The sequence below is a fragment of the Curtobacterium sp. 1310 genome (assembly GCF_017834105.1).
In the GTDB taxonomy this organism is placed as follows: domain Bacteria; phylum Actinomycetota; class Actinomycetes; order Actinomycetales; family Microbacteriaceae; genus Curtobacterium.
This window is the reverse complement of sequence record NZ_JAFICY010000003.1, coordinates 1-112,973: the sequence shown is the minus strand read 5'-3', so window position 1 is coordinate 112,973 and position 112,973 is coordinate 1. Positions and strand designations below refer to the sequence as shown.

Sequence of the window (112,973 nt, the reverse complement as noted above, 5' to 3'; positions counted from 1 at the left end):
CCCTGCGGGAGGCGATGGACGAGACCGTCGTCGCCGTCCTGCTCGAGCCGATCCAGGGCGAGGGCGGCGTGGTCATCCCGCCCGAGTCCTACCTCCCCGAGGTCCGCGCGGTCTGCGACGAGTTCGGTGCGCTGTTCGTCGCCGACGAGATCCAGTCCGGGCTCGGGCGCACCGGGCACACCCTGGCCGTCTCGCGTGTCGGTGTCCGACCCGACCTGATCACGCTCGGCAAGGCCCTGGGCGGCGGCATCGTCCCGGTGTCGGCCGTCGTCGGCTCCCGCGAGGTGCTCGGCGTCCTGCGTCCCGGCGAACACGGATCGACGTTCGGCGGCAACCCGCTCGCGGCCGCCGTCGGGTCCGAGGTCGTCGCGATGCTCGGCGAGGGCACGTTCCAGCAGCGCGCGCTCGACGGCGAACCGCTGCTCCGTGGGCTGCTCGACGAGCTCGTCGGGCACGGGGTCGTCTCGCACCGGGTCGCCGGACTCTGGGCGGGGATCGACATCGACCCCGCGCTCGGCACCGGCAAGGAGATCGCGCACGACCTGGCCGACCGCGGCGTGCTCGTGAAGGACACGCACGGGTCGACGACCCGCTTCGCGCCGCCGCTCGTCGTCACCGACGACGAGGTGCGTCTGGCGATCGGGACCCTCGGCGAGGTGCTGGCCGCGCGATAGACGCGACCACCCGACGGACGGGAGGCGCGGTGCCAGCGGGTGCCGCGCCTCCCGTCCGTTGCGCTCGGCCGCGCCCGCGTCGCCCACCGCGCCCGCGCCCCCGTCGCTCACCGCGCGCATCAGCACCCGTCCGCACAACCGGAGGCACGTCGCGCCACGCGATTCCGTGGCGCGACGTGCCGCCGGTTGTGCACCGGCGCCTCGCGCCGTGCGCCGCGCGGTCCGCGCGCGCCGCACCCGCCCCGCGTCAGCGCACCTGCCACCGCTCGACGAGCTGGTCCATCAGCCCGTCGAGCCGCTCGTCCGTCACCCGGCGTGACGGGTCGGCGTCGAACCACGCGACGATCTCCCGCGCCCCCTGCCGGATCGACGTCGTCTGCGCGAACTCGGGCACGAGCGTCTGCACCTTCGTGTTGTCGAAGACCGAGGTGTTCGCCTTGTCCCCGAGCAGGCTCGCGCCCCAGTCGGCGTCGAGCGCGTCGATCGCGTCGGCCGGGACGTGCACGAGCTGGAGGTCCTCGACCCCCGCGGCCGCCGCCAGCTCGTGGGCGATGCGGTCCCAGGTCGGGGCCTCGTCGCCGGTGATGTGGAACGCCTCGCCGATCGCCTCGGCACGGTCGAGCAGCCCGACGAACCCGACCGCGAAGTCCCGCGCGTGCGTGATCGTCCACAGCGAGCTGCCGTCGCCGGTCACGACGATCGGCTTCCCGGCGCGCATCCGTCCGAGCACCGTCCACCCGCCCGAGAACGGCACGAGGGTCTCGTCGTACGTGTGCGACGGCCGGATGATCGTCATCGGGAAGTCGTCCTCGCGGTACGCCTTCGTGAGCAGGTCCTCGCACGCGATCTTGTCGCGGGAGTACTGCCAGAACGGGTTCTTCAGCGGCGTCGACTCGGTGATCGGCAGGTGCGTCGCGGGCGTCTGGTACGCCGAGGCCGACGAGATGAAGACGTACTGGTTCGTGCGACCCGTGAACACCTCGATGTCCCGCTGCACCTGGTCGGGCGTGAACGCCACGAAGTCGATGACGACGTCCCAGTGCTGGTCGCCGATCGCGGCTTCCAGCGCGGTGCGGTCGGACACGTCGGCCTGGAGGCGCGTCACGGCATCCGGGATCGGCCGCTTGTCGGTCGTGCCCCGGTTGAGCACGGTGACGTCGTACCCCTGCTCGACGGCTTCGCGGACGCACGCGGCGCTGATGATGCCGCTGCCGCCGATGAACAGCACGCTCGGTCCCGACATGGATGCTCCCTTGCTCCCGGCGGTGCCGCTGTGCACCGCGCCCCTGCGATCCTGCCCCTCATCCGCTGGGTCGGGCGTCGAGGACCGCGCTGAGCGACGTCACGTCCGCCGCCCACTCGGCGGCGGCGGGGTGGATCCAGCCGAGCAGCTCGAGCGCATCGTCGAGGTCGCGGTGGAGGTCCCGCTGGTGGATCGGTTCGTGGTGCGCGGCGCGGTTCCGAGCCAGGTGCAATCGATGCATCCGTCCTTCGACCTCGCGCCGCCGGGATCGGAGCTCGGCCGGGCCGCGCGGGAACGCTCGATGGAGGTCGGGGACCCAGAGCGATGCGTGGTACCTGGAGCTGAGCAGGTACCGCCAGAACCCGAAGCTCAACTCGGCCACGAGGCGGTCGTGCCGATCACGGGACCCGCCGCGTGCCGCCCGCTCGGCAGCCTTGACGACGTCCTGTCTGCCTCGTGGGTCGAGCGGAGCCTCGTCGAGCCAGTCGCCGACGTTCCTCCGATCGGCCCACGAGGTGAGCTCGCGGTCCAACGCGTTCCGGGCGATGACCTCGACGGCACCCGTCAACTCCATCACCGCGGACGCGGCGCGGAGGTTCCACTCGTACAACCGCATCGCTCCCGGACCGCGTGCGGGTCGAGCGCACGTACGAGGTCAGCCTCGCGTCGGTCAGCAGTGCGATCACGGCTTCGTCGCGCTCGGTCGCTGCTCCCACCAGACCTCCACCTCCCTGTACACTCGTTCGTGAAGACCCCGGAACGATCCCTGGCCCGTGCCACATCGCCGGGGTTTCGTCTTGTGCGGCCCGCTCCTGATACATCACCGTACCGGTCGGCGTACGGCGAGTGGGACGCAGCACGACATCCGCCGACTACCGTCACGGGTCGGGGCGCACCGACGCGCTCCACGACAGGAGTGACACGCACATGGAGTACCGCTACCTCGGCAACTCGGGCCTCAAGGTCTCCGAGATCACCTACGGCAACTGGCTCACCCACGCATCCCAGGTCGAGAACGACGCGGCGATCGCCTGCGTCCGGGCCGCGCTCGACGTCGGCATCTCGACGTTCGACACCGCCGACGTCTACGCCAACACCGGGGCCGAGACCGTCCTCGGCGAGGCGCTCAAGGGGGAGCGGCGCCAGTCCCTCGAGATCGCCACGAAGGTCTTCGGTCCGACCGGCCCGAAGGGGCACAACGACACCGGGCTGAGCCGGAAGCACATCCTCGAGTCGATCGACGGCTCGCTCGAGCGGCTGCAGACCGACTACGTCGACCTGTACCAGGCGCACCGCTTCGACCACGAGACGCCGCTCGAGGAGACGATGCAGGCCTTCGCCGACGTCGTGCGGCAGGGAAAGGTCCTGTACGTCGGCGTCTCGGAGTGGACCGCGGACCAGCTCCGGGCCGGGGCCGAGCTCGCGAAGGACCTCGGGTTCCAGCTCATCTCGAACCAGCCGCAGTACTCGGCGCTCTGGCGGGTCATCGAGGGCGAGGTCGTCCCCGCGTCGAAGGAGCTCGGGATCTCGCAGATCGTCTGGTCCCCGATCGCGCAGGGCGTCCTGACGGGCAAGTACCAGCCCGGTCAGCCGCTGCCCGAGGGCTCGCGCGCCACTGACGACAAGGGCGGCGCGAAGATGATCGAGCGCTTCATGAACGACGAGACGCTCACGGCGGTGCAGGAGCTGAAGCCGATCGCGGACGAGCTGAGCCTGTCGATGGCGCAGCTCGCGGTGGCCTGGGTGCTGCAGAACGAGAACGTGGCGTCGGCGATCATCGGTGCCTCGCGTCCGGAGCAGGTGCACGACAACGCCGGCGCTGCCGGGGTGCAGATCCCCGCGGAGCTGATGTCCCGGATCGACGACGCCCTCGGGTCGGTCGTCGAGCGCGACCCGGCGAAGACGAACGACAGCAGCCCGAAGACCCGCGAGGCCTGAGGCTGCGAAGCCGCAGCGGTCCGGCTGCACAACCGGAAGCACGTTGCGCCAGGGAAGTCCGTGGCGCAACGTGCTTCTCGTTGTGCGCGAGCAGGTCGAGCCCCCGAAGTGCGACGAGCGACGGCCGGGAACGCAAAAGAGCCCCTCACTCTCGTGAGGGGCTCTTCACCGTGGCTGGACACGGCATCGATCCGTGGACCTTTCGATTTTCAGTCGAACGCTCTACCAACTGAGCTATCCAGCCGTGGCGACCCTGACGGGACTTGAACCCGCGACCTCCGCCGTGACAGGGCGGCACGCTAACCAACTGCGCTACAGGGCCATATTGTGTTGTGTTCGGTGTCGTACTGCTGCTTGCTCACTCACGTGGAGTGACCCCAACGGGATTCGAACCCGTGCTGCCGCCGTGAAAGGGCGGTGTCCTAGGCCACTAAACGATAGGGCCGCAAGCTGCGCCGTGCGCTACCGGGAGTCAAGCATACGGACGCTCTGCGTGATGCACAAATCGAGTGCCCCCGAGCGTGCATCCCCGGCGTGTCGCGCTGTCACGATGGGCATCAGCCGGGCGCTCGGTGCGACCATCATGGGCGGCCGAGGCCCTCGCTCGGGGGTGTCCCTGCCGTGACCCGTGTTGTTACTGTTGCGTCTGTTGACAGTGTGGCGTGCCCGAGCCTCGCCGCACCGTTACGAAACCGAGACCATGTCGCCTGCACCCCACCGCATCCCCCGCCCCCGCTCCCGCCGCCGCGTCATCGCCGCCGCGGTCGCCGTCGTGCTCTCCGCCGGGGCACTCGCCGCGGTCGGCCCGGTCTCCGCGGCATCGGCTGCCGGGTACCCCAGCTGGTCGGACGTCGAGCAGGCCAAGGCATCGAAGGACGCCCAGCAGGCCAAGGTCACCGAGATCAAGGCGCTCCTGCAGGACCTGACCGCGAAGGCATCGGCCACGCAGCAGGAGTCCGAGGCAGCCGGCACGGCCTACCAGACGGCGCAGACGAAGTACGACGCGGCGACGCTCGAGCAGCAGACGCTGCAGCACCAGGCGGACGACGCCGACCGCACCGCGAAGCGTTCCGAGGAGCAGGCCGGCCAGCTCGCCGCGCAGCTCGGTCGCGCGAGTGCGAACGACGTGACGACCGACATCCTCACGCACCCGTCCGACTCGGGTGACCTGCTCTACGAGCTCGGCGCGATGTCGAAGCTCACGGAGCAGGCCGACGGCATCTACTCGCAGGCCTCGCAGGACCGCGGTGTCGCCCAGGGCCTCGCCGACCGCGCCGAGCAGGCGAAGGAGGCCCTCGGCACCCTCGCCGACGCGGCCCAGGCGAAGATGCAGGCGGCCCAGGACGCCGCTGACCGGGCACAGACCGCGGTCGACGCGCAGGCGGACAACAAGGCCCGCCTCGAGGCGCAGCTCACCCTGCTGACCACGAACGCGAAGGACGTCGAGGCCGAGTACGACAAGGGCGTCGCTGCCGAGAAGGCCCGTGAGGCGGCCCGGGCTGCGGCGGCCGCGAAGGCTGCCGAGCAGGCGGCCGCGACGGGCCAGGGCGGCTCCGGCGGCGGGGCCCCGAACTCCTCCGGGTGGGTCCGTCCCGCCGGCGGGTACCAGACGAGCCCCTACGGCTACCGTGTCGACCCGTACACGCACTACCGGGCACTGCACGCCGGCGTCGACCTCGCGCCCGCCTGCTACGCCCCGATCTACGCCGCCCACGCCGGCACGGTGACGTTCGCGGCCAACGGCGGCGGCTACGGCAACGAGGTCGTCCTCGACAACGGCGGCGGCATCTCCACCGCCTACGGGCACATCGTCGACGGCGGCATACTCGTCTCCGTCGGGCAGCACGTCGAGGCCGGACAGCAGATCGCGAAGATCGGCTCCACCGGCTGGTCGACCGGGTGCCACCTCCACTTCGAGACCCGGGTGAACGGCTCCGCCGTCGACCCGGTCCCCTTCATGGCAGCGCGGGGGATCTCGGTATGAGCAACAGCGCCGTCGAGAGGCCCTGAGCGAGACATGAAGCCCTCCACCCTGTCCGGCTGCACCGCGGTCGTCGCCGTCCTCGGCATCGGTCTGTCGGTCGTCCTCGCCGGTCCCGCCCAGGCAGCTCCCTCGGCCCCGAGCTGGGACGACGTGCGCCAGGCGAAGGCCGACACGGCGCAGGCCCAGACGACGGCGGACGAGCTGAGTGCCCGGCTGCAGACGCTGCAGGACGCCGCGGACAGCGCCGAGGTCTCCGAGCTCCAGGCGGCGCAGGACTACGCGATGGCGGTGTCGCAGCAGCAGGAGGCGCAGGCGTCCCTCGACGACCTGACGGCGCAGGCGAAGCGTGCCGAGCGGCGGGCGGACGAGTCGGCGGCCCAGGTCGCCGGGCTCGTGGTCGAGCTCTCCCGCACGGGCGGCGGTGACCTGTCGACCTCGATGCTCGTCGACGCCTCGGACGCGAAGGACCTGCTCTACCGCGTGGGAACGGTCTCGCACCTGTCCGAGCGTTCGGCCCGTGTGCTCGCGCAGGCACAGACCGACCAGAACACCGTCGAGTCGATCGCCGCGCAGCAGTCGGCGGCGACGAAGGCCCTCGCCGCAGCGACCACGAAGTCCGAGCGTGCCCTCGACGACGCCAACGACGCGTCCGCCTCGGCTCGTGCCCGGGTGCAGCAGCAGCAGGACGAGCAGTCCGAGGTGCTCGACCAGCTGGCGTTCCTCAAGGGGACGAGCAAGGCGACCGAGACGGCGTACTGGAACGAGCAGCAGGCGAAGCGGGCCGAGCAGCAGCTCGCTGCCAGGACCGCCGCCGCCTCCCGTGACACGGCACCCAGCGCCGGCGACTCCGGTGGCAGCAGCGACCCCGCGTCGCCGTCCGTGCCGTCGCGCCCGAGCTCGAACCAGCCGAGCACGACGCAGCCGAACACGAGCCCCTCGCGCCCGAGCACGAGCCCGTCGCGCCCGAGCACGACGCAGCCGAACACGACCCCGTCACGTCCGGCTCCTGCTCCGGCTCCCGCGCCTGCTCCGGCCCCTGCGGCGGCGCCGGCCCCAGCTCCGGCCCCCGCACCGGCACCGGTCTCGAGCCCGTCGAAGGCCGCCGGTGCCATCGCGTACGCCCGCGCCCAGCTCGGCAAGCCGTACCTGATGGGCGGGGCGGGCCCGAGCACCTGGGACTGCTCCGGCCTGGTGATGATGGCGTACAACTCGCAGGGCATCGCGACCGGCGGGCACAACGTCGTCTGGCAGTACAACCACTTCGCGTCGATCGGCCGGCTCGTCCCGCTGTCGCAGCGCCAGCCGGGCGACATCCTCTTCTACTCGTCGAACGGCAGCGTCTCCGGCGCCTACCACGACAGCATCGTCACGAGCTACGGCACGATGGTCGAGGCCGCCCGCCCCGGTGTCGGCGTGGTCGAGCGCGGCATCTGGTTGCCGAACCAGCTCCTGCCGTACGTCGCCCGTCCGAGCGGCTCGCTCTAGCCCGAGCGACCGGCCGGCGACCGGCACCGGCGGCCGGCGACCGGCACCGGCGACCGGAGTCCGAGCGACCGGCGACCAGCACGAACGACAGCGCCCGCGCTCCCCGAGGGGAGCGCGGGCGCCGTCGTTCGTGCGAGCGTCAGTGACCGGCGGGCACGTACGCGGCCTGGCCGGCCTGCACGATCGCCTCGGCCTCCGCGGCGTCGCCCCAGCCGTCGGCCTTGACCCACTTGTTCGGCTCGAGGTCCTTGTAGCGCTCGAAGAAGTGCGCGATCTCGGCCTTGGTCTGCTCGTCGACGTCCGAGATGTCCTGGATGTGCTGCCAGCGCGGGTCCTTCGCGGGGACCACGAGGACCTTCGCGTCGTTGCCGGCCTCGTCGCTCATCTTGAAGACACCGACGGGGCGGACCTTCACGCCGACGCCCGGGAACACCGGGTACTCGAGCAGCAGGAGCGCGTCCACGGGGTCGCCGTCGTCGGCCAGCGTGTTCTCGAAGAACCCGTAGTCGGTCGGGTAGACGAAGGACGTGAACAGCACGCGGTCGAGGTACACACGACCGGTCTCGTGGTCGACCTCGTACTTGTTGCGGCTGCCCTTGGGGATCTCGACGACGACGTCGTACGCGGTCATGGTGCGCTCCTGGTCTCATGTGCGGGAAGAAAGCGCGGCTAACGTTACCGGGTGAACACTCCGCGTCCCCGGTTGGACCCGGCCGTCGCCGCGACCCGGCTGGCGGTCCGGACGCTCCTCGCCCAGGCTCGTGACGAGGGGCTGCTGCACCGCGGCGACCTGGTCACGGTCGCGCTGAGCGGGGGAGCGGACTCGCTCGCGCTCGCCGCGGCCACCGCGTTCGAGGCACCGAAGCAGGACCTGCGGGCCGGCGCGGTCGTGGTCGACCACGCGCTCCAGGCGGGCAGCGAGGCGGTGGCGAGCCGTGCCTCCCGGACGGCCGCGTCGGTGGGTCTCGACCCGGTGACGGTCCGCAGGGTCGCGGTCGGCACGGACGGTGGTCCGGAGGGCGCCGCCCGGGAGGCACGGCACGCCGCCGTCGCGGAGGTCGCCGCCGACACCGGGTCACCCCTGGTGCTGTTCGGCCACACGCTCGACGACCAGGCCGAGACCGTGCTGCTCGGCCTGCTGCGGGGCAGCGGGCCGGACGCGCTGTCCGGCATGCCGCCGCTCGCGCGACGCGCGACCGGGCCGGCGTACGGCCGGCCGCTCCTCGGTGTCCGCCGGCACACGACCCGGCAGGCGGCGGTCGCCGCGGGCCTCGTGCCGTGGGACGACCCGCAGAACGACGACCCCGCGTACGCACGGGTGCGCGTCCGGAGCACGCTGATGCCGGCGCTCGAGCGGGAGCTCGGCGCGGGGGTGCCCGAGGCGCTCGCCCGCACCGCCGAGCAGCTCCGCGAGGACGCCGCGGCACTCGACCACTTCGCCGAGGAGATGGCGGAGGACCTCGCCGAGCACTCCGAGGCAGGCATCTCGCTCTCCGTGCCGGAGCTGCTGGCGAACCCGCCGGCGCTCCGGCAGCGACTCGTCCGCCTGGCGGTCGAGGGGGAGTTCGGCGTGACGCTGTCCCGCACGCAGACGCTCGAGGTCTGCCGGCTCGTGACCGACTGGCGCGGGCAGGGCCCGGTCGACCTGCCGGGGGTTCGGGCGTCGCGCGAGGGCGAGCGCATCGCGTTCGCCGCCCGTTAGAGTGCTCTGGTGGAACTCTCCGACGTCCAGGCAGACCTGTCCGAAGTGCTCTTCACCCCCGAGCAGATCGACGAGAAGCTCGCCGAACTCGCCGCGGTGGTCGACCGTGACTACGCGGGGAAGGACCCGCTGCTCGTCGGCGTGCTGAAGGGCGCCGTCATGGTCATGGCGGACTTCTCGCGGCACCTCAAGATGCAGGCGCGCATGGACTGGATGGCGGTCTCGTCGTACGGCTCCGGCACGAAGTCGTCCGGCGTCGTGCGGATCCTCAAGGACCTCGACACCGACCTGCACGGCCGCGACGTCATCATCGTCGAGGACATCATCGACTCCGGCCTGACGCTGTCCTGGCTGAAGCAGAACCTCGAGTCCCGCGGTGCCGCGAGCGTCGAGATCGTCGCGCTGCTCCGCAAGCCCGAGGCCGCCAAGGTCGAGGTCGACGTGAAGTACGCCGGCTTCGAGATCCCCGACGCGTTCGTGGTCGGCTACGGCCTGGACTTCGACGAGCGCTACCGCAACCTGCGCGGCATCGGCGTCCTCGCGCCGCACGTCTACTCCTGAGGCCCGCCGGGCCGTCCGGACCACGGGCGGCCCGTACGGCTCCCTCCGGGCACGGGTGGAGTTCGCCCGCAGAGGACACCCATTCTCGCCACAGAGTCACCGCCGTATGCTGACCTCCACGCAACTCCGGCAGAGAAAGGTGTCGGGCCATCGCGCCCGGATCACATGAACTTCAAGCGCATCTTCCGCGGCCCGTACCTCTACGTGCTCATCGCGCTGGTCGGCATCTTCATCGGCTGGAGCGTGATCGCACAGTCCGGCACGCAGCAGATCGACACCCGGAAGGGTCTCGAGCAGCTCGCCGACGGCAAGGTCTCGTCCGTGGTCGTCAACTCGACCGAGCAGCGCGTCGACCTGACCCTCAAGGACGGCAACGCGAAGGAGCAGTTCTACTACTCCACGCCGCGTGGCGAAGAGGTCGTCTCGGCCGTCAACGACGCGAACCTGCCCGACGGGTACAACGACGTGGTGAACCAGGGCAACTGGTTCCTGTCGCTCCTCGGGATCATCCTGCCGTTCCTCATCATCGGCGCCCTGTTCTGGTTCCTGCTCTCGAGTGCCCAGGGCGGCGGCTCGAAGGTCATGCAGTTCGGCAAGTCGCGCGCGAAGATGAACAACAAGGAGAACCCGCAGGTCACCTTCGCCGACGTCGCCGGTTCGGACGAGGCGATCGAGGAGCTCCACGAGATCAAGGAGTTCCTGCAGGAGCCCGCGAAGTTCCAGGCGGTCGGCGCGAAGATCCCGAAGGGCGTGCTGCTGTACGGCCCTCCCGGCACCGGCAAGACCCTGCTCGCACGCGCCGTCGCGGGCGAGGCCGGCGTGCCGTTCTACTCGATCTCCGGTTCGGACTTCGTCGAGATGTTCGTCGGTGTCGGTGCGAGCCGCGTCCGTGACCTGTTCGAGCAGGCCAAGCAGAACGCCCCCGCGATCGTCTTCATCGACGAGATCGACGCCGTGGGCCGCCACCGTGGCGCCGGCATCGGCGGTGGCAACGACGAACGCGAGCAGACGCTGAACCAGCTCCTCGTCGAGATGGACGGCTTCGACGGCAAGACGAACGTCATCCTCATCGCGGCGACGAACCGCCCCGACGTCCTCGACCCCGCGCTCCTGCGTCCGGGCCGCTTCGACCGCCAGATCGGCGTCGACGCCCCGAGCCTGCAGGGCCGCAAGCAGATCCTCGAGGTGCACGCGAAGGGCAAGCCGCTCGCCGCGAGCGTCGACCTCGAGCTCCTCGCCCGCAAGACGCCGGGCTTCACCGGTGCCGACCTGGCGAACGTCCTCAACGAGGCCGCCCTGCTCACCGCCCGGTCGAACGCGCAGCTCATCGACAACCGCGCCCTGGACGAGGCCGTCGACCGCGTCATGGCGGGTCCGCAGCGCCGCACGCGCATCATGTCCGACCAGGAGAAGCTGATCACGGCGTACCACGAGGGTGGTCACGCCCTGGCCGCCGCCGCGATGCGCCACACCGACCCGGTGACGAAGATCACGATCCTGCCGCGTGGTCGCGCCCTCGGCTACACGATGGTGCTCCCGCTCGAGGACAAGTACTCCGTGACCCGCAACGAGCTCCTCGACCAGCTCACCTACGCCATGGGTGGCCGCGTCGCCGAGGAGATCGTGTTCCACGACCCGACCACGGGTGCGTCGAACGACATCGAGAAGGCCACGTCGACCGCACGCAAGATGGTCACCGAGTACGGCATGAGCCGTGCCGTCGGTTCCGTCAAGCTCGGGTCGGGCTCGAGCGAGCCGTTCGTCGGCCGCGAGATGGGCGGCAGCAGCGGACGCGACTACTCGGAGAACATCGCCGAGACGGTCGACGCCGAGACCCGTGCCCTGCTCGAGGCGGCCCACGACGAGGCCTACCAGGTGCTCAACGACAACCGCGACATCCTCGACCGCCTGGCCGGCGAGCTCCTCGACAAGGAGACGCTGGACGCGCCGGAGCTCGTCGAGATCTTCAAGGACGTCCGCAAGCTCCCGGAGCGCCCGCAGTGGCTCTCGAGCGACCGTCGTCCGGTCTCGAACCTGCCTGCGATCGAGTTCCCGGGCAAGGCCGCGTCGACCGCGGCGGAGCAGGGCGACACCGAGTCGTCGTCGAAGCCTCGTCGTCGCCCGTTCGGCAACCCCGGTATCGCCCCCGCGTAGGCCGGCATGACCGACCTGCCGACGAGACGCTCCCGTCGCCTCGCCGAGGCGGACCGCGCCCGTGCCGCCGAGCACGAGGCGCGGACCGCCGCGGCGGAACCGCCGACGGTCGCGATCGACCTCCGTGCGCCGGCACCGGTGCCCGAGATCGTGACCGGCCGGCGGCGTGACCGCGCGTCGAGCGGCAGCGCCGGCGGACCGGACGACCGCACGCGGGTGATGGGCATCCTCAACGTCACGCCGGACTCGTTCAGCGACGGCGGCCTGCACCTGGCGGTCGACGCCGCGATCGCGCACGCCCGCGACCTCGTGGGCGCCGGAGCGGACCTGGTCGACGTCGGCGGCGAGTCGACCCGACCCGGTGCCGACCGGGTGCCCGTGGCGGTCGAGCAGCAGCGCGTCCTGCCGGTCGTCCGGCAGCTCGTGTCCGAGGGCATCGCGGTGAGCGTCGACACCATGAACGCGTCGACCGCCGAGCGCGCGGTCGAGGCCGGCGCCGCGATCGTCAACGACGTCTCGGGCGGCCTCGCCGATGACGACATGGCGAGGGTCGTGCGCGACACCGGTGCCGGCTTCGTCGTGATGCACTGGCGTGGGCACAGCGACCGGATGCACCGGAACGCCGAGTACGCGCACGCGGTCGAGGAGGTCCGGCGCGAGGTCGAGCTCCGCGTCGCCGAACTGATCGTCCTCGGGGTCCGCGAGGAGCAGGTGGTCATCGACCCCGGCCTCGGCTTCGCCAAGCACGGCGCCCAGAACTGGGAGATCCTGGCCGGGTACGAGCGCTTCGCCTCGATCGGCCTGCCGGTGCTCGTCGCCGCCTCCCGCAAGCGGTTCCTCGACGGTGTCGGCAGCGCTGCCGGCGCACCGCCGCGCGACCGCGACCTCGCCACCGCCGCCATCAGCCTGCTCGCCGCCGAACGCGGCGCGTGGGGTGTGCGCGTGCACGACCCCGCACCGACCCGTGCGGTGCTCGACGTCTGGGATGCCTGGAGGGCAGCACGATCGTGAGGGACACCATCCGACTGACCGGGGTCCGTGCCCGGGGGAACCACGGCGTGTTCGACCACGAGCGCGCCGACGGCCAGGACTTCGTCGTCGACGTCGCGGTCGAGGTCGACGCCCGCGTGTCGTCGGGGTCAGACGACCTGGCCGACACCGTGCACTACGGGGTCGTCGCCGAGCAGGTCGTGGCCGAGATCGAGGGCGGGCCCGTCGACCTCATCGAGACCCTCGCCGAGCGCATCGCGTCCGCGGTCCTCACCCACCGGGCGGCGCTCGCGGTCGAGGTCACCGTGCACAAGCCCCAGGCGCCGATCACGGTGCCGTTCTCCGACGTCTCGATCACGATCCGCCGCACCCGCGGTGGATCGGTGTCCCACGAGGAAGAAGAGTGAGCCGGGCGGTCATCGCCCTCGGTGCGAACCTCGGGGACCGCGGGAGCACCCTGCGGGCCGCGGCGCAGGCGATCGCGGCCGTGCCGGGCATCCGGCCGGTGGCGTCGAGCCACGAGGTCGAGTCCGTCGCCCTGACGCTCGACGGGCTCGACGACAGCAAGCCCCGGTACCGCAACGGCGTCGTCGTGGTCGACACCGACCTGGCGCCGCACGACCTGCTCGACGCCCTGCACCGCATCGAGGACGACCACGGACGCACCCGCGAGGTCCGCTGGGGCGACCGCACCCTCGACCTCGACGTGATCGCCGTCGACGACCTGCTGATCGACACCGGGACGCTCACCGTCCCGCACCCGCGGGCGGGGGAACGGGCGTTCGTGCTCGCACCGTGGCTCGACGCCGACCCGGACGCGGTCCTGCCCGGCGCCGGACGCGTCGCGGACCTGCTCGACGGACTCGGCGACGACACCGAGCGCGTCGACGAGCCCCGGCTCTTCGACGCCGTGCCCGGGTCGGGGTCCGCCGCGTGAACCCCACCCGCGCCTCCACCCTGATCAGCGTCGCGGTCGTCGCCGTCGTCGCCGGGTTCGCGCTCGACGCCGTCCTGGCCTCGCGCCAGGCGCCCACCCTGCTGCTCTCGACGCCCCTCGGCGTGACGCTCGCGCTGATCGGCGTCGCGGTCGTCGCGATGGCTCGACCCGTGCGCCGCCACGCCCGCGACGGCGCGACCCGGCAGCACCCCGTCGACCCGCTCTACGCCACGCGCGTGGTCGTCCTGGCGAAGGCCTCGAGCCTGGCCGGTGCGCTCTTCGGGGCGTTCGCGGCCGGGCTGTTGCTGTACCTCCTGACCAGGTCGGCCCTGCCGCCGCTAGGCTCGGTCCTGCCGAACGCCGTCGCGGTCGGGGGCGGTCTCGTGCTCGTGGTGTGTGCGCTCGTCGCCGAGCGGATGTGCATGGCGCCGCCACCGGGCGACGACGACGACGACCTGCCGCGGGGTGGGACGACGGCGAACTGACCGACGACCGCAGGAGGCCGTGATGCCGCTGGAACGACTCGACGAGCCGGGCCTCGGCCTGACCGGGACCACGTGGACGCGGGTGTCGCCGAAGCTCGTCTGGACGGAGCTCGTCAGCACGATCGTGGTCGGGGTCGTCGTGACCGCCGGGTGCGTGCTCTTCGCGGCGCTCTTCGGCGGGTTCGGGGGCGCCGCCGGCACGGTGTGGAGCTGCGTCGCGATCGTGGTCGCCCTCGTCGCGCTGGTCACCGCCGTCCTGACGCCCCGTCGGGTCCGAGCGATCGGCTACGCCCTGCGCGACGACGACCTCGTGCTGCGCCGCGGGCTCATGTGGCAGCGCTTCACCGCGGTGCCGTACGGCCGCATGCAGCTCGTCGACGTGAACCGCGGACCGCTCGACCGGATCCTCGGGCTCAGCGAGCTGAAGTTCGTCACCGCGGCCGCCGCGACCAACGTGCGGATCCCGGGCATCCCCGCCGCCGACGCCGACGAGCTGCGCGACCGGCTCGTCGAGCTCGCCGAGTCCCGCCGCGCCGGGCTCTAGGGAGTCGTCGTGACGTTCCGACCCGGACCGCCGCCGCCCGCGCCCCCGCGGCGTGGCGATGCTGCCGCTGCCGCTCCGCTGACCGACGGCGAGTGGCACCGCCTGCACCCGCTGACGCCGCTGCTCAAGGGCGGCATCTTCCTCATCGTGATCCTCGGGTACGTGCTCAACAACCTGCGGGACCAGCTCCTCGAGTTCTTCGTCCCGGGCGGCGCACCGCAGGACGACGGCGACCCGGTCCGCTACGTCTGGGAGCACGGCGCCGTCGGCTGGGTGCTGCTCGGGGTGGTCGTGCTCCTGCTGGTGCTCTTGGGGCTCTTCACCGTGTCCTGGCGGATGCACGAGTTCCGCGTGACCGGCGACGTGGTCGAGGTCCGCTCGGGCGTGCTGTTCCGCAGCCACCGCAAGGCGCGGCTCGACCGGATCCAGGGCATCAACATCTCGCGGCCGGTGGTCCCGCGGATCTTCGGGACGGCGAAGCTCGAGATCGCCCAGGCCGGCAACGACGCCAACGTGCAGCTCGCGTACCTGGGTGCGCGGGCAGCCGACGACCTCCGGCAGCGCATCCTCGTGCTCGCCTCCGGCGCGCAGGACGACGAGGAGACGGCCCGTCGCGACTCGAACGGCGTGCTGCAGGACCGTGTCGGCGAGCTCTTCTCGCCGGAGCTCGACCCCGCCGCCGTGCACGCGACGCGCATCGTCAAGGTGCACCCCGGACGCCTGATCGCGTCGATGCTGCTCTCCGGCACGACGGTGTTCTTCGTCGTGGTGATCGTCGCGATGATCGTCAGCATCGCGATCACGGGTGAGTACGGCATCCTGATCGGTCTGTTCCCGGTGGTGATCGGTGCCGGCGGCTACACCGTCCGGAAGTTCTCGCGCTCGCTGCAGTACACGATCGCCGAGACCCGCGACGGCATCCGGATCGGCTTCGGTCTCGTCTCGACGTCGAACGAGACGCTGCCGCCTGGGCGCATCCACGCGGTGAGCGTCGCGCAGCCGCTGCTCTGGCGTCCGTTCGGCTGGTGGGACGTCCGCATCAACCGTGCGACGAACGCCGGCAACGGGGCGTCGAACAACCAGCAGGTGTCCTCGATCGTGCTGCCGGTCGGTCGCGCCGAGGACGTCCGCGAGGTCCTCGACATCATCCTGCCGGGGCTCGTCGGCACCGCGGTCGCCGGACCGACGGCGTCGCGCGAGGAGCTCCGCGAGGGCTCGTCCGAGGCGGTCAACGTCGTCGACGACAGCCTCACGACGACGGGGGACCGCGGCGGGTTCGTGCACTCCCCGCGTCGCGGCGCCTGGCTCCGCCCGTTCTCGTTCCGCCGCAACGGCTACCGCTTCGTGCAGGGCGCGGTGCTGCTCCGTCTCGGAGCCGTCTGGCGCTCGCTCGTGATCGTGCCGCTTCCGCGCGTGCAGAGCGTCAAGGTCGAGCAGGGGCCGCTCGAGCGGGTGCTCCGGCTCGCGACCGCACACGTCCACACCGTGTCCGGTCCCGTCTCGGCGCGGATCGGCGCGCTGGACGCGCTCGACGCCCAGCGCCTCTGGTCGGAGAGCGCGCACCGCGCCGTCGAGGCCGCGGCGGTCGACACCACGCACCGCTGGCGCGCCCGGGAGGCCCGCCGCACCCCTGCCACGCACGCCCCGGACGGACAGGTGGTGGCGACCGCCGCCGACGCAGCTCCCACGGGAACGTGGCGGGCCGACGGGGGGACGCAGGCCGTGCCTCCCGGCCGCTGGTCCGACGTGCCGCCGCCCGGAGCGCTCCGGTGAGGGCCGGACGACTCGGCGTCGGCATCGTCGGCGCGGGCCGGGTCGGACCGGTGCTCGGGGCGGCCCTGGCGAACGCCGAGCACGCCGTCGTCGGTGTGACGGCCGTCTCCGACGCGGGCCGCGACCGCGCCGAGGCGATGCTCCCCGGTGCCCCCGTCCTCGCGACCCCCGACCTGGTCGAGCGCAGCGAGCTCGTGCTGCTCGCCGTCCCGGACGACCAGCTCGCCGGACTCGTGCAGGGCCTGGCGGACGCCGGGATCTGGCAGCCGGGCCAGCTCGTCGTGCACACCAGTCCGGACCACGGTGTCGACGTCCTGCGGCCCGCCCTGTCGGCCGGCGCGATCCCGCTCGCGATCCACCCAGCGATGGCGTTCACCGGCACGAGTGTCGACCTCGCCCGGCTCCGGGACGCCCACTGCGCGGTGACCGCCCCGGCGCCCGTGCTGCCGATCGCCCAGGCGCTCGTGGTCGAGATGGGTGCGGAGCCGTTCGTCGTGTCCGAGCAGGACCGGCCGGCGTACGCGGATGCCGTGCGCGCCGCGGTGTCGTTCTCGACCGCGATCGTGGACCAGTCCGCCGGGACGCTGTCCGGCATCGGCGTCGAGCGCCCCGGACTCGTGCTCGGCGCCCTCGTGCGCTCGGCCGTCGACAACGCGCTCGCCGCGGCCGACGGTCGGGCGGACCACTAGCGCCCGCTCCCGGCCGACACCGGGCGGGCCCTGCACGCCGCTGGTCGGAACGGGGACGGGCGGGAGCGGAGCGGCCGGTACCATCGGTGCATCCCCACGACCCCATCGGAGCCGCACAGCATGACCGACGAGACCGCATCCGCCACCGAGCCCTCGGGCGACGGCCCCTCCGCCGAGGAGCTCGCCGCCGCCGAGACCAGCGAACAGCGACAGGTGCGGCTCGACAAGCGGGCGAAGCTGCTGGACGCCGGCATCGAGGCGTACCCGGCCGAGCTGCCGATCACCACGACGATCCCCGCCGTCCGCGAGCAGTACGCGCACCTCGAGACGGGCGAGGAGACGCAGGACGTCGTCGGGCTCGCCGGGCGCATCGTGTTCTCCCGCAACACCGGCAAGCTCTGCTTCGCGACGCTGCAGTCCGGTGACGGCGCCCGCGTGCAGGCGATGGTCTCGCTGGCCGAGGTCGGCGACGAGTCCCTGGCCCGCTGGAAGGAGTTCGTCGACCTCGGCGACCACGTCTTCGTGCACGGCCGTGTGATCTCCTCGCGTCGTGGCGAGCTGAGCATCATGGTCGACGAGTGGGCGATCGCGGCGAAGGCGATCCTGCCGCTGCCGAACCTGCACAACGAACTGAACGAGGAGACCCGGGTCCGCCAGCGGTACCTCGACCTGATCGTCCGCGACCAGGCCCGCGAGACCGTCCGCGCCCGTGCTGCCGTGATGTCCTCGCTGCGACGGACCTTCACCGGGCACGACTACCTCGAGGTCGAGACCCCGATGCTGCAGACGCAGCACGGTGGCGCCTCGGCCCGACCCTTCGTCACGCACTCGAACGCCTTCGACACCGAGCTGTTCCTGCGCATCGCACCGGAGCTCTTCCTGAAGCGCGCCGTCGTCGGCGGGATCGACCGGGTCTTCGAGATCAACCGGAACTTCCGGAACGAGGGCGCCGACTCGTCGCACTCGCCCGAGTTCGCGATGGTCGAGGCGTACCAGGCGTACGGCAACTACGAGCAGATGGCCGACCTGACCCAGGAGCTCGTGCAGAACGCGGCGAAGGCCGTCACCGGCGGCTCCCTCGTCGTCACGCTCGCCGACGGCTCCGAGTACGACCTCGGCGGCGAGTGGGCCCGCATGGACATGTACGGCTCGCTGTCCGAGGCCGCCGGGCGGGAGATCACCCCGGAGACCCCGCTGTCCGAGCTGGTCGCGCTCGCCGAGGCCGAGGGTGTCGAGGTCGCGCACGCCACCCACGGCAAGTACGTCGAGGAGCTGTGGGAGCACTTCCACGGGGACGACCTGCACGCGCCGACCTTCGTGATGAACTTCCCGGTCGACACCTCGCCGCTCACCCGCGAGCACCGCACCCGCCCCGGCGTGGTCGAGAAGTGGGACCTGTACGTCCGCGGCTTCGAGCTCGCGACGGCGTACTCCGAGCTCGTCGACCCCGTCGTGCAGCGCGAGCGCTTCGTCGAGCAGGCGAAGCTCGCCGCCGGTGGTGACCCCGAGGCGATGCGCGTCGACGAGGACTTCCTGCGCGCACTCGAGCACGCCATGCCGCCGTCGGGTGGCATGGGCATGGGGATCGACCGCCTGCTCATGGCGATCACCGGCCTCGGCATCCGCGAGACGATCCTGTTCCCGCTGGTGAAGTAGGGACGCGACCGGAGACGGACGGGAGGCGCGGTGCCGGCTGGCACCGCGCCTCCCGTCCGTGCGGGCCCCGTCGCGGGCAGGTGGCGGTCACCGGGGCGAGGTACGATGCTCCGGTGCCAGATGGAGTCGTGACCGGGATCATCTTCGCCGTGACGCCGACCGTCGTCGTCGGCCTGATCTTCTGGTTCGTGATGCGCGCGATCATGCGGGCCGACCGCACCGAGCGGTCCGCGTACGCCAAGGTCGAGGCCGAGGAGCGAGCGCGCTTCGAGCGCGAGCACGGCCGTCCGGCCCCCGCGCCGAGCTCGGCGGAGTAGCCCTCCCCGGCAGTCCGTCACCACCCGTTCACCGACGGGTGCTGCAGTGACGTGGTGACCGCACGTCCCTCGCCGTCGTCGACCCCCTCGGACCCGGCTGATCTCGACCCCGAGGACGCCTTCGGGCACTCCGTCCTGCCCGACGCCGCACGTGACGCGGTCTGGCAGGACGATGACGACGACGACATCGACGTCTGAGCGCCCGGCGTCGGTCACCGACCGTTCACCCGGTCGTCGCCGGGCGGTCGTCCGCGCGGGTGAGCATCGTCCGCATGTCCATCACGCACGTCTTCACCGGCCGCAGCCTCGTCGGCGACATCGAGAGCGAGTACGACGAGTTCGACCTCGACGCCGACCTCGAGGTCGCCGAGCGACGGGACGGGTGGCTCGAACCCTCCTGGTGACACCGGGCCCCTGCGCTCTTCGGGGTACGGCACCCGGATCACGACGATCCGGAACGCCGTACCCCTTTTCCGTGTCCGCTCGGCGCAGCGGCGCGGGGTACACGCTTGCGATCGTCGATGAAACATCCCTGCAACACCGGAAACACGGCGGCATCCCCTTGTGCACGGGCATCCGGCGGGGCCATGCTGACATCAGGCCTGTACCCCGCGGGGGACAGTTCTGCGGGTGAAGCACGACGTTCCCTGGGAATCGATCCGATCGGTTTGTGGGGTACACCTCGGGACCGCTTTACTCGTCAACACCCCCCACCGAGGCCATCACCGTCGAACCGCAGGGAGAGTCACCATGACGATCGCGACCGCAGCACCGAAGACGACGACCACTGGCACCACCGCGCGCCGCAGCAAGAAGGCAGCAGCCGCGAAGACCGCCGTCACCGCGGTGGAGACCACCACGCTCGACGCCGTCGAGGTCGAGGCCGACGAGCAGCTCGCGGGTGTCCGCGGCGCCTCGGTCGACCAGGTCGGCGACTACCTGCGCCACATCGGGCGCCTCTCGCTCCTGACCGCCGAGGAAGAGGCGGACATCGCCCGCCGCATCGAGGTCGGTCTGTTCGCCGAGGAGAAGCTCGCCACCGAGGCCGGCATCGACAAGACGCTGCAGCGCGAGCTGCGCTGGCTCGTCCGCGACGGTGAGCGCGCCAAGGAGCGCATGATCACCTCGAACCTCCGACTCGTCGTGAGCATCGCGAAGCGGTACTCGCAGCGCGGTCTGCCGTTCATGGACGTCATCCAGGAGGGCAACCTCGGTCTGGTCCGCGCGGTCGAGAAGTTCGACTTCACGCAGGGCTACAAGTTCTCGACCTACGCCACCTGGTGGATCCGCCAGGCGATCTCGCGTGGTCTCGCCGACAAGGCGCGCACCATCCGCATCCCGGTGCACACCGTCGAGCTCATCAACAAGATCTCGCGCACCGAGCGTGACCTGACCGTCGACCTCGGCCGTGCGCCGATGCCCGACGAGGTCGCCGCCGAGCTCAGCATGACCACCGAGGAGCTCCTCGACCTCAAGGGCCGCTCGCACGAGCCGGTGTCGATCCACACCGTCGTCGGTGACTCCGACGACAGCGAGCTCGGCGACTTCATCGAGGACGAGGACGCCGCGAGCCCGAACGAGCTGACCGAGACGACGCTCCTGCACCGCGACATCCGGTCGATCGTCTCCGAGCTGCCGACCGACGAGGCCAACGTCATCCGCATGCGCTACGGCCTGGACGACGACAAGCCGATGACGCTCGACGAGATCTCGAAGATCGTGCACACCACGCGCCAGGCGGTCAGCCGCGTCGAGTCGCGTGCCAAGCTGCGCCTGTTCGCGAAGGCCGTGAGCCAGGACATGCAGCTGTACCTGACCGACTGAGGTCAGCAGGCTTCGGCCGGCGCGTGAGCGTCGGCACGGGGAACCGGGTCGTCCTGTGGGAAGGCGGGCCGGTGGGGTGATGGGACGGCCCGTCCAGGCACTGCCTGGGCGGGCCACTTCGCTGTCCGGGGCGCTGCGGTCCCGCCCTGTCATTGCCTGGGCCGCTAGTCCTCGATCTCGCGGCCGATCTTCTGGCGCAGGTCCTGCGGGATGAGCTCGATGAGCTGGTCCGGGCGGACCGGCAGGTCGAGCAGGCTGAGCTTCACCCGGCCGGTGCGTCCGTGCCGCTCGGCGTCCAGGCGCACCACGCTGCCGGCGTCCTTCCGCAGTCGGATGTCGATCTGCGCGCCGGTGGCGACCTCGCCCACGACGAGGCCGTCGACCTCGAGGGCCGCGCTCCGGGTCCCCTCGGCGATGTCGAAGCGGTAGCGCTCCCGTGCCGCCAGGACGACGGCGCGGTCGATGCCCGCCATCGGGGCGACCGGCGTCACCACGGAGCCGGAGAGCGCCGGGGAGAGCACGGGGCCGCCGGCCGCGTAGTTGTACGCGGTGGACCCAGCGGGGGTCGCGGCGACGATGGCGTCCGCACGGTAGTACCCGTAGCCGAGCCCGTTCACGCTGAGGTCGGCGGACACCTGCCCGGCTCCCGGCCGTCGCACGATCGTCAGGTCGTTGAACGCCAGGTAGTCCGTCCGCGCGCCACCCCACGACAGCCGGGCCTCGAGTGCGTGGTGCGGTTCGAGCTGGTACTCGCCGGCGGACAACCGGTCGAGGGCGGCCTCGAGCTCGGGCGGCTCGATCTCGACCAGGAAGCCGACGTTGCCGTAGTTCACGCCGAGCACGGGCACCGGACGCTTCGCCACGAGCCGCATCGCACCGAGCATCGTGCCGTCCCCACCGAGCGCGACGACGAGGTCGACCTGGTCGGTGAAGTCGTCGTCGCCGATCACCTCGACGTCGCCGCCGATGCGCTGGGCGTCCGCCCGCCGGGCGACGAGCCGACCCAGTCCGGAGGCGTTCCACCCCTGCAGGGTCGCGATCGACTCCTGCACGTTCTTGGTGGGGTGGACGACGAGTCCGACGACGGGCTGCTCCATGCCCAGATCGTAACCGTCCGGGCCTGGTCGACGGCAGGTGCGGAGGTCGCGGGCCACCGGGCGAAGAGAGGTCACGCCCACGGCGAACAGGGGCAGCCCTGCGGGGGTCCGCTGGTTAGTCTCGATGTACGTCACCGAGCTCCCACGAGCCCGGCAAGGGAGAGCACATGTTCGAGAGATTCACCGACCGAGCCCGTCGTGTTGTCGTCCTCGCTCAAGAAGAAGCGAAGATGCTCAACCACAACTACATCGGCACCGAGCACATCCTCCTCGGCCTCATCCACGAGGGCGAGGGCGTCGCCGCCAAGGCGCTGGAGTCGCTCGGCATCTCGCTCGATGCCGTCCGCGAGCAGGTCCAGGACATCATCGGGCAGGGCCAGCAGCAGCCGACCGGGCACATCCCGTTCACGCCGCGCGCCAAGAAGGTGCTCGAGCTGTCCCTGCGCGAGGCGCTGCAGCTCGGCCACAACTACATCGGGACCGAGCACATCCTGCTCGGCCTCATCCGCGAGGGCGAGGGCGTCGCCGCCCAGGTCCTCGTCAAGCTCGGTGCGGACCTGAACCGCGTCCGTCAGCAGGTCATCCAGCTCCTGTCCGGGTACCAGGGCAAGGAAGCGGTCGCCGTCGGCGGCGAGCAGCAGCAGAACGCCCAGCAGGGTTCGCAGGTCCTCGACCAGTTCGGTCGGAACCTCACCCAGGCGGCGCGCGACGGCAAGCTCGACCCCGTCATCGGGCGCGAGAAGGAGATGGAGCGGGTCATGCAGATCCTCTCCCGCCGCTCCAAGAACAACCCCGTCCTGATCGGTGAGCCGGGCGTCGGCAAGACCGCGGTCGTCGAGGGCCTCGCCCAGGCGATCGTCAAGGGTGACGTCCCGGAGACGCTGAAGGACAAGCAGCTCTACTCGCTCGACCTCGGGTCGCTCATCGCCGGGTCCCGCTACCGCGGTGACTTCGAGGAGCGCCTCAAGAAGGTCACGAAGGAGATCCGCACCCGCGGCGACATCATCGTCTTCATCGACGAGATCCACACGCTCGTCGGTGCCGGTGCTGCCGAGGGCGCGATCGACGCCGCGTCGATCCTCAAGCCGCTCCTCGCCCGCGGTGAGCTGCAGACGGTCGGTGCGACCACGCTCGACGAGTACCGCAAGCACTTCGAGAAGGACGCCGCACTCGAGCGTCGCTTCCAGCCGGTGCAGGTCAACGAGCCGTCGCTGCCGCACGCGATCAACATCCTCAAGGGCCTCCGCGACAAGTACGAGGCGTTCCACAAGGTGTCCATCACCGACGGCGCGATCGTCGCCGCGGCGAACCTGGCGGACCGCTACGTGCAGGACCGCTTCCTGCCGGACAAGGCCATCGACCTGATCGACGAGGCCGGCGCACGCCTCCGCCTGTCGATCCTGTCGGCGCCGCCGGAGCTCCGCGAGTTCGACGAGAAGATCTCGACGGTCCGCGGACAGAAGGAAGCCGCGATCGAGGAGCAGGACTTCGAGAAGGCCGCGAGCCTGCGCGACGAGGAGAAGAAGCTCCTCGGCGAGCGTCTCCGCCTCGAGAAGCAGTGGCGTGCGGGTGACGTCGCCGCGTCCGGCACCGTCGACGAGGGCATCATCGCCGAGGTCCTGGCGCAGGCCACGGGCATCCCGGTGTTCAAGCTCACGGAGGAGGAGACCTCGCGTCTCGTCTTCATGGAGAAGGCCCTGCACGAGCGCGTCATCGGTCAGGAGGAGGCCATCTCGGCCCTCTCGAAGACGATCCGTCGTACCCGTGCCGGTCTGAAGGACCCGAACCGGCCCTCGGGCTCGTTCATCTTCGCCGGCCCCACGGGCGTCGGGAAGACCGAGCTCGCCAAGGCGCTCGCCGAGTTCCTGTTCGACGACGAGGGCGCGCTGATCTCCCTCGACATGTCGGAGTTCGGTGAGAAGCACACGGTCTCGCGACTGTTCGGTGCCCCTCCCGGGTTCGTCGGCTTCGAGGAGGGCGGCCAGCTCACCGAGAAGGTGCGCCGCAAGCCGTTCTCCGTGGTCCTGTTCGACGAGATCGAGAAGGCCCACCCGGACATCTTCAACTCGCTGCTGCAGGTCCTCGAAGAGGGTCGTCTGACCGATGGTCAGGGCCGCGTGGTCGACTTCAAGAACACCGTCATCATCATGACCACGAACCTCGGTTCGCAGGGCATCGCGGGTGGCCCGGTGGGCTTCCAGGTCGAGGGTGACTCGGCCGTCGGCTACGACCGCATGCGCTCGAAGGTGAACGAGGAGCTCAAGAAGCACTTCAAGCCCGAGTTCCTCAACCGTGTCGACGACACGATCGTGTTCCCGCAGCTCTCGCAGTCCGAGCTGCTGCAGATCGTGGACCTCTTCGTGAAGCGCCTGGCGGACCGCCTGCTGGATCGCGACATGACGGTGGAGCTGACGCTCGCCGCCAAGGAGCAGCTCATCAAGGTCGGCTTCGACCCGGCACTCGGTGCCCGTCCGCTGCGTCGCGCGATGCAGCACGAGGTCGAGGACCAGCTGTCCGAGCACATCCTGCAGGGTGAGCTGAACGCGGGCGACCACGTGAAGGTCGACTTCGTGGACGGGAAGTTCGACTTCGAGACCGGGCGTCAGCCGGGTCGCGAGGAGGTCCTCGCCGGGGCTCCCGCGGTCGAGTCCGCGGAGACCCCGCAGGGCGAGATCGAGTCCTAGGACCGGTTCCACTCGGACGGGAGGCGCGGTGCCGGCTGGCACCGCGCCTCCCGTCCGTTCGTGGTCGCGGATCCGTGTGCGGGTTCCGGCGTGCGCTGCGGACGCGACCCCCGGGCGGGGGGTACCGTTGTTCGTGCGAGGGTTCCCCCCAACACCTCGCGACCGACGTCCGGCTGGTTCCCCCAACAGGTCGGACGTCAGTGGCCCCGGTCTCCCCCCGACCGGGGCCACTTCTCGTTCCGGTGAGTGTCCGTCAGCCGAGCGTCGCGGCGAACTCCCTGACGGCGCGCTCCCAGCGCTCCGGGTCCTCGTTCCACTCGAGCGTGTGCCGGGCGTGCGCGAAGGTCTCGACCCGGGCACCGCGGGCGCGGTGCGTCTCGACGTCGGCCGCTGCCACGAGGGCATCGGCCGTCGAGTGCAGCAGGAGGGTCGGCGTGCGGTCGTCCTGCCAGCGGGTGACCGTGAGGGGGTAGGGCACCCCGGCGAGGCGGCTGAGACCCGGTGTGGTCGCGATCCGTCCCGCGACCACACCGACGGCCGCCGGGAAGCGCGCGGTCGTCACGGTGCCGCGCAGGGCCGACCGGACGTCGAGGAGCGGTGCGACCCCGACGATGCCGTCGACCGGCGTGCGTGCCGCCGCGGCGGAGGCGGCGAGGGCGCCGGCGGACCAACCCTGCAGCACCACCCGTTCGGCGCCGCGGGCACGCGCGGCGTGCGCGGCGGCGGCGACGCGATCGACCGCGGCGGGATCGAGGGAGCGCAGCGGCAGGTCGGACGTGTCGACCACCTGGTTGGAGGCGCCGAGCTCCCGCCAGACGCGCAGGCCACGCAGGACCTGCTGCGGGCCGAGCGACTGCCCGTGCACGTGGACGACGTGGGTGCGCCCGACGACGCCGTCCGGTTCGGTGCCCGGGACGGACCGCTCGTCGGCGTACACCAGCTCGGACTCCGGGGGCACGAACGGTGCGGGGCGGAGGAGCCGGCGTGCGGCGGCGGCCCCGAGGGCGACGCTGCCGGCGGTGGCGATCACGGTGCCGGTGACGGCGGTGCGGACGAGCTGCATGGTGTCCACCCTGCCAGGGCGACGTGTGCGTGCGGTCCCCTCCACAGCGGAACGGGAGGCGCGGTGCCAGCCGGCACCGCGCCTCCCGTCCGTCGTGCTGCGGGTCCTAGGCCTGCACGTCGCCGCGCCAGCCCGGCTCGGTCGGGGCGTTCTCGACGCGCTCCTTGTAGTTCTGCAGGTCCTTCTTGACCGCGTGGCCGCCGACACCGACGGCGGAGCCGAGCTTCTCGAGGAAGCCCGACGGCTCCCAGTCGATCTGCGCGGTGACGCGGGTCTCGTTGTCGGACAGTTTGTGGAACGTGACGACGCCCGCGTGGTCGGTGTCGCCGTCCTTGACGGTCCACGCGACGCGCTCGTCCGGGTGCTGCTCGGTGATGACGGCGCGGAACTCGCGCTCCTGACCGGCGACCTTGACGGTCCAGTCGGTGGTCTTGTCGTCGACCTGGACGATCTTCTCGACCTCGTCGAGGAAGTGGGGGAACTCCTCGAACCGGGTCCACTGGTCGTAGGCCTGGCGGACGGGGACGTTGACGTCGACGGTCTCGATGATCTGGGGCATGGTCGCTCCTTCGTTTCGTCGTGCTCTTCGGGTTCGTGACCGACGCTATGCCGGTCCGGCTGGAGGGTCCCCAGGGCAGTGTCCCCCTGCTGCGCCGTATGCTCGACGGGATGAGTGGCAACGGGAAGCACGCGTTCGACGAACGGGACGAGCACGGCATCCGGGTGCGCCCGGCCCTGGCCTCGGACGTGCCGCACATCCAGCGGCTCATCGCTCCGTACGTCGACCGGCGCATCCTGCTCGGCAAGGAGAACGTCGCGCTCTACGGCTCGATCCAGCAGTTCCGGATCGCCGAGGGGCCGGACGGCACGCCGATCGGCTGCGGTGCCCTCGCCGTGTTCTGGGACGACATCGCCGAGGTCCGCACGCTCGCGCTCGACGCCGACTGGATCCACAAGCGGGTCGGCCACCGGATGCTCGAGGCGCTCGAGCACGACGCCCGGGAGCTCGGCGTCGCCCGCATCTTCTGCCTGACGTTCGAGGTCGAGTTCTTCGCGAAGCACGGGTACCTGGAGATCGGCGAGCAGGTCGTGTCGCCGGACGTGTACGCCGAGCTCGTGCGCTCGTCGGACGAGGGGGTCGCGGAGTTCCTCGACCTCGCCCGGGTGAAGCCGAACACGCTCGGCAACACCCGCATGTTGAAGATCCTCTGACCGGGATCCGCTGACCGGGATCCTTCGGTTGGTCGGGGGCCACTGATCGGCGATCCGCTGCCTGTGGATTGCTGACGCGTTCGGTGACGCATCGGCGTCGCGTCGCTGCGGAGAGACCCGTTCGCCCTACCCTGTGCGCATGTCGTCGTTCCGTCACCCTGTCGGACCCGAGTCGTCCGGTGTCTACTGGCGTCGTCGCGCGCTCGTCGCCGGCGTGCTGCTGCTCGTCGTCGTGGTGGTCGTGCTGATCGTGGTCGGGCGGGGGAGTGGGGCCTCGTCCGCGTCGGCGCCGGGGGCCTCGCCGTCGGCTGGCGATGGGGCCTCGCTCGCCCCGTCCGCGTCCGGGGATCCGACCGCTCCGGCCGGCGCCGGGGCGTCACCCGCCCCGTCGGCGTCCGCCACGGCACCCGCTTCGGCCTCCGGTGACGCCACGACGTGCTCCGAGGACCAGATCGAGCTCACGCCGGTCGTCGACAAGGGCACCTACGGGCCGACCGAGGACCCGCAGATCGCGATGTCGATCACGAACACCGGCTCCGACTCGTGCCACATGGACCTCGGCTCGGCGCAGCAGGTCCTGACGATCAGCTCTGGGCAGGAGCAGTACTGGTCGTCGAAGGACTGCCAGACGGGCGGGACGAACCAGGACGTCACGATCAAGGCGGGGCAGGAACTCACCACGCCGGCGATCGCCTGGGACCGCACGCGCTCGTCGACGACCACGTGCGACGGTGCTCGGCCGTCGGTGCCCGGTGGCGGGGCGAGCTACCACCTGCAGGTGTCGGTGGGGGACCTGGAGTCGAAGGAGTCGGCGCAGTTCGTGCTGAACTGACGCGGCCCTGGGACGATCCACCCTGCGGCGCGCCCGGCACGTCATCCGAGTGACGCACTCCGTGCCGGGAGCTGTCCACGCTGCGTCATGCTGACAGAGTGTCGGATCAGGGAATCGTTCGGGAGTCAGCCTCGGCCTACGAGCGCGATCACGGCGTCGAGCCGGTGAAGATCGCGACGCTCAAGGGGCTCCGGAAGCGCGCGAAGCGCGGTCTGTTCGAGCCCGCGGACGACACGATCTGGTCGGACGGCGTCCGGAGCGAGTAGCGGCGCTGCTGCCGAGGGGCTGCTCCCGCACCTCCTCCTAGAGCTGCTCCTCGACTGAACCCGGTTCGAGTCCGGTCATGAAGTCGTCGAGGAACGTCTGCATGTCGAACGGCTGCGCGCTGTCTTCCGGTCCGTGGTGCGTGGAAGTCATGCCACCACGCTACGTCACATTGCTAGGTCGTCTAGCAATTTGTCCGGAAGCGGCGTTGCCCGGAGGCGATGCTTCCTGGCGGCGAGGCTGCTCGGAGGCGTCCCTGCCCGGAAGCGATGCCGCCTGGACATGCGAACGGGCCCGCCGTCCGAAGACGACGAGCCCGTTCCGAGCGGCTGAGGTCAGCCGATGACCGAGATGTTCTCGGCCTGCGGGCCCTTGCGGCCCTCGGTGATCTCGAATTCGACCTTCTGGTTCTCCTCGAGCGACTTGTAGCCGTTGCCAGCGATCGCGGAGAAGTGCGCGAAGACGTCGGCGCTGCCGTCGTCCGGAGCGATGAAGCCGAAGCCCTTTTCGTTGTTGAACCACTTGACGGTGCCAGTTGCCATGATGGCGTTTCCTTAACTTTCTTGCCAGGCCACGTTCGTTGCCTGTCTTGCGAGACGGCTCTTGCTGCCGCCGATCCACCGACGGTTGTCGTCAGATCAGTGCGTCCCGCGGGCATGGGCCGGTGGGACGGGTTCGGGGCCAGGCGACCTGGGAAGATCAGTGACCGATGGCGCTCGAAGGTGCAGAGCACCGGAAGAACGATGGACTCCCGCCGAAGCGGTTGAGACCAACCTACCGTGCTGTGGCCGCAATGGAAGAGGCAGCGCCCACTTCTGTGCAGGATCTCCGCCTCGCAGCCGTTCCTGTTCGCCGTCGGCGTGCAGATCTGGTGGACTAGGGGTGATGGCAGACAAGGAACAGCGCTTCCGGAGCGAGCAGCTCGAGGAGGCCCTCGCGAAGCAGGACGTCGCCGCGGTCGCGTTCGCCCTGCGGAACGACATCGTGATCGTCCCCCGGCTCGTCACCGGCAAGAAGGACATGCAGGTCCGCGTCTTCGGCCGCGAGGGCTCGGACAAGCGCATCCTGCTGCTCTTCTCGTCCGCCGATGCGTACACCGCGATGGTCCCGGACGAGAAGGTCCGCCAGGTCATGGTCTACGACGGGCCGCGGCTCGACGAGTTCCTGGCGGCGCACCTCGACTCGCTCGAGGGCGTGTTCTTCGACATCGCCGGGCCCCACACGATGCAGGCGGCACCGGCGGACCTGCTGGCGGCGCTCCGCGCGTAGTCGGGGCCTGGGCGGCGTCGGTTCGCTCTGGAGGCGCGGCGCGCGCCCGTCCTGCGGCTCGCCACGGGCGATCGGTCCGGTCCGGCCTGGTCCGGTTCGGTCAGACCTGGTCCGGTCCGGTTTGGTCAGGGCCGTCGCTGCCGGTTCCGGTCAGAACGCGCGGTCGAGCTCGCGTTCGCGGACCGACTGCGTCAGCGAGAACGCGACGCGCAGCGCCTCGCGCAGGTGCTCGGCGTCCGCGCCGAGCACGGTCGTGAACCCGAGCCGCGAGGCCTCGTTCGCCCGCTGCTTCGCGCCCGTCGCCGGACGGATCTCGCCGGCTAGACTGATCTCGCCCACCGCCGCCAGTGTGTGCGGGTACGGACGGTCCCGCGCCGCGCTCGCCAGGGCCAGCGCGATCGCCAGGTCGGCGCCCGGCTCGGTGAGCTTCATCCCGCCGACCGTCGAGACGTAGACGTCCGCATCGGACAGCTTGAGGCCGGCGCGTCGTTCGAGTACCGCGAGGAGCATCGCCACGCGTGACGCGTCGACGCCGTTCACGACCCGGCGCGGCTGCGGTGCCGAGCTCGGCACGACGAGCGCCTGCACCTCGACCGGGAGCGCGCGGCGCCCTTCGAGTGCGACCGTCACGCACGTGCCGGACACCGGGGTGCCGTTCCGCGACATGAAGAGGCCGCTCGGGTCCGGGACCTCGTGGATGCCGTCGCCGGCCATGTCGAAGCAGCCGACCTCGTCCGTCGGGCCGAAGCGGTTCTTGAGTGCCCGGACGAACCGGAGTGCGGTCTGCCGGTCGCCCTCGAAGTGGCAGACGACGTCGACCAGGTGTTCGAGCAGTCGCGGACCCGCGATCGTGCCGTCCTTCGTGACGTGGCCAACGATGAGGACGGGCAGCGACCGCTCCTTCGCCACCCGGATGAGCGTGGAGGCGACCTCGCGCACCTGGGAGGTGCCGCCGGCGATGCCGTCCACGGTGCTCGACGAGATCGTCTGCACGGAGTCGGCGATCACCAGGTCGGGCTGCACCTGGTCGATCTGCCCGAGGATGACGCCGAGGTCGACCTCGCTCGCCAGGTAGAGCTGGTCGTGCATGGCGTTCGTGCGCTCGGCGCGGAGTCGGACCTGGTCCACCGACTCCTCGGCGCTGACGTAGAGGACCCGCTTGCCGGTTGCTGCCGCACGGGAGGCGACCTCGAGCAGGAGCGTCGACTTACCCACACCCGGCTCGCCGGACAGCAGTACGGCGGCCCCGGGCACGATGCCGCCGCCGAGCACGCGGTCGAACTCGCCGATCCCGGACGTCCACCGCTGGACCCCCGTTCCGCGGGCCTCGGTGATCGGTCGGGCCACGCGCGCTCCAGCGACGGAGACGGCAGCGGGCCCGCGCGAGCTCGCCGCGGCCGCCGTCGTGTCCTCGACCGTGCCCCACGCCTGGCACTCACCGCAGCGGCCGACCCACTTGATGCTGGTCCACCCGCACTCGGTGCAGCGGTAGAGGGACTGGGTGCGCGCCATGGCTCGAGGCTAGAGCGCCCCGCCGACACCGCGGTGCCGCGGAGCGTGCCGGCCGTGCCCGTCGTCCGTGCCGTGCTCGTCGTCCTTTCCTTGCTCGTCCTCGCCGACGTGCTCGACGTCCCCGTCGTGCTCGGTCGTCTGCTCGCTCTCGCGCGCCTGCTCCGGCAGGGGGACACCGCCCGTCATCCGCTGTCGCAGCCGCTCCACGGGTCCCGGGCGGTCGCCGTGCCCGAGGTCCGCCGCGTGCTCCACGTCCTGCTCGGCGCGGGCGGTCGCGACGGCGCCGGCCTCGCGCCCGAGGTCCTCGGCCTCGCGCGCGGACAGGTAGTGCCGGATCGCGGCGACGGTGTCCACGCGGGCATCGACCGCGGGTTCGAAGGCGCTCGCCCAGATCTCGTACCCGCGGTCGTTCGGGTGGAACAGGTCGCCGTAGCTGTTGAAGAAGGTCCGACGGAGCCCGACGCGCTTCGTGATGACGTGGAGCGGCGCCACGGTCAACCCGAGTTCGGTGGCGACACGGTGCACGATCTCGTTCGCCACGGCGACCTTGCGCTCGCGGTCGGGCACGAACATGCACGGGAGCTCGGCGACGACCGCGTGCGAGGGCACGGCGCTGTAGATCGCGCGGATGTTCCGCTCGAACTTGTCCGGGTGGAAGTCCGCGATGTCGTTCGCCCCGATCGACACCGTGCAGATGTCCGGGGTGTACTGCCGCAGTTTCGGGAGCTGGTCCTGCTTCGCACCCCACGTCGTCGCGCCCGAGACGCTGAGGTTCACCACCCGCACCGACATGCGCGACCGGTGCCGGATGCGGCGGGCCAGGAGGCCGACGTACCCGCGCCCCGGAGCGGTGGCGCCGACGCCCTGCGCAGCGGAGTCGCCGATCGCGAGGTACGTCAGCTGCCCCTCGTGCTGCAGGCGCTCCCGCCACCAGTCCGCATGTACGGGGAGCATGTCGACCACGCGCTGGGACGCAGCTCGCTGCCCCCGGATCCCCGCGCGGGCACCGAACGCGCCACCACCCACGACGGCGAGCCCGCCGATGACGGAGGTGAGCAGGGCGACGAGGGTGCGGGTCTTCATGCCGGAGACCGTACGCGGCCTCGCTCACCCCGGGCTCTGGCGGAGCACACCGGTGGACGGACGGTGGGACGGGGCCGGTGGTGCAGGGGAGCGGCCCCGTGGTGGTCGTGAGCACCGTCGGAATCGTGTAAACTCTTTCCCGGTACCGTGTCCGAGCGGCCGAAGGATCATGTCTCGAAAACATGTGTGGGGGCAACTCCACCGTGGGTTCAAATCCCACCGGTACCGCCACAGAAAACCCCCGTTCACGCGGGGGTTTTCTTGTTTCCTAGAGTGCCCGTGGTGCGTCTTTGGTGCAGGCCTCGCTGGGGACGTCCGTGCAGCGCGGCCGAAGTCCGTCCGAACTCACGCCGGAGACAGCCCGCGCGTTGAGCAAGCGGGTGGTCCAGTCCAAGGCTCCGCACCTGCACCCCCGTGGTGAGTCAGATCGCGCCGACCCCTACTTCGCGCTGCGCGAGCTCTGGATCAGTGCCCAGGTGTGTGACGACGGCTCGCGGAGGCCTCCAGAACTACAGCCTCCCAGCCATCGGCGCCCGTGGTACTGAGGTATACCTCGGCTCAGCTGTGGTGGATGGCAAGTTGACGGAGGGATGTGGCGAACGCTGGCCAAGCTCGACCACCGCACGACGCCTGCGACGACTAAGCTTTCTCCGAGCAACGCTCTTCTTTGAAACGAGAGACCATCTATGGCAAGGCGACGCACGCGCCGATCCTCCCCGCCGGCATCCTTCCGACCCGGACCGAACTTCGCGCAGGGTGACCTCACCATCGGAATCCAAGGATTCAAAGCGATTTACGACGAAGTTGCGCTGAGGGTCGCGCCCTTGACGATAATCTCCGGCGCGAATAGCGGTGGTAAGTCCAGCTTTATGCAGCCACTACTGCTGATGAAACAGACCCTTGACGCCAGCTTCGACCCCGGGCCGCTCTTGCTTCACGGGTCAAATGCGAAGTTCACTGAACGGTCGCAGACTCTGAGCAGAGGCAAGGCGAAGGGGTCGCGAGTAGATCGCTTCAGTGTAGACCTCCGTATCGGTGAACATCACCGTCATGTCGTCTACGCGGACTCGCTAGACGGTTTCACTATCGAGTCTGATCAGTTTGAGGACCTCGGTCGCTCGGTGATCCTTCAGCCGACGCTTAGTCCTGAATATGCGAAAAGCCTCGAGAGTGAAGTGTCTGGATTCGGCGAAACAATTCTGCACCAGGCGAAGGATGGCTCATTCCCGGGTAGTAAAGGTGCAGCAGTAGGGATCGGCGTTCATCGTGACCGGTGCTTCCTCGAGGGTGTGGTGTCGATCGGCGATTCTTACCTTGGTATTGATCCGTTCGACTCGCACACGGATGACTGGTCCCGTTTAATTAGTGGCATCATCCACGTTCCAGGGCTCAGGGGGAACCCAGAACGCGAATACCCTCGTGCTGCCGTCGGGCGCAACTTCCCTGGAACCTTCGACAAATACGTCGCCTCAGTAGTGCTCGAATGGGGCGAGAAGAAGGATCCGCGTTTGGATGCTCTTTCGAACCAAATGGAAGAGCTGGGTCTTACTTGGAAGATTTTTGCAAAGAAGAAGAACGATGCGACCGTCGAGGTTCTCGTCGGTCGGGTGCCACATGCGCAGCAGGGTGGCGCGCAGGACTTAGTCAGTATCGCTGATGTCGGATTCGGAGTGAGCCAAACTCTCCCCGTCGTGGTTTCGCTTTTGCTGGCGGAACCAGGTCAAATTGTGTACATCGAGCAACCCGAGATTCACCTCCACCCGCGTGCTCAGGTGGTCCTCGGGAAGATTCTCGTGGATGCTGCTGCGCGTGGGGTGAAGGTCATAGCCGAGACGCACAGTTCCTTGCTGATTCGCGCCGTCCAGACGAACATCGCGCTGGGGAAGATTGGCGCAGAGTCGGTTAGCTTGAACTGGTTTGGCAGGGATGCGAACGGGTATGCGTTTGTGTCTGTGGCTGACGTCGATGACAAGGGTCGTTTTGGCGACTGGCCGCTCGACTTCGACGATGTCGCCGAAGATGCTGACATTGCTTACATTGAGGCTGTTCGGACAGGTCGGCAATTGTGTCCGCCATGGTAATCGATGCGAGCGTTGCGCGATCCTGCAACGACCCTACGGAGAATGAAGATGCGGCGGCGTGTTTCTTGTTTTTGAGCGAGCTGTCGAAGCGTGACCGTGATACCGGGGTCATCGTAAATGATGAGCTCGATCGCGAGTGGGAGGTGCATGCAAGTGGAGCCTTTGTTCGTTGGCTTGCTCGCATGGAAACCCGTAAGCGCGTTGTGAGGGTTCCAGTGAAAAGGCTGGCTGACTATCGCAAGGTCGTCGCAGGCGTATCGGACACCGGAATTAGGGTGGCGCTTGAGAAGGATGCGCATCTCGTGGAGTTGTCGCTTATCGGCCAGAATCCGGTGGTGTCCCGAGACGATAGACAGCAGCGCTACGTCCGCGACTTGGCGGTAGATTATCCCTTGGTTGGATCCATACAATGGATCAATCCTGTCAATCACGGTGATTGGCGGAGTTGGTTCGATCGTGGTTGCGATCGTCATTCATTCGCTCTCGCAACCTGACATGAAATTGGATTTCGGCGTCTCCTTTGAAGCTGAAGAAGGCGAGGGCGGTGGCTGTTGAGCAGCGCGGTCGCACGGATGCAGGACAAGGCGGCGGCATTTCAGCGCCTTCACTGCGCAGGGCTCTCTTCACATCAGTCGCGGGACCCTGAGCATCTCAACCAGGGGCTGAACCGGACGACCGCTTGTGAGCCACTCACGGGGAGTCATCGGGATGCCGTCGATTCGTGTGGAGGAATGCGGTGTCGTCATGAAGCCAAGGATCGACGCTGGGTGCATGTCATCACCAAATGCTTCGATCAAGGTCGACAGCTGATTTAAGACCGGACGGTCGGGGTCGTCCGTAAACTGCCATATCGGGAACAGCATCTCGTCGTCGGAAACGAACGCGAACAGGTCCCCAGACGCGAGTCGCGCGAGTATCCGCGCGGTCCCAACCTTCAGCCGGTCGGATACCTCCTTGTAGGTGATCGCGCCGTTCATTGCGCTCCGCCGGACGCTGTGTTCGAGCGCGTCAAGTTCGCCACGTGCCACGGCAGACCTTGCTGCTTCGTATTGCTCATGAGTCCAAGGCAGGGACTCGAGGATCGCCTGCTCGTCGCGATGCTCGAGCCCCTGGCCGTCCCGCGGGTGCTCCAACTCTGGGAAGCGCCCAAAGTCGTTACCAGCGGCGTGAACACCCAGCAATGTTGCCAGGTCTCCGCGCTGCGGCCGCTGGCGGTCTTCGCGATCTCGACCAGTTGTCGCGGTGTGGTCGGCGTCTGCAAAGTCCATCGCTGCGAGTTGATGAACGCTATTCGGCAGGTCCTCGCCCGTCCTGGCGGCGAGGGCAACGCGAGCCCGCGCTCGGGCGATCTGGCGACGTGTCGTCATGCGGTGCACCGTCCTTGGTCGTCTCGCGGATTAGTCATGGCTGGCCCCGGCGCCGTGACGCTTTGTGGTCTGCCTGTGCGCTCGTGTACCGCGAGGCTGCAAGCCTGTCGGCATCGGCGTAGGCCTGTAGGACCTGCACGACCAATCGACGAAGCGCCTCCCGTTGCGCCAACGACGACTGTTCCCAGGGCGTGAGATCCCCCTCGGGGTCCCTAGCTGAGGCGTTTGCGAGGCATTGGGCGGTCAACTCGATGACATCTTGCCAGGGTGGCGGCCATCGATTCGAGAGGGAAGACCCGACTTCGCGGCGGAGCTCTGGAGGCTCCGGAGGGACATAAGTCATGCGACCAGGGTGCCGGGCTGGGCGCCGCTCAGAGCGGAATGGGGCTGGTCCTTTTCTTGGACCGTTCCAAGTCCTCGAAAACCAGAACAATTTGCGCGACACGCGGGGTACGAGTGCAGGTCGATGCCGCGAAGTACCCGCTTGAGGTCGTTCAGCAGCAGCGGTGCCATGCGCCGGGTTGGCCGTGCGTTGTCGCGGCGGATGCCGGCGAGGGTGTCCTTGACCGTGCGTGTCGCGCCCGGAGGGGCGAGGTTCTCGCGCTCGTGCCGGACGTTGATCGAGGTGACCCACCTTGAGATCGTGGTGGGTGCGTAGACGTGGTCTCCGGTGCCCGGTTCGACGAGCGCCGCGCGGTCGGTGATGTAGCCCGCGACGGTCTGTGGCTGCGCGGGGAGGGCCCTCCGACCATGGACCTCACACCAGCGCTCGAACGCTGCCCAGTCGCCTTCGTAGGCCCGTCTGGTGCCCGCAGCACTTGCGTGCGCCGTGTTCTCTGCGATGCCCTCGAGCAGCTCGGGACGGAGGGGCGCATCCGCGAGTTCGAGGTCCTCCCCGACGTGCGTGACCACACGCGCAGGAAGGCCCCGGGCAGGTAGCGGCAGCAGTTCGGTCATGGTGGATCGAGCCTACGAATCACCCCGGACACGAGCAGATTCGTCGGCGTCGGGGCGCCGTTCGAGTCGAAACCGGGCGAGTAGACCCCTCGCCGAATAGTTGCGATAACTGTGATTCTCGTCGGCTTGAATCCGACCCCCTGAAGTGACACCGGGCTGAGCTGTTGCGGCCGGTTACAGAGGACGACGATCACCTCATTGGCGGCCGTCCGATGAGTCCGGCGCGGGGTATCCGACGACATGACGTCGGCGGCAGCGGCGACAGCGTCACCTGGGTGCATCTCGGATACTTGCTCGACAAGTGAGCGGGAGCCCCGGACGCTGGTCATCGGCACGAGAACGCAGCACGATGGGGACGAGGAGCCGGGGAGGAATCAGGTGAACGACGCAAAGGACGTGCCCGCTGCCGCGGACGGTCATCCGCAGCTCGGCTCGGTGCACAAGAACGGTGACCGCCGGTTCGGGACGACGGGGCTCCTGGCGAGCGTCTACGCCAGCCGCGGGACGCCGATGGCGTCGAACCTCTACCGCTCGACGGTGACCGAGCACATGCGCGATGTGCGCGTGGGCGACGAGCTCCGCGTCCGGTGGCACGCTACTCACTGGTGGGCATCGTCGACCTCTGGCACCTTGGGGCGGCTCACCTGGTTGAAGAACCTCCGGGAGACGACCGCGTACGTCCCTTACGGCCGGAGGCCGTTCGACTTCAACAACGAGACGTTGCACGTGCAGAGCGTCACGATCAGCGCCGCCGCCAAGGTCGTCAACTGCGGCGGGTACGTGGTGCCCGACAACTACGTGCCGGCGGACTGGCCGATGACGCCGATGCCGGACCCGGCGGAGCGAGAGCGGACCATGACGATCGGCGTTCCCGTGCCGGCTGGAGCCTCGGAGGCGCGCGTCGTACCACCGCGACGCCGCGGGCGGTTCGGTCGGCTCACGGGACGATGACGATGACCTCGAGGGAGTGGTGACCATGAGCGATCAGGCAAAGGTGCCGGCGTCAGCAGTCGGGTACGTGTTCAGGACCGAACCGGCCGACAAGGCGTGGGCCTACATCGGTCAGAGCACGCGCCTCGACCCGAAGCATGTCGATGGCTACCTCGGCAGCGGGGCCTTCATGACCGAGGTGCTCGCGGAGCATGGCGCCAGTGGCCTCACCAAGACGATCGTCGCGACGGCGGAGTCGCCTCTCGAACTGCACTACCTCGAGATGCTGCACATCGCCGAAGCCCGACGAGACGGTGTCCGCGTCGGCAACGGCGACTTCGGTGGTCCGCGACCGTTTCCGAACCTGCAGCGGGCGCTGTGGGAGGTCGCCCCGGCCGTGATGCGTGTGGCCGACGACCCAAAGCGGTTCTACGACGCGCTCGTGAAGCACCGCGATCTGGTCGAACAGGCGATCCTCGACTCGTCGAGTGTTCCGGTGGACGCGTTCTACGCAGGTATGGAGCGCGATCTTCGCGCCACCGAGGACTTGTCCCACCCGTGCCCGTCGTGCGGCTCCGGAATCGGCGAGCTTTGCCGGACGAACTCGAAGTCACTCACCAAGCCTCGGAACCCCGCGCGGAACCACTCAAAGCGGCCGCGCTCGTGACGACGTGGACACCGCGGGAGCTGGCGGTCGAGCTCGGCTACACGAACGAGTCGCGGCCTGGGAAGGTCGTGCGGGAGTACCTGCGCGAGAAGTACCCGGAGCACACGAAGTACGAGCGCTGGGAGCTCGACGAGACACAGGCCGATGACGTGCGCGCGAACGTGCCTCGAGCGTCCTGACTCGGCGACAAGCGGCTCTGATCAGCGCGATCCGGGGGATATCAATAGTCGACATGACTGTTGCGAGGCGGCCGATCGAATGGTTTCGGCGAAACATGAAGTCCACGCAGCAAGGTCCTCGGGCGGCGACCGGCGCGGTGTGACTGAATCGCTGCGGCGGAAACCCATCGTCGGGCACGGATGCTCAGGCTCGCCAGCCACTTCGACCCACTCGAGGGCGCGATCGGACCACATGTACCACTTTCGCGTTCGGAAACCGGTACAGGTGCGCGTGGCAGGTTTTCCCAGGTCAAACCCCCATTTGAGGGCTCGTGCGGGTGTGAGTCGAGTACCACTTTTGAGCCGTGATTTTCGAGAACCGGTACGCCCCATGAGCCCTACTTCCCTGACCTTTCAAGGAAGTAGGAGGGTAGAGAGGCAGTTTGTACCGGTTGTACCGGTTTCTGCGAACCTCTACGCACGCACGCACGCATGCATGCGCGCATACGCACGCACAGGGGTTCCTCGGAAGAAGCGGTACAACCGGTACACGGCACGCTTTCCCCCGATCAGGACCGCCTTCATGCGGGTCTGCTCCCGGTACACGAAGTGGAACACCGCATGCCTACAACCGGTGAGGCGGCGAGAATCAGCCCTCTGAACTGGGGTTTTCGCGGCGTCGTTGCACGCGTGCCTGTACCGAGAAATCCGGTACAAACCGGTACGACGAAAAATCCCCCGGGAAGCAGACGCCCCTCGGGGGATCATTCATGTGGTCGACGCCGGCACGGCGTGTTCGCACAGGCTGGGCGCGTCACCCGATTGTGACGTGGCGCGCTGCTCTGCCCGCTGTTGGCGGGTGAGCGCATCGGAGTGGACTTGCCACCCCCGGTCTGTCAGTCACACCGGTCGCTCCCCCGGCGCTGACGCTCCGGGAGGTGCCATCAGCTGCAGTTGCTGCGCCGCCTCGACGCGCGCGTGCGCTTCGTCGTCGATCGCGACCCGGACGACCTCGACGCCGCTGTCACGGAGGGCCGAGGTCAGCCACGCCTTCGGCCGCATCAGGTACTGCTCGACCTCCACGTCGATGATCGCGATGATGAGCCGCGTCGCCTCAAGCTTCCGGCCGGCCCAGAGGAGCTTGAAGGCGTCCGTCGCGAGCTTCTTCGGCTGCCCGCCTCGAAGCGCGCCGATGTGCGCGTACGCCTCGACGAGGACCCTCCGGTCCTAGGGTGCTCCGTCGAGCTCGACACGGACACCGTCGTCGAACTCGACGCGCGCCGGCGCCAGCAGCATCCCAACGTGCGCCGCGATCGCGGCGATGATCAGCGGCTCGGCGTCGCGCTGAGCGAGGGAGTCGGATGCGTGCGCTGGGCTCTCGGCCGCAGCGTACCGACTGGGGGCCGCCGGCACTGGTCGGTCACGGCGCGGCCGACTGTGGGCCATATTTGGCCGTAGCGGGGCCGCAACGCTCCCTCTCGCTGTCGCTCGCTGGTCGCTGCGGACCGATCCGCCCACCTGCTGACCCACACATGACCGCCAACCGGTCACAGCATGGCCATCCGACGCTGAACGCGTCCGGGTGGCCCTCTTTTCCTTCCATTTGCCGTCGAGGGAGCTTCGGCGGTCGCCTCGCGGCCCAGAGCAGGCCACCCCTGGGCAGCATTTGCCCACAATTGGATCAGCCGTGGCCAGGTACGGGGCACAGAAGCTCGGTGCTGAACGCATCGGCTGAGGCTCCCATCGTGAGGGCGCCCGGTCGCGTGGCTGGATCTGAGCCTGACCTGTTGTCACGAGCCTCGTTCACGTCCACTCCACAGTCGTGCCCGATGGGGCGAAAGGAGAACCGCAGGGCGCCGCTGAAGCGGCGGCAGCGGGACCCGTCACGGCGTCGTTCCTCCCCCGCGACGATGAGGTGACGGCGCTACGCGAGAGGTCTCCGCGATGCTCCGACCTGCGCTGCTTGCGAGGGCGAAGGCAGCCGCGTGCCCGCGTCTGCGTCGGGATTGATCAGGTGCTGATCCGCAGGCTCCTCAGCCCCTGGCGTCGCTGCGCTCGATGGGTTGATCCCCGGCGTCACGACGCCCAGAACCGTGGATCAACCCAAACCCCGACTTCCCGCGGCAAACGGATGCCACTTGATCACCACCACCAGGCTTGATCCTTCGGATCTGGTGGTGATCAAGATGAGGCTGATCCATCCGTTTCCCCCGATCACAGCAGCAATCGTGACCTCGATCCGTCGCTGAAGCTCCGGATCTTCGCGGCAGGGAAAAAGGGCATAAGGGGAGGTGACGCCGAGCTGCGTTTCCAGTCCGCTTCGCGACCTGGAACCTTGCTCGTCGGTCGGCACAGCCGACACCTCTTCGGGAGCCCCTGAGACTCTCGCTGCGCTCGGTCTCCGGGTCCCCCTCACCACTCGTCGCTGCGCTCCTCATGGCCCTTACTGCGTCGCTACGCTCCTTGCCCTCCGACGCCCCATCGGGGGCGTCCTTGGGTGCCTTCCGTCGGTGCCGCCCCTCCGCTCCGCTCCCCTACGGACACCGTCGGCTGACCACGCTCTTGCGAGGCGTGGACCCGGAACGGGCAATGGTGCGTCGGTGCTCCTGGCGCTGGCCGACACGATCCGCTGAATGATTTCGGAAATGATTTCAGTGCAGTCGGATCTGAACCCAGAGCGGGCGTCTCACGCGTGCTCAGTGACCTCCGGCGAAGCCCTTGGCTTAGAAGCTGGTTGGTCGCGGGCGCGCTGTCGCAGCCTCAGACGCGTCCGAGGGGCATCGTCAGCTGCTTCATCCGCGTACGTTTGTCACCAACTGGCTGGACGTGTATGGTCTGCTGCAGGTCTGAATGATTGAAAAGGGCCAGAGCCATTGACGGCTCGACGAGCAGGTACGCCAAGCAACCGTTAACAGGTTCGGCTAAACGGCCTCCTCGAAAGCATCGACTTTCGAGGAGTACCCATGTCTAAGGCCGCCCTTAGTCCTTCAGTTCAGACCGGCGACTTGCTCACTCCGGACGCCCTTGCTGCTCGGCTCCACGTGACGACCCGCAACTTGCGCCAGTGGCGTGTCACTGGGGCAGGCCCGCGATTCGTTCGAGTCGGACGATTCCCGCTCTACCGTCCGGAAGCCGTCGAGGCATGGCTTCTCGAGCAGGAGTACGCCAGCACCGCCGACGAACTGCGCTGATCGATGGGAACAGTCAAGTCCTACGAGACGAAGACGCGGGGCAAGCTTTACGAGGTCTGGTACACCAAACCTGATGGGACTCGCGGTCATGACCGCGGCTTCCGCCGCAAGACCGATGCCTTCAACTACCTCAACACTGTCGAGGTGTCGAAGTTGCGAGGTTCCTACGTCGATCCAACGGATGCGCGAGTGACCATCGGCGAGCTCGGGAGAGCCTGGCTCGAGATGCACCGGTTCAAGCTCACCCAAAGTAGCTTCCACTCCGTTGAAAGCTGCTGGCGCGTGCATGTCGAACCAAAGTGGGGCGGGTACGCCGTAGGCCGAGTCACCAAGCGAGACGTCCAAACGTGGCTGAACGAACTCGGGCATTCGCTCTCGCACACCTCGGTGGCGAGGGCACGAGACCTGCTCGCTGGCATCCTCGATGAAGCCGTCGAGGAGAACCGGGTGGTGAAGAATCCTGCGCGCGGCCTCACAGTCAAGAAGAAACCGATCCCCGACGAGGTGTTCCTGACGCATCGGCAGGTCGAGGCGCTGGCTTCGGAGGCCAGGTATGGCGAGCTTGTCCGGCTACTTGCGTACACCGGGCTCCGATGGGGCGAGGCGACTGCCTTGCGGGTTCGTAGCGTTGACCCCGGTCGACGTCGTCTGAACATCCGCGAGGGAGTGACGGAGGTGAACGGTCAACACGTCCTGGGCAGTGTGAAGTCGCATGAGCGGCGCTCCGTCGCATTTCCTGACTTCCTCGACTCGGCTGTTGCCGCGGCCTGTCGAGACAAGCACCCCGACGATCGTCTCTGGTCGTCTTCGGCCGGAGGTTTCCTCCGGCCAGGGCACTCCAGTCAGGGATGGTTCGCGAAGGCCGTCCAGCGGACGATGGCGGCCGACGCAAGCTTCCGTCGAGTCACACCACATGACCTCCGGCATACCGCTGCGTCACTCGCGATCAGCGCTGGTGCCAACGTCAAAGTCGTACAGCGGATGCTGGGCCACAAGTCGGCGAAGGTGACTCTTGACACCTACGCGGCGCTGTTCCCCGACGATCTGGACAACGTTACCTCCGCGTTGAGCCGGCAACGAGCGGAACAGCTGTAGCGGTGGTCGTGCTCGTGGTCGTGGTCGTGGTGGCGGCCGCGTCCGCGGGCGCGACCTCATCCGTCTTGATGCCCGAGCCCCATTGCAGGACACCGTCTCGCATAGGGCACCTTGCCGGAATCAGTTTCGGACCAGCTATCTGAGACAGTCGGAGCCCCGGAAGTACGTGAACGGAGACAGACGACGCTCCGTCTCGGTGAACGACCGGCTACTGAGACGTCACGGAAAAGGCCGCCTTTTCGGATATGGATGCGGGACGGCGACGATCGGCGTGGCGTCGCGATGGACGGTGCGCCCGGCTGATCCTGGTGTCAGCTGCACCCGGGAACCTCGTAATGCTCGCGAACATCGAGGCACAGCGCCAAGACCTCGCGGAGATCCGGGCCGTCGGCAGGGAACGGCGATCGTGCGCCAGGGTTGAGGGTCGCTTCATAGCAGGGCAATCGTGCCCTCCCAGATTGCTACTGTCGACACGAGTCGAGAGGGCATCATGAAGCGCTACGAGTACGTCACTATCAATGTGTCTGGCGATGAGCCGAAGCACGTCGCGGCCTTCAACGAGACCATCAACCGTTACGCGGCAGAGGGATGGACGGTCGCGCAGATGGTTCGCCCGTCCGTCGTCGGTCCACTTGGGGTGCTCTTCGAGCGAGACGAAGCTTAAGGTGGCTCGCACAGAACGCCCTACCCAGGCGATGTACGCCGCGATTGGACGCACGGCGGCGGAGTCGGCCCGGGTCGAGCAGAACCTGCGCGAGTTGTTCGCGCTCTTGATCGAGTCGCCTTACGGCCGGGTGCTCGCGGCGGGCGAGGACATCTCCCGGCTTCAGCAGATGTGCCTACGAGTCGCCCGCTACAACAAGAAGATCGCCGAGGCGCAGCTGGAACAGCTGATCGCGATTGACAGGGCGATCACCGCGGCTCGGCCGCAGCGCAACTTCCTCGTGCACTCGGTCTGGTACCGGATGAAGACGCCCGGTGAGCACTACGGTGAGCGGAGCAGCCGGCCCGCCACCTCCCGAAACGGTGCATCGACGTCAGAGCACGCCGTTTGGACACTCGATGACGCGAGGGAAGTCGCGAACTACTACGAGAAGATCGCGGGGTATTTGGAGCGGTTCATAGACCAGACATTCGAGGGCGTTCGCATTCCGCTGGTGATGAGTCGCGCCCAGGAAGAGAACATCCGGGAGCGTTGGGAGAAGCTCATGGGCGATGCCTGGCAGCTGCCGAGCGACTAAATCAGGTCCTCAGCCTTCGCTCGGCGGCGGCCTGGATGCCCGAGAGAGCCATTCGACGACGGTGGCGAGCGCGACCAGGGCTGATCGCTGCGCACTGGTCGATGCGTTCTCGAACGAGTGTGTCCGAGAGCGGATGCCTGGGCGGACGGTTCTGCGGTCTACAACCCCTTGCGCTTGTTGGTCTCCCAGTAGCCGAGTACCACGTCATCCTCCGGCAGCTCTCGTTCGACGAGCAGCAGCAGACGACGTCCTTGGCGTTCGTGGGAGCGCGCAGCCGCCTCAGTCGGCCAGCCAATTTCGATGCCGTAGTTCTCGTTGAAGTCGCGAGCCCATTCGAGAATCTCGCGCTCAAGTTGGGGCGAGAACGACGGCGTGCCAGCGTCGCAAGGGCCGTCGTCGTCCCACAGCGGCCAGTCGACGCTGTACTCGTTCATCAGCCGGTAGCGCATACCCGCAGGATCGCACAGCAGGCAAAACGCCGTCCGGTGGCCGATCGATCACAGGACAGCTCTGGCGCCGGTTGGAGAGGGCTGGGCGAATCGCTGTCAGCGATGATCGTCTCCGATCTGGGCGACGACGTGGAGATCAACACGGTTGCGACCGGCCCACTGCTGGACGTCGTTTGGTCGTCGGGCGACCAGGAGCTCCTGTACGTGCACGTCGTGAGCTGCGAGGTCGCGCCGGACCCGCGCACCGAATCGGCCGAAGCGCACGATCGTCGCGACCGTCACTGCGCCCGACCCGATGATCAGGACCGGGAAGATCCAGGTCGGACCGATATGCATGAGCCCGAGGGCCCAAGCCAGCGCCCAGATCGTGAGTTGCGCGGGGAACGCGATGGCGAAAGAGAGCTTCCTGCGCGCGATCTCGACGGCGTAGCGATTGCCGAGCAGCGGACGCCACGGTGCGGCGAGACGCTGGATTGCGCCCTTTGGTTGCTGGTATGACACGATGCTCACGCGCGCGGTGTGGCCGGTGGCTTATCGGCCGCTACGATCCGGCGCTCGGAGAGCGCGCATGCTGCGGAACACCCAGATGTACGCAACGACGATGACTGCCGACAGGAGCACGATCACCACCGTCCAGATGAGCCAGTCGGAACGGTCCGGGTCGCCGAGCGCCCCGGAGACGAGCGTGCTGATCGCCATCGCGGGAAACAGCAGGCTGACCCAGATGAAGACCCAGCCCTTGGCGCGCTTCGACATCGTTGCCACACAGCTACAGTCCCATTCGCCTCGGTAGCTGTCGATTCGACGGTACTCAGGGTGATGCTGGCGGTCCCGATGAACCATGGGCCACCGGTCGCCTCGCTGGTCAAGCGGGATTACGTTGCTGATCGTCAAGGCGCCTGTGACGCGGTCGAGGTATCCGTCTCATGCATTCGACTGATCTGAGGTAAGCGGTCACTCGTTCGCATCGCCTGGCTAGTTCGGAGCGGGCGTCCGTCGACAGGTGGTGAAGCTGGAGTGCGTCAGGCCGTCAGCGGACGGCCTGATCTGATCGTCCGCTGCGATGAGCGTGACTCGAATCTGAACACGGGTCGGGCGCAATCGGCATGGCCGACGCCGTACTGGTCCTCGTCACCAGCGGCTGCAGGCTGATCGCTGCGAGGTCGTTGCCAGAAGGATCTTTTGCGAGGTAATCGTTCCCGTGTCGACATCGCGCTAAGGAGCTGACATCGCCCCGCGCGTTTGGGCACCGCGATGACAGTTCCAGCCACCGGTGCGTCTCCTCGGCCCGCGCATGAGGGACACCCGTTGGATGTGCCTCCGGGAGCGGCGCGTACGGTACAGGAGCGTCGTTGGACTGGGCGCGTCGGGGATGATTTTCACGGTCGCCGTCTTCTCAATCCCGCCTTGTCCCGCGGCGAGAGCGGTTGATCGTGCAGTACCTCCATTACGGGCATACCCGCATCCTCGTCACCGACATGGTCGGCAAAGCGGTGCTGGCCTACAGCGCCTCGTTGGCGCAAGCCGCGGTCGCTGACACCGTCGCAGTGCCGACCGTTGATGATGCTGGACTACCGGTGACGGTGCAGGTCATGCTCGCTCCGGCGATCCCGATCCTGTTGGAGCCGGCGCCGGAGGACGCCCTCGAGGACGCAGGCGACCTCGCCGCGCAAGACTTCCTCACGGATGCGCGCTGGAGAATCAGCGCCCTTCCCCCAACCGGTCCCGATGCCCGGGACCGCAGATGAGTAGGCACACCAGAGGTGCCACGAAGAGCTGTAGCGGCTCCCGGGGGACCAGCAAGAAGCCTGTGCACCGTCAGCCCTCGTCTCGTACCGCGCGGTGACGTGACGGTGGTGAACAGCCGATTGCGCGCACCGGCGCTCAGGCGGTCCACTTGCGCGCGCCTGATACGGAGCCGAGCTGCATCGTTGTGCCCGCTGGGCAGGTCATTGGGCAGAGCCCGAGCGGATTGCTGCACATCGGAGATCGGAAGGCCCATGGAAGCTGAGCCGGGAGGAAGCCCGGCCGAGACGATGGCGTTCGTGGTCGGTGCTCTGCGGGCACGAGGTCATGTCGTCGATGCGGACACCACTGACCGCATTGCACGGATCCTCGCCGGCGACCTGACCGCAGAGCGGGCGCGGGCCGAGATCGCTGCGAAGTATCGTCAGCGGTGAACGGCCCGTCAGACCGCCGATCCGAGCCGGTTGTCGCCGTGATGTGGATGGCTGCCGGTTAGGTGCTGGTGGTCCAGCGGTGCCAGGCGTCGATTTGGTCTTGTGCGGCTTCGAGCGAGTGGTGGGTGCCGTGAACGGAGCCATCGAAGGTCACCGCTGTGTAGTCGCCTGCGGCGATGCCGGAGCCGACGACCGCTCCGGCATCGTCCGTCGCAGTCCACAGCTCCGTGTCATGTGAGCTCCAGTGCAACGGTGAGATCCGTTTTCCGCTCACGTCAGTGGATCCGCATCTGCGCGACCATCGGGCAGAAGAACGGGTCGCGGGCGCTGAGACCCACCCGGTTGAGGTACCGCACGACGATCCCGTACGAGCGCAGCAGCGTGGTCTCGGTGTACGGCACGTCGAGGGTGTCGCAGTGGTCCCGCACCAGCAGCCGCGCCTGCCGGAGCGCCGGCCGTGGCATCGAGGGGAACAGGTGGTGCTCGACCTGGAAGTTCAGGCCACCCATCAGGGACGACACCCACCACCCGCCGCGGATGTTGCGCGAGGTCCGGACCTGGCGCGAGAAGAAGTCGACCTTCGCGTCGTGCGCGATCGTCGGCATGCCCTTGTGGTTCGGCGCGAACGAGGCGCCCATCATCACGCCGAACACGGCCAGCTGCACACCCAGGAACGCGCACGCCATCCCGAACGGCAGGAACCAGAACACGACCGTCAGGTAGATGCCGAAGCGGGCGAGGAGCAGGACGCCCTCGAGCCAGCGGTGTCGGACGTCCGCCTTGGTGCCGGTGCCCGTCAGGACCGAGGTCACGGCGTACCGGTGCAGGTTGACGCCCTCGAGCGTCAGCAGCGGGAAGAACAGCCATCCCTGGAAGCGCAGGAACGTCCGCATCAGCGGGCCCTTCGCCGCGGCGGCGTCATCGGGCAGGAAACGGATGCCGTCGGGGGCGATGTCCGGGTCCTTGCCCACGGTGTTCGGGTTGCCGTGGTGACGGGTGTGCTTGTTCATCCACCACGAGTAGCTCAAGCCCACCAGGAAGGTCCCGACCCAGCGGCCCGCGTGGTCGTTCCACTTCTGCGACGCGAACACCTGGCGGTGCGCGGCCTCGTGCGACAAGAACGCGAACTGCGTGAACAGCACGCCAAGCACCCCCGCGACGATCAGCTGGAACCACGAGTCGCCGAGGAACGAGAACGCGACCCACGCCAGGGCGAGGGTGGCGACGAGGCCGCCGAACAGCGACCAGTAGAAGCCGGTGCGGCGACGCAGGAGACCGTGGTCCTTGACCTGCGCGAGCAGCACCGAGTAGGTGGAGGTGCCGGAGCGGCCGCCGTTCCCGGGACGGGTGCGGGTGAAACCGGGGGCGAGCGGGATCGTCGTCATCGAGGACCGACCTTCTGGTGCTGAGCGATCCTTCGACCGGTCCGGAGAGTTCACGCATCCGCGCTTGCCGTCACGCTACGGCGCCGGGATGCATACCACCCGTGAGTCGGCAGGAACCTCCGCCCTCAAGCTGCGGTCTGCTGTCTCCACGGCAGCGGCTGCGCGGCTCCTGCTATCGAACAGGCCCAGGAGCCGGACGACACCGTCTTCCTGATGAGCCAACGCCCGAAATCCATCCCGCTGCGGCCGAACTCGGCCAACCGGATTCCCGACCTCGCCGATCGGCCATCCCCATCGGCCGCGTGCACAGAGTCGTGTGGTCATCCCCTGACCCTCCTCGTACGCAGATGGCCGGCAACAGAGGAACCGCCGGACGCGTCCGTCTGCAACCTGCATGCTGCGACCAACCGGCAGGAGGAGACTCATCTCAGACGGTTCCGACCACGATGCTCGCCGAAGCGCACGCATCCTGGCGGTCACCACCGTCAACGGAAGCAGTCATCATGACCGGCCCATCCACAACCGCTGACCAGCACCTCGCCCTGACCAGCGTCGTCGCATCCGGCCTGCCGGCATCGCTCGGCACCGACGCCGCCGAACGGTTCTACGACGTCCCCGCAGTCTTCAACCGACGACCCAATCCTGAAGAGATCGCAGCGCTGGAAGGCTCCGGAAGTCACCATTCGTTACAGCGCGCCGGCTACCCGGATGTGACGCTCGCTGTGCACGACCGGCGTCTGATCATCGGCAACACCAACCTCGGCCAACTCGAACGGGGCCTCTCGACCACCATCGCGAACCTGGTGCACCAGATCAGCAGCAACGCCCTCGCCACGATCCGCCAGTCACGAGCTGACGCGCAGACCGCGCAAGATGCACAACTCGCTCGCGCCCAAGACACCACCCGCGCAGCCGAACGCATCCACTTCACCCCCGACACGTCCATCACGCCTGACAACGGCGCGCCGAACACGGTCGCAGAGCCGAAGCCGGCAACCCGGTGAGCCAGCCTTCCCCGGCAGTGACGGTCTCTGCGGAACCGTCCAGGATGCGGCTCCGTCCGGATGGGCTGATCACCACCGGTTTGACGGCGGCGACGAAGGAGAACAGCATGCCGGATCACGCAACCCACGTCACGCTCGACCCCGCCGGAGTACTGCGAACCCTCGTCCTCCAAGAGCCCGACCACCCAGACATCACCCTCACTCTCCGCGGAACCGCCCCAGAAACGCTGCAGTACAACGGGCGGATCTGGGCAGCCACCCACCACCGGCTCCATCGACCAATGGCCCGCAACGGCTACCAGTACACGCTCCTGCAACCCCCGAAAGCTTCCCCGGAACACCCCTGACAGCTCCGTCGCAGACCGCCGAATCACCGGAAGGCGTGAAACGGTTCCAGCCGCGAGCAACGATGTCGGCGGTTGGCGGCATACTGACTCGCGGATGCCGTCGGACAACCTGCCCCCAGTCGCCGTCGACCGCCGAGGTACGAATGTCGACGAAGCGGTCGCGTTCTACGAAGACGTCTACGCGAGCCAGGACATTCACATCGGCAAGCCCACCGCCGACGGATTCACATGGCGGTACCGCGCCGTCGGCGACGACGACGAGCTCACGCTGGGCACATCCGCTGTCGACGCGAACCGCTGGGGCACCATCGGCCAACACGGCACTTACATCCTCGCCTGGACCACCACCCCGGGCATCGTCCTCGACGTCGACACGCGAGACGCGATCGCGATGCCACCGAACGTGCCCGTGATGTACCCATCGGGGCGCCCGTTCGAGTTCAACGCTGCGCCAGGTACCCAGCACATGATCCGCTTCGACGGCACCTTCCTCGAGAACGTCGCCGCAGCCCAGCTCGGCGCAATCCCCGGTCCGCTGCAGTTCCGGAACCTTCCCGACCCGGAACAACTCGAACGCCTCAGACAGGTGATCCGTGCGGCAGCACCCGAGCTGCTGCACTCCGGAACGGGCCGGTGGCGACGAGCAGCTGTGAACATGCTTGTCGCAGAAGCAACAGTCGACGCTTTCCACGCCACCCCCGACGTCGACATCGTCTTCCACGACGGCCCAGCGACGATGCGCTTTGCGCAGGAGTGGATGGTCGCTAACGCTCATCGACACATCACCAGCACTGACGTCGCTCAGGCGGCCGGCATCAACGCCCGCGCCCTGCAAGCAGCCTTCCAACGCCACGCGGACACCACCCCCATGGCTTTCCTCCGCCAGATCCGGCTCCACCGGGTCCGTGCACAGCTCGTCGCCGGCGAAGCCCCAACGACCGTCATCGCAGACGTCGCACGAGGCTGGGGCTTCGGACACCTCGGACGATTCGCCAGCTACTACGCCGACACCTTCGGAGAACGACCATCCGACACGCTCCGCAGACCGTCACGGTGACTCAGCAGCAACACAGAATTGGGTCCCGATAGCCGATTGGCTATCGGGACTGCTGAGCGCTATCGAGGAATGCCATGACGGCGGGCCCCGGGTGGCCGGTCCAGATTGCGCGCAGCGATCGGATCAGTGGCGGGCCGAGCAGCGGTGCCCGGACGAGGGCACCGTCGGAGAGGTCGCTGCCGACGGTGCGGAGACTCATCACCGCGGGCGCGATGCCCGCCCGCGCGTTGGCGCGGATGATGCCCGTCGTCTCCAGCACCGCCGCTGGGACGACCAGGCGGAGCCCAGCACGGTCGAGCCACGCCTCGACCGTGGCGCGGGTGCCGGACCCTTCCTCTCGGAGTAGCAGCGGCGTCTCCGCGAGGTCATCCGCGGTGATGCCCGACGCGCTTGCCCACGGATGCTGCGGAGCGACGACGACGACGAGTTCGTCTTCGTCGACCACCAGCGAGGACAGGTCAGGTGGCGCAGCAGGGGTCTCCGTGAATCCGAGATCGGCAGCGCCGGAGCGAACGAGGTCGATCACGGCGGCGGAGTTCCCCGCGATCAGGCGCACCGACGCATCCGGCGCGATAGCCCGGTGGGCGAGCAACCATCCGGGCAGCAGCAGCTCGGCGATCGTCTGCGACGCTGCGACCACGAGGGATCCCGCGGGTTCTCGAAGCGCGGCGACTCCTGCTTCGAGCCGCCGGGAGGCCTCCAACACCGGGACGGCCAGGCCGAGCACCACTCGGCCTGCGTCGGTCAGCGCGGTCCCTGATGCCGTCCGGTGCGCCAGCGGCTGGCCGATTGCCTGTTCCGCGGCACGCAAGCGCGCTGACACCGCCTGCTGTGTCACCCCCAACACGTCGGCCGCTCGGGTCAACGAACCGGTCTCCGCGACGCGGACGAGGACCTCGAGGGTGTCGAGGTCCAGAGTCCGGTCCGTCAGCCGCCGCAGTGCCACAAGCAACCATTGTGCCCTGCCAACGAGTTCGCCGTTCCAGAACCACGGGGCACACGCGCACGCTGGGTGCATGTCCGCTCACCTCGCCCACGCACCCGCGACGTCCGAGCATGGTGTGCGCGATCGGCGGTTGTTCCGGGAGTTGGAGCGGCCTGGTCTGATCGTGTCGAATCTGACCCCGAACTGGTTCGCGTCGATCATGGGCACCGGGATCGTCGCCGTCGCGGCCGCATCGCTGCCGCTGCAGTTCCCCGGTGTCCGGACGGCGGCGACGATCGTGTGGGCGATCGCGGCGGCCCTCCTGGTCGCCCTCACCATCGCGACGGCCCTGCACTGGGTCCGCTACCGGAGCACCGCAGCGAAGCACCACCTCAACCCGGTCATCTCCCACTTCTACGGGGCACCGCCGATGGCGTTCCTCACCGTCGGCGCCGGCACGATCCTCCTCGGTAAGGATTGGATCGGCCTTCCCGCCGCCGTCACCGTCGACTGGGTCCTCTGGAGCATCGGTACCGTCGGCGGACTGTTCACGGCGGTCCTGGTGCCGTACCTGGCGTTCACCCGTCACGAGAACACGCCCGATTCCGCGTTTGGCGGTTGGCTGATGCCGATCGTCCCGCCGATGGTGTCCGCCTCCACCGGCGCGCTCCTGCTGCCGTACGCGCCCGCCGGGCAGGCGCGGGAGACACTGCTGTGGTCCTGCTACGGCTTCTTCGGCCTCAGCCTCATCACGTCCCTGGTCGTGATCACACTGATCTGGAACCGGCTCGCGCAGCACAAGGTCGGCGCCGCAGGCATGGTCCCGACTTTGTGGATCGTGCTCGGACCGGTCGGGCAGTCGATCACCGCAGTGAACCTCCTCGCCTCAAACGCCCCCACCGTCGTCGACGCCTCCACCGCCCACGCACTGCTGGTCGTGGCGTTGGTGTACGGGTTCGCGATGCTCGGCTTCGCGCTGCTGTGGACCGTCATCGCCCTTGCCATCACCATCCGGACCGCCCGCGAGCACCTGCCGTTCAGCCTGACGTGGTGGTCGTTCACGTTCCCCGTCGGTACCTGCGTCACCGGCCTGAACGGCCTGGCCCTGCACTCCGGACTCACTGTCGTCGCCGTGCTCGCAGTCGTCTACTACGCCGGCCTCGTCGCCGCATGGATCACCGTCGCCGTCCGCACCTTCCACGGCTCCGTCATCCGCGGCACACTCCTCGCACCACCCAAGACAGCGTGACGACCCTGGCGCGGATCAGCCTTGCGACCAGCCATAGGGCGTTACCAGGATCCATGACCGCGTCTCGGTAGCCGATGGCTGGCCGGACACCGCTGGGACCAGCTCCTACAGCGTACGTCCGGCATTGGCGGTGAGCCACGGGATCGGGTCGATGGGTGTGGTGCCGCCGGGCATGACCTGCAGGTGCAGGTGCGCACCGGTGCTCGCGCCGGTGTTGCCGACGAGGCCAACGAGCTGCCCGACGGCGACGGTGTCACCTGGGCGGAGCGGCGAGGAGCCGAAGATCATGTGCGCGTACAAGGTGGACACAAGCCGACCGTCGATCTGATGGTCGATGATGACGTACTGCCCGTACTCGGGGTGCGTTGTCGACACTCGGACAGTACCGGCAGCGACAGCTCCGATGGGGGTGCCGGCGCCGGGGGTAAGGTCCGCGCCCTGGTGAATCGACGAGCAGGTCGCACACGGGGCGCTTCGCGGGCCGAACGGTGAGCTGACGGTGATGGTTCCGGCGACGGGCCAGCGGATGTCGCCGGTGCCGGTGTTGACAATCGTGCCGCCCGTGGTCGTGGGAACGCTCTGCTTCGTCGAGGCCGGTGCGCCCCCCGTTGACGCGGCCTGCGAGGCGGGTGCGGTCTTGGTGATGACGGGCTTCGGGGCCGGCTTGGTGATCGTGTACCCGTCGCGGTCGACCGCGAGAGCCAACCCGGACGCGGTGAAGCTCTGCTCGGCGGTGGCAGGAGCGACACCGGGCACGACTGCCGCGGGGCCGGTCGTTGCCTGCGCGGGCAGCGCTGCGGCAGCGGTGAACAGCGCCATCGCGGCCGTGGCACCAGTGATCGGGACCGCGGCGAGAACGCGTGACCGCAGTGAGCGGACCGGTGTTGCGGGTGCAGTCGCGACGGTCGGCAGCGGCCGCAGTGCCGGCTGAGTAGCGGCAGTGATCGTCGCGGTTCGGGTGCGGCTGGCGGTCGGGGCTGCGGCGGCGCGTTCGGCGGCGAGGGCTTCGCGGCGCGTCCGGGGTGCGGGAGTCGTGGGGGTCTGGGGGTGCTGCTGAGGCACGGGCAGGCTCCAAGAGGGGTGGTGGCCGGCAGGCCGAAACGTGGGGTGGCCCGAACGCGGGTCGAGCGGGAAGGGGAGGGTGGGGCCGGTCGTGGGCCGCGGCAGGAAGGGGGGAGCCTGCCGCGACCCACGCCGGGGTTTAGAGGGACGCGAGCATGTCCTGCATCTGGGTGATCTGCTCGGTCTGGCTCGACACGATCGACTTCGCCATCGCGATGGCGTCGGTGTTCTTGCCCTTGTCGACTTCGGTCTTGGCCATGTCGACGGCGCCCTTGTGGTGCTGGACCATCTGCTCGAGGTAGAGCTTCGCGGCGTCCTTCGCGGACGCCTGGTCGAGGTCGCTCATGTCGGAGTCGGACATCATCCCGGACATGGAGTGCCCCATCCCGGAGTGCTCCGACTCGGTCGGCTCACCCCAGCCCTGCAGCCAGCTGGTGAGCTGCTTGATCTCCGGGGACTGCTCGGCCTTGATCTGCTTCGCGAGGGTGGTGACGTCGGTGTCGACGCCGGAGCCCTTGGCGAGGAGCATGTCGCTCATCTCGACGGCCTGCTTGTGGTGCGGCAGCATCATCTGCGCGAACATCACGTCCTGGTCGTTGTGCGCCGACGCCGCCGACGCCGCCGACGTCGACGAGGACGACGAGCCCGTGTCGGAGCCGCTGTTGCCGGTCGAACAGCCGGCGAGGGTGAGGCCGAGGGTGAGTGCAGCAGCGATTGCGAGTGTGCGCGTGGTGATGGTGTGCATGGTTGGTCCGTTCCCGTGGATGCGTCAGGTGGTCCGGGCAGGCGGACGCCTCCCGGATCTGGGCATGCGGGAGCCACCCTTCGGGGGTGGGGTCCCGCAGGGGCGGATCAGATGCGGATGATCTGCAGCGCCGTCAGCGACGGCGGTTTCGGTGCCGCGATGCGGCGCGGCAGCCGGTCGGCCAGCGCGAGCAGCCGCGCGATCAGGTGGAGGACACCGCCGGTCCGTGCACGTAGCAGCGCCCACGTGAACAGCGCGATCGTCAGCGCGCACGCCATCCCCATCAGCGAGCACATCAGCGCACACAGGCCGCTGTCGCAACCCGCGTCGGTGAGGACGGTCATCACCGCAGTCGCAGGAGCTACGTGCTCGGAGTGGCCGGCGGCCGCGACATGGCCGTGCTCGGCCGCGGCAGCGGGAGCCGCCATCGGATGCTCGTGGTCGGCGGTGTGCCCGGCCATCGTGTGCATCAGGACCGTGAACCCGACCAGCAGCAGCAATGCCAGCGTCGCCGTGGCCTGCAATAGCAGTCGGCGACGCGGGGTGGCGGTGGTGGTGAGCATCAGTCTTTCGAGCAGACGGGTGGAGTGAGCGTTTCTATGGTGCGGTACCCCGCGGGCGGCGGCAACCTGGTGTCCGGATTCACACCGAACCCGCCGCGACCGGACGAATCGGGAACACGGCGGAAGGTTCAGCGTTACAGCGCATGGTACCCCCCAGGGGTATACGTGAACTGTTGGCGTCAGCGGCGTCGGATCGGAGCAGCATGGACACGCACGAGCACCACCAGATGAGCGGGAACGAGCACGCCGGCCACGGCGGTGGTCACGGGGCGACGACGTGGTCGATGGCGGCGCAAGCGACGCTGCACTGCTTGACCGGCTGCGCAATCGGCGAGGTCCTCGGCATGGTGATCGGTACCGCTGCCGGCTTCCACAACGCCGGCACGATCGTCCTGTCGATCGTCCTCGCGTTCATCTTCGGCTACGCCCTCACCATGCGCGGCGTCATCAAGTCGGGCCTGACCCTGGGAGCCGCGTTCAAGGTCGCTCTCGCCGCGGACACCGTATCGATCGCCGTCATGGAGCTGATCGACAACACCGTCATCGTTGCGATCCCCGGTGCGATGGACGCGCAACTCAGCGACTGGCTGTTCTGGACGGCGCTGCTGTTCTCCCTCGCGATCGCGTTCGTGATCACCACGCCCGTGAACCGGTGGATGATCAGCCGCGGTCTCGGCCACGCCGTCGTCCACGGCCACCACTGACCGGTCCGCGGGTTAGCTCGATCGCGGCATGCTGTCAGGCGTGTGAGTGCTCGTGTGCGGCGTGGTCGTGGCCACCGTCGTCGGGTGCGCCCTTCATCATTCGCAGCATCGACCAGGAGCCGCTGCGGATGAACACGACGAGCAAGAACGCGGCGATCAGCAGGAACACGATGTTGAGCCAGGTCGTGTAGTTCCAGCTGATCGAGGTCGTCACGATGCTCAGATGCCGATTCGTCGGGATCAGGCTTAGCGGGGTGAACAGCAGCTCGACGGCGTAGCCGGCGAGGACCATCGCCCCGTAGAAGATCCCGGTGATGCGGAGGGCTGCCTTCCAGCCGTAGTACTTCCGGTAGATGACGATGATCGGGATGATGATCAGGTCCGCGAAGATGAAGCTGATCACCCCACCGAAGCTAATCCCGCCGTTCCACAGCACCGCGGCGAGGGGCACGTTCCCGACGGAGCAGACGAAGCTCACCATCGCCAGCACCGGGCCGATGATCGGGTCGATGATGAACGCCAACGTCGGATGCCCCTCGAAGAACACCGCCTGCAGCCACGCGTTCGGCACCCACGCGTCGAACGCGCCGGCGATGAGCAGACCGATGATGATGTCGCGGAGCACGGACGCCCAGTCCATGACGAAGTACTGCGACACGCTCGTCAGCCCAGGCTTCGAGAACAGCCGTCGCCAGAACCCCTGATCGCCCTGCACGGACATGTCCATCGCCGCGTGCCCCTCCATCGATCCGGCGAGGCCCTTGTCGGCCTGCTCACGGGCGGCGTCGAGGATCTTGCTGCGCATCCAGAGCCGGAACCCGAGGGCGATGAGGATGATCATGATCGGCCCGCCGACGAACTCTGCGATGGTGAACTGCCACCCCATCACGAACGCCAGGATCAGCCCGAGCTCGACGACGAGGTTCGTCGACGCCACCTCGAACGCCATCGCGGATGACAGGCTCGCGCCCTTCCGGAACAGGGCACGCGCGAGCGCGACCGCGGCGTAGGAGCACGACGATGACAGCGCGCCGAGCCCGGACGCGACGCTGATCGCGCGTAGCGAGTCGTCGCGCATCAGCTTGGTGATCTGGTCAGTCCGGACGACGGCCTGGATGATGCCGGACAGGGTGAAGCCGAGTACGAGGGGCCAGAGGATCTCCCACCCCATCGAGCCAGCCGCAGCCAACGCGTCACCAATCGCCTGCAGCACGAACACCGCTACCTCCTCCATCGGTGTTCGAGCTTGCTCCGCCGTAAGGAATTGGGTGTCACAGCAAGCATGTGAGGTCACACACGATAAGCCCGGGCCACTGTCTCAATAGACGGTCCTCCGGCGTACGAGTCATCGCGGTCGCACGCAGCGCTCACCATCTGTCTCACATAGGTGGTCCGCAGACAGTCGCGATGGCGGGGCGCTATCCGGACGCCCATCCGGGGGCGGGTGCTGCGTCTCCGCGCCGCTCTCGGGAGCGGGCGTCCCCCAGCAGCGCTGTGGTGCAATTTGGTGCACTACCACCTGTCCGGGAACGGCTCCGACTGGCCCGACCCGTCGGCAACTTCCCCATGAATCCGGCGATCGGGGGCGCGCCCGTGAAGGCACGAACACGCAGCGATGGGTTCAAATCCCACCGGTACCGCCATCACGAGGAGCCCCGGATCCCTGTCAAGACAGGGATCCGGGGCTTTCTTGATCGGTCGGGAACCACGATCCGATCAGCCGTGACGGAGCAGCTGCGCCCGAGCGCGTGGAGTAGCGAGGCCGAGCCACGCCCCGCCCGGATCCCGCCACCACGCGGAATGGGCGACACTCGCAGATCCGACCGCCTGACGCACTCAGCACGCTGACGTCGCGGGCATCGAAGCGTCAGCGCTCGCTGATCGGGTCCGCGTTCTCGATGCGGGCACTGGCGGTCGCCATGTGGTCGTCCATCGCACGCTGGGTGGCGCCGACGTCGCCCGCGCGGACGGCGTCGAGGATCGCCCGGTGCTCCTCGTAGGCCGCTTCGGTTGCCTGCCGGGTGCGGACGCGTCGACCGACCCAGACGCTGAGCATCGAGCGGAGGCTCTGCAGGAGGTCCGCCAGGACGTCGTTCCCTGCGGCACGTGCGAGCAGCACGTGGAACCGGACGTCGGCTTCGATGAAGGCCTGCGGGTCGTCGAGGGCGACGCGCTGCCGCTCGAGGTACTCCTGGAGCTCGTCGAGCTGCGCGGCGTCGGCCCGCTGCGCGGCGAGGATCGCTGCGGTGCGTTCGAGTGACGAGCGGACCTCGAGCAGCTCACGCGTCCGGTTCGATGCGAGCATCAGGCCCCAGGAGAGCGTGGTGGGGAGCAGGTCCGAGGTCCCGCCCTGCAGGTAGGTGCCCGAGCCTGGTCGGATCTGCACGATGCCGAGGATCTCGAGCGCCGCCAGCGCCTCGCGGACCGCTGACCGCCCGACCCCGAGCTGCTCGGCGACCACGCGTTCCGAGGGCAGGCGGGAACCGGGGGCCAGCTCGCCCGTGGTGAGCAGGGTCACGAGCTGTCGCGCGACCGCAGATGCGGGGGACCCGGCCGGGACCGACTCGAGTTCGAGTCGGATGTTGAGCGGGTCGTTCTCGCTGAACGCGGGCATGCAGCGAGCGTACCGGCGCTCGATCCACGGCCGAGCGTGTACCGCGCTCGATCCACGGCCGAGCGCGGACCGGCCCTCAGGCGATGTCCAAGCAGACCCGGCGATTGGTCAACCGGTTGACAAGTAGCTCCGCGGAGTCGAGACTGGCCTCCGCGCACCGATGCGCTGGTCCGGCCGGTCCCACGCCCGGACCTTCCCGACCCGGCGTACCGGCATCGTTGCCGAGCACCCATCCCGAGCAGGAGTCACCGTGGACATCCCCGCGACGAGAGGCATCCCCACCTCGGCTGTCGAGAAGACAGCCATCCGCAAGATCGCGATCCGCATCGTGCCCTTCGTGGCACTGATGTTCTTCATCAACTTCCTCGACCGCACCGCGATCTCGTTCGCCGCGCCGAACGGCATGGAGGCCGATCTCGGCCTCACGGCGGCGCAGTTCGGCTTCGCGTCCGGGGTGTTCTTCATCGGCTACCTCGTGCTCGAGGTCCCGTCCAACCTGGCGCTCCACAAGTTCGGCGCGCGGGTCTGGCTCGCCCGCATCATGATCACGTGGGGCATCGTCTCGCTGCTCTTCACCTGGGTGCAGAACTACCCGCAGCTCGTCGGCCTGCGCTTCCTGCTCGGCGTGGCCGAGGCCGGCTTCTTCCCGGGCGCGATCCTGTTCCTGTCGACGTGGGTCCCGGCCCGCCACCGCGGCAAGATGCTCGCGCTGTTCTACCTTGCACAGCCGCTCACCAGCGTCATCGGGTCGCCGCTCGCCGGTTGGCTGATGACCCACGAAGGTCTGCTCGGTGGCCTGGCCGGCTGGCGCTTCATGTTCCTCTGCGTCTCGATCCCCGCGATCGTCGTCGGCGTCCTGTGCCTCTTCGTCCTGAAGGACAAGCCGTCACAGGCGAAGTGGCTCGACGCCGACGAGAAGCAGTGGCTCGAGACGGCCCTCGCGAAGGAGAACGCGTCGAAGACCGCCGGTCACGGTGCGAAGGGCGGACTCAAGACCGCGTTCGGTTCCGGTCGGGTGTGGATGCTCGCCGGCGTCTACTTCGGCTTCATCTACGGCCTCTACGCGCTGAGCTTCTTCCTGCCGACCATCATCGACGGGTTCCAGGAGCAGTTCGGCACCACGTTCGACCTGTTCGAGAAGGGCCTGATCACCGCGATCCCGTACGTGCCCGCGGCCGTCGTGCTCTACTTCTGGTCCCGTGACGCGTTCCGTCGCGGGGTGCGGGTCTGGCACATCGCGCTCCCGGCGCTCGTCGGCGGACTCTCGATCCCGGTAGCGCTCTACATGAACTCGCCCGCCGCGACCGTCGCCGTCATCGCGGTCACCGCCTGCGCCATCTTCGCCGCCCTGCCGAACTTCTGGACCGTCCCGACCCAGTTCCTCTCCGGTGCGGCCGCTGCAGCGGGTGTCGCCCTCATCAACACGCTCGGCAACCTCGGCGGGTTCGCTGCGCCGTACATCACCGGTGCGGTGAGCGAGGCGACCGGTGGCTACCAGGTGCCGATGTTCATCGTCGGGTTCTTCATGCTGCTCTCGAGCCTGCTCATGGTCCTGCTCGCCCGCCACACCCGCCGGTCGGACGGTTCGCTCGCGGCACCGACGCCGGTCGCCGCGGACACCGAGGAGGTCCGGGCATGACCCGCCTGTACAACGACCCCGCGGACTTCGCCGACGAGATGGTGGACGGTTTCGTCGCCGCGAACCAGCGGTGGGTGCGCCGGGTGCACGGCGGCGTCGCCCGCTCGACCACCAGCCCGGCCGGCACCGTCGCGCTCGTGGTCGGCGGCGGCTCGGGCCACTACCCGGCGTTCGGCGGCCTCGTCGGGCACGGTCTCGCCGCCGGTGCCGCGATGGGCAACCTGTTCGCCAGCCCGTCCGCCCAGCAGGTGACGGCGGTCGCGAAGGCGTCCGAGCACGGCGGCGGCGTGCTGCTGTCCTACGGCAACTACGCCGGCGACGTCCTCAACTTCGACGCCGCGTCGCGGACGCTCACCGACGCCGGCATCGCCGTGCGGACCGTCCGCGTGACCGACGACGTGGCGTCCGCCCGAGCGGAGCGCGCGCACGAACGACGTGGCATCGCCGGTGACCTCTGCGTCTTCAAGGTCGCCGGCGCGGCGGCCGAACGGGGCGACGACCTCGACACAGTCGCGGCGATCGCGGCGCGGGCGAACGACCGTACGCGGTCCTTCGGCGTCGCGTTCTCCGGGTGCTCGCTGCCGGGCTCCGACGAGCCGCTCTTCACGGTGCCGGAGGGTCGGATGGCGATCGGCATGGGGATCCACGGGGAGCGCGGCATCGCCGAGGCCGACGTGCCCACGGCGGCCGGACTCGCCGACCTGCTCGTGGCACGACTGCTCGAGGAGCTGCCGGAGGGCGTCACCGCGGCCGGGGCACGCGTCGTGCCGGTCCTGAACGGTCTCGGCAGCGTGAAGTACGAGGAGCTCTTCGTCGTCTTCGGTGCCGTCCAGCGGCTCCTGTCCGACGCGGGTGCCGTGCTCGTCGAGCCCGAGGTCGGTGAGCTCGTCACCTCGTTCGACATGGCAGGTGTCTCGCTGACCCTGTTCTGGGTCGATGACGAACTCGAGCAGCTGTGGGCCGCCCCGGCCGACAGCCCCGCGTTCCGCAAGGGCGGCGCGGTCCCGCAGGAGTCCGTCGCCGCCGAGGTCCTCGCGCAGGGCACGGTCGTCCCGGTCACGCCGGGCTCCGAGGAGTCCCGGGTCAGCGCCGCACGCATCGCGGACGCCGTCACCGCGATCCGCCGCACGGTCGACGACCACGTCGACGAGCTCGGCCGCATCGACGCGGTCGCTGGGGACGGCGACCACGGCATCGGCATGCAGCGCGGTTCGACGGCCGCCGATCGCGCCGCGCGGGACGCCGCCGACCGCGGTGCCGGTGCCGGTTCCGTCCTGGCCGTCGCCGGGGACGCGTGGTCCGACAAGGCGGGCGGGACGTCCGGTGCGATCTGGGGCGTCGCACTGGAGGCACTCGGTCGCGTCCTCGGCAACGAGTCGCGTCCGTCGGCGGCGCAGGTCGCGGAGGCGGTGCACGCCGCCACGGAGGCCGTCCTCGCCTTCGGCGCGGTGCCCGGCGACAAGACCATGGTCGACGCTCTCGTGCCGTTCGACGAGGTCCTCACCGCCCGGACCGCCGCCGGCGACGACCTCGCGACCGCCTGGTCCGCCGCGTCCGCCGCGGCCACGACCGCCGCCGACGGCACGGCCGACCTCCTGCCGAGGATGGGCCGCGCGCGCACCCACGGCGAGGACGCGGTCGGCACCCCCGACGCCGGGGCGATCTCGTTCGGCCTCATCACGGCCGCGGTCCTCAGCACCCTCACCACGCAGAAGGAAGAGCAGCATGCCTGAGCAGCAGTTCCGCATCGTCGTCGGCTCCGACGACGCCGGCTTCGAGTACAAGGAGACGATCAAGCGCGACCTCGAGGCCGACCCGCGCGTCGTGTCCGTGGTGGACGTGGGCGTCGACGCCGACGGGCACACCGCGTACCCGCACGTCGCCGTGGACGCGGCCCGCATGGTCGCGGACGGCGAGGCCGACCGAGCGATCCTGGTGTGCGGCACCGGGCTCGGCGTCGCGATCGCCGCGAACAAGGTGCCCGGCATCCGCGCCGTGACGGCCCACGACTCGTTCTCCGTCGAGCGGTCGGTGCTGTCGAACGACGCCCAGGTGCTCTGCATGGGGCAGCGGGTCGTCGGGGTCGAGGTCGCTCGTCGGATGGCGAAGGAGTGGCTCGGCTACACGTTCGACCCGAGCTCGGCGAGTGCCGAGAAGGTCGCGGCGATCTGCTCCTACGACGGCTCCGCCCCGGTCGGGTCCGACGCCTGATGCCCGGATCCACGGCAGCTGCCCCGCTCACGATCGGGGTGTCGCTGAAGATGTACTTCGGGCACGCCCGGACACTCGCGTGGACGGCCGCCGTGGCGGACGTCGCCCGCTCCCACCCGGCCGTCCGGTCCGGCGCGGTCGAGCTCTTCGTCGTGCCGACGTTCCCGGCGCTCGTGCCGGTGCGGCAGCTGCTCGACGGCAGCCGGGTGCTGCTCGGCGCGCAGGACCTGGCATGGGCGGACGAGGGGGCCTTCACCGGCGAGGTGTCCGGGCGCGAACTGGCGGAGATCGGCGTCGACCTCGTCGAGATCGCGCACGCCGAGCGGCGCTCCCTGTTCCACGAGTCGGACGAGGACGTCGCTGGGAAGGTGCACGCCGCCCTCCGCAACCACCTGCGTCCGCTGATCTGCGTCGGTGAGGCGACCCGTGCCTCCAGTGCGGACGCCGTCCGCGACGTGACCGCGCAGCTGGACCGCTTCCTGCGGACCGCGACCGCGGACGGCCTTGCCGGTCCGGTGATCGCGGCGTACGAGCCGGTCTGGGCGATCGGTGCGGCCGAGCCCGCTCCGGACGAGCACATCGTCGCGGTGCTGGCCGGGATCGAGGCGCACCTGGCGACCAGGCCCGAGCTCGTCGGCAGCGTCGTGATCTACGGCGGCAGCGCAGGCCCCGGGCTCCTCACCCGCGGGCAGGGACGGATCGGCGGCCTCTTCCTCGGCCGCTTCGCCCACGACCCGTCCGCGGTCGCGACGATCCTCGACGAGGCACAGTCCCTGGCGGTGCACGCATGACGTCCCTGCTCGGTCTCTCGACCTACGCGTACACCTGGCGGATGTCCGACCGGGTGCCCGCGCCGATGACGCTCGACGACGTCCTCCACGACGCCGCCGCCCACGACGGCGTCGACCTGTTCCAGATCTGCGACCACCTGCCGCTCGACACCGCGTCGGACGAGCGCCTGGGGGCGGTCCGTGCCCTCGCCGACGAGCTCGGGCTGACGCTCGAGGTCGGCACCCGCGGTACGCACCCCGACCACCTCGCCCGGTACCTGCACGTCGCCGAGCGGCTCGGCGCCACGCTCGTCCGGTCGATGTGGGGCGCGGGGGACGACCTGCCCGGGCCGGACGAGACCGAGCGTCGCCTCCGTGCCGCCATGCCTGCCTACCAGGCCGCCGGCGTGACGCTCGCGCTCGAGACGTACGAGGTCGTCGCGACAGCGGACCTCGTCGACGTCGTCGCGCGGATCGGGTCGCCGGCGCTCGGCATCTGCCTCGACCCCGCGAACACCGTCGCCCGACTCGAGCACCCCGCCGAGGTCGTCGCCCTGACCGCTCCGTGGGTCCGGAACTGGCACGTGAAGGACTCCGGGTTCACCCGGTCGCCGGGCTGGGTCGGGTTCCAGTACACGGGCGTGCCGATCGGCACCGGCGTCCTCGACCACGACGCCGTCCGTGCCGCGATCGACCCGCACCGCAACGGGATCAACCGCGTGATCGAGTTCTGGCTGCCGTGGCAGGACGCCTCCCTCGGGATCGACGGCGACCCCGCACAGACCACCACCCGCACCGAGGCGGCGTGGACCGAACAGACGATCGACTACCTCAGGAGCAAGGAATCATGACCGACACCGACACCGCCACCACCACGCACACCGTCGCTGCCGGATCCGGTACGGCCGACGTCACCGTCGCCGTGATCGGTGCGGGCGGCAAGATGGGCACCCGCGTCTCGAACAACTTCGCCAAGAGCGAGTACACGACGCTCTACAGCGAGGCCTCGCCCGCCGGACAGGAGCGCATCCGCGACCTCGGCCGCACCATCACCGACAGCCTCGACGCCGCCGCGGCCGCCGACGTGGTCGTCCTCGCCGTCCCTGACGTCCTGCTCGGCAGCATCTCCGAGCAGCTCGTCCCGGTCATGAAGCCGGGTGCCACGATCCTGACGCTCGACCCGGCTGCCGCGTACGCGGGGCTGCTCGCGGAGCGCGAGGACGTGCACTACGCGGTCGCGCACCCGTGCCACCCCTCGGTGTTCCTGGAGCGCACCACCAAGGAGGAGTGGGACGACACCTTCGGTGGCATCGCCGCTCCGCAGGAGGTCATCGCGGCGTTCGACGCCTCCGAGTCCCTCGGCGACGAGGGCGACACCGCGAAGGCGATCGCCGAAGCCGTGATCACGACGATGTACGCGCCGGTCATCCAGGTGCACTGGGTCACCGTCAAGCAGCTCGCCGTCCTCGAGCCCACCCTGGTCGAGACGATCGCGTGCATGATCGGCGACTTCCTCAACGACGCCCTCGAGGAGACCGTCACCGGCGTCGGCGTCCCGCGCGAGGCCGCCCGCGCCATGCTCCACGGCCACACCTGGATCGCCCTGACGAACGGGCTCCGCGGCTCCAACCCGTTCTCGGACGCCTGCCACATCGCGATGGGGTACGGCCGCGAGAAGCTCATCAAGGAGGACTGGAAGCAGGTCTTCGACGACAGCGAGCTCGACTCGGTCATCGCCAGGATGCTGAAGATCGACGCCGTCAAGCGCTGACGCACAGGGCGTGGCGGGGGACCGTGCTGGTGCGCACGGTCCCCGTTGCTCGCCTTCCTGCTGCTCGCGGGCGATCCGGTGACGGTCGGCTGCTGCTCACCGCGCCTGCTTCCGCTGCGGAGCACCTGCCGCTGCTGCGCCTGCTCGGTGCCCTTCTCCCTCTTCGAGCCCACCTCTCGTTGTGCGACCCTCGTCCGGGGGTAGAACGGGGGTTGCACTCTGTCCGCCCGGATTGCTAGCGTGCTCGGACACGAAATCTTGGGGGATCTTCATGAACAAGCGGATCATCGCGCTCGTCGTCGCAGCGACCACTGTCGTCGGGACAGCGAGCATCATCACCATCTCGCAGCCGGGAGCAGCGCCTGCTTCCGCGGCGACCCGGTCGGTCGCAGTCGATCCTGCGCAGCAGGGTCAGGAGGTCTTCGAGTCGCTGTTCTTCCTACAGGGCGGCGACAGCACGCGTGCGCTGCTCGAGAACGCGGACGTGTCGTCCCTCACGGACGACGAGATCGAGACCGTCCTGCAGGAAGTGTCCACGCCGGAGTCCGTCGCGAAGGTGCAGCAGATCGAGGACGAACTCCTGGCCACCGACGCGGACTACTTCTCCCGACTCGGTGCGACCGTGATCGGCGGGGACCCCGTCGAGGTGCAGCAGCACCTCACCAGTGCGTACGACCAGATGCTGCAGACGCCGACGATGGCCGCCGCAGTCGAATCGCTGGAGGCCGAGACCACGCACGTGCCGGGAGAGGTGGGGACCGACTGCGGTGTCGCCGTCGTCGTCGCGCTCGGAGCCGTGATCGCCGTCACCGCGGTGGCGGCGGTGAACTACGCCCTCGCGGCCAACATCGCGTTGGGCTTCAACGTCGCTGCCGGCACGAACGTCGCCTACCAGAACAACGCGGTCAAGACGAAGTCCGCTGTCGTTGCCGGTACCAGTGACCGGTTCTCGGACGGCATCGTTGCCGCGGTGATCGAACAGTTCGGTCGCTGAGTTGCCGCTCGTGACATGGAAGCGGGGGCGTTCCGCCCCCGCTTCCCGTCTGTCCGTCCTCGTTGCCGGCATCGTCGGTCTGACCGTGGCCTTCTACGTGTTCCAAGGGGCGATCGACTTCACCCCGGCGGTCCTCCCGCCGGCCCGCAACGACGTCGTGCACGTGACGCGGCAGATCGCCCCGCAGGGGTGGGCCTTCTTCACCAAGGACGCGCAGAGCGACTACATCGTCCCCTTCGAGGTGTCGGGCGGAGCGTTGCGGGATCGATCGACCCCCGTCGGGGCGTCGGCCTCCTGGGCGCTCGGGTTCGACCGCGTCGGCCGGGCGCAGGGCGCGGAGATCGCGACGTTCCTGCAGGGCGTCGGGCAGGACGCCTGGACGAGCTGTGGTTCGCGGGACGACTGTGCAGCCGTCGCAGACGACGTCCCGCTCCGGGTCTCGAACGCCCGCAACGACGCCACCTTGTGCGGTGACCTGCTGCTCATCGCGCAGAAGCCCGTTCCGTGGGAGTGGCGCGGTCTCCAGACCGACGCCCGTCCCCGAGAGGCCATCCGTCTGGACATCGCATGCTGAACCGCATGCGTTCGTACTGGCTCAGCACGCCGCTCTCGTTGCGGGCGCCGTGGAACGTCCCCCTCGGCGTCGCTCGTGCGTTCCTCGCCCTGGGCGCCGGTCTGACGTACCTGCTGACCCCGTCCGACACCCTCTTCACCCCGGTGGACGGAGCGCTCAGCGCTCGGTGCGCCGCCAGTGTGGGGTGGATGGCATGGCCCTGCTGGCTGCCCGAGGACCACGTCGCCGGCGCGCAGGTCGTCGCGGGCTTGCTCTGCCTCGTCATCGCCACGGGCCTGTTCCCGGCGGTCGCCGCCGTGCCGACGGCCTTCCTGCTGCTTGCTCTCCCGTTGACGAGCGCGGCGCCGGACGGGGGTGACCAACTCGCCGGCATCCTGGGCGTGCTGTTGCTGCCGGTGGGTCTCACCGACTGGAGGCGACACTCGTGGACCGTCGAACAGCCCGACGCGGTGTTCCGGCAGCGGGTGTTCACGGCCGATGTCGGGATCGCATTCATCAAGGTGCAGGTCTCCGTCGTGTACCTCGTCGCGTGTCTCGGCAAGCTCGGGAGCCCGGAGTGGGCGAACGGCACCGCGCTCTACTACTGGGTCCGCAACAACGTCTTCGGTGCTCCGTGGATCTTCCGACCGGCAGCTGAGTGGGTCACGTCGCAGCCGCCGCTCGTCGCTGCTCTCTCGTGGGGGACCCTGGTGCTCGAGTTCAGCCTCGCCATCGCGGTGTTCCTGCCCGTCCGGTTCCGGCTCCGCGTCCTCCTGCCGGTCGCCCTGCTGTTCCACGTCGGCATCTGGCTCGTCCTGGGCGTGTCCAGCTTCGCGTTCGTGATGTTCGCCGCGCTGCTGCTGCTCGTCATCCCTGTCGGCTGGTCGCCGACGAGACCTCCCGCGGCGCAGCCCGCCCGAACCGAGAAGGAAGTGGTCGCATGACGGACCGACTGAACGGCCCTGCGTGGATGAAGGTGCTCGGCGTGTTCCTCCTCGTGAGCTTCGGGGGCATGATCGCCCTCGCGGTCGTCCTGACCAGGGAGATCGGTGTCGCTCCCGCCACGCTCACGATGCTGCCGTCCGTCCTGGTGCTCGCCGTGGGACTCCTCCTGGTGACGGCATCCGTCCGGGTGGAGGTGGACGACCACATCGAGTTGCGCTTCGTGCCGATCTGGCGGCGACGAATCGACTACCGCGACGTGGCGACCGTCGAGATCGCGGATCAGACCTGGTACCGGTTCGGCGGCGTCGGGCTGCGGTGGAAGGGCGATGCGACCGGCTTGATCCTCGGGAACCGGCCCGCCGTGGTGCTCCGTACCCGTGACGAGCACGAGTACGTGGTGCAGTGCCGTGATCCTGCCCGTGTCGCCGAATCCGTGCGCGCCCGGATGGGAGCACGGTGACCGGGGCCACATCGCCCGCCCCCTCTGGGACATCGACGCCCTTCACGAGCGTCCCGCGGCTCGACGTGCTGGTCTTCGTGATCGTCGCCTCGGGCCTCGCGTGGCTCGTCGCGATCCCACTGTGGCGCACCGACGCGGGACTCGCGTCGCCCGTCGCCGGACTGATCCTGCCGGTGATGATGTTCACGCCCTGCGTCGCGACGCTCGCGGTCCTCTTCACCCGCCCGCGACTCGGGGCGCGTGCGGCGACACGACTGCTCGGCCTGTGGCCGCTCAGGCCGCTGAAGCGGACGATCGCCTTCACCGCCCTGGCCGTGGTGGCCATGCCCGTCCTCGTCGGCACCGGCATCCTGTTCGCAGCTGCGCTCGGCTTCGTCGATCTCGACGTACTCCACCTGTCGGGGTTCCGTTCCGCGCTCGAAGCAGCGTCCGGTCGCGAACTGCCCGTGCCCGTGTGGACCGTCGCCGCGGTGCAACTCCTGACGATCCCGCTGGGCGCCGCGGTCAACGGAGTCCTCGCGTTCGGGGAGGAGGTCGGATGGCGTGGTTGGCTCCTGCCCGCGCTCCTCCCGATGGGGAAGTGGCCCGCGCTGCTCCTCACCGGAGTGCTGTGGGGTGCGTGGCACAGCCCGATCATCCTGCTCGGCTACGACTTCGACGAGCCGAACCTCGGCGGCGTCGGGCTGATGATCGTCGCGACTGCGCTGCTCGGGGTGATCTTCGGCTGGCTCCGGCTCGCGAGCGGATCGCTCTGGCCCGCCGTCCTCGCTCACGGCGCGCTGAACGCCGTGGGCGGTCTCGTCAACGTGTTCGTCGCGGAGGGGCAACCTGTGGAGGCGGCGCTCGCCGGACCGCTCGGTGTCGGTTCCTGGATCGCGATGACCCTCGCCGTCGTCGTCCTCGTGCTCACACGACAGCTCCCCCTGTCGCTCACTGTGGGCGGGCGGCCCTCACGCCGATGAGCGTCCCCGGTCATCCGCCCGGGGTCGACCGGACGCGGCCCCCTTCCGCCGCACCCGCCCCGCCGACCGCGGCGGGTGCTGCCGCAGGTGCCCGCTGATCCGCCCGAGGACGTCCCCCAGCTGCGCGGCGTCGTCGTCGCTGATGTGCGCGAACAGCAGTCCGTGCACCGTCGCGATGTGCCCGGGCAGCACGGTGGCGAGCGCGTCGCGCCCGGCGTCGGTGAGGGAGACCACGGTGCTCCGGTCGTCGTCGGGTGACGGTCCCCGCGTGACGAGCCCGCGCTGCTCGAGCACCTGTGCCTGGTAGGTGAGCCCGCTGCGGCTGTAGACGACCCCGTCCGCCAGGTCCGTCATCCGCAGCCGCCCGTCCGGCGCATCGCCCAGCCGGGCGAGCAGCTGGAACTGCACGTAGCTGAGTTCGCCGGCGTCGCGGAGCTGCTGCTCGACGGCCGGGCGCAGCAGGGCCGCGACCTCGGTGAACGACAGGTACGCGCCGAGCTGGGTCGGGGTGAGTGCCGACGGGGGAGAGACCATGACCCGATCCTACCTGTTGCTTCGAACTCGAAGCAGGTGTACGGTCGACCCAGTGCTTCGAATTCGAAGCAAACAATGAAGGGGAACATCATGAACGAGGACACCATGCAGGCAGTGCGGTTCCACGAGGTCGGCGGTCCGGAGGTCCTGCGGATCGAGGACGTCGAGCGCCCGGTTCCGGGCACGGGCGAGGTGCTGGTGCAGGTCACCGCCTCCGCCTACAACGCCGCCGACAACGGCATGCGCGGCGGGTTCCTGCCGATCCCGGTCCAGCTGCCGCACGTGCCCGGCTACGACGTCTCCGGCACGGTCGCCGCGCTGGGCGAGGGCGTCGACGGCCTCGCCGTGGGCGACGCGGTGGTCGGGTTCCTGCCGATGGAACGCGACGGCGGTGCCGCCGAGTACGTCGTCACACCCGCGGAGGCACTGGTCGCCGCCCCGACGAGCGTTCCGCTGGCGGACGCCGCGGCACTCCCGTCGGTGGCGCTGACGGCATGGCAGGCACTGTTCGACGAGGGTCGCCTCGAGGCGGGCCAGCGCGTGCTGATCAACGGCGCCGGTGGCGTGGTCGGGAAGTACGCGATCCAGCTCGCCGTCCGTGCCGGTGTGCACGTGGTCGCCACCGCGAGCCCGCGGAGCGCCGACGCGGTCCGCGCCGCGGGGGCCCAGCAGGTGATCGACCACACCACGACCGACGTCTTGGCGGCGGTCGACGAGCCGGTCGACGTGCTGCTGAACCTCGCGCCGATCGAGCCGGAGCAGTTCCGGGCGCTCGTCGCCGCCGTGCGTGACGGCGGGGTCGTGGTGAGCACCACGGCGTTCATGGCGACGCCGGACGACGAGTCCCGGGGCGTCCGCGCCGCGACGGTGTTCGTCCTGCCGGACCGCGGGCGCCTGGCCGAGCTCGTCGCGCTCGTCGACGCCGGGCGGCTGACGGTCGAGGTCACCCGGCGCATCCGGCTCGAGGACCTCCCGGCGCTGCACGCCGAGGGCGCGGCCGGGCGGATCGCCGGCAAGGTCGTCGTCACCGTCTGAGGGAGGACGACCGCCGGCCGGTCAGCCGATGAAGGACGCCGCGTCGACCGCGTACTCGCCCGTGACGTACGGGGTGAGGTCGACCACCCGGTCGTCGAGGCGGAAGACGTACCGGCCGACCTGCTCGACCACGGCGCTCCGGCCGAGCCAGTCCGCGGCCTCGGAGCGCTCCTCCGGTCGGAGCCAGTCGACGGGGTCGGACGTCGACCGGAACCCGAGGACCGCCGCGGTGTCCTGCAGCGCCCGACGCTCGTCCGGACCGAGCAGGTTCCGCGCACTGCGGAAGTAGACCGAGTCGGGGTCCACCTCGTACAGCCGCCGCATCCACACCCGGTTGACCGAGGACACCAGCGCGTTGCGGGCGCCCTCGCCGGAGGGGTCGCCCACCCGCTCGGCGTTGTCCCAGAACGGCGCGACGTCCGGTCCGACACGGGCTCCGTCGAACACCCCGACCGAGGGGATCATCGGGACCCCGCACCCGAGCAGGTAGACGTCGTCGCCGACGGTGGCTCGGATGTGCTCGATCGCCTGCCGGTAGGCCTGTTCGCGGGGCAGGTCGACGTGTCGGTGCCCGGCGATCGCCCCGGCGTACATGAAGTCGAGCTTCAGGTAGCTGTAGCCGTCCGCGGTGATCCGGTCGAACACCCCGCGGAGGTGGTCGGTCACCTCCGGGTTCGTCGTGTCGAGCGAGTGGTAGTGCGACCCCCAGTTGTGCCCGGTGACGAGCGGACGGCCGTCGTCACCCGCGACGAGCAGGTCGGGGCGCTCGGTGGCGATCGTCGAGCCGGGCAGGGCGATCAGCGGCGCGAGCCAGATGCCCGGACGGAAGCCGTGGCGCGCGATGGTCCGTGCGGTCGCCGCCATCCCGCTCGGGAAGTCGGGCCCCGCCGTCCAGTCGCCGACGATGGGCTCCCACCCGTCGTCCATCTGGAAGACGTCGACCGGGTAGCCCTCGAGGTCGGCGGCCGCCCGCGCGATCCGGTCCTCGGTGATGTCCTCGTAGTACGAGTACCAGCTGCTCCACACGGTGCCGGCGCGGGCCGTCCGGCGACCGAGCCGCTCGGTGACCCGGTCGGCGTACGCGGCGAAGACGTCCTGCTCGGCGCCGTACGCGACGAACCACTCCGCGTCGTCCTGCTCGCTCGACGCCCACAGGACGTTGCCGTCGGCGCCGACCCGCGGGGTGCCGAGCCCGAGCGCCCCGACGAGGAGGGTGCCGCCGTCCGGACCGGTCACCGCACCCACCGCGCTGCCGGAGTGCGCGTGCGGTGTCTCGTTCGCGGCGTCGTCGGCGGTCAGCAGGCGTTCGGGGCTGTCCTTGATCCCGATGGTGTCGCCGTCGACCCGCGTCCACCCGCTCGGGCTCCACGAGTTCCAGCCGTGCCGGTAGAACTCGGCGCGGTGCCCGAAGGGGTGGAGCAGCGCGACGGGGCCCGCCGGGACGAGCCACCCGTCCGCCGTCCGGCGCGGTGGTCCGGAGACGTTCGCGGGCAGCCGGAGGCCGTCGAACTCGAACATGTGCTGCACGGGTGGTCTCCTCGTGGTGTCGGTGCGTGGTGTCGATGCCTGGTGTCGGTGCGTGGTGTCAGCGGGCGGCGCGGGAGCTGGCGGGGACCGTCTCCGCGGTGAACCGCTCGGGGATCGGTGCCCCGGCCCGGCGCATCGCGACCAGGACGCTGCCGACGGTCGGATCGTGTCGGGGTTCGACGAGCTCGAGGGTCGTGTCCTCGGCGAGCAGTGCGGTGGCGAACGCCTCGCGGAACCGCGGCGCCCGGAAGAGCCCGCCGGAGTACGACACGGGGACCGGCTCGTCGGCGGGGAAGCCGAGCGCGCGGACCGTCGTGCCGACCAGGGTCGTGAGCTCCGCGGCGGCGCGGCGCAGGACGTCGGCAGCAGCGTCGTCGCCGGCGTCGGCGGCTGCGACGACCACCTTCGCCAGGTCGGCGACGGTGCCGCGGTCCGCGCCCCACTCGTCCATGACGACGCCGATCAGGTCGAGGTCCTCGGTCACCCCGACCCGCTCGCGCACGAGTGCGTGCAGCGGACCCCGGGGGAGTCGGCCGTCCGCCATCCGCGAGAAGGCGTTGAGCCCCTGGACGGCGACCCAGTACGCGGACCCCTCGTCGCCGAACACCTCGCTCCAGCCGCCGACGCGGTGCGCGGTGCCGCCGCGCTCGCCGTAGGCCATCGACCCGGTGCCGGCGATCACGTTGACGCCGTCGCGGCCGGCCAGCGATCCGGCCCAGCCGCCGACCATGTCGTTGCCGCAGGAGTACCGGTCGTGTCCGAGCACGTCGGCGGGGAGGGCGTCGAGCACGGGGGTGTCACGACTCGACTCCCCGTGACCGGGGATGCCGAAGTGCGCGAACGTGATGTCCGCCGGGGCGATGCCGGCCGCCGACGTCACCGCGTCGACGCCCGCACGGACGACGTCGCCGACGAGACCGGTCCCCGCGTCGAACCAGGAGGAGGCCGGCTGCCGCGACTCGGCGAGCGTGGTGCCCTCGCCGTCGGTGAGCAGGAACGCGGTCTTGGTGCCGCCGCCGTCCATGCCGAGGAAGACGGTCATGCCCGTGCAGCTCCCGCGCGGTGGTCGTGGATGGTCACGCCCTGGACGACGCGGTTGACCGTGCCGCCCGGGAACGGGTTGTCCGGCGTGCACCCGTGCGCGACGGACGTGGCGAGGGCGAGGAGCTGGGCGAAGCCGACCAGGGCGACGCTGCGGAACGCGTCGTCGAGGCCCGCCAGGTCGTCGAGCGGGAAGGAACGCTCGTCGTCCGCGTCCCCGCCGACCGAGACGACCCGGACGGCTCCGTCCGCGCGGAGCTCCCGGAGGATGTCCGCGTCGTACCGCGCCGTGTACGGGTCCGACGAGCCGTAGACGACCACCAGGGTGTGCGCACCCGCGACGGCCTTCGGGCCGTGCCGGAAGCCGAGCGGGGTGTCGAAGAACGACACGACCCCGCCGGCGGTGAGCTCGAGCAGCTTCAGCGCCGACTCGCGTGCCAGGCCCTGCAGCGCTCCGCTGCCCAGGTACACGACGCGTTCGGTGCCCTCCGCGAGCGAGGCGATCCGTGCCTCCAGGCCGGCGATCGTCCGTGCCGCCGCGACCAGCGCGCCGGTACCGGCCACGAGCTCCGGCCGGAAGGCCAGGAGGACGGCGAGGAGCATCGTGGAGAAGCTGGACGTCATCGCGAAGCCGGTGTCGTTCGTCTCGGCCGGCATGTCGAGGACGAAGGACCGGTCCTGCCCGCGGTGCTCGCGGGCGAGGGCGCCCGTGGGGTCGCAGGTGACGACCAGGTGGTGCGCACCGGGCGCGACGTCGTCGACGACGCGGGTCGCTGCGACGCTCTCCGGACTGTTGCCCGAGCGGGCGAACGAGACCAGGAGCACCCGGCCGGGGTCGCCGAGCGAGCCGTGCGGGTCGGCGACGATGTCGGTCGTGGCGATCGACTCGACGCGACGGCCGAGGTGGCGGCGCAGGTCGACGCTCGCGATGTCCCCGACGAAGGCCGAGGTGCCGGCCCCGGTGAGCACGATGCGCAGGTCCTCGTCGGCGAGCAGCGGCTGCAGGAAGGCGTCGAGCGCGGCACGGCGGTCGTCGAGCGACGCGACGAGGCGCTGCCAGCTGTCGGGCTGCTGCAGGATCTCGCGGTGGGTCGCGGTCTCGTCGGCGCGGACGGGGGCGGTGGTGGTCACAGGGACTCCTTGCTGGTGGTGGTGGTGACCGTACCGGTGGCCTGCGCGCGCGGGGCGACGGCGGCGGCGTACGGACGCAGGACGTCGCGGACGCGGTCGAGCACGATGTCCTCGGCACGGTTCGGCAGCAGGCCCTCGCGGACCCGCTCGTACTGCACGGGCAGGTACTGGCTCAGCAGCGGGAGCGGGATGCCGACCGCGTCGAGGCTGCGGACGAGCGCCTCGGTCGCGGCGGTGATCTCCGGGTCCGGCCAGTAGTAGCGCATGCGGTCGCTGTAGCTGTAGGTGCGGGCGATGCGCTGCTCGTGCGCGTCGCCCTCGTAGTAGCGCTCCCAGCGGTCCGGCTCCGCGAGCATCCGACGCTCGACGACGCCGCGCAGGTCGACCGCGCTGCCGTCCGGGACGAGTTCGGACTCGACGGCGTCGAGGGCGAACAGCGCCTCGCGGAGCCCGAAGGTCAGGCCGGGGCCGACCTTGAGCACCGCCCAGTGGTCGTCGACCAGGGCACGGAGCGCCTCGGGCGTCTGGTAGTCGGTCGAGTGGGCCTCGTACACGAGTCCGGGCGTCGCCTCGATGACCTCCTGCAGCGCGGTCGTGGCTTCGGGCACGTAGTCGATGACCTGCAGGTGGTCGAACTCCACCGCGGGCTGCACGACGAGCGCGACGACGCGTGGCCACACGTCGGCGAGGCCGGCGCGCTCGAACGCCGCACGGTGCACGTCGAGCGTCCCGACCGCGGCCGTCGCCGGGGTCGGCTCGAGGTCGTGCAGCGTCTCCTTCGCCCCGCCGGGGGTCGGGACCTCGGTGCCGATGACGTAGACGATGCCGTCGCGGTCGATCCCGGCGTCGGTGGCGGCGGACTCCGCGGCGGCGAGCAGCACGGCGGCCCGCTCGGCGACGACCGCGTCGGTCAGCGGGGCGACCTCGCCCTGCAGCGGCATGCTGCAGTCGAGGTGGATCTTCGTGTAGCCGGCGGTGACGTAGGCGCGGACGAGGTCGACGGCGAGCGGCATCGCCTCGGCGGCCGGGCGGTCCTGCCACGTGTTCGGGCCGAGGTGGTCGCCGCCGAGGACGAGCCGGTCGGCCGGGAAGCCCTCGGCCTCGGCGAGGTCGAGCACCGCGGCCCGGAAGTCCGCGGGGGTCATGCCGGTGTACCCGCCGAACTGGTCGACCTGGTTCGAGGTCGCCTCGATGAGCAGGGGGGCGTCGTCCTCGAGTGCCTGGCGCATCGAGGCCCGCAGGACGTACGGGTTCGCCGAGCAGACCGAGTACATGCCCTCACCGGATCCGGCACGGTGGCGAGCGACGAGCGCAGTGATGGGGTTCACGTGGTTCTCCTGGTGCGTGCGCCGCGGTCGGCGGCGCTGCCGACGCGGCACCGTCCGGCGCCGCGTCCGGACCCAGTGTCGGCAACGACCGATCACTTCCGCTGCCACAACGATCACTCCGGTCATTCGCAGTGATCGTTCTGGCGCATGATGGGTCCATGGACAACGACTCGCCGGACGTCGGCCGCAAGCGGCGGGACCGGATGCGGGACATCCTCGAGCGGGTGCGGGAGCAGGGCTCGACGAGCACCGACGAGCTGATCCGGGCCTGCGGCGTCTCGGCGGCCACGGTCCGACGCGACCTCGGCGAGCTCGAGGCGCGCGGTCTCGTCGTGCGCAGCTACGGCCGGGTCGAGTCCGTCGGTGCGCTCCCGGAGCTGCCCGTCGTGATGCGTGCCTCGGAGGCCGACGCCGCCAAGCGCGCGGTCGGTCGGCTCGCCGCACGGCTCCTGCCCCCGGGGCGACAGGCCGTCGCGGTCAGCGGGGGGACCACCACGAAGGAGGTCGTGCGGGCGCTCGGCGACCGGAACGGTCTGACGGTGATCACGAACGCCGTGACCATCGCGCTCGAGGTCTCGCGCAGCCCGCGGGTGAAGACGATCCTGACCGGCGGCACGCTCCGCGCCACCTCGCTCGAGGCGGTCGGTCCCCTGGCCGAGGCCGCGTTCGCGGCGTTCAAGGTCACGACGGCGTTCCTCGGCACGGACGGCATCAGCGCGGCCGGCGGCGTCACCACGCACGACGACACCGAGGCGCGGACGAACGGCGTGATGGTGACGCACGCCGACCGCGTGGTCGTGGTGTGCGACGGCTCGAAGGTCGGGCGGCAGACGATGGCGCGGATGGCCGACATCGGCGACGTGTCGGTCCTGGTGACCGACGAGCACGCCCCGGCGGAGGCGCTCGAGCAGATCGCCGCGGCCGGGGTCGAGGTCCTCATCGCCTGAGCGCTCCGCGCCCGAACGCGCACTCGTCCTGCGCGTTTCGCGAGGCTGCGTGGTGGTCGTGCCCACCGCGCCCTACCGTGGGGCCCGGCCGGCGAACCCCGTCGAGGCCGCGCACCCGGACGCCGCAGGAGCCCGCGTCGGGACGCGTGACCTCCCACCCCTCCGTGCCCTCTGCCACCCGCCGGGTGGCCCCGACCGCCGTCCCTCGGCGGTACCCCGAACGAAGGGCTTCCCATGACCCGCATCGTGTTCGTCGGCGCCGGGAGCGTCGTCTTCACGCGACAGCTGCTCGCCGACCTCCTCCGGTACGACGACCTCCCCGAGCTGGACCTCCGGCTGTTCGACGTCGACGAGCGTCGCCTCGCCGTCGCCGAGGCCACCGCCCGCCAGGTGAGCGAGCGCCTCGGCCGGCCGGTCACCCTCACGGCGACGACCGACCGACGTCGCGCCCTCGCCGACGCGGACTTCGTCGTCGACATGGTGCAGATCGGCGGGATCGCCGCGACCCGGACCGACCTCGAGATCCCGGAGCGGTACGGGCTGCACCAGACCATCGGTGACACGACGGGGGTCGGCGGCGTCTTCCGTGCCCTCCGCACCTTCCCGTTCCTCACCGAGCTGACCGCGGACATGCGCGAGGTCGCCCCGGACGCGGTCCTGCTCAACTACACGAACCCGATGGCGATGAACATCTGGTGGGCGGACACCGTCGCGCCGGACATCACGGCGCTCGGGCTCTGCCACAGCGTCTACTGGACCGCGCACGACCTCGCCGGACTCCTCGACCTCGACGTCGAGCAGACTCGGTTCCGCGCAGCAGGCGTCAACCACCAGTCGTGGTTGCTCGAGTGGACGCACGAGGGCGAGGACCTGTACCCGCGGCTCCGCGAGCGCATCCGGCAGGACCCGGAGCTCGAGCGGCGGGTACGGGTCGAGGTGTTCAAGCGGATCGGCTCCTACCCGACCGAGACGAGCGAGCACTCCTCCGAGTACCTGTCGTGGTTCCTCCGCTCGCCGGAGCAGGTCGACCGGTTCCGCCTGCGTCCGCTCGAGTACGTCGGCATCTCCGAGGACAACGTCGCCGAGTTCGAGGCCGCCGAGCGCGACCTGGCGGCCGGCCGACCCGTGCAGCTCGAGGAGGGCGCCTCGGAGTACGCCCCGCAGGTCATCCACTCGCTGGTCACCGGCACCGAGCGCGAGATCCACGCGAACGTGCCGAACAGGGGCCTGATCGACAACCTGCCGGACGGGTGCGTCGTCGAGGTCCCGACCACGGTCGGCGCTGGCGGCATCGCACCGATCCCGATGGGGGCGCTCCCCGTGCAGGCAGCGGCGCTGAACCGGCCGTACGTCTCCGTGAACGAGCTCACCGTGCACGCCGCGCGGACGGGTGACCCGGTCGCGATCCGGCAGGCGGTGCTCATGGACCCGAACGCGTCCTCGACGCTCACGCCCGAGCAGATCTGGGAGCTGTGCAACGACCTCGTCGTCGCCCACGGGGACCTGCTGCCGGAACCGCTGCGCGCGACGATCCCCGCACGCGGGATCTGAGCTCGCCGGCCGACGCACCACTGACGACGAAGGAGTCCGCAGTGACACGCACCACCAGCAGCAGCACACGCACCAGCAGCAGCACACGCACCGCCCGCCGCCGCACCGGACGCGGCGCGCTCGCCGTCGCGATCGCGGTCGCCGCGACGGTCCTCACCGGCTGCGCACCGCAGGGTGCCACCGAGCTCGACACCACGGCACCGGTCCACCTGACCATGTGGTCGGGCCAGAGCGACGAGGCGGCGAAGCTCCTGCAGGAGCTCGTCGACGAGTACGAGGACGAGCACCCGAACGTGACGATCGACATGTCCTCCGGGGCCTCGTCGACCGACGAACTGCTCCAGAAGCTCGCGGCGTCGTTCGCCGGGAACGACTCACCCGACATCTCGTACACCTTCGGGTCGTGGGCGAGCCAGCTCGAGCGTTCCGGGCGGACGCTCGACCTGCGCGCCGAGGCGGAGGACCCGGACACGCACTGGGACGAGTTCTCCCCGGCGGCTCGCGGCACCGCGCAGCCGACCGGGCGGAAGGTGATCGGCTTCCCCGCGGTCGTCGACAACATCTCGCTCTTCTACAACAAGACCGTCTTCGACGCCGCCGGCGAGCCGTACCCGACGGCGGACTGGGACTGGTCGGACTTCCGTCGCGCCGCGAAGGCGTTGACGGACCGGGACAGCCAGACCTTCGGCTACGGCTACTCGGTCTCGGGCAGCGAGGAGACCACGTGGCAGATGTGGCCGCACCTCTGGCAGAACGGCGGTTCGATCCTGTCCGAGGACGGCGAGCACGCGGCGTTCGACTCGGAGGCCGGCGTCGAGGCCCTGGAGTTCATGCGGTCCATGGCCGTGACCGACCGCAGCGTGTATCTCGACCAGACGGACACGAAGTTCGCCCAGCTGTTCGAGAGCGACCGCGTCGGCATGATCACCTCCGGTCCGTGGGAGCTCTCCGCCCTGCAGACGGCCGGCACTTCGTACGGCGTGGTGCGGCTCCCCGGCACCGACGGTGACCACCAGACGGTGTCCGGGCCGGACCTCTGGACCCTCTTCGACAACCACGACGTGAACCGCGCGTACTGGGCGAAGGACTTCACGAAGTGGCTGACCTCACCCGAGCAGGACGAGCGGTTCAACGTCGCCGTCGGCAACCTGCCGCTGCGCTCGAGCGAGGCCGACAGCGAGGCGTTCCGCAAGCAGGTCGACGCCCTGCCCGGACTCGACGTGATCCAGGCGAACTCCGCCGACGCGAAGCAGGTCCGCCCGACCCTGCCCGGCTACAACGGCCTGTCCGAGGCGTTCGGCAACGCGGTGTCCCGCGTGCTGCAGGGCGAGGGCGAACCGGCCGAGGCACTCCGGCAGGCGACCGTCGCCGCCGACAAGGCACTCCGTCAGGGCTAGGAGGCCCCCGTGACCACTCCCGCACTCCGCACCCGTCCGACCACCGACACCGCGCCGCCGCGGCCACCGCGCCGACGTCGATCGGCCGCCGCCCGCGAGGGCCTCGCCGGCTGGGGCTTCGTCGCCCCGGCCCTGGCGGTCGTCCTCGGCCTCACGATCTTCCCCGGGGTCTGGGCGCTCGTCCTCTCCTTCCAGCGCTGGGACGGCTTCAGCCCGCCGTCCTTCGCCGGCATCGAGAACTACCAGGACCTGGCCACCGACGCGAGCGCGCTCGCGGCCGCCGTGCACACCCTGCTGTACACGGTCCTGTTCGTCCCCGCGTCCCTGCTGCTCGGGCTCGCCCTGGCCGTCGCGCTGAACCGGCGCATCCGGTTCATCGGGCTGTACCGCACGGCGATCTTCGTGCCGTTCGTGGCCTCGGCCGCGGCGACGGGCATCCTGGCCACCTACCTGTTCAGCCCGCAGTTCGGCATCGTCAACAACGTGCTGCGCGTGCTGCACGTCCCGCCGCAGGGCTGGCTCGAGGACCGCGCCGAGGCGATGGTCGTGATCGTCATCATGTCCCTGTGGGGGCAGGCGGCGTTCACGACCGTCATCTACCTCGCCGCCCTGCAGGACGTCCCCGGTGACGTGCTCGAGGCGGCCCGGATCGACGGCGCGAACAACTGGCAGACGTTCTGGCGCGTGGTGTGGCCGCAGCTGGCGCCCGTCACCGCGTTCGTCGGGATCTACCAGACCCTGCAGGCCGTGCAGCTCTTCGACCTCGTCTACGCCACCACCCGAGGCGGACCGCTCGACGCGACCCAGACGATCGTCTACTACCTGTGGAAGACGGCCTTCCAGAACCTGCAGTTCGGCTACGGGTCCGCCATCGCCTACGGCATGTTCTTCGTCACCCTCACCGCGACCGTGATCGTCACGCTCGTGCAGCGCCGAGCCGGAAGGAACGCGTCACGATGACCGTCGAGACCCGAGTACTCGAGACCCCGAACCGGCCGGACGCCGTCGCGACACCGGCGGAGCGCACCACACCCCGTCGTCGACGTCGCCTGCCGTTCAGCCCGTGGCACCTCCTGCTCGCACCGGTGGCGCTCCTCTTCCTGCTGCCGTTCGTCGAGATGTTCATGACGTCGCTCGAACCGGCCTCGGAGATCAACAAGTTCCCGCCGTCGTTCCTCCCGACGCAGTTCACGCTGTCGGGCTACACGCGCCTGTTCGCCGAGTCGGACATCCTGCACTGGCTCCTCAACACGGTCATCGTGTCGGCGTCGGCGATCGTCTCGCACCTCGTCCTGTGCTCGCTGGCCGGGTACGGGTTCGCGCGCCTGCGGTTCCCGGGGCGGACGTTCGGGTTCCTGGCGATCCTCGCGACGATCATGATCCCGTCGCAGCTGCTCATGATCCCGACCTACGTCATGTTCGCCCGGTTGCACCTCGTGGACAGCCTCGGTGCCGCGATCGTGCCCTGGCTCGCCTCGGCCTTCGGCATCTTCCTGATGCGGCAGTTCTTCCTGTCCCTGCCCGCCGAGCTCGAGGAGGCCGGCCAGATCGACGGGTGCACCCGCCTGCAGGTGTTCTTCCGGATCGTGCTGCCGCTCGCCCGTCCCGCGTTGGCGACGCTCGCGATCTTCACGCTGCTCGGGTCGTGGAACGACCTGGTCTGGCCGCTCGTGGCGATCAACGACGCCGACTCGTTCACGCTGCAGCTCGGTCTGACGAACTTCCAGGGGGCGCGGCGGACCGACTGGTCGCTGCTGATGGCGGGGAACGTGGTCGCCACGCTGCCGCTGATCCTGCTCTTCCTGGTGGCGCAGAAGCAGTTCGTCGCGACGATGGCCTCGGCCGGTCTGAAGGGCTGAGCAGCACGGACGACGGGAGGCACGGTGCTCACGGGCACCGTGCCTCCCGTCGTCCGTGCGGGCGGTCCGCAGGCACGGCTGCCGGCCGGGAGGCGCGGGTCCGCCCGGAACCGAGCCGCCGGCTGGGCGCGGACTGCCGGCCGGGAGGCGCGGGTCGGCTCGGTACCACGCCTCCCGTCGTGCGCACGGACGGACCGGAGCCGCGGGGCGGGCCGGTACCGTGCCTCCCGTCCGGGTACATCGGCCGTCCACGCGGCCGCAGCGACCACGACGGAGCGCCCCTCGGATCCCGAGGGGCGCTCCGTCCGGTGGCCGTGTCGGCCACCGCTCACTTCAGGCCGGAGGACGCGAGTCCGTCGATCACCCGCCGCTGCAGCACGATGAACAGGATCAGCACCGGGGCCATCGCCATCAGGCTCGCCGCCATGAGCAGGGGGTAGTCGATGGTCCGGTCGCTGGACAGGGTCGCGAGCCCGGCGGCGAGCGGCATGTCCTCGGCCCGGGTGGAGACCACCAGCGGCCAGAGCAGCTCGTTCCACGACCAGAGCACGGTCGTGATCGCGAGCACGCTGATCGACGGGCGCGCGAGCGGCAGCATGATCCGCCAGAAGGTCTGGAACGGGTTGGCCCCGTCCATGCGTGCCGCCTCCTCGAGCTCCGCGGGCATGTTGAGGAACGCGGTCCGCATCAGGAACGTGCCGAAGGCGCTGAACAGGCCCGGTGCGACGATGCCGGCCAGGCTGTCCAGCCACCCGAGGCCCTGGACGATCTGGTACTGCGAGATCAGGTAGACCTGCGACGGCACCAGCAGGATCGACAGCACGATCCCGAGGATGACCGCGCGGCCGCGGAACCGCATGCGGGCGAACGCGTACCCGGCCAGGGTGCACAGCACGATCTGCGCCAGGGTGCGGATCAGGGTCACCCAGATCGAGGTCGCGAGCTGGTCGAGGAAGGGGAGCCGTTCGAACACCCGGGCGAAGTTGCTCCACTGCAGCTCACCGGGCCAGAAGGTCGGCGTCGGCGAGGTCACCTGCGCGTTCGTGGACAGCGCCATGACGATCTGCCACAGGAACGGGAACGCCATGACGAACCCACCGATGCCGAGCACCACGTGGATCCACCAGTGGCTGCCCCCGCGGCGCCCCGGACGCGTCGTCGTCTGCGCCCGGCTGCGGCTCGCCGCCCTCGTGGCCGCCGCGACCTTGCTGCCGCGCGCTTCGATGATGCCGGTCATGACTGGACCCACTTCCGCTGGACCCGGAACTGCACGACGGTGATGATGCCGATGAGCACGAAGATCACCATCGCGATGGCAGCCGCGAAGCCCTTGTCGTTGTCGATGAACCCGGCGTTGTAGAAGTAGAAGACGAGGGACATCGTCTTCGGGATGACCGGGTTGGTGGAGCCGAGGATCGCGTAGAGCAGATCGAACAGCTGGAAGCTCGAGATCGTGGTGACGACGAGCACGAAGAAGATGCTCGGGGTCAGCAGCGGCACGGTGAGCGCGTGGAACTGGCGCCAGCGACTCGCGCCGTCCAGCTCTGCGGCCTCGTACAGCTCGGGTGGGATGTCCTTGAGCCCGGCACCGAGGATGATCATCGAGAAGCCGAGCGACGACCACAGGCCGACGAGGGACACCGCGACGAGCGCGAAGCCCGGGGTGGAGATCCAGTACGGGCCGTCGATGCCGACCAGTCCGAGGAACCAGTTCACGATGCCGAAGTCGCCGTTGTACATGATGCGCCACACCAGGGCGATCGCGGCGGGCATCGCGACGTAGGGCAGGAAGAACAGCACGCGGTAGAACTGTGCGAAGCGCAGGCCCGGCGTGTTCAGCAGGCTCGCGAGCCAGACCGCGATCGGGATGCCGAGCAGGACGATCACCGTGTAGACGATCGTGTTGACCAGCGACTGGTACAGCTGCGGGTCGGTCAGCAGGCGCCCGTAGTTCGCGAGGCCCGTGAAGGTGGCGCCGCCGAACACGCCCCAGCTCGTGAACGAGTACCAGAACGTCTGCAGGATCGGCCAGATGAAGAACGTCCCGACGCCGATGAGCAGCGGGAGCACGAACAACCACGGCCAGATGCCGTCGGTGCGTGGTGCCCGCGACGGTCGCGAGGGGCCGTCGGGACTGGTGTCGGGCGGTGCGGACACCTGTGTGGCGTCCGGTTGCTGGGTGTTGATCGTCATCAGGTCGCTCCTCGGCCAGGGCGGTCGGATCGGGTGGTCCGTGCGGTGCGGATGGGCGGACGGGACGGAGCCGGCCGGCCGGGCGCGGGCCCGACCGACCGGCTCGTCGTCACTCCTTCGCGAGTGCTGCGTCCATCTCCTGGGCGAGCTTCTCCGTCACCTGGTCGACCGGCTCGGAGCCGTCGAAGGCGCTCGGCAGCAGGTTCGTCTCGAGGGTGTTCCACGCGGCGGTGTTCTTCGACACCGGCAGCGGCTTCGCGTAGTCGACCGCGTCGAGGAAGACCTGCAGGTCCGCGTCGGGCATGGTCTTCGTGAAGGCGTCCTGCGTGCCCTCGTACGCCGGGATGACCGCGCCCATGTCGCCCTGCTGCTGCTGTGCCGGCTTGCTCGCCAGGTACGCCTGCAGTGCCTGGGCGGCGGCCTTGTCCTTCGACCCCTCGGCGACGACGTTCGAGACGCCGTGGATGACGGTCGCCTGCTCCTTGCCCTTCGGCAGCGGGTAGACGACGACGTCCTGCTCCATGTCGGTGCCGATCAGCGCCGACCGGAACCAGCTGCCGCCCTGGTACATCGCGAGCTTGCCCGAGGTGAACCACTGGTCCGCCGTGGTGTCGGTCAGTTGCTTGATCGTCGGCGAGGCGCCCGAGTCGATCAGGTCGGTCCAGAAGCGGATGCCCTCCTGCGCGGCCTTCGTGTCGTACTCCGACTTCCCGTCGTCGACGACGGATCCGCCGGCCTGGAAGATCGTGTCGTAGTAGGTGGTCTGTCCGTCCATGCCGCCGGCGGCGCCGTACGCGCCGTCGCCCTGCAGCTTCTGCGACAGTTCGGCGGCGGTGTCCTGGAAGTCCTGCCACGTCCAGTCCTTCGACGGCATCGCGACGCCGGCCTGCTCGAACAGGGCCTTGTTCACCCAGACGCCGATCGTGTCGAAGTCCTTCGGCACGCCGTACTGCTCCCCGTCGTAGGTGTACAGGTCGTCGAGCGCCTTCGAGTACTTCGACGGGTCGATCGCGCCCGACTCCACCGCGCCGGTGATCGGCGCGAGCTTGCCGTTGCCCGCGTAGAGCTGGAAGTTCGGGCCGTTCATCCAGAACAGGTCGGGCAGCGTGTTGCTGGAGCCCTGCGTCTGCAGCTTCGTGAAGTAGTTGGCGTACGGCGTGACGTCGACGTTGACGGTGATGTCCGGGTACTCCTCGTTGAAGCCCTTGATGTTCGCCTTGATCGCGTCGACCTGGTTCTGGTCCCACACGGCGTACGTCAGGTCGGCCTTCGTGTCCTTCGCGACGGTGCCCTTCCCGGAGTCGGAGCCGGCGGACGAGGCGCTGCTGCACCCGGCGAGGAGCGCGACGGCGCTGACCGCGGCAGCGAGACCGAGCAGGGCGCGGCGGCGACCGCGGCCGTGACGGGGGGAGGGGAGGGTCATCGGGTGTTCCTTCCGGAGAGGTCGTCGCGGCCGGCGGCCGAGAAGTGACGGATCGTGGCATCGGGGAGGGGCGGCACGTCGAGCGGGACGGAGCCGTTGCGGAGCGAGCGGGTGGCGAGTGCGCCGGCGGCGACCGCCATGCGCGCCGCGATCGGGGACAGCGTCGTCGGCTCGCCGAGGGCCACCGAGCGGAGGAACTCCGTCATCGTGAGGAGGTCGGCGTCGGCGTGACCGTCCTCGACGCCGTCGACGGGGTACTCGACGTCACCGGTGACGTCCCAGTTGCGGCGGTGGGTCCACACCTTGACGACACCACCGCCGGTGTCGCCGACGTTCTCGAGCCGTCCGTGGGTGCCGATCACCGTGTAGTTGCGCCAGTAGTCGGGCGTGAAGTGGCACTGCTCGTAGCTCGCCTGCACGCCGTTGTCGAGCGTCATCATCACCATCGAGACGTCCTCCACGTCGACGACGGGGTTCAGGCCGGTCTGCTCGGCGGGCGGCCAGTTGTCGAACGAGAACCAGTCGGTCATGAGCTCGTCGCTGCGGTCCCGCCGGTCGGTGACGTCGCCGTACACGGAGAGCGACCCCATCCCGACGACCCGGCTCGTGTACGCACCGGCGAGGGCGTGCACGACGTCGAGGTCGTGGCTCGCCTTCTGCAGCAGGAGGGAGTTCACGCGGCTGCGGTCGGCGTGCCAGTCCTTGAAGTAGTAGTCGCCGCCGTTGCCGACGAAGTGGCGGACCCACACCGCCTTGACCTCGCCGATCTCACCGCGGGCGATCACCTCGCGCATGAGTCGGACGACGGCGGCGTGCCGGAAGTTGTGGCCGACGTACAGGGGCGTCCCGGTCTCGGCGGCGGTGTTCAGGACGGCGTCGGCGTCCTCGACCGTGATCGCCAGGGGCTTCTCGAGGTAGACGGCGATGCCGGCACGGAGCAGGTCGATCGCGATCTCGGCGTGGGTCCAGTCCGGGGTGGTGACGATCGCCGCGTCCACGAGGTTCGGCACGCCGTCCGAGCCGATCAGTGCCCGGTGGTCGGCGACCACCTCGGCCTCCGGCCAGTGCGCGGCGGCACGTGTCCGGCCGCCCTCCGTGGTGTCGGCGGCGGCCGTGATCCGGGCGTCCACGCCGTCGGCGTCCAGCCCCGCAGCGGCCACGTGGTCGGCGATGGCCGACCGCTGGCCGATGCCGACGACGCCGACCCGGAGCAGGCGTGTGCTCGTGGTGGTCATCTCGCTCCCTTGCGTGAATGTGACGGCAATGATGCCAAATCGATCATGAGTGCACAATAAGCACGCACGGCTCGATCACGGAAGCGTGCATCCGAGGTTGTTACATGTCGGCAACGTCACGACGACGGCACGGGACGGCGCCGGCCGACTGCGGCTGCGCAGCCGACGACGGGCGGATCCGGGGTGACCTGGACCGCGGGGCGTCAGCTCGCGACGACGAGTTCCACGCCGGCGGACGCCAGGTCTGCGGCGAACGACGCCGGCACCGCCTGGTCCGTGACGAGCACGTCGATGCGGTCGAGCGGGCAGATGCGCGCGAAGGTGGAGCGCTCGATCTTCGTCGAGTCGGCGACCACGATGATCCGCCGTCCGACCGACGCGAAGTGCCGGCTCACCTCGGCCTCGCCCTCGTGCATGGTCGTGGCGCCGTACTGGCCGGACAGCCCGTCGACCCCCAGCACGACGACGTCGAGCGCGAACCCGTCGAGGGTGTCGCGGACCGTCGGGCCGATGAGCTCGTACGACTGCCGCCGTGCCACACCGCCCGTCACGACGATCTTGACGTTGGCGCGGATCGACAGCTCGTAGCCGATGTTCAGGGCGTTGGTGACGATGGTGATGCCGCACTCGCCGTCGGCGCGGATGAAGCGCTCGGACTTGCCGAGCTCCCGCGCGACCTCGGTCGTCGTCGTCCCGCCGTTCAGGCCAACGGTGTCCCCCGGGGAGACGAGCGCGGCGGTCGCCCGGGCGATGGCGGTCTTCGCCTCGGCCTGCCGGGCGATCTTGTACTGCAGCGGCAGCTCGTACCCCGCGCCCAGCGCTGCGGCCCCACCGTGGGTGCGCGTGACGAGCCGCTGGTCCGCCAGGGTCGTGAGGTCACGCCGGGCGGTCGCCGCGGAGATGCCGAGCGCCTCGCCGATCTCGGCGATGGAGACGTTCCCGCGGTCGCTCACGAGCTCGAGGAGCGCGTTGAGCCTCTGCTGCGGGGTCATGGCGTCATCCTACGGGCGTGTTCGCTGCGCGATGTGAGCGGAAATGATGCGCGTTGTTTGCACCGATCACGATCGGTCGGCAGGCTGTCGGCGTCCGATCAGTCCCGATCGGCACGACCGGAGGGCTCGCGATGACCGCGAACGGTGCAGCGCTCGGCATCGACGTCGGGGGCACGAGCATCAAGGTGCGCCTGGTCGCAAACGACGGGCGGGTGCTCGAGGAGCAGCGTGTCCCGACGCCCCGAGAGGACCCGCAGGCCACCGCGCTGGCCGAGCTCGTCGCGACGCTGGGACAGCGGGCACGGACGGTCGCCCGGCGACGGGGGACGGACCTCGGGGCGATCGGTCTGGTCGTCCCCGGGGTCGTCGACGAGGACGCCGGCCGATCGGTGCTCTCCGTGAACCTCGGCTGGCGGGACGTTCCGGTCCGGGCACGGGTCGACGACGCCCTGCGCGCGGCGGGCGTGGACGCCGTCCCGCTCGCCTTCGGCCACGACGTCCGTGCCGGAGCGCTCGCCGAGGTCCGGGCCGCCGGTCCGGGAGCGGCCCCGGGCGGTCCGCTCGCCACCGACACCGACACCGACACCGACACCCTCGCCGCGCTCGGCCGTGGCACCGTCGCCTTCGTCCCCGTGGGGACCGGCCTGGCGAGTGCCCTGGTCGTCGACGGCCGGGTCGTGCCGGGCGGCGGGTGGGCCGGGGAGGTCGGCCAGGTCCGGATCCGGGACGGCGCGCACGCGGGCCTCCGGGTCGAGGAGGTCGCCTCGGCCGGCGCCGTCGCACGCCGCAGTGGTGCTCCGAGCGCCCACGACGCGATGCTCCGGGTGCTCGACGGGGACCCGGTCGCCCGACGGGCGTGGGACGACTGCGTCGACGTGCTCGCCGACACCCTGGCCTGGCTGACGGCCGTCGCGGGGTGCCACACCCTGATCGTCGGCGGCGGGCTGGCGCAGTCCGGGCCGCTGCTGTTCGACCCGCTGCGCGCCGCCGTCGCGGACCGCCTCGCCGGGGTCCGACTGCCCGAACTCGTGGGGGCGCGCCACGGCGATGCGGCCGGCGCCATCGGTGCGGTGCTGCTCGCCCGCCAGGCCCGAGCCGGCTCGGCGCAGGCCGGCTCCGCGCGTGCCGCGTCGGTGCGTGCCGGGTCGGTGCCGGACGTGGCGGTGACCGCGTGACCGTCCTCGTCCGCGCCCCACGGATCGTCACCGCCGCGGTCGACCTGTCGGAGGCGTGGCTCGCCGTCGAGGACGGCCGGGTCGCCGCGGTCGGCACCGGTGCGGCACCGGTGCACGACCGTGTGGTCGAGGCGCCGGGCACCGTCCTGCCGGCCTTCGTCGACCTGCACGCGCACGGTGCCCTCGGGCACGACTTCGCCTCGTGCTCGGTCGCCGAGGCGCGGGCGGCCGCCGACCACCACGCCGCGCGGGGGACCACCCGCCTGGTGGCGTCGATCGCGACGGGCACGGTCCCGGACACGGTCGCCGCCCTGCACCGCCTGCGACCGCTCGTCGACGACGGCACGCTCGCCGGACTGCACCTCGAGGGGCCCTGGCTCGCACCCGCCCGCCGGGGTGCGCACGCCGCGCAGCTGCTGCACCCGCCGACCCCCGACGAGGTCGACCTGTTCGTGGACGCCGGCGGTGCGGCGCTCCGGATCGTCACCCTCGCGCCCGAGCTCCCGGGTGCGCTCGACGCGGTCCGGCGACTGGTGGCGTCGGGTACCGTCGTCGCGATCGGGCACACCGACGCCGACGGCGGCCAGGTCCGGGCGGCGGTGGACGCCGGTGCGACCCTCGTCACGCACCTGTTCAACGGGATGCCGCCGCTGCACCACCGTGCGCCCGGCCCGGTCGGCGTCGCGCTGTCGGACGAGCGTCTCACCGTGGAGTGCATCGTGGACGGCCACCACCTCGACCCGGTCACCGTCGACGTCGTGCGCGGAGCCGCGGGTGACCGCCTCGTGCTCGTCTCGGACGCCATGGCCGCGACCGGCTGCCCCGACGGCAGCTACCGGATCGCCGGCTCGGAGGTCGTCGTCTCCGACGGAGTCGCCCGGCTCGCGGACGGCTCGTCACTGGCGGGGAGCACGATCACGGTGGCGGACGCCGTCGCTCGCTTCGTCGACGGTCGTCCGGACCGGCTGCCGGCGGCGGTGCACGCGTCCTCCGCACGGGCGGCGTCGGTGCTCGGTCTGCGTCCGCCGCTCAGCGTCGGATCCGCCGCCGACCTCGTGGTGATCGGACCCGACGGGCGGATCCACCCGCTGCCGCTCGGACCGGCCGCCTGACCGAGCGCGGCCGCCCGCCCGGGCGGCCCGTGTCACGGAGCCGGCGCCGCCGGACGGGAGGCGCGGTGCCGGCCCGACACGCGCCTCCCGTCCGGATCAGCGACGTGCCGGCGGGCCGCACGCCGCGCCGACGACCGGACACCGGTTGCCGTCGAGCTCGTCGGTGTACTCGTCGCCGTCACCGAGCAGCACGTGCCGGTACGCCTCGTCGTCGATGGGTTCCGCGGAGCGCACGGCAGCCTCGAGCAGGCTGTCGTCGACCTCCGGCAGGGCGCTGACGGCCACGAGCGTGTCGCCCACGACCGCGGCGACCTCGTGGCCGTGTTCGCTCGTCCGCCGCACGACCCCGCCGTCCTCGTCGCACGACGTCTCCGCCTCGGAACCGCCCCCGGGGGCGACGCCCTCGATCGGTCGGCCGCACGGCGGGGTCGTCGCGGCGAGTGTGACGACCGTCAGGTCGGATCCCGACGCGTCGCCGGGTGCGTGCGCCTCCTCGGCAGGCGAGGAGAACACCTGCAGGAACCCCGGTAGCCGCTGCTCGATGTTCGCCTCGTACACGGAGCCGTACCCGTCGGGGGAGATCGTGACGGGCCGGAAGTCCGCGCCGATGGCGACCTGCGCCCGCGCGATGGCCTGCTCGTCCCGTTGCACGTCGCTCCCGTGGACGCGGACGCCGACCGCGACGACCACCGCGACGACCGCGACCGCGGCGCCCGTCCCCAGGACGGCGCCGAGCTTCCGCAGGACTCCGCGGTGCACGAGCATCGCCGGGACCGCGGCGACGACCGCGCCCACCAGGTACGGCGTGGGCGTGGACGCGAGGAGCGGGAACGTCGGCTCGGGGCCGGCGAAGGCAGCGGGCAGCAGCGCCGCGACGAGGACCGCGGGGACGAGGACGAGGCCCGCAGCACCGAGCCACGCCGTCCGGCGACGCCGGGTGGCGAGGACCGCCAGACCGCCGAGTGCTCCGCACGCCACGACCGTGTGGACCAGCAGTGCCACGAGGCCGGGTACGCCGACGAAGAACGTGAGGAGGGCGGCCGCGCGCGCGAGGTGTGCGGCGCCGACGCCGATCGCCGTCGCGCCGAGCACGTGCACCCAGGGGTGCGTCCTGGTCTGCTCGCTGGTCGTGTCGCCCACGCTGTGCCCCCGTCCGTCGGACCCCCTGTCCGACCGAGCCGATCCTCGCACGCCGCGTGCCGTCGCGGTCGGGCCGGGTCGTCAGCGGGGCGAGGGTCGGAACCAGCGGATCAGCTCGCGGAGCGCCGGCAGCGAGCTGATCTGCGTGCCGTCCGCGGCGTCGAGGTCGTCGAAGGTCGTCCGGTAGCCCGGGGCCTGCTCGACGTCGGTGTCCTCGGCCGGGTAGCCCATCGTCCACTCCGGGAACTGCCGCTCCTCGATGAGCTCCTCGGTGAGCACCGTGACCTTGGTGTGCCGGTCGTCGTGCTTGATCGTCGCCATCTTCGCGCGGACCGCCTGGTCCGGACCCTCGAGCAGCTGCAGGAAGTAGCCGTTCCGGAAGAGCAGGACGCCGGTGATGTCGTTCTCCGCGTTCGCCCGCCGACTCTGCGCGAGCAGGCCGGCGAGGTCGTCGTCGTCGAGGGATCGGGTGGCGACACTCGAGTAGATGAGGGACAGCATCGGGGCTCCTTGGTGGCGGTCGTGCCGGGTCCGTCAGTCAACTCCGCGGCACCCGTGCGTCCACGGACCACCGGGGGGACGAGCGGCCAGGCCGACGTCGCACGGCCGTCGGCTCTGGGAGGCTGGTGCCATGGACCCCGTCATCGTCATCGGAGAAGCCCTGGTCGACGTGGTCGACCGCCCCGATGGGCGCGTCGAGCACCCGGGCGGGAGCCCGATGAACGTCGCCGTCGGCCTCGCTCGCCTCGGCCGGGCCGCACGGCTCGTGTGCGCGCTCGGCGACGACGACCACGGCGGTTCGATCCGGGCGCACGTCGGCGCGAGCGACGTCGAGGTCGACGCGACCGCGATCGAGCGCACCTCCACCGCCGTCGCGACGATCGGCGACGACGGCGGTGCGTCCTACGAGTTCGACCTCGACTGGCGCCTCGACCCGGTGCAGGTGCCGGTCGGCACGCCGCTCGTGCACGTCGGCTCCATCGGTGCCGTGCTGGAGCCGGGCGCACGGACCGTGCTCGAGGCGCTCCGTACCCGCCCGACGGACGCCCTCGTCTCCCTCGACCCGAACGTCCGTCCGTCGATCACGCCCGACCGGGATGCCGTGCTCGCCACCCTCGAACCGCTGTTCGCCGAGGCCGACGTGATCAAGCTCAGCGACGAGGACGCCGCGTGGCTCTGGCCGGACCGCAGCGTCGACCAGGTCCTCGACGGGCTGCTGGCGCACGGGGCGGCGCTCGCCGCGGTGACGCTCGGCGGGTCGGGCTGCGCGATGGCGTCCGCCCGCGCGCGGACCACCGTGCCGGCGCCGCGCGTCGAGGTCGCGGACACGATCGGCGCGGGTGACTCGTTCATGGCGGGGCTGCTCGCCGGCGTGCTCGCACGGGGATCCGCGCCCACCGGCCTCGACACCGACGAGCTCGGACGCCTGGCGTCGCTCGCGCTGGCCTGTGCCGCCGTCACGGTGTCCCGCCCGGGCGCGGACCCACCCGTCCGGGCCGAGCTCGACACGGACGCCGCCGGGGTCCTGGGCGCCTGACCGCTCGTCGCCCTGCCGCACGCCCGGACCGGACGTACGGGGCAGCGACCGGTGCTCGCCACGGGTGAGCCTCGCGTCGCCCGCACAACGGGGAGCACGTGGCGCCGCGGATCGACGTGGCGCGAGGTGCTCCCGGTTGTGCGCGAGCACATCGCACCGGCGGCCGACCGCGTGCCCGCTGACCGCCCGACCACCGACCGCGTGACCGCTGACCGCCCGACCACCGACCACCGACCGCGCGACCGCTGACCGATCGACCACCGACCGCCGACCGCTGCGGCCCGCGCGGGCGCACGGCCGCGCACCGGCCGGGCCCCCCGCCGTCAGGCGTGCGCGGCGAGGAACGCGTCGGTCTCCGCGGCCGTCGGAGCCGTCGCCGGCCCCCGCCGTGTCACCGCGAGTGCCGCCGCGGCATTGGCACGCCGGACCGCGTCGACCAGCGAGAGCCCGCGCGCCAGGGCAGCGACGAGCACGCCGCCGTGGGCGTCACCCGCGCCGTTCGAGTCCACCGCGTCGACGGGGAACCCGGGCACCAGGACCGGGGCGCGCCCCGGCTCGGCGACCCAGCAGCCCGCTGCGCCGTCACGGGCCAGCGCGGTGCCGCGGGCGGACGCGGCGATCGCCGCGACCGCCTCGGGGAGTCCCGCGGCGGTCGGTGCCATGAGCCGTGCCTCCCGGCCGTTGGCGCTGACCACGTCCGCGCGCGCCGTGACGGGGCCGAGCACCGCCGGGGGCAGCGTGTCGACCAGCGGTGACGGGTCGAGCACGACACGGACGGAGTCGGGCACCGTCGTCAGCCAGTCGGCGATGGCCGGACCGTTGACGGCGTGCGCGAGGCCGTAGCCGGAGACGACGACCGTGTCGTCCGGCCGGAGCGCGACGCGGTCGAGGTCCGCGCGGCCGAGCCGGCCCTCGGCGCCGACGCTCGTCACGAAGGTGCGCTCGGTGGAGGCGTCGACGAGTGCGACGCAGTACCCGCTGTCGACGTCGTCGAGCCCGGGCTGCAGGACCTCGACGCCCGAGTCGACGAGCGCCGCCCGGACGACGTCGCCGAACGGCCCGGTGCCGTACTGCCCGGCGAACACCACGGGCAGGCCGTCGCGGACGGCGGCGACCATCGTGTTGAGCCCGCCGCCCGCGGTGATCTCCGACGCCGAGGCGATGACGTCACCGCCGGGCTCGGGGATCGCGTCCACGCGCATGACGATGTCGACGACGACGTTGCCGACCGAGACGAGGCGGCTCACGCGCGCTCCTCGGGAGCGTGCAGCTGGCCGCGGGCACCGCCGGTGAGCAGGTACACGAGGGCGGCGACGACGAACGTCACGATCCACCCGAGGCCGTTCGCGCCGATCCAGCTGTCCGAGAGTGCTCCGACGAACACGGGGTCCGCGTCGCCGACCTGCACCGAGGTGAAGAGGAAGCCGACGACGATCGCGACGACCCAGGCGGCGAGGGCGCCCCAGGCGACGCCGCCGCGGTACCAGTAGCGGCCTCCGGCGCGGAGGTCGAGCAGCGCGGCCGGGTCGTACCAGCGTCGCTTCGCCATGTCGGCGATGAACACCCCGAGCCAGGCGGTGATCGGCACCGCGAGCACCGAGATGAACGTGATGAAGGGCGCGTAGAAGCCGTCGGCGACGAGCATGAAGTACATCGCGCCGAGGGTCGTGACGACCACGTCGACGGCGACCGCCCACACGCGGGGCACCTTGATGCCGAGGGTCAGCGTGGTGAGGCTCGCCGAGTACACCGACAGGTGGTTCGACAGCAGCAGTCCGCCGAAGGCCGCGACCAGGTACGGGATCGCCATCCAGCTCGGCAGCAGGTCGCGGATCGCCGCGACCGGGTCACCGGCCTGCGCGAGGGTGGGGTCGCCGGCGGAGACGAGGGCGCCGAGACCGACCAGGACCACGAGGGGGATGCCCGCGCCGGCGGCGCTGGCGCTGATCAGGGCGCCCGCCTTCACCGAGGTGCGCGTGTACCGGGCGATGTCCGCACCGGCGGTCGCCCACCCGATGCCGGTGCCCGCGGCGATGGTGCCGATGCCGATCACCATCGCGGCGACCGGGCCCGCGGGCTGCGACCCGACGACGTCCCAGTCGACACGGAGCACCAGGAACACGGCGACGAAGACGTTGAGGGCGCCGAACACCCACGTCGCCCACTTCTGCACGGCGACGATGAACGCGTGGCCGAGCCCGGAGACGAGCACGGTCGCGACGACGAACACGAGGATGGCGACGATCGTCAGCACCGGGTTCGCCTTCGCGTCGCCGTCGGTGCCGAACAGGATCGTGAAGAGCGACAGCAGCACGAAGGCCGCGGTCGTCGTGTTCACGGTCTCCCACCCGAGGCGGGAGAGCAGTGACACCGCGGTCGGACCGATGTTCCCGCGCACGCCGAACACCGCGCGGCTCAGGGTCAGACTGGGAGCCCCGCCGCGGCGTCCGGCGATGGAGATCACCCCGACGACCGCGAAGGACCCGGCGGCGCCGATCACCGCGACGACGAGCGCCTGCCAGATCGTCAGCCCCTGGAACGCCACGAGCGTCGCACCGAGGGGGAGCCCGAGGATCGAGATGTTCGCGGCGAACCAGACCCAGAACAGGGCCCCGGGGGCGCCGTTCCGCTCGTCGTGGGGCACGGGCTCGATGCCGCGCTGTTCGACGCTCGTCAGCGTGCCGCTGGAGAGCGTGCCGCCGGAGCGCGTGGTGGTGTCCTGGGCCATGGGGTCCTCTTACGTCATCGGAAGGGTGCTGCGGGGGAGGTGGGGTGCTGCGGGGGAGGTGGGGTGCTGCGGGGGAGGTGAGGGTGCGGCGGGGGAGCGGGGTGCTCCCGGGGAGGGGTGGTGACCGGGCGGCGGCGGAGGGGGGACCGCCGCCGTCCGGCGTCGGGTCAGGCCCGGTGACGGAGTGCGAGCAGTCCGTCGACCAGCGGGCCGAGCTCGAGGTGGTTCACGGCCGTCACGGTGGTGACCGCGTCGACGGGCCAGGCGTCCGGACCGTGCACGGCACCGAGCACGGCACCGGCCATCGCGGCGATGGTGTCCGTGTCGCCGCCGATCGACGCGGCCGTGCAGAGCGTCTCCCAGGGGTCGAGGTCGAGCGCCACGAGGGCGAGCGCTGCGACGACCGACTCCTGGCTGGCGACGCTCGTGCCGACGAGCTGCGACACGGTGTCGATCCGGTCGTCGGCGGGGACGGTCGGCAGGAAGCCGCGCGCCCAGGTCGTCCTCGCAGCGATGTCCGCGCCCGCGACCCAGTGGCCGCGGCCCGCGCCGATCGTGGCGGCCGCGACCGCGGCGTCGAGCGCCTCGGTCCGGGAGGCGCCGCCGACGCCCGCGCTCACGGCGGCGGCGACGGCGCTCGCCCCGGCGATGCCGATCCCCGTGTCGTGGGTGACGCGCGACGCGTCCTGCACGGCGTCGACCAGACGCACGAGGTCACCGGAGGGCACGGCGATCCCGACCGGCGCGATCCGCATCGCGGCGCCGTTCGTCGTCCCCGTCGACCCGGCTTCGGACGCCGGGACGCCGTCGAGGATGCGCTGCACGGCCGTCTTCGTGCTGGGGCCGAGCAGGTCGAGCGAGCCCTTGGCCTGCATCGCGCGTTCCCAGGCGATGAGCGCCTCGGCGAAGCGGGTGGGGTCGATGTGCCCGTCACCCTCGACGAGGAGCTCGGCGACCATGACCGCCTGCTCGGTGTCGTCGGTGATCGTGCCCGCGGGCATGCCGGCGGCGATCCGCTGGTGCGGTCCGGCGTCGACGAACCCGGAGATCGTGCCGTGGTCGGCTCGGATCTGCGCGAGGGACATCGACTGCGTGGGCATGCCGAGGGCGTCGCCGATCGCGAGGCCGGTCAGGGCGGCGAGGGCGTGGGTCTGGTCGTTCACGGTGTCCTGTCGAGTCGTCATCGTGCGGTCCCGAAGCGCATGTGCAGGCGGAAGCGGTCCGGGTCGAGGAGGCTGTCGACGCGCTCGACGAACGCGCCCTGGGCGGTGCGCGAGTCACGTCGGCTCCGGAGGAACGGGGTTCCCTCGGCGCGGTCGAGCAGGCGGGCGTCCTCGGCGTCGAGGGGCACGACGTCGACCCACTGCTCGGCGCTCGCCGGCACGAGGCCGGCCTCGGCGATGGTCGCCGTGAGCGAGTCCTCGACCAGTCCGTCGGTCGGTGCAGCGGCCAGGCGGCCGACGGCGGGCAGGATGCTCCGCTCGAGCGACACCGGCCGCCCGCCCACGACGGTGCGCAGCCGGTCGACCGCGACGAACGCCGCGTCCGCAGCGTCGACCTCGACCTGGAGGCCCGGGTCGTCCACGCGGGCGAGTCGCAGGATGCGGGTGGTCACCTCGGTGCCCGAGGCGGCGATCGACCGCGCCCAGCCACCCCGCGGGTCGAGGGCGGCGCCGTCGAACGTGACGACCGAGCCGACGCCCCCGTGGGTCGAGATGTACTCGTCGTCGGCCAGGTCGGCGAGGGCGGCGCGGACGGTGCCGCGGCTCACCGCGAAGCGGGCGGCGAGGTCGTGCTCGCCGGGCAGGCGCTCACCGGCGCGGTACCGGCCCGTCGCGATCGCGTCGCGGAGGGCGTCGGCGACGAGGCGTCGCTTCGATGAGACGGGCATGGACAGGAGTGTACATGTACAACGCCTGTCCAGTCACCGAGGCGATCACACGACGGACGGGAGGCGCGGTGCCAGCTGGCACCGCGCCTCCCGTCCTCGTGTCCGTGCGTCCGGGGACTAGACCAGTGCGGTGAACGACGCGTCGCGCACGAGCAGCGTCGTCGCGTCGCCCTCGACGGCCTGATCGTGGTCGCTCGACAGGCCGAGCGACCACGTGCCGCCGCCCGGCTTCTCGGGCAGCGTGAACTCGACGGTCGTCCCCGAGGCGTTCAGCAGCACCGCGACGGTGTCGTCGCCCTGCTGCAGCACCAGGATCACCGCGCGGTTGCCCGCGTCGGCCCAGTCGCCGTCCTCGAAGCCCTGCGCGTCCGCGCGGAGCACCTGCACCGTCGACTCCGAGTCACCGGGGGCCGTGCGGTACCAGAGCGGGCGGAGCGCCTCGTGCTGCTTGCGGAACGCGATCGCCGCGGTCGTGAAGGCGAGCAGGTCCTGGTCGGCGGCCTCCCAGTCGAACCACGAGATCTCGTCGTCCTGGCAGTACGCGTTGTTGTTGCCGCCCTGCGAGCGGGCGATCTCGTCGCCGCCGAGCATCATCGGGATGCCCGCGGAGAGCATGAGCGTGCCGAGGAAGTTCCGACGCTGGCGGTCGCGGTAGTCGTTCACCGCGCCGTCGTCGGTCGGGCCCTCGATGCCGCCGTTGAAGGACGTGTTGTTGCTCTCGCCGTCGTTGTTGTCCTCGCCGTTGGCCTCGTTGTGCTTCTCGGCGTACATCGTCAGGTCGGCCAGCGTGAAGCCGTCGTGCGCGGTGACGAAGTTCACCGAGCAGAGCGGGGAGCGACGGGAGCCCTCGTACACGTCGGGGGAGCCGAGCGTGCGCTGCACGGCGTCGCCGAGCGTGCCCTCGTCGCCGCGCCAGAACGCGCGGAGGTCGTCGCGGTACTTGCCGTTCCACTCCGACCAGTCGGCCGGGAACCCGCCCACCTGGTAGCCGGCGGTGTCCCACGGCTCGGCGATCATCTTCACCTCGCGGAGCACCGGGTCCTGGTGGATGATGTCGAGGAACGCGGAGTGCTTCTCGGCCTCGCCGTCCTGGCGGGTGAGCGTCGTCGCGAGGTCGAAGCGGAAGCCGTCGACGTGCATCTCCTCGACCCAGTAGCGGAGCGAGTCCGTGATGAGCCCGAGTGCGGACGGGTGCGACACGTTGAGCGAGTTCCCCGTGCCGGTCGTGTCGAAGTAGTTCGCCTCGTCACCCTCGACCAGGCGGTAGTACGACTGGTTGTCGATGCCCTTGAAGGACAGCGTCGGGCCCATGTGGTTGCCCTCGGCGGTGTGGTTGTAGACGACGTCCATGATGACCTCGAGCCCCGCGGCGTGCAGGGCCTTGACCATCTCCTTGAACTCGGTGACCTGCTGGCCCGCCGTGCCCGAGGACGAGTACTCGTCGTGCGGGGCGAAGAAGCCGATGCTGTTGTAGCCCCAGTAGTTGCGGAGGCCCTTGTCGGCCAGGGTCGAGTCCTGCACGAACTGGTGCGTCGGCAGCAGTTCGACGGCCGTGACGCCCAGGTCGGTCAGGTGCTTGATCGCGGCCGGGTGCGCCAGGCCCGCGTACGTGCCGCGGATCTCCTCGGGCACGTCCGGGTGCTGCTTCGTGAAGCCCTTGACGTGCACCTCGTAGACGACGGTGTCGCGGTACGGGGTGTGGAGCAGCGTGTCGCCGTCCCAGTCGAACTCGCGGTCCGCGACGACGGACTTCGGCATGGCGCTCGCCGAGTCGGTCTCGTCGATCTGCTCGGGGTCCTCCATGTCGTGGCCGAAGAGGGCCTGGCCCCACTCGTACGAGCCGTCGACGGCGGTCGCGTAGGGGTCGAGCAGGAGCTTCGCGGCGTTGTGGCGCAGGCCGTTCGCCGGGTCCCAGGCGCCGTGCACGCGGAAGCCGTAGCGGGTGCCGACGGTCACGTCCGGCACGACGTCGTGGAACGTGTAGCCGGTGCGGTTGCGGAGCTCGGTGCGGTGCTCGGTGCCGTCCTCGTCGAAGCGGCAGAACTCGACCCGCTCGGCGGTGCTGGAGAAGAGCGCGACGTTGGCGCCCCCGTCGACGAGCGTGACGCCGAGCGGGGTGCGGGAGGAAGTGGTCATGCTCCCACTTGTAGTGGTCGGCGACTGTGTCCTCGGGTCGGTGACGTACCCCGGACATGCCGGACCGACGACGGACGGGAGGCGCGGTGCCAGCTGGCACCGCGCCTCCAGACCGTCACGTCGTCACGACGTCACGTCAGACCGTGGCGGTCGCCTCGTCGCGGTGCGGGAGCTTCCAGCCCGGGCGCACGAAGTGGCAGGTGTACCCGGCGGGGTACTTCTCGAGGTAGTCCTGGTGCTCCTCCTCGGCCTCCCAGAAGTCGCCCGCGGGCTCGACCTCGGTGACGACCTTGCCCGGCCAGATGCCGGAGGCGTCGACGTCCGCGATGGTGTCGAGTGCGACCTGGCGCTGCTCGTCGTTCGTGAAGTAGATCGCCGAACGGTAGCTGCGACCCACGTCGTTGCCCTGCCGGTCCTTCGTGGACGGGTCGTGGATCTGGAAGAAGAACTCGAGCAGGTCGCGGTAGGAGATCTGCGACGGGTCGAAGACGATCTCGACGGCCTCGGCGTGGTCGCCGTGGTTCCGGTACGTGGCGTTCGGGGTGTCGCCGCCGGAGTAGCCGACGCGCGTGCTGATGACGCCGGGTCGGCGGCGGAGGAGCTGCTGCGCTCCCCAGAAACACCCGCCGGCGAGGATGGCGGTCTCGGTCGTGGTCATGCTGGCCTCCTGGGCGTCGTCGTTGCCGCTGGCTGCGGCATCACCGGGTGCAACCGGCGACCCCGGGCGCGTGTTCCCGGGTCGTGGTCCATCGTGCGCCCCGGTCGTCGGTGCACGGACGGCCCACGTCCAGCCGGGCGCCACCGCGGGTGCGTCAGGCCCCGGCGCCGCCGTCCACCGGGATGCTCGCTCCGGTCACCATCGAGGCCCGGTCGCTGAGCAGCCAGGCCGCCACCTCGGCGACCTCCTCGGGGCGGGCCATCCTGCCGAGCGGTACCGAGGCGTCGATCTGCTCCGTGATCCCCGGGGTCGCCGCCTCCCACGCGGCGATCATGTCCGTCGCGGTGCCACCCGGGGTGATGCCGTTGACCCGGATGCCCTCGGGCGCCCACGTCACGGCTGCCGTCTCGGTGATGCTGTTCAGGGCGCGCTTCATCGCCCCGTAGGCCGGCAGTGCGGGGTTGGCCCGGCGGCTGCCGATGCTCGACGTGTTCACGATCGCCCCGCCGCCGGAGCGGCGCATCAGGGCGGCCTCGGCGGTCATCGCGACCCAGTGGCCCCGGAAGTTGACCGCGAACTGGGTGTCGATGTCCTCGTCGCTCGTGGCGTCCAGCGGGCCGGGCTGCTGGATCGCGGCCCCGTTGTTGAAGGCGCCGTCGAGTCGCCCGTGCAGCTCGTCGACCCGGTCGACGGCGGCCCGGATGCTCGCCGGGTCGGCGAGGTCGAGCGCGACGGCGTCCGCGGTGCCGCCGGCGTCGCGGATCCCGGAGACGACGGTCTCGAGGGACCCGGTGCTCCGCGCGGCGAGGACGACTGCGGCGCCCTCGTCGGCGAAGAGCCGGGCGGCGGCGGCACCGATGCCGCGGCTGGCGCCGGAGACGAACACGACCTTGCCGGTGAGCAGGCCGTTCGGACGGGTGGTGGTGTGATCGTTCATGCCGTCAGCGTCCGTCCCGCGGTGGCCGCGTAGCCAGGTACACCCGGTACCAGGACGGCGACGTGCCCGCGGGGGGAGGATCGGGACATGGACAAGCAGGAGCTGGCCGCGTTCCTCCGCGCACGGCGCGAGCGGTTGCGGCCGGAGGACGTCGGGCTCCCGTCGGGGACCCGCCGGCGCACACCCGGGCTGCGCCGCGAGGAGGTCGCGGTCCTCGCTCACATCTCCACCGAGTACTACGTCCGGCTCGAGCAGGCACGAGCCCCTCGGCCCTCCGCCGAGGTGCTGGCCGGCATCGCGGGGACGCTGCGCCTCACCGACGCCGAGTCCGACCACCTCCACCTGCTCGCCGGGACCGCCCGGACACGGACCGCGAGCATCCGGCGTCAGGTGCGGCCGAGCATCCTGGCGGTCGTCGACCGTCTGCCGCTGACCGCTGCGATCGTGCTCGCCGCCGACTTCGAGGTCCTCGCGTGGAACCCCCTGGCCGCCGCGCTCCTGGAGGACTTCGCCCTGCGGGACCGTCGGGGCCGCAACCTCGCCCGGCAGGCCTTCCCCGTCGGCGGGACGGGCGGGGCGTCCGAGCCGCCGTACGGCATCTCCGACGGCGCCGAGTTCCGGCACCAGGTGGTGATGCAGCTGCGGACGACGCTCGCGCAGCACCCGACGGACGTGGAGGTGGTCGCGCTCGTCGACGAGCTCCGGACGGGGAACGCGGAGTTCGCGCGGCTCTGGTCACGACACGACGTGCAGCCGGCTCCGGTGCTCACGAAGACCTTCCACCACCCGTCGGTCGGACCGGTCACGGTCGACTGCGACAGCCTCGCGCTCGTCGACGGCGACCAGTTCCTCGTGCTCTACACCGCGGCGCCGGGATCCCCCGACGCCGATGCCCTCGCGCTCCTCGGGATGCTCGCCACGCAGACTGCCGAGCGCGGCTGAGCCACGACGGGCCGGCGGTGACGACGTCGGTGGACGCGGTGCGCACCCGTCGACCCCGCACGTGCGTGTCGTCCTGCGATCGCCTACCATTCGAACACACGTTCGAATCGGGAGGTCGGGATGATGTTGACGCACGAGGTCGCCACGGTGTGGTGGGAGCGCGGGGTGCCGGACCGGATGGTGTGGCGGGATCGACGCTGGCGGGTGAGCGACAGTCCGACGCGACTGACCGCGACGGCGGAGTTCCTGCCGTCGGCGATGACCCACGCGCCGGAGCGCACGGTGGGGTGGCGCTTCCAGGTCAGCGCCGAGGGGGACGCCGTCGTCGTCGACATCGTCCCCGAGGGCGACGGCTGGGTGGTCGCGCGGACCTGGCGCTGATCACGAGCGAGTTCGTCCACCCGGCCCGCCGGTGCTCAGCGGATGAGCGCGTGCGCCAGGCCGCGGACGAGCACCGCGCGTGCGCGATCGGTCGACGTGCCGTCCGGGTCGCCCCACGCCGCGCGCCCGAGGCCGTCGACCAGGGCGAGCACCGCGTCCGCCGCCACCGCGGTCGGCTCGGCGAGCTCGACTCCGTGCCGCGCGGTCCAGCGGGTGATGCCGGCCGCCACCCCGTCGCGCCAGAGGGCTCGCTCGGCGGCGACGAGCGCGTCGTCACCGTCGAGAGCGGTGCCGCTGACGGCCTCGAGGAGGCGGAAGCGTTCGGGTTCCCGGCGCACCAGGTCCAGGTACGCGGCCACTCCGGCATCGATCGCGTCGGCGAGGTCGTGCCGCGCATCGGCAGCGGCGAGCACGCGGGGGAGGACGTCCCGTGCCTGGCGTTCGAGGAGCGCGACCACCAGGTTCCACCGCGCGCCGAAGACGTAGTGCACCACTCCGTGCGCCACGCCGGCACGCTCGGCGACCGCCCGCGTGGTGAGGCCGGTCACCCCGTGGTCGCGCACGACGAGGGCAGCCGCGTCGAGGAGCTCGTCACGCCGTTCCCCTCGGGGGCGGTACGACCGCGTCTGCTGGTCCTGCGTCATCACAGGAAGCGTACGGGGCGTCCGCAGGAGTGGTCGGCAAGCTGATCTGGCCAAACGGCCGAAAGTGGAGGAGTCCCCGTGTCGATCACCGTCCGTCCCGCATCCCCGTCCGAGGTGCCCGCCGCCGCGGCCGTGCTCGCCGAGGCCTTCGCTGCCGACCCCGTCCTCGGTGAGGTCCGACCGCCGCGTCCGGGCGAGGACCGGGTCGTCGTGCTCGGCGCCCTCTTCGCCGCGCTCGTCCGGGCCGTCCCCGAACGCGCCCGGGCGCTCGACGTCGCGGTCGACGAGGGCCGGCTGCTCGGCGCCGCGTTCTGGCAGGCGCCTCGGCCGCACGTCGGCGGCACGCTGGCGTTCGTCCGGCAGGTCCCGGCACTCCTCCGGGTCCTCGGGACCGGCGGTGCCCTCCGCGCGCTGCGGCACCTCCGACGGATGGACCGCGCCCGCCCCGATGCGCCGCACTGGTACCTCGCCGAGATCGGTGTCGCTGCCGCGGCCCGAGGTCAGGGGGTCGGCGGGCTCCTGCTCGACCACGCGCTGCGCCGGGTCGACGCCCTCGCGCAGCACGCGTACCTCGAGTCCTCGACGCCGCAGAACCGCCGGCTCTACCGTCGCCACGGCTTCGGGGACGGTGCGCCGATCACCGGCTTCCGGGCGGCCGCTCCGGTCTCGATGTGGCGACCCGCGGTCGGTTGAGCCGCGACCGACGGACGGACGGGAGGCGCGGTGCCAGCCGGTACCGCGCCTCCCGTCCGTCGGGTGGTGACGTCGGCCGTCAGGCGACCGCGATCTCGTTGGGGACGCCCGGCAGCTCGTCGCTCGACGCGACGACCTCCCCGGTGGTGAGGTCCACCGCGTGGATCTTCCGCTCGGTCGGGTCGGTCACGTACGCGACGTCACCCGCGACCTTCAGTGCGGGGTGGGCGTCCTGCCACTCGGTCGGACCCTCCCAGGCGTCGAGGACGTCGAACGTGTCGATCGGCTCGCCCGTCTGCTCGTCGAAGGTGTGCAGGGCGCCGTCGGAGCCGAGGATCACGGCTTCGTCACCGGGACCACGCGCGATGTCGCGGAAGGTGAAGCCCACACCCTCGGGCATGTCGGCGACGCGGTACTCGCCCGACGCGGCGTCGATGAGTGCGACCTGGTCGAGCAGGTAGCCCTCGCTGTCCGGGTCGTCGTTGTAGTCACCGACGGCCACGGACGAGTCCTCGGTGGTGAACAGGTTGCCGGTGCGGCCGTACTCGGTCGGGGCGTCGATCTTCGCGAAGGCGCCGTCCTGGTAGACGAGGGCGCCGTCGGTGCAGCCGAAGACCGCGACCTCGCCCTGCACCGCTCCCTCGCCGTGCACGTTCGGGCACTCCTCCGAGCGGGCGAGCTCGGTGCCGTCCTCGTCGAGGGCGCGGACGCCGGTGCGCTCCTCCTCGGTGCCGATCGTGCTGAGGAGCGTGCCGTCCTCGAGCACGATCGCGACGCCGTGGTGTGCCGCCTCGGACTCCGTGGTCTCCACCTCGGGCAGCGTGGCGCCGTCGAGGTCGTCGTGCTCGAACACCGTGACGTCACCGCTGCCGTCCGCGAAGAGCGCGGTCTTCTCGCCGTGCACGACCGCGTGACCGCCGGTGTCGGCCGGGAAGACGGCGTCGGTCAGGGCCGGGTCCGCGGCGGTGTCGAGGACCCGGAAGCCCTCGGGCACCGTGACGAGCACGTGGCGGCCGTCCCCGGCGGGGTTCACGCGGGTGAAGCCGTCGATGCTGTCGTCGGCGACGACCCGCAGGTCCTGGTCGAGGGTGAGCAGGCCGCCGTCGTACGTGAGGACGATGCGGTCGCCCTCGGCGGATGCGGCCTCCGTGGTGCGGGTGCCCTCGGCCTCCGCGTCGGCGGGGCCCGTCGAGCAGCCGGTGAGGACGAGGGCCGCGGCGCCGAGCAGGGCTGCGGGCGCGAGCGTGGTGCGCAGAGTTGTCATGCCGTTCACTGTACTGATTCTCATTCTCAATTAGAAATCGACAGGCCGTCGACGATCGCCGCCGTGTTCGACCGCATCATCCCGAGGTAGGTCGAGGCGACACCGTCCTCGGTCAGCGACTCGGTGGCGAGCGGACGGATCTCCACGTGCACGTCCACCTCGTCCGCCAGCACCTCGGCCAGCCGTGCGGGCTGCGAGAGGTCGGCGAAGATCGTCGGGACGCCCGCCTCGTCGATCGCCGACGCGAGGTCGCGCAGGTCCGCCGCGCTCGGCGACGCCAGGGTGGTCCCGCTCGGGATGACGGCGCCGACGACCCGGAAGTCGTACCGGTCCGCCAGGTACCCGAACACGTGGTGGTTCGTCACGAGTGCCCGTCGGTCCTCCGGGATGCCCGCGAACGCGTCGGACATGTCCGTGTCGAGCGTGGCCAGCTCGTCGAGGTACGCGTCGGTCCCGCTCGGCTCGACGCCCGCGTCCCGCAGGGCGTCGTCGAGGGCCTCGACGACGTCGACCATGCGTGCGGGGTCGGTCCAGAGGTGCGGATCGGGGCCGCTGTCGTCCTCCGTCGTCCACTCGAGCGCGTCGACGTGCTCGCCGGCCGTGAACACCGGGACACCGTCGGAGGCGGCGGCCTCCACGTGCCGGGCGACGCCCTCCTCGAGCCCGAGCCCGTTCTCGACGACGAGGTCGGCGCTCCGGAGCCGGGCGGCCTCCTGCGCGGAGACCTCGAACGAGTGCGGGTCGGCACCCGCCGGCATGAGGACCATCACGACGGCCGCGTCCCCGACCACCTCGGTGACGACGTCGCCGAGGATGTTCGTCGTCACCGCGACGACCGGGCGGTCCGACCCGGCGGACGAGCACCCCGCCGTCACCGCGACCAGTCCGGCGGCCACGGCCAGCGCGGCGCTGGCGCGGAACCGGCGGGTCACAGTCCGACCTCGGCGAACGCGACGGGCGCCGCGGCCAGGTCGATCGACCGCGCGAGGCGTGCACCGTCCGCGAAGTCGATCTCGTGCACCTGCTGCCCGGAGGCGTCGGCGACGTAGGCGCGCTGGGCGTCGAGCTGCAGGAGCGGCTGCTCGCCCGGGTCGAGCAGCGGTTCGGTGGTGGCGACCGTGCCCGTCGTCGCCGCGATCACCACGACTCGACCCTGGTCGTCCACGCCGACGACGTGCTCGTCCTCGTCGTCGACGGCCGTCACGGCGCGGAGGGGCCGTTCGGTCTCGACGAGTCGCCAGGTGCCCTCGCGGCTGTCGAGCAGCCACGCGCCCCGGTCGCCGGCGAGCCCGGCGACCGTCGGTCGACCCGCGCGGGCGGAGAACTCCGTCGGGCGTGCGGCCCCGTCGGGCAGCGCGACGGTGGTGGTCTCGCCGTCCTCGCCGAGGACGACCGCCCCGTCCGAGCAGCCGACCACGGCGCCGGCCCGGGTGACGATGCCGCCCGCGGGGTCGGTGCACGCGGCCTCGGCGCCGCTCGGCTCGCCGTCGGCGTCGAGCACCCGGACGCCGTCGTCGGTGCCCGCGACCAGCTGCTCGCCGAACGGCAGCAGGACGGTCGCGTCGATCCGGACCGTCTCCTCGACGTCACCCTGTCCGAGTGCGGCCCGGTCGAGGACGACGCCCTCGCCGCGCTCCGGCCAGGTGATGGTCGTCATCGTCTCCGACGAGTGCACCTCGACGGGCCCGCCGCCGTCGATCGAGCCCACCACGCGCGGTTCGGCCGCGTAGTAGTGCGTGTGGTCGCCGTGGTCGACGGTCCACGAACCGCCGTCGACGATCGTGGTGCGGTCCTCGGTGCTGCTGACGAGGAACCGCCCGTCGGTCGCGGAGTGCTCCGGTGCCTCGACGTCGTCGAGCGCCGTGGTCTCGCCGCTCAGCAGGTCGTGCACCGCCGTCTCGCCGGCGGCGGACACGGCCAGGAGGCGCACCTGCGGCTCCTGCGCCTCGCTCGCGCCCTCGACGTAGCCGTGGGGCTTCGCCGTGCCGGTCGCGTCGTCGGCGGCCGGTCCGGTGGTGCCCGTGGTCGAGCAGGCGGTCAGGCCGAGCGCGAGTCCGGCGGCCACCGCTGCGGTGGTCATGCGTCGCGCCGCGACGCGGCGGGTCGTGGTGGTGGTGGTGGTGGGGTTCGTCATGCTCCCTCTCGTGGTGCTGGTGCTGGTGTGGTCGTGGTCGTCCGCCGCCCCCGGTGCGGCAGCAGGGCGGCGAGGGCGCGGGAGACGGCGACGCCCGCGACGGCGACCGCCGCGATGCTCGCGCCGGCGGCGGTCCCCGCGTGCCAGGAGACGAGCAGGCCGGTGGTGACGGCGGCGCTGCCGATCACCGCGGCGAGGAGCATGGTCGACCCGACCTGCCGGGTCCAGGCCCGGGCCGCGGCGGCGGGCGCGAGCAGGAGCCCGACGACCAGGAGCGTCCCGACCGCGCGGTAGGACGCGACGACCGCGAGCGTGACGAGCCCGACGAGCACGACCTCGGCCAGTCGGGGGCGGAGGCCGAGCGTCGCCGCCTTCCGCACGTCGAAGGCGGCCGCGGTGAAGGGCCGGTGGAACGCCGCGGCGAGGACGAGTGCGACGGTGACCGCGACGGCGAGCCCACCGAGGTCGGTCTGCGTCACGGCGAGGACGTCGCCGAACAGGATCGCGGTGACGTCGGTGGCGAAGGACCGGGACGAGGACACGATGATGACCCCGAGGGCGAGCATGCCGACGAACAGCAGCCCGATCGAGGTGTCGTACGACAGCCGGGCACGACGACGGAGTGCGCCGACGCCGACCACCATCACGCCCGCGCTCACGGCGGCTCCGAGCACGGCGGGGATCCCGGTGAGGGTGGCGACCGCGACGCCCGGGAGCATGCCGTGTGCGAGTGCCTCGCCGAGGAACGCCATGCCCCGCACGAGCACCCACGTGCCGACGACCGCGCAGAGGACCGCCGCCAGGGTGCCGCCGACGAGGGCGCGCAGCATGAAGTCGACGGAGAACGGGTCGGTCAGCCAGGTCACGCTGGGAGACGCTACATGAAAACGACTATCGATACTGATAGCGTGCTCAGGTGCTCACCACCGCGGTTCCCCCTGCCCTCGAGGTCACGCACCTCGTCGTCCGACGCGGTGACCGGACGGTGCTCGACGGTCTCGACGCGACGTTCCCCGCCGGGGTCGTCACGGCGCTCACCGGACCCAACGGATCCGGCAAGTCGACGCTGCTCGACGCGCTCGCCGGAGTGGTGACGCCCGTCGGCGGGGCCGTGTCGGGCCTCCCGTCCGGCGGAGTGGCGTACGTGACCCAGGCGGTCCCGCCGTCCGCGCTCCCGCTGACCGTGCGGTCGACCGTCGCGATGGGGCGCTGGCGGGCACGGCCCTGGTGGCGACCGCTCGGACGGGCGGACCACGCGGTCGTCGACGCGCAGCTGGACCGGATGGGCATCACCGACCTCGCCGACCGGCCGCTCGACGAGCTGTCCGGCGGGCAGCGGCAGCGCACGCTCGTCGCCCTCGGTCTCGCGCAGCGCGCGCCGGTCCTGCTCGTCGACGAGCCGACGGCGGGCGTCGACGCCGGGTCGGCGGCCCTCGTGACGGCGGCGCTCGCCGCGGAGGCCGCCGCGGGTGTCGTCGTCGTCCACGCGGCGCACGACCCGGTCGCGATCGCCGCTGCGGACCGGGTCGTGGCCCTGGGCTGACGGCTCCGCCGGGACCGCCGTCAGGCCGACTGATCGAGGGCAGTCCGCGCTGCTGCCACCACCGCCGCGTCCGTGACGGTGTGGCCGGAACCGTCGTCGCCGCTGCCCATCGGGACGCCGTCGTGACCGCCCGCGACCGACCGCTTGGCGGAGAGGTGCACCGCGGCGACCCCGGTCGCGACCAGTGCTCCGATGTCCCGCGCGTGGACCCCGGCCCCCGCCATCACCTGCACGGGCCCGGCGGCGTCGACCATGCGCGCGATCGTCGTCGCTCCCGCCGGAGCGCTCGCGGCGCCGCCGGAGGTCAGCACCCGCGTGACGCCGAGGTCGGCGAGCCGCGCGACCGTCGCGACCGGGTCGGCGGCGTGGTCGACCGCGCGGTGCAGGGTGACCTCGGCGTGCGCGGAGACCGAGCGGGTGGCGGCCACGAAGCGGCGGAGGGCGTCCTCGTCGAGGGCCCGGTCCGGGCGCAGGGCACCGACCACCACCCCGGCCGCTCCCGAGCGCAGGACCGTGCGGACCTCCCGCTCCATGAGCGCGAGCTCGTCGTCGTCGTACGTGAAGCCCCCGGGGCGGCAGCGCACCAGGGCGTGCGCCGGGATCCCGGTCTCGTGCGTGGCCTCGACCAGGGCCTGCGAGGGCGTCAGGCCGCCCAGCTCCAGGCCGATGCAGAGCTCGACCCGGTCGGCGCCCCCGTCACGGGCGACCAGGGCCCCGGCGGGCGACGTCACGGCGATCTCGAGGGCGACGGTCATCAGGCGGCTCCGAGGGGTTCGTTCGACGGCGGCACGATGCGCGCGGACAGGTCCGGCGGCGTCGCGAACTCCCGATCGTAGGGGAACAGCGGCCGCTCGATCCGGTGGTGCCCGAGGCGGAGCAGGTCCTGGTCGACCCCTCCCGGAGTGAGCGCCAGCATCCAGTCGGCCGCCATGTCGAAGAGTTCCGGCTCGAGGTAGCCGATCTTCACGACGACGACGTCGGCCCGACGCGGGTCGAGGTCGAGATCGGTGAAGTCGTGCTCGTGGTGGTACGGCTTGCGGAGCGTCGTCAGGATCGCGAAGACGCTGCCGACCTGCAGCACGACCTCGGTCTCGGCGTCCCGGTCGCCGTGCTTGACCGCGTGCACCCGGCCGGTCATCGTGATCGGCCCCGCGTGCACGTCGTCGACCTCGGCGCCCGCCGTCACCGTCACGGTCGCACCGACCCCGGCCGCGACCGCCTCGGCGACGGCGGCCGGGCCGGGGACGCTCGCGTAGATGACGGTGGGGCCGTCAGGGGTGGCGAAGGCCGGGTGTGCGAGCACCTGCGTGAGACCCCAGGTCATGTCACCGGAACCGCCGGCGGTCGGGTTGTCACCGGAGTCCGACACGAAGAACGGACGCGCGGTCCCGGGTGCGAGGGCGGCGGCGAGGCACTCGTCGAAGGAGCCCGTCGGTGCCACGAACACGAAGTCCTCGCGGGCGTCCCAGAACGCTCGGGCCAGGCGCTCGGCGCCCGCGGCCACGACGTCGCGGTCCCACCCGGTGACGACGGTGACGGCACGGTCGCGGGGCTGGTCGGCCCAGGCGTACCCGACCCAGATCGCCGCGTCGAGGACGCCGTCCTCCTGCTCGACCTCCGGTACCTGCCCGTAGATCGATGCCGCGGGCTCGATGCGCGTGGAGGTCTGCTCGCCCGGGAGCAGCACCGGGATCGGGACCCACGCCTTCACGGGTCGTCGCGCTCCGACGGGCCTCGTGGTGAGCACGTCGACCAGGTTCCGGACCGCGCGCTCCTTCGTCTCGAGGGCGTCCTCGTGCGGGGCCATGCGGTAGCAGGTGACGAGGTCCACCTGGTGCGCGAGTTCCCGCGTGACGTTGCCGTGCAGGTCCATCGATGCCGACACGATGACGTCCGGCCCGACGACCGCGCGGATGCGGCCGAGCAGGTCGGTCTCGGCGTCGTCGAGCCCCTCGACCACCATCGCGCCGTGGATGTCGTACCAGAGGCCGTCGACCGGCCCGATCGCCGTCAGGCGCGCGACGATCTCGTCGGCGAGTTCCTCGTAGGCCTGCCGGGTGACGACCCCGCCGGGCAGTGCGTGGCCGATGAGCGCCCCGCGGAAGTCGGCTGAGTCCGCGTACGACGCCAGGAACGGGTACCGCGCCACGACCTCGTCACCGCGGTCCGGGTGGAAGGCGGGCGCGAGGGTCCGGGTGGGCGTGAAGGTCGAGGTCTCGATCGCGAGTCCGGCGATCGCGATCACCGGGCGACGGCGGGCGGGGGTCTCAGACACGGGTGCTCCTGTTCCTGGTGGCGGACTGCGGGATGGGGGCGGACAGCGCCTCGAGCGATGCCGCGAGTCCGCGTTGCAGGGCGAACTGCCCCGCTCCGACGAGCCCGGCGTCCGCGCCGAGCGACACCGGTTCGATCGCGAGGTGCTGGGTCATGAGCGGGTGGCAGCTCTCGTACAGCTGGCTCCGCACGGCGGCGATGAACGGGTCGAGGGTCGACAGGATGCCGCCGAGGTACACGGCGTCAGGGTTGAAGAAGTTGACGTTCGCTGCCAGGACCTCGCCCAGGTAGCGGCCGGCCATCCGCACCGCGCGGGTGGTCTCCGGGTGCGCGTCCGAGGCGAGCCGGACGACGTCCGCGGTCGAGGTCACGTCGACCCCCGCGGACGACAGGACCCGGACCAGGGCGGCGCCGGACGCGACGGTCTCCAGGCATCCGGTGTTGCCGCACGAGCACGGGGTGTCCCCGGCCGCATCGATCCGGACGTGCGTGATGTCGCCCGCGGACCCGGTCGAGCCGCGGTAGAGGCGGCCGTCGATCACGATGCCCGCACCGATGGCGGACCCGGCCTTGATGGTGATGGTCTGCCGGCGGGACGGGTCCCGCACGGTCTGCTCACCCGCGGCCATGCAGTTCGCGTCGTTGTCCACGACGGCGGCCAGGCCGAAGCGCTCGGAGAGCCAGTCGACCACGGGGAACCCGTTCCAGCCGGGCATGCGGCTCGGCAGGTCGACGACACCGGCCTCGACGTCCACCGGCCCGGGGAGGCTGACACCGACGCCGCGGAGGCCGTCGCGGCCACGGTCGTCCGCGAGCTGTTCGAGCAGGCCCGCCAGGCGGCCGAGTCCGGCGGTCGGGCCGTCGGCGAGCGCGAAGGGGACCGTTGCGACGGACTCGAGTGCGCCTCCCGGCAGCACCACACCGATGCGCACGTGTTCGCCACCGACGTCCGCCGCGACGGCGTACTCGTCGGTACCGCCGATGCGGAGCACCTTGCGCGGGCGCCCGCCCGTGGAGACGTCGGTGCCCTCCTCCGCGAGGAGCCCGTGCCGCAGCAGCTGTCCGACGACGTGCGACACCGTCGAGGGCGCGGCGGCGAGGAGCTCGGCGATCTCGGTGCGACTCGACGCCTGCCCCGTGGCCACGAGCTCGAGGACGCGAGCGCTGAGGTCCGGCACGACTTTCTCCAATCTCGACGGGCAGCGGTGATCTGCCCCTGTCCACCGCGACGATACGGGCGCTCCGCGCGGAGGACGCTTTCGTGCAATCCGCAGAAACACACTATTTACACGGAGATGTTTGTTTTTCCAATGCGCCTGGTCCTTGACTGTCCCCGTGCCGCCGGCACCCGTGCACCACCCTCCCGACGTTCCTCACACAAGGAGACACCGCATGTCCAAGCCCCGTCGCTGGGCGCTCCTCACCGGAGCCGCGATCGCCGTGAGCGCCCTGCTCGCCGGATGCTCCGGCGGCGGCAACGCCTCCACCGCGTCCGGATCCGATGAGATCAACTACGCGCTCCCCGCCAACTTCACGCCGAACTGGATCCTGCCGATCGGCACCGCGGCGCACCTCAACACCAACAACGGCTCGATCGCGCAGTCGTTGTACGAACCCCTCGTCGCCTACGACGGCTCCACGGGCAAGATCGCCTGGAACAAGGCGGGCTCGGTGGCGACCGCGGCGGACTTCGCGAAGGACGGCACGAGTGTCACGATGACGCTCGGCGACCGGCACTGGTCGGACGGCAAGCCGATCACGAGCCGCGACGTCGCGTTCTGGTTCAACCTGATCAAGGCGAACAAGGACCAGTGGGGTTCCTACTCCGCGGGCAAGGCGCCGGACAACTGGACCTCGTTCACGACGGTCGACGACACGCACTTCACGATCACCTTCGACAAGGCGTACAACCCGGACTGGATGCTCGCGAACCAGCTCAGCCACATCATCCCGCTGCCGCAGCACGCCTGGGACAAGACGAGCGCGAGCGCCGAGGTGAGCGACGCCGACGAGAGCACCGACGGCGCGAAGCAGGTCTGGAAGTACCTCAACACCGCCGCGGGCAAGATCGCCGACTACGCGTCCGACGACCTGTGGAAGACCATCTCCGGCCCGTACGGCGTCGAGGCGTTCACCACCGCCGGCAAGGTCACCCTGACGGCGAACACGAAGTACGACGGTGGCGAGAAGGCGCAGATCGGGACCGTCAACCTGCTGCCGTTCACGACCGCGGACGCCGAGGTCAACGCGGTGCGGTCGGGCGAGGTGGACTACGGCTACATCAACGCCACCGACATGGACCAGGAGGACTCGTTCACGGGCAAGGGCTACGAGGTCGAGCCATGGACCGGTTGGGCGATCACGTACATGCCGTACAACTTCAACAACCCGACGATGGGTGCGGTCTTCAAGCAGCTGTACGCCCGTCAGGCCGTGCAGATGTCGATCGACCAGACCGCGCTGTCGAAGGTCGTGTTCAACGGCACCGCCACCTCGACCTACGGTCCCGTCCCGCAGGCGCAGGAGTCCGACTTCGTGTCCGAGGTGCAGAAGAGCAACCCGTACCCGTTCAGCACCGCGAAGGCGAAGGAACTGCTCACCAGCCACGGTTGGACGAAGCAGGGCGACACCATGGTCTGCACGGACCCGGGCACCTCGGCGGATCAGTGCGGCGACGGAGTGGCGAAGGGCACGAAGTTCACCATGCAGGTGCTCTCGCAGTCCGGCTCCACGGTCACGGACAACATGATGAGCGCGATCCAGTCGTCGCTCGCGAAGACCGGTATCGGCTTCACGATCAAGACCGCGCCCGTCTCGAGCGTGCTGTCGCAGACGCCCACCTGCACGAGCGACGAGGCGTCCTGCGACTGGGACCTCTCCTTCTTCGGCACCGCCGGCAGCTGGTACTTCCCGGCCTACCCGACCGGGGAGTCGCTCTTCCAGACCGGCGGTTCGGCGAACTTCGGCTCGTACTCGAACAAGGAGGTCGACTCCCTGATCGACGCGACCACCACCTCGACCGACCCGACCACGGTGCAGGACTACAGCGCCGCGGTCGCGAAGGACCTGCCCGTCATCTGGCTGCCGAGCCCGGACTACCAGATCTCGGTCGTCAAGCAGGGCCTGACCGGGTTCGACCAGGACTCGCTCGCCAACTTCCACCCGGCCCAGTGGAAGTGGAGCAAGTGAGTCGCTGACGCGACCACGGTCTGGAGGCGCGGGGGGGGGGGGGGGCCCCCCCCCCCCCCCCCCCGCCCCCGCCCCCCCCCCCCCCCCGGGCCCCCCCCCCCCCCCCCCGAGGAACACAACCCGCGCCCGCCCACCCGGCGCCCCCCGGTGGTCA

113 protein-coding genes and 4 tRNA genes (1 of these 117 running past the window's edge) are annotated in these 112,973 nt (G+C 70.5%); 65 read left to right on the top strand and 52 right to left on the bottom strand.

Features of this window, described 5'->3' with window-relative positions:
• Positions 1–674, top strand: partial view of an ornithine--oxo-acid transaminase gene (gene rocD / locus JOD95_RS08815; protein WP_307810410.1) — the 3' portion only. It extends 598 nt beyond the left edge of the window; 674 of the gene's 1,272 nt are visible here — the last part of the coding sequence; the start codon falls outside the window, past its left edge; the stop codon is at positions 672–674.
• A 247-nt stretch (positions 675–921) separates the two neighbouring features.
• Here the strand turns inward: rocD and JOD95_RS08810 are convergent, their stop codons facing one another.
• Positions 922–1,917, bottom strand: coding sequence for an SDR family oxidoreductase (locus JOD95_RS08810; protein WP_209684618.1), 996 nt, complete (start codon positions 1,915–1,917; stop codon positions 922–924).
• Positions 1,918–1,975: 58 nt separating this feature from the next.
• Positions 1,976–2,527 carry a hypothetical protein gene (locus JOD95_RS08805; RefSeq protein WP_209684616.1) on the bottom strand — a complete coding sequence of 184 codons (552 nt, stop codon included), beginning with the start codon at positions 2,525–2,527 and terminating at the stop codon, positions 1,976–1,978.
• 317 nt (positions 2,528–2,844) lie between these two features.
• Between JOD95_RS08805 and JOD95_RS08800 the strand changes: the two genes are divergently transcribed.
• Positions 2,845–3,855, top strand: a complete 1,011-nt coding sequence (locus JOD95_RS08800) for an aldo/keto reductase family protein (protein WP_209684614.1) — start codon at positions 2,845–2,847, stop codon at positions 3,853–3,855.
• A gap of 171 nt (positions 3,856–4,026) precedes the next feature.
• Here JOD95_RS08800 and JOD95_RS08795 read toward each other — a convergent pair.
• The 3 genes from JOD95_RS08795 to JOD95_RS08785 all read right to left on the bottom strand — a co-directional run bounded on the left by JOD95_RS08795 (position 4,027) and on the right by JOD95_RS08785 (position 4,300).
• Positions 4,027–4,099 (bottom strand) — tRNA-Phe (locus JOD95_RS08795).
• 1 nt (position 4,100) lies between these two features.
• Positions 4,101–4,177 (bottom strand) — tRNA-Asp (locus tag JOD95_RS08790).
• Positions 4,178–4,227: 50 nt separating this feature from the next.
• Positions 4,228–4,300: transfer RNA gene (locus JOD95_RS08785), tRNA-Glu, on the bottom strand.
• Positions 4,301–4,555: 255 nt separating this feature from the next.
• Between JOD95_RS08785 and JOD95_RS08780 the strand changes: the two genes are divergently transcribed.
• The gene (locus JOD95_RS08780) at positions 4,556–5,839 is read left to right on the top strand and encodes a M23 family metallopeptidase (protein ID WP_209684612.1); all 1,284 of its coding nucleotides are present in this window, start codon (positions 4,556–4,558) and stop codon (positions 5,837–5,839) included.
• Positions 5,840–5,872: 33 nt separating this feature from the next.
• Complete coding sequence (locus JOD95_RS08775) at positions 5,873–7,324, top strand: NlpC/P60 family protein (protein WP_209684610.1); 1,452 nt, start codon at positions 5,873–5,875, stop codon at positions 7,322–7,324.
• Between the two features lie 139 nt (positions 7,325–7,463).
• Here JOD95_RS08775 and JOD95_RS08770 read toward each other — a convergent pair whose 3' ends face one another.
• Positions 7,464–7,955 carry an inorganic diphosphatase gene (locus JOD95_RS08770; RefSeq protein ID WP_066651400.1) on the bottom strand — a complete coding sequence of 164 codons (492 nt, stop codon included), beginning with the start codon at positions 7,953–7,955 and terminating at the stop codon, positions 7,464–7,466.
• 51 nt (positions 7,956–8,006) lie between these two features.
• Here JOD95_RS08770 and tilS point away from each other — a divergent pair, with 51 nt between their 5' ends.
• The 15 genes from tilS (at position 8,007) to JOD95_RS08700 (ending at position 20,956) form a co-directional block, all read left to right on the top strand.
• Positions 8,007–9,026: a tRNA lysidine(34) synthetase TilS gene (tilS, locus tag JOD95_RS08765; RefSeq protein WP_066651402.1), complete on the top strand. Its 1,020-nt coding sequence runs from the start codon at positions 8,007–8,009 to the stop codon at positions 9,024–9,026.
• 9 nt (positions 9,027–9,035) lie between these two features.
• Positions 9,036–9,587: a hypoxanthine phosphoribosyltransferase gene (gene hpt / locus JOD95_RS08760; protein ID WP_031272831.1), complete on the top strand. Its 552-nt coding sequence runs from the start codon at positions 9,036–9,038 to the stop codon at positions 9,585–9,587.
• 165 nt (positions 9,588–9,752) lie between these two features.
• Entirely contained in the window at positions 9,753–11,741 is a 1,989-nt protein-coding gene (ftsH, locus tag JOD95_RS08755; RefSeq protein WP_209684608.1) for an ATP-dependent zinc metalloprotease FtsH, read from the top strand.
• 6 nt (positions 11,742–11,747) lie between these two features.
• On the top strand, positions 11,748–12,752 hold the full coding sequence (gene folP, locus JOD95_RS08750; RefSeq protein ID WP_245172026.1) for a dihydropteroate synthase: 1,005 nt from the start codon (positions 11,748–11,750) through the stop codon (positions 12,750–12,752).
• A complete protein-coding gene (gene folB / locus JOD95_RS08745; RefSeq protein ID WP_066651406.1) occupies positions 12,749–13,138 on the top strand; it encodes a dihydroneopterin aldolase in 390 nt (129 codons plus the stop codon). The genes folP and folB overlap by 4 nt, the downstream gene beginning before the upstream one ends.
• Positions 13,135–13,668, top strand: coding sequence for a 2-amino-4-hydroxy-6-hydroxymethyldihydropteridine diphosphokinase (gene folK, locus JOD95_RS08740; RefSeq protein WP_271826627.1), 534 nt, complete (start codon positions 13,135–13,137; stop codon positions 13,666–13,668). Before folB ends, folK begins: the two co-directional genes overlap by 4 nt.
• A complete protein-coding gene (locus JOD95_RS08735; RefSeq protein WP_066651410.1) occupies positions 13,665–14,153 on the top strand; it encodes a DUF3180 domain-containing protein in 489 nt (162 codons plus the stop codon). The genes folK and JOD95_RS08735 overlap by 4 nt, the downstream gene beginning before the upstream one ends.
• Positions 14,154–14,175: 22 nt before the next feature.
• Complete coding sequence (locus JOD95_RS08730; RefSeq protein WP_209684606.1) at positions 14,176–14,697, top strand: PH domain-containing protein; 522 nt, start codon at positions 14,176–14,178, stop codon at positions 14,695–14,697.
• 9 nt (positions 14,698–14,706) lie between these two features.
• Positions 14,707–16,470: a PH domain-containing protein gene (locus JOD95_RS08725; RefSeq protein WP_081984531.1), complete on the top strand. Its 1,764-nt coding sequence runs from the start codon at positions 14,707–14,709 to the stop codon at positions 16,468–16,470.
• Positions 16,467–17,159 (top strand): Rossmann-like and DUF2520 domain-containing protein, encoded by a 693-nt coding sequence (locus JOD95_RS08720; RefSeq protein ID WP_235426412.1) that lies wholly within the window; start codon positions 16,467–16,469, stop codon positions 17,157–17,159. The genes JOD95_RS08725 and JOD95_RS08720 overlap by 4 nt, the downstream gene beginning before the upstream one ends.
• Positions 17,160–17,279: 120 nt before the next feature.
• The gene (lysS, locus tag JOD95_RS08715) at positions 17,280–18,815 is read left to right on the top strand and encodes a lysine--tRNA ligase (protein ID WP_209684604.1); all 1,536 of its coding nucleotides are present in this window, start codon (positions 17,280–17,282) and stop codon (positions 18,813–18,815) included.
• Positions 18,816–18,928: 113 nt separating this feature from the next.
• Complete coding sequence (locus JOD95_RS08710) at positions 18,929–19,132, top strand: hypothetical protein (RefSeq protein WP_066651415.1); 204 nt, start codon at positions 18,929–18,931, stop codon at positions 19,130–19,132.
• Positions 19,133–19,186: 54 nt separating this feature from the next.
• Positions 19,187–19,330: a hypothetical protein gene (locus tag JOD95_RS08705; protein WP_209684602.1), complete on the top strand. Its 144-nt coding sequence runs from the start codon at positions 19,187–19,189 to the stop codon at positions 19,328–19,330.
• A 74-nt stretch (positions 19,331–19,404) separates the two neighbouring features.
• Positions 19,405–19,536 (top strand): hypothetical protein, encoded by a 132-nt coding sequence (locus tag JOD95_RS16690; RefSeq protein WP_268746767.1) that lies wholly within the window; start codon positions 19,405–19,407, stop codon positions 19,534–19,536.
• A 346-nt stretch (positions 19,537–19,882) separates the two neighbouring features.
• On the top strand, positions 19,883–20,956 hold the full coding sequence (locus JOD95_RS08700; protein WP_209684601.1) for a sigma-70 family RNA polymerase sigma factor: 1,074 nt from the start codon (positions 19,883–19,885) through the stop codon (positions 20,954–20,956).
• A 164-nt stretch (positions 20,957–21,120) separates the two neighbouring features.
• Here JOD95_RS08700 and JOD95_RS08695 read toward each other — a convergent pair whose 3' ends face one another.
• Positions 21,121–22,053: an NAD(+)/NADH kinase gene (locus JOD95_RS08695; protein ID WP_209684600.1), complete on the bottom strand. Its 933-nt coding sequence runs from the start codon at positions 22,051–22,053 to the stop codon at positions 21,121–21,123.
• 167 nt (positions 22,054–22,220) lie between these two features.
• On the opposite strand from JOD95_RS08695, the gene JOD95_RS08690 reads away from it, so the two are divergent.
• Complete coding sequence (locus JOD95_RS08690) at positions 22,221–24,737, top strand: ATP-dependent Clp protease ATP-binding subunit (RefSeq protein ID WP_066651428.1); 2,517 nt, start codon at positions 22,221–22,223, stop codon at positions 24,735–24,737.
• 253 nt (positions 24,738–24,990) lie between these two features.
• Here JOD95_RS08690 and JOD95_RS08685 read toward each other — a convergent pair whose 3' ends face one another.
• Positions 24,991–25,800 carry a hypothetical protein gene (locus tag JOD95_RS08685; protein WP_144411189.1) on the bottom strand — a complete coding sequence of 270 codons (810 nt, stop codon included), beginning with the start codon at positions 25,798–25,800 and terminating at the stop codon, positions 24,991–24,993.
• A gap of 106 nt (positions 25,801–25,906) precedes the next feature.
• Complete coding sequence (locus tag JOD95_RS08680; RefSeq protein ID WP_066651432.1) at positions 25,907–26,359, bottom strand: SRPBCC family protein; 453 nt, start codon at positions 26,357–26,359, stop codon at positions 25,907–25,909.
• 110 nt (positions 26,360–26,469) lie between these two features.
• On the opposite strand from JOD95_RS08680, the gene JOD95_RS08675 reads away from it, so the two are divergent.
• From JOD95_RS08675 to JOD95_RS08665, 3 genes are all read left to right on the top strand, one after another.
• A complete protein-coding gene (locus tag JOD95_RS08675) occupies positions 26,470–27,012 on the top strand; it encodes an amino-acid N-acetyltransferase (protein ID WP_209684599.1) in 543 nt (180 codons plus the stop codon).
• 139 nt (positions 27,013–27,151) lie between these two features.
• Positions 27,152–27,844 carry a hypothetical protein gene (locus JOD95_RS08670; RefSeq protein WP_209684598.1) on the top strand — a complete coding sequence of 231 codons (693 nt, stop codon included), beginning with the start codon at positions 27,152–27,154 and terminating at the stop codon, positions 27,842–27,844.
• 98 nt (positions 27,845–27,942) lie between these two features.
• Complete coding sequence (locus JOD95_RS08665; RefSeq protein WP_209684597.1) at positions 27,943–28,110, top strand: hypothetical protein; 168 nt, start codon at positions 27,943–27,945, stop codon at positions 28,108–28,110.
• A gap of 333 nt (positions 28,111–28,443) precedes the next feature.
• On the opposite strand, the gene JOD95_RS08660 is transcribed toward JOD95_RS08665, so the two are convergent.
• A complete protein-coding gene (locus JOD95_RS08660; protein WP_022904520.1) occupies positions 28,444–28,650 on the bottom strand; it encodes a cold-shock protein in 207 nt (68 codons plus the stop codon).
• 343 nt (positions 28,651–28,993) lie between these two features.
• Here JOD95_RS08660 and JOD95_RS08655 point away from each other — a divergent pair, with 343 nt between their 5' ends.
• Positions 28,994–29,377: an SseB family protein gene (locus JOD95_RS08655; RefSeq protein WP_066651438.1), complete on the top strand. Its 384-nt coding sequence runs from the start codon at positions 28,994–28,996 to the stop codon at positions 29,375–29,377.
• A 150-nt stretch (positions 29,378–29,527) separates the two neighbouring features.
• On the opposite strand, the gene radA is transcribed toward JOD95_RS08655, so the two are convergent.
• Both radA and JOD95_RS08645 read right to left on the bottom strand, forming a co-directional pair.
• Positions 29,528–30,889, bottom strand: a complete 1,362-nt coding sequence (gene radA / locus JOD95_RS08650; protein WP_066651439.1) for a DNA repair protein RadA — start codon at positions 30,887–30,889, stop codon at positions 29,528–29,530.
• A 9-nt stretch (positions 30,890–30,898) separates the two neighbouring features.
• The gene (locus JOD95_RS08645; protein ID WP_209684596.1) at positions 30,899–31,972 is read right to left on the bottom strand and encodes an SGNH/GDSL hydrolase family protein; all 1,074 of its coding nucleotides are present in this window, start codon (positions 31,970–31,972) and stop codon (positions 30,899–30,901) included.
• Between the two features lie 141 nt (positions 31,973–32,113).
• Here JOD95_RS08645 and JOD95_RS08640 point away from each other — a divergent pair.
• The 3 genes from JOD95_RS08640 (at position 32,114) to JOD95_RS08630 (ending at position 34,547) form a co-directional block, all read left to right on the top strand.
• A tRNA-Ser gene (locus JOD95_RS08640) sits at positions 32,114–32,203 on the top strand.
• Between the two features lie 593 nt (positions 32,204–32,796).
• Positions 32,797–34,053: an AAA family ATPase gene (locus JOD95_RS08635; protein ID WP_209684595.1), complete on the top strand. Its 1,257-nt coding sequence runs from the start codon at positions 32,797–32,799 to the stop codon at positions 34,051–34,053.
• The gene (locus JOD95_RS08630; RefSeq protein ID WP_209684593.1) at positions 34,047–34,547 is read left to right on the top strand and encodes a hypothetical protein; all 501 of its coding nucleotides are present in this window, start codon (positions 34,047–34,049) and stop codon (positions 34,545–34,547) included. The genes JOD95_RS08635 and JOD95_RS08630 overlap by 7 nt, the downstream gene beginning before the upstream one ends.
• 129 nt (positions 34,548–34,676) lie before the next feature.
• Here the strand turns inward: JOD95_RS08630 and JOD95_RS08625 are convergent, their stop codons facing one another.
• Together JOD95_RS08625 and JOD95_RS08620 are read right to left on the bottom strand one after the other, a co-directional pair.
• Complete coding sequence (locus tag JOD95_RS08625; RefSeq protein ID WP_209684591.1) at positions 34,677–35,420, bottom strand: hypothetical protein; 744 nt, start codon at positions 35,418–35,420, stop codon at positions 34,677–34,679.
• A 339-nt stretch (positions 35,421–35,759) separates the two neighbouring features.
• Entirely contained in the window at positions 35,760–36,377 is a 618-nt protein-coding gene (locus tag JOD95_RS08620) for a hypothetical protein (RefSeq protein WP_209684588.1), read from the bottom strand.
• Positions 36,378–36,755: 378 nt separating this feature from the next.
• Here JOD95_RS08620 and JOD95_RS08615 point away from each other — a divergent pair, with 378 nt between their 5' ends.
• From JOD95_RS08615 to JOD95_RS08600, 4 genes are all read left to right on the top strand, one after another.
• Complete coding sequence (locus JOD95_RS08615; RefSeq protein WP_209684585.1) at positions 36,756–37,328, top strand: hypothetical protein; 573 nt, start codon at positions 36,756–36,758, stop codon at positions 37,326–37,328.
• Between the two features lie 25 nt (positions 37,329–37,353).
• Complete coding sequence (locus JOD95_RS08610; protein WP_209684584.1) at positions 37,354–37,974, top strand: hypothetical protein; 621 nt, start codon at positions 37,354–37,356, stop codon at positions 37,972–37,974.
• Positions 37,971–38,153 carry a hypothetical protein gene (locus JOD95_RS08605; protein WP_209684944.1) on the top strand — a complete coding sequence of 61 codons (183 nt, stop codon included), beginning with the start codon at positions 37,971–37,973 and terminating at the stop codon, positions 38,151–38,153. Before JOD95_RS08610 ends, JOD95_RS08605 begins: the two co-directional genes overlap by 4 nt.
• 933 nt (positions 38,154–39,086) lie before the next feature.
• Positions 39,087–39,590 carry a hypothetical protein gene (locus JOD95_RS08600; RefSeq protein ID WP_209684582.1) on the top strand — a complete coding sequence of 168 codons (504 nt, stop codon included), beginning with the start codon at positions 39,087–39,089 and terminating at the stop codon, positions 39,588–39,590.
• Between the two features lie 640 nt (positions 39,591–40,230).
• Here the strand turns inward: JOD95_RS08600 and JOD95_RS08595 are convergent.
• On the bottom strand, positions 40,231–40,485 hold the full coding sequence (locus JOD95_RS08595) for a hypothetical protein (protein WP_209684580.1): 255 nt from the start codon (positions 40,483–40,485) through the stop codon (positions 40,231–40,233).
• A gap of 841 nt (positions 40,486–41,326) precedes the next feature.
• On the opposite strand from JOD95_RS08595, the gene JOD95_RS08590 reads away from it, so the two are divergent.
• The 3 genes from JOD95_RS08590 (at position 41,327) to JOD95_RS08580 (ending at position 43,659) form a co-directional block, all read left to right on the top strand.
• Entirely contained in the window at positions 41,327–42,418 is a 1,092-nt protein-coding gene (locus JOD95_RS08590) for a site-specific integrase (protein WP_066651460.1), read from the top strand.
• Between the two features lie 490 nt (positions 42,419–42,908).
• On the top strand, positions 42,909–43,082 hold the full coding sequence (locus JOD95_RS08585) for a DUF4177 domain-containing protein (protein WP_139266338.1): 174 nt from the start codon (positions 42,909–42,911) through the stop codon (positions 43,080–43,082).
• Position 43,083: 1 nt separating this feature from the next.
• Positions 43,084–43,659, top strand: coding sequence for a hypothetical protein (locus JOD95_RS08580; RefSeq protein WP_144411197.1), 576 nt, complete (start codon positions 43,084–43,086; stop codon positions 43,657–43,659).
• Between the two features lie 158 nt (positions 43,660–43,817).
• Here the strand turns inward: JOD95_RS08580 and JOD95_RS08575 are convergent, their stop codons facing one another.
• The 3 genes from JOD95_RS08575 to JOD95_RS08565 form a co-directional block, all read right to left on the bottom strand.
• Positions 43,818–44,108 carry a hypothetical protein gene (locus tag JOD95_RS08575; protein ID WP_066651462.1) on the bottom strand — a complete coding sequence of 97 codons (291 nt, stop codon included), beginning with the start codon at positions 44,106–44,108 and terminating at the stop codon, positions 43,818–43,820.
• Between the two features lie 96 nt (positions 44,109–44,204).
• The gene (locus tag JOD95_RS08570; RefSeq protein ID WP_066651463.1) at positions 44,205–44,618 is read right to left on the bottom strand and encodes a hypothetical protein; all 414 of its coding nucleotides are present in this window, start codon (positions 44,616–44,618) and stop codon (positions 44,205–44,207) included.
• A 21-nt stretch (positions 44,619–44,639) separates the two neighbouring features.
• Complete coding sequence (locus JOD95_RS08565) at positions 44,640–44,873, bottom strand: hypothetical protein (protein WP_139266336.1); 234 nt, start codon at positions 44,871–44,873, stop codon at positions 44,640–44,642.
• A 668-nt stretch (positions 44,874–45,541) separates the two neighbouring features.
• Here JOD95_RS08565 and JOD95_RS08560 point away from each other — a divergent pair.
• Positions 45,542–45,856, top strand: a complete 315-nt coding sequence (locus tag JOD95_RS08560) for a hypothetical protein (protein ID WP_071282834.1) — start codon at positions 45,542–45,544, stop codon at positions 45,854–45,856.
• A gap of 252 nt (positions 45,857–46,108) precedes the next feature.
• Entirely contained in the window at positions 46,109–46,288 is a 180-nt protein-coding gene (locus JOD95_RS08555; RefSeq protein ID WP_139266335.1) for a hypothetical protein, read from the top strand.
• 275 nt (positions 46,289–46,563) lie between these two features.
• Here the strand turns inward: JOD95_RS08555 and JOD95_RS08550 are convergent, their stop codons facing one another.
• Positions 46,564–47,673 (bottom strand): acyl-CoA desaturase, encoded by a 1,110-nt coding sequence (locus tag JOD95_RS08550; RefSeq protein ID WP_066651471.1) that lies wholly within the window; start codon positions 47,671–47,673, stop codon positions 46,564–46,566.
• A gap of 503 nt (positions 47,674–48,176) precedes the next feature.
• Here JOD95_RS08550 and JOD95_RS08545 point away from each other — a divergent pair.
• Positions 48,177–48,677, top strand: a complete 501-nt coding sequence (locus tag JOD95_RS08545) for a hypothetical protein (RefSeq protein WP_139266334.1) — start codon at positions 48,177–48,179, stop codon at positions 48,675–48,677.
• A gap of 441 nt (positions 48,678–49,118) precedes the next feature.
• Entirely contained in the window at positions 49,119–50,081 is a 963-nt protein-coding gene (locus tag JOD95_RS08540; RefSeq protein WP_071282830.1) for a helix-turn-helix domain-containing protein, read from the top strand.
• Positions 50,082–50,121: 40 nt separating this feature from the next.
• On the opposite strand, the gene JOD95_RS08535 is transcribed toward JOD95_RS08540, so the two are convergent.
• Positions 50,122–51,027, bottom strand: coding sequence for a LysR family transcriptional regulator (locus JOD95_RS08535; protein ID WP_209684578.1), 906 nt, complete (start codon positions 51,025–51,027; stop codon positions 50,122–50,124).
• Between the two features lie 163 nt (positions 51,028–51,190).
• Between JOD95_RS08535 and JOD95_RS08530 the strand changes: the two genes are divergently transcribed.
• A complete protein-coding gene (locus tag JOD95_RS08530) occupies positions 51,191–52,255 on the top strand; it encodes a TDT family transporter (RefSeq protein WP_232750747.1) in 1,065 nt (354 codons plus the stop codon).
• Positions 52,256–52,360: 105 nt separating this feature from the next.
• On the opposite strand, the gene JOD95_RS08525 is transcribed toward JOD95_RS08530, so the two are convergent.
• The 3 genes from JOD95_RS08525 to JOD95_RS08515 form a co-directional block, all read right to left on the bottom strand.
• A complete protein-coding gene (locus JOD95_RS08525; RefSeq protein WP_066651477.1) occupies positions 52,361–53,074 on the bottom strand; it encodes a M23 family metallopeptidase in 714 nt (237 codons plus the stop codon).
• 382 nt (positions 53,075–53,456) lie between these two features.
• Positions 53,457–54,062, bottom strand: coding sequence for a DUF305 domain-containing protein (locus tag JOD95_RS08520; RefSeq protein ID WP_209684576.1), 606 nt, complete (start codon positions 54,060–54,062; stop codon positions 53,457–53,459).
• 107 nt (positions 54,063–54,169) lie between these two features.
• Positions 54,170–54,625 (bottom strand): hypothetical protein, encoded by a 456-nt coding sequence (locus JOD95_RS08515; RefSeq protein WP_066651479.1) that lies wholly within the window; start codon positions 54,623–54,625, stop codon positions 54,170–54,172.
• Between the two features lie 203 nt (positions 54,626–54,828).
• Here JOD95_RS08515 and JOD95_RS08510 point away from each other — a divergent pair, with 203 nt between their 5' ends.
• A complete protein-coding gene (locus tag JOD95_RS08510) occupies positions 54,829–55,329 on the top strand; it encodes a DUF4396 domain-containing protein (protein WP_066651481.1) in 501 nt (166 codons plus the stop codon).
• Between the two features lie 34 nt (positions 55,330–55,363).
• On the opposite strand, the gene JOD95_RS08505 is transcribed toward JOD95_RS08510, so the two are convergent.
• Positions 55,364–56,563, bottom strand: coding sequence for a permease (locus tag JOD95_RS08505; RefSeq protein ID WP_209684574.1), 1,200 nt, complete (start codon positions 56,561–56,563; stop codon positions 55,364–55,366).
• A gap of 633 nt (positions 56,564–57,196) precedes the next feature.
• The gene (locus tag JOD95_RS08500) at positions 57,197–57,943 is read right to left on the bottom strand and encodes a FadR/GntR family transcriptional regulator (protein ID WP_209684572.1); all 747 of its coding nucleotides are present in this window, start codon (positions 57,941–57,943) and stop codon (positions 57,197–57,199) included.
• Positions 57,944–58,193: 250 nt separating this feature from the next.
• On the opposite strand from JOD95_RS08500, the gene JOD95_RS08495 reads away from it, so the two are divergent.
• The 11 genes from JOD95_RS08495 to JOD95_RS16685 all read left to right on the top strand — a co-directional run bounded on the left by JOD95_RS08495 (position 58,194) and on the right by JOD95_RS16685 (position 68,248).
• Positions 58,194–59,582, top strand: coding sequence for an MFS transporter (locus JOD95_RS08495; RefSeq protein ID WP_209684570.1), 1,389 nt, complete (start codon positions 58,194–58,196; stop codon positions 59,580–59,582).
• Positions 59,579–61,315, top strand: coding sequence for a dihydroxyacetone kinase family protein (locus JOD95_RS08490; protein WP_209684568.1), 1,737 nt, complete (start codon positions 59,579–59,581; stop codon positions 61,313–61,315). The genes JOD95_RS08495 and JOD95_RS08490 overlap by 4 nt, the downstream gene beginning before the upstream one ends.
• Positions 61,308–61,793: a ribose-5-phosphate isomerase gene (locus JOD95_RS08485; protein WP_209684566.1), complete on the top strand. Its 486-nt coding sequence runs from the start codon at positions 61,308–61,310 to the stop codon at positions 61,791–61,793. The genes JOD95_RS08490 and JOD95_RS08485 overlap by 8 nt, the downstream gene beginning before the upstream one ends.
• Positions 61,793–62,584: a triose-phosphate isomerase family protein gene (locus tag JOD95_RS08480; protein ID WP_209684564.1), complete on the top strand. Its 792-nt coding sequence runs from the start codon at positions 61,793–61,795 to the stop codon at positions 62,582–62,584. The genes JOD95_RS08485 and JOD95_RS08480 overlap by 1 nt, the downstream gene beginning before the upstream one ends.
• A complete protein-coding gene (locus JOD95_RS08475; protein ID WP_209684562.1) occupies positions 62,581–63,414 on the top strand; it encodes a sugar phosphate isomerase/epimerase in 834 nt (277 codons plus the stop codon). The genes JOD95_RS08480 and JOD95_RS08475 overlap by 4 nt, the downstream gene beginning before the upstream one ends.
• Positions 63,411–64,334 (top strand): phosphogluconate dehydrogenase C-terminal domain-containing protein, encoded by a 924-nt coding sequence (locus tag JOD95_RS08470; protein WP_374191729.1) that lies wholly within the window; start codon positions 63,411–63,413, stop codon positions 64,332–64,334. The genes JOD95_RS08475 and JOD95_RS08470 overlap by 4 nt, the downstream gene beginning before the upstream one ends.
• 271 nt (positions 64,335–64,605) lie before the next feature.
• Positions 64,606–65,328 (top strand): hypothetical protein, encoded by a 723-nt coding sequence (locus JOD95_RS08465; RefSeq protein ID WP_209684560.1) that lies wholly within the window; start codon positions 64,606–64,608, stop codon positions 65,326–65,328.
• Positions 65,329–65,338: 10 nt separating this feature from the next.
• Entirely contained in the window at positions 65,339–65,902 is a 564-nt protein-coding gene (locus JOD95_RS08460) for an SdpA family antimicrobial peptide system protein (RefSeq protein WP_209684558.1), read from the top strand.
• A 5-nt stretch (positions 65,903–65,907) separates the two neighbouring features.
• Entirely contained in the window at positions 65,908–66,825 is a 918-nt protein-coding gene (locus JOD95_RS08455) for an HTTM domain-containing protein (RefSeq protein WP_209684556.1), read from the top strand.
• Complete coding sequence (locus JOD95_RS08450; protein ID WP_209684554.1) at positions 66,822–67,286, top strand: hypothetical protein; 465 nt, start codon at positions 66,822–66,824, stop codon at positions 67,284–67,286. Before JOD95_RS08455 ends, JOD95_RS08450 begins: the two co-directional genes overlap by 4 nt.
• Positions 67,283–68,248, top strand: coding sequence for a CPBP family intramembrane glutamic endopeptidase (locus tag JOD95_RS16685; protein WP_209684552.1), 966 nt, complete (start codon positions 67,283–67,285; stop codon positions 68,246–68,248). Before JOD95_RS08450 ends, JOD95_RS16685 begins: the two co-directional genes overlap by 4 nt.
• On the opposite strand, the gene JOD95_RS08440 is transcribed toward JOD95_RS16685, so the two are convergent.
• Positions 68,237–68,782, bottom strand: coding sequence for a MarR family winged helix-turn-helix transcriptional regulator (locus JOD95_RS08440; RefSeq protein WP_209684550.1), 546 nt, complete (start codon positions 68,780–68,782; stop codon positions 68,237–68,239). The genes JOD95_RS16685 and JOD95_RS08440 overlap by 12 nt on opposite strands.
• Before the next feature lie 105 nt (positions 68,783–68,887).
• Here JOD95_RS08440 and JOD95_RS08435 point away from each other — a divergent pair, with 105 nt between their 5' ends.
• Positions 68,888–69,817: an NADP-dependent oxidoreductase gene (locus tag JOD95_RS08435; protein WP_209684920.1), complete on the top strand. Its 930-nt coding sequence runs from the start codon at positions 68,888–68,890 to the stop codon at positions 69,815–69,817.
• A 21-nt stretch (positions 69,818–69,838) separates the two neighbouring features.
• Here the strand turns inward: JOD95_RS08435 and JOD95_RS08430 are convergent, their stop codons facing one another.
• From JOD95_RS08430 to JOD95_RS08415, 4 genes are all read right to left on the bottom strand, one after another.
• The gene (locus JOD95_RS08430; protein ID WP_245172060.1) at positions 69,839–71,335 is read right to left on the bottom strand and encodes a glycoside hydrolase family 36 protein; all 1,497 of its coding nucleotides are present in this window, start codon (positions 71,333–71,335) and stop codon (positions 69,839–69,841) included.
• 67 nt (positions 71,336–71,402) lie between these two features.
• Entirely contained in the window at positions 71,403–72,386 is a 984-nt protein-coding gene (locus JOD95_RS08425) for an N-acetylglucosamine kinase (RefSeq protein WP_209684548.1), read from the bottom strand.
• Entirely contained in the window at positions 72,383–73,516 is a 1,134-nt protein-coding gene (locus JOD95_RS08420; protein ID WP_209684547.1) for an SIS domain-containing protein, read from the bottom strand. Before JOD95_RS08420 ends, JOD95_RS08425 begins: the two co-directional genes overlap by 4 nt.
• The gene (locus JOD95_RS08415) at positions 73,513–74,844 is read right to left on the bottom strand and encodes a D-tagatose-bisphosphate aldolase, class II, non-catalytic subunit (RefSeq protein ID WP_251154275.1); all 1,332 of its coding nucleotides are present in this window, start codon (positions 74,842–74,844) and stop codon (positions 73,513–73,515) included. The genes JOD95_RS08420 and JOD95_RS08415 overlap by 4 nt, the downstream gene beginning before the upstream one ends.
• Before the next feature lie 158 nt (positions 74,845–75,002).
• On the opposite strand from JOD95_RS08415, the gene JOD95_RS08410 reads away from it, so the two are divergent.
• The 5 genes from JOD95_RS08410 (at position 75,003) to JOD95_RS08390 (ending at position 80,598) form a co-directional block, all read left to right on the top strand.
• Positions 75,003–75,791 (top strand): DeoR/GlpR family DNA-binding transcription regulator, encoded by a 789-nt coding sequence (locus JOD95_RS08410; protein WP_066651508.1) that lies wholly within the window; start codon positions 75,003–75,005, stop codon positions 75,789–75,791.
• Positions 75,792–76,025: 234 nt separating this feature from the next.
• Positions 76,026–77,342, top strand: coding sequence for an alpha-galactosidase (gene melA / locus JOD95_RS08405; protein WP_066651509.1), 1,317 nt, complete (start codon positions 76,026–76,028; stop codon positions 77,340–77,342).
• A 41-nt stretch (positions 77,343–77,383) separates the two neighbouring features.
• On the top strand, positions 77,384–78,739 hold the full coding sequence (locus JOD95_RS08400; RefSeq protein ID WP_081984538.1) for an ABC transporter substrate-binding protein: 1,356 nt from the start codon (positions 77,384–77,386) through the stop codon (positions 78,737–78,739).
• A 9-nt stretch (positions 78,740–78,748) separates the two neighbouring features.
• Entirely contained in the window at positions 78,749–79,699 is a 951-nt protein-coding gene (locus JOD95_RS16365; RefSeq protein WP_209684546.1) for a carbohydrate ABC transporter permease, read from the top strand.
• A complete protein-coding gene (locus tag JOD95_RS08390) occupies positions 79,696–80,598 on the top strand; it encodes a carbohydrate ABC transporter permease (RefSeq protein WP_081984540.1) in 903 nt (300 codons plus the stop codon). Before JOD95_RS16365 ends, JOD95_RS08390 begins: the two co-directional genes overlap by 4 nt.
• Positions 80,599–80,926: 328 nt before the next feature.
• Here the strand turns inward: JOD95_RS08390 and JOD95_RS08385 are convergent, their stop codons facing one another.
• The 5 genes from JOD95_RS08385 to JOD95_RS08365 form a co-directional block, all read right to left on the bottom strand.
• Entirely contained in the window at positions 80,927–81,835 is a 909-nt protein-coding gene (locus JOD95_RS08385) for a carbohydrate ABC transporter permease (protein WP_245172021.1), read from the bottom strand.
• A complete protein-coding gene (locus tag JOD95_RS08380) occupies positions 81,832–82,791 on the bottom strand; it encodes a carbohydrate ABC transporter permease (RefSeq protein ID WP_245172020.1) in 960 nt (319 codons plus the stop codon). The genes JOD95_RS08385 and JOD95_RS08380 overlap by 4 nt, the downstream gene beginning before the upstream one ends.
• 109 nt (positions 82,792–82,900) lie before the next feature.
• Positions 82,901–84,214 carry a sugar ABC transporter substrate-binding protein gene (locus JOD95_RS08375; protein WP_209684545.1) on the bottom strand — a complete coding sequence of 438 codons (1,314 nt, stop codon included), beginning with the start codon at positions 84,212–84,214 and terminating at the stop codon, positions 82,901–82,903.
• Entirely contained in the window at positions 84,211–85,449 is a 1,239-nt protein-coding gene (locus tag JOD95_RS08370) for a Gfo/Idh/MocA family protein (protein ID WP_066651513.1), read from the bottom strand. Before JOD95_RS08370 ends, JOD95_RS08375 begins: the two co-directional genes overlap by 4 nt.
• Positions 85,450–85,652: 203 nt before the next feature.
• Complete coding sequence (locus tag JOD95_RS08365) at positions 85,653–86,441, bottom strand: DeoR/GlpR family DNA-binding transcription regulator (RefSeq protein WP_066651516.1); 789 nt, start codon at positions 86,439–86,441, stop codon at positions 85,653–85,655.
• 131 nt (positions 86,442–86,572) lie between these two features.
• Here JOD95_RS08365 and JOD95_RS08360 point away from each other — a divergent pair, with 131 nt between their 5' ends.
• Together JOD95_RS08360 and JOD95_RS08355 are read left to right on the top strand one after the other, a co-directional pair.
• The gene (locus tag JOD95_RS08360; RefSeq protein WP_209684544.1) at positions 86,573–87,616 is read left to right on the top strand and encodes an ROK family protein; all 1,044 of its coding nucleotides are present in this window, start codon (positions 86,573–86,575) and stop codon (positions 87,614–87,616) included.
• Entirely contained in the window at positions 87,613–88,728 is a 1,116-nt protein-coding gene (locus JOD95_RS08355) for an N-acetylglucosamine-6-phosphate deacetylase (RefSeq protein WP_209684542.1), read from the top strand. The genes JOD95_RS08360 and JOD95_RS08355 overlap by 4 nt, the downstream gene beginning before the upstream one ends.
• A 96-nt stretch (positions 88,729–88,824) precedes the next feature.
• Here the strand turns inward: JOD95_RS08355 and JOD95_RS08350 are convergent, their stop codons facing one another.
• Positions 88,825–89,868, bottom strand: coding sequence for a hypothetical protein (locus tag JOD95_RS08350; RefSeq protein ID WP_209684540.1), 1,044 nt, complete (start codon positions 89,866–89,868; stop codon positions 88,825–88,827).
• Positions 89,869–89,949: 81 nt separating this feature from the next.
• Positions 89,950–90,369, bottom strand: a complete 420-nt coding sequence (locus JOD95_RS08345; protein WP_066651524.1) for a BLUF domain-containing protein — start codon at positions 90,367–90,369, stop codon at positions 89,950–89,952.
• A gap of 130 nt (positions 90,370–90,499) precedes the next feature.
• Between JOD95_RS08345 and JOD95_RS08340 the strand changes: the two genes are divergently transcribed.
• Positions 90,500–91,405 (top strand): carbohydrate kinase, encoded by a 906-nt coding sequence (locus JOD95_RS08340; protein ID WP_066651525.1) that lies wholly within the window; start codon positions 90,500–90,502, stop codon positions 91,403–91,405.
• A 323-nt stretch (positions 91,406–91,728) separates the two neighbouring features.
• On the opposite strand, the gene JOD95_RS08335 is transcribed toward JOD95_RS08340, so the two are convergent.
• The 7 genes from JOD95_RS08335 to JOD95_RS08305 all read right to left on the bottom strand — a co-directional run bounded on the left by JOD95_RS08335 (position 91,729) and on the right by JOD95_RS08305 (position 99,755).
• Positions 91,729–92,652, bottom strand: a complete 924-nt coding sequence (locus JOD95_RS08335) for a PfkB family carbohydrate kinase (protein WP_209684538.1) — start codon at positions 92,650–92,652, stop codon at positions 91,729–91,731.
• Entirely contained in the window at positions 92,649–94,133 is a 1,485-nt protein-coding gene (locus tag JOD95_RS08330; RefSeq protein ID WP_209684537.1) for a cytosine permease, read from the bottom strand. The genes JOD95_RS08335 and JOD95_RS08330 overlap by 4 nt, the downstream gene beginning before the upstream one ends.
• 167 nt (positions 94,134–94,300) lie before the next feature.
• Positions 94,301–95,317 (bottom strand): ADP-ribosylglycohydrolase family protein, encoded by a 1,017-nt coding sequence (locus JOD95_RS08325; protein ID WP_209684535.1) that lies wholly within the window; start codon positions 95,315–95,317, stop codon positions 94,301–94,303.
• Complete coding sequence (locus tag JOD95_RS08320) at positions 95,314–96,024, bottom strand: GntR family transcriptional regulator (RefSeq protein ID WP_209684533.1); 711 nt, start codon at positions 96,022–96,024, stop codon at positions 95,314–95,316. Before JOD95_RS08320 ends, JOD95_RS08325 begins: the two co-directional genes overlap by 4 nt.
• Before the next feature lie 117 nt (positions 96,025–96,141).
• Positions 96,142–98,160 carry a glycogen debranching protein GlgX gene (gene glgX, locus JOD95_RS08315; RefSeq protein ID WP_209684531.1) on the bottom strand — a complete coding sequence of 673 codons (2,019 nt, stop codon included), beginning with the start codon at positions 98,158–98,160 and terminating at the stop codon, positions 96,142–96,144.
• A gap of 136 nt (positions 98,161–98,296) precedes the next feature.
• Positions 98,297–98,818, bottom strand: coding sequence for a peptide-methionine (S)-S-oxide reductase MsrA (msrA, locus tag JOD95_RS08310; RefSeq protein WP_066651533.1), 522 nt, complete (start codon positions 98,816–98,818; stop codon positions 98,297–98,299).
• A 154-nt stretch (positions 98,819–98,972) separates the two neighbouring features.
• Positions 98,973–99,755 (bottom strand): SDR family NAD(P)-dependent oxidoreductase, encoded by a 783-nt coding sequence (locus JOD95_RS08305; RefSeq protein WP_209684528.1) that lies wholly within the window; start codon positions 99,753–99,755, stop codon positions 98,973–98,975.
• 87 nt (positions 99,756–99,842) lie between these two features.
• On the opposite strand from JOD95_RS08305, the gene JOD95_RS08300 reads away from it, so the two are divergent.
• Positions 99,843–100,697 carry a helix-turn-helix transcriptional regulator gene (locus tag JOD95_RS08300; RefSeq protein ID WP_066651538.1) on the top strand — a complete coding sequence of 285 codons (855 nt, stop codon included), beginning with the start codon at positions 99,843–99,845 and terminating at the stop codon, positions 100,695–100,697.
• A 120-nt stretch (positions 100,698–100,817) separates the two neighbouring features.
• Complete coding sequence (locus JOD95_RS08295) at positions 100,818–101,078, top strand: hypothetical protein (RefSeq protein WP_066651540.1); 261 nt, start codon at positions 100,818–100,820, stop codon at positions 101,076–101,078.
• Between the two features lie 35 nt (positions 101,079–101,113).
• Here the strand turns inward: JOD95_RS08295 and JOD95_RS08290 are convergent, their stop codons facing one another.
• A complete protein-coding gene (locus JOD95_RS08290) occupies positions 101,114–101,722 on the bottom strand; it encodes a TetR/AcrR family transcriptional regulator (protein WP_209684516.1) in 609 nt (202 codons plus the stop codon).
• Between the two features lie 78 nt (positions 101,723–101,800).
• On the opposite strand from JOD95_RS08290, the gene JOD95_RS08285 reads away from it, so the two are divergent.
• Complete coding sequence (locus tag JOD95_RS08285) at positions 101,801–102,415, top strand: GNAT family N-acetyltransferase (RefSeq protein WP_251154260.1); 615 nt, start codon at positions 101,801–101,803, stop codon at positions 102,413–102,415.
• A gap of 79 nt (positions 102,416–102,494) precedes the next feature.
• Here the strand turns inward: JOD95_RS08285 and JOD95_RS08280 are convergent, their stop codons facing one another.
• The 4 genes from JOD95_RS08280 to aztB are packed head-to-tail and all read right to left on the bottom strand — an operon-like array spanning position 102,495 to position 106,679.
• Complete coding sequence (locus tag JOD95_RS08280) at positions 102,495–103,679, bottom strand: hypothetical protein (protein ID WP_245172018.1); 1,185 nt, start codon at positions 103,677–103,679, stop codon at positions 102,495–102,497.
• A 26-nt stretch (positions 103,680–103,705) separates the two neighbouring features.
• Positions 103,706–104,611: a metal ABC transporter solute-binding protein, Zn/Mn family gene (locus JOD95_RS08275; protein ID WP_374191728.1), complete on the bottom strand. Its 906-nt coding sequence runs from the start codon at positions 104,609–104,611 to the stop codon at positions 103,706–103,708.
• Positions 104,608–105,813, bottom strand: a complete 1,206-nt coding sequence (locus JOD95_RS08270; RefSeq protein ID WP_209684512.1) for an ABC transporter — start codon at positions 105,811–105,813, stop codon at positions 104,608–104,610. The genes JOD95_RS08275 and JOD95_RS08270 overlap by 4 nt, the downstream gene beginning before the upstream one ends.
• Entirely contained in the window at positions 105,810–106,679 is an 870-nt protein-coding gene (gene aztB, locus JOD95_RS08265; protein WP_209684510.1) for a zinc ABC transporter permease AztB, read from the bottom strand. The genes JOD95_RS08270 and aztB overlap by 4 nt, the downstream gene beginning before the upstream one ends.
• 50 nt (positions 106,680–106,729) lie before the next feature.
• Here aztB and JOD95_RS08260 point away from each other — a divergent pair, with 50 nt between their 5' ends.
• Positions 106,730–107,356 (top strand): metal ABC transporter ATP-binding protein, encoded by a 627-nt coding sequence (locus JOD95_RS08260; protein WP_209684508.1) that lies wholly within the window; start codon positions 106,730–106,732, stop codon positions 107,354–107,356.
• A 20-nt stretch (positions 107,357–107,376) separates the two neighbouring features.
• Here JOD95_RS08260 and JOD95_RS08255 read toward each other — a convergent pair whose 3' ends face one another.
• From JOD95_RS08255 to JOD95_RS08245, 3 genes are read right to left on the bottom strand one after another with little or no spacing between them, the layout of a single operon-like run.
• On the bottom strand, positions 107,377–108,111 hold the full coding sequence (locus tag JOD95_RS08255; RefSeq protein WP_209684506.1) for a copper homeostasis protein CutC: 735 nt from the start codon (positions 108,109–108,111) through the stop codon (positions 107,377–107,379).
• A complete protein-coding gene (locus tag JOD95_RS08250) occupies positions 108,111–109,631 on the bottom strand; it encodes a M81 family metallopeptidase (protein WP_209684504.1) in 1,521 nt (506 codons plus the stop codon). The genes JOD95_RS08255 and JOD95_RS08250 overlap by 1 nt, the downstream gene beginning before the upstream one ends.
• Positions 109,624–110,808, bottom strand: a complete 1,185-nt coding sequence (locus JOD95_RS08245; protein WP_209684502.1) for an ROK family protein — start codon at positions 110,806–110,808, stop codon at positions 109,624–109,626. The genes JOD95_RS08250 and JOD95_RS08245 overlap by 8 nt, the downstream gene beginning before the upstream one ends.
• Positions 110,809–111,022: 214 nt before the next feature.
• Between JOD95_RS08245 and JOD95_RS08240 the strand changes: the two genes are divergently transcribed.
• A complete protein-coding gene (locus JOD95_RS08240) occupies positions 111,023–112,819 on the top strand; it encodes a peptide ABC transporter substrate-binding protein (RefSeq protein WP_209684501.1) in 1,797 nt (598 codons plus the stop codon).
• Positions 112,820–112,973: the final 154 nt, after the last annotated feature.

Coding starts and splice junctions, on each gene's coding strand:
- JOD95_RS08810 (WP_209684618.1), bottom strand. CDS start 1,917: ATGTCGGGACCGAGCGTGCTGTTCATCGGCGGCAGCGGCATCATCAGC.
- JOD95_RS08800 (WP_209684614.1), top strand. CDS start 2,845: ATGGAGTACCGCTACCTCGGCAACTCGGGCCTCAAGGTCTCCGAGATC.
- JOD95_RS08780 (WP_209684612.1), top strand. CDS start 4,556: ATGTCGCCTGCACCCCACCGCATCCCCCGCCCCCGCTCCCGCCGCCGC.
- JOD95_RS08775 (WP_209684610.1), top strand. CDS start 5,873: ATGAAGCCCTCCACCCTGTCCGGCTGCACCGCGGTCGTCGCCGTCCTC.
- JOD95_RS08770 (WP_066651400.1), bottom strand. CDS start 7,955: ATGACCGCGTACGACGTCGTCGTCGAGATCCCCAAGGGCAGCCGCAAC.
- ftsH (WP_209684608.1), top strand. CDS start 9,753: ATGAACTTCAAGCGCATCTTCCGCGGCCCGTACCTCTACGTGCTCATC.
- folP (WP_245172026.1), top strand. CDS start 11,748: ATGACCGACCTGCCGACGAGACGCTCCCGTCGCCTCGCCGAGGCGGAC.
- JOD95_RS08730 (WP_209684606.1), top strand. CDS start 14,176: ATGCCGCTGGAACGACTCGACGAGCCGGGCCTCGGCCTGACCGGGACC.
- lysS (WP_209684604.1), top strand. CDS start 17,280: ATGACCGACGAGACCGCATCCGCCACCGAGCCCTCGGGCGACGGCCCC.
- JOD95_RS16690 (WP_268746767.1), top strand. CDS start 19,405: ATGTCCATCACGCACGTCTTCACCGGCCGCAGCCTCGTCGGCGACATC.
- JOD95_RS08700 (WP_209684601.1), top strand. CDS start 19,883: ATGACGATCGCGACCGCAGCACCGAAGACGACGACCACTGGCACCACC.
- JOD95_RS08695 (WP_209684600.1), bottom strand. CDS start 22,053: ATGGAGCAGCCCGTCGTCGGACTCGTCGTCCACCCCACCAAGAACGTG.
- JOD95_RS08690 (WP_066651428.1), top strand. CDS start 22,221: ATGTTCGAGAGATTCACCGACCGAGCCCGTCGTGTTGTCGTCCTCGCT.
- JOD95_RS08685 (WP_144411189.1), bottom strand. CDS start 25,800: ATGCAGCTCGTCCGCACCGCCGTCACCGGCACCGTGATCGCCACCGCC.
- JOD95_RS08680 (WP_066651432.1), bottom strand. CDS start 26,359: ATGCCCCAGATCATCGAGACCGTCGACGTCAACGTCCCCGTCCGCCAG.
- JOD95_RS08675 (WP_209684599.1), top strand. CDS start 26,470: ATGAGTGGCAACGGGAAGCACGCGTTCGACGAACGGGACGAGCACGGC.
- JOD95_RS08670 (WP_209684598.1), top strand. CDS start 27,152: ATGTCGTCGTTCCGTCACCCTGTCGGACCCGAGTCGTCCGGTGTCTAC.
- JOD95_RS08660 (WP_022904520.1), bottom strand. CDS start 28,650: ATGGCAACTGGCACCGTCAAGTGGTTCAACAACGAAAAGGGCTTCGGC.
- JOD95_RS08655 (WP_066651438.1), top strand. CDS start 28,994: ATGGCAGACAAGGAACAGCGCTTCCGGAGCGAGCAGCTCGAGGAGGCC.
- radA (WP_066651439.1), bottom strand. CDS start 30,889: ATGGCGCGCACCCAGTCCCTCTACCGCTGCACCGAGTGCGGGTGGACC.
- JOD95_RS08645 (WP_209684596.1), bottom strand. CDS start 31,972: ATGAAGACCCGCACCCTCGTCGCCCTGCTCACCTCCGTCATCGGCGGG.
- JOD95_RS08630 (WP_209684593.1), top strand. CDS start 34,047: ATGGTAATCGATGCGAGCGTTGCGCGATCCTGCAACGACCCTACGGAG.
- JOD95_RS08625 (WP_209684591.1), bottom strand. CDS start 35,420: ATGACGACACGTCGCCAGATCGCCCGAGCGCGGGCTCGCGTTGCCCTC.
- JOD95_RS08620 (WP_209684588.1), bottom strand. CDS start 36,377: ATGACCGAACTGCTGCCGCTACCTGCCCGGGGCCTTCCTGCGCGTGTG.
- JOD95_RS08610 (WP_209684584.1), top strand. CDS start 37,354: ATGAGCGATCAGGCAAAGGTGCCGGCGTCAGCAGTCGGGTACGTGTTC.
- JOD95_RS08590 (WP_066651460.1), top strand. CDS start 41,327: ATGGGAACAGTCAAGTCCTACGAGACGAAGACGCGGGGCAAGCTTTAC.
- JOD95_RS08585 (WP_139266338.1), top strand. CDS start 42,909: ATGAAGCGCTACGAGTACGTCACTATCAATGTGTCTGGCGATGAGCCG.
- JOD95_RS08575 (WP_066651462.1), bottom strand. CDS start 44,108: ATGCGCTACCGGCTGATGAACGAGTACAGCGTCGACTGGCCGCTGTGG.
- JOD95_RS08555 (WP_139266335.1), top strand. CDS start 46,109: ATGGAAGCTGAGCCGGGAGGAAGCCCGGCCGAGACGATGGCGTTCGTG.
- JOD95_RS08550 (WP_066651471.1), bottom strand. CDS start 47,673: ATGACGACGATCCCGCTCGCCCCCGGTTTCACCCGCACCCGTCCCGGG.
- JOD95_RS08545 (WP_139266334.1), top strand. CDS start 48,177: ATGACCGGCCCATCCACAACCGCTGACCAGCACCTCGCCCTGACCAGC.
- JOD95_RS08540 (WP_071282830.1), top strand. CDS start 49,119: ATGCCGTCGGACAACCTGCCCCCAGTCGCCGTCGACCGCCGAGGTACG.
- JOD95_RS08525 (WP_066651477.1), bottom strand. CDS start 53,074: ATGGCGCTGTTCACCGCTGCCGCAGCGCTGCCCGCGCAGGCAACGACC.
- JOD95_RS08520 (WP_209684576.1), bottom strand. CDS start 54,062: ATGCACACCATCACCACGCGCACACTCGCAATCGCTGCTGCACTCACC.
- JOD95_RS08515 (WP_066651479.1), bottom strand. CDS start 54,625: ATGCTCACCACCACCGCCACCCCGCGTCGCCGACTGCTATTGCAGGCC.
- JOD95_RS08510 (WP_066651481.1), top strand. CDS start 54,829: ATGGACACGCACGAGCACCACCAGATGAGCGGGAACGAGCACGCCGGC.
- JOD95_RS08505 (WP_209684574.1), bottom strand. CDS start 56,563: ATGGAGGAGGTAGCGGTGTTCGTGCTGCAGGCGATTGGTGACGCGTTG.
- JOD95_RS08500 (WP_209684572.1), bottom strand. CDS start 57,943: ATGCCCGCGTTCAGCGAGAACGACCCGCTCAACATCCGACTCGAACTC.
- JOD95_RS08490 (WP_209684568.1), top strand. CDS start 59,579: ATGACCCGCCTGTACAACGACCCCGCGGACTTCGCCGACGAGATGGTG.
- JOD95_RS08485 (WP_209684566.1), top strand. CDS start 61,308: ATGCCTGAGCAGCAGTTCCGCATCGTCGTCGGCTCCGACGACGCCGGC.
- JOD95_RS08480 (WP_209684564.1), top strand. CDS start 61,793: ATGCCCGGATCCACGGCAGCTGCCCCGCTCACGATCGGGGTGTCGCTG.
- JOD95_RS08475 (WP_209684562.1), top strand. CDS start 62,581: ATGACGTCCCTGCTCGGTCTCTCGACCTACGCGTACACCTGGCGGATG.
- JOD95_RS08470 (WP_374191729.1), top strand. CDS start 63,411: ATGACCGACACCGACACCGCCACCACCACGCACACCGTCGCTGCCGGA.
- JOD95_RS08465 (WP_209684560.1), top strand. CDS start 64,606: ATGAACAAGCGGATCATCGCGCTCGTCGTCGCAGCGACCACTGTCGTC.
- JOD95_RS08455 (WP_209684556.1), top strand. CDS start 65,908: ATGCGTTCGTACTGGCTCAGCACGCCGCTCTCGTTGCGGGCGCCGTGG.
- JOD95_RS08450 (WP_209684554.1), top strand. CDS start 66,822: ATGACGGACCGACTGAACGGCCCTGCGTGGATGAAGGTGCTCGGCGTG.
- JOD95_RS08440 (WP_209684550.1), bottom strand. CDS start 68,782: ATGGTCTCTCCCCCGTCGGCACTCACCCCGACCCAGCTCGGCGCGTAC.
- JOD95_RS08435 (WP_209684920.1), top strand. CDS start 68,888: ATGCAGGCAGTGCGGTTCCACGAGGTCGGCGGTCCGGAGGTCCTGCGG.
- JOD95_RS08430 (WP_245172060.1), bottom strand. CDS start 71,335: ATGTTCGAGTTCGACGGCCTCCGGCTGCCCGCGAACGTCTCCGGACCA.
- JOD95_RS08425 (WP_209684548.1), bottom strand. CDS start 72,386: ATGACCGTCTTCCTCGGCATGGACGGCGGCGGCACCAAGACCGCGTTC.
- JOD95_RS08410 (WP_066651508.1), top strand. CDS start 75,003: ATGGACAACGACTCGCCGGACGTCGGCCGCAAGCGGCGGGACCGGATG.
- melA (WP_066651509.1), top strand. CDS start 76,026: ATGACCCGCATCGTGTTCGTCGGCGCCGGGAGCGTCGTCTTCACGCGA.
- JOD95_RS08390 (WP_081984540.1), top strand. CDS start 79,696: ATGACCGTCGAGACCCGAGTACTCGAGACCCCGAACCGGCCGGACGCC.
- JOD95_RS08385 (WP_245172021.1), bottom strand. CDS start 81,835: ATGACCGGCATCATCGAAGCGCGCGGCAGCAAGGTCGCGGCGGCCACG.
- JOD95_RS08380 (WP_245172020.1), bottom strand. CDS start 82,791: ATGACGATCAACACCCAGCAACCGGACGCCACACAGGTGTCCGCACCG.
- JOD95_RS08375 (WP_209684545.1), bottom strand. CDS start 84,214: ATGACCCTCCCCTCCCCCCGTCACGGCCGCGGTCGCCGCCGCGCCCTG.
- JOD95_RS08370 (WP_066651513.1), bottom strand. CDS start 85,449: ATGACCACCACGAGCACACGCCTGCTCCGGGTCGGCGTCGTCGGCATC.
- JOD95_RS08365 (WP_066651516.1), bottom strand. CDS start 86,441: ATGACCCCGCAGCAGAGGCTCAACGCGCTCCTCGAGCTCGTGAGCGAC.
- JOD95_RS08360 (WP_209684544.1), top strand. CDS start 86,573: ATGACCGCGAACGGTGCAGCGCTCGGCATCGACGTCGGGGGCACGAGC.
- JOD95_RS08345 (WP_066651524.1), bottom strand. CDS start 90,369: ATGCTGTCCCTCATCTACTCGAGTGTCGCCACCCGATCCCTCGACGAC.
- JOD95_RS08340 (WP_066651525.1), top strand. CDS start 90,500: ATGGACCCCGTCATCGTCATCGGAGAAGCCCTGGTCGACGTGGTCGAC.
- JOD95_RS08330 (WP_209684537.1), bottom strand. CDS start 94,133: ATGGCCCAGGACACCACCACGCGCTCCGGCGGCACGCTCTCCAGCGGC.
- JOD95_RS08325 (WP_209684535.1), bottom strand. CDS start 95,317: ATGACGACTCGACAGGACACCGTGAACGACCAGACCCACGCCCTCGCC.
- JOD95_RS08320 (WP_209684533.1), bottom strand. CDS start 96,024: ATGCCCGTCTCATCGAAGCGACGCCTCGTCGCCGACGCCCTCCGCGAC.
- glgX (WP_209684531.1), bottom strand. CDS start 98,160: ATGACCACTTCCTCCCGCACCCCGCTCGGCGTCACGCTCGTCGACGGG.
- msrA (WP_066651533.1), bottom strand. CDS start 98,818: ATGACCACGACCGAGACCGCCATCCTCGCCGGCGGGTGTTTCTGGGGA.
- JOD95_RS08305 (WP_209684528.1), bottom strand. CDS start 99,755: ATGAACGATCACACCACCACCCGTCCGAACGGCCTGCTCACCGGCAAG.
- JOD95_RS08300 (WP_066651538.1), top strand. CDS start 99,843: ATGGACAAGCAGGAGCTGGCCGCGTTCCTCCGCGCACGGCGCGAGCGG.
- JOD95_RS08295 (WP_066651540.1), top strand. CDS start 100,818: ATGATGTTGACGCACGAGGTCGCCACGGTGTGGTGGGAGCGCGGGGTG.
- JOD95_RS08290 (WP_209684516.1), bottom strand. CDS start 101,722: ATGACGCAGGACCAGCAGACGCGGTCGTACCGCCCCCGAGGGGAACGG.
- JOD95_RS08280 (WP_245172018.1), bottom strand. CDS start 103,679: ATGACAACTCTGCGCACCACGCTCGCGCCCGCAGCCCTGCTCGGCGCC.
- JOD95_RS08270 (WP_209684512.1), bottom strand. CDS start 105,813: ATGACGAACCCCACCACCACCACCACCACGACCCGCCGCGTCGCGGCG.
- JOD95_RS08255 (WP_209684506.1), bottom strand. CDS start 108,111: ATGACCGTCGCCCTCGAGATCGCCGTGACGTCGCCCGCCGGGGCCCTG.
- JOD95_RS08240 (WP_209684501.1), top strand. CDS start 111,023: ATGTCCAAGCCCCGTCGCTGGGCGCTCCTCACCGGAGCCGCGATCGCC.